This is a genomic window from Teredinibacter purpureus (assembly GCF_014217335.1).
GTDB classification, from domain to species: Bacteria; Pseudomonadota; Gammaproteobacteria; order Pseudomonadales; family Cellvibrionaceae; genus Teredinibacter; species Teredinibacter purpureus.
Window position 1 is genome coordinate 4247501 of record NZ_CP060092.1, and the last position, 115343, is coordinate 4362843.

Genomic DNA, 115343 nt, shown 5'->3' on the forward strand with positions numbered 1-115343 from the left:
ATTAGAGATGGAGTAGTTCATATTGGCAATACCGCCCTCGTACATCAAATCAACGATTAACTTAAGTTCGTGCAAACATTCAAAATAAGCCATTTCGGGCGCATAACCCGCTTCAGTCAAGGTTTCAAAGCCCATTTTAACCAATTCAACAGCACCACCGCATAATACAGCCTGCTCACCGAATAGATCCGTTTCCGTTTCATCTTTAAAGGTTGTCTCGATAATACCACTGCGACCACCGCCAACACCTGAAGCATATGACAAAGCCACGCCTTTAGCACTACCAGAAGCATCTTGGTGAATGGCTATCAAATCAGGGATGCCGCCGCCTTTAACGAATTCAGAGCGCACCGTGTGACCCGGTGCTTTAGGTGCGACCATGATTACATCCAAGTCTGCGCGTGGCACAACCTGATTGTAATGAATAGCAAAACCATGAGCGAAAGCTAAGGTAGCGCCCTGCTTCAAGTTAGGTTCGATTTCTTCTTTATATAGCTGAGACTGAAATTCATCAGGAGTCAAAATCATAATGATATCAGCAGCTGCAACGGCAGTCGGAACGTCCGTTACTTTGAGGCCGTGCGCCTCTGCCTTGGCAATTGAAGTTGAGCCAGGGCGCAAGCCGACTGTTACATCCACACCGGAATCATTCAAGTTACAGGCATGGGCATGCCCCTGTGAACCGTAACCGATAATGGCTACTTTTTTCCCTTGGATAATAGAAAGATCACAATCTTTATCGTAATAAACTTGCATGGTAAAACCTCGTAATACTGTGAATGGTGGAGAGAACAGACCTAAAGCCCATTAATAACGCGCAGTCTAAGGTATTGCCTACATTACGTAAAATGATATATTTGCAATACTTTATTGCAAATATTGAAATCACGGGTAATGTAATGGAAACTCAAAAACTGCAACAATTCGCTGCACTCGCGGAGCTAAAACACTTTAACCGTGCTGCTGAACGATGCCATATCAGCCCATCAACGCTCACTCGCACTATCCAGTCAATGGAGCAGGAGCTACAAGCAAAGCTATTTGAACGCAACAACCGATCAGTAGCCTTAACGCCTCAAGGTAAATTATTTTTACGTTACGCTAGAGAAATGCTTCAGCAGTGGGAAACACTACGCCACAGGATGTTAAGCGAAAACGATTCTCTAAGCGGAGCAATCAGTATTTACTGTTCGGTTACCGCCAGCTATAGCTTCCTATACGACATATTGACGGATTTCCGACAATTACACCCCAGAATAGAAATTCGCCTACACACCGGTGACCCCGCAGATGCGCTAGAACGAGTGCTCGCCGGCAGGGAAGATATTGCTATCGCCGCTAAACCCGAACGCTTACCGACTGACGTTAGCTTTAAAAGCTTTGCCCGCTCACCGTTAGTCTTTATTGCGCCTACAGACGATGCCCTTTTGACCGAGATAGTCTCCCAGAACCCTGCAGATTTTTGGCAACACTTACCCCTTATAATTTCAGAACGCGGCATTGCACGTGAACGATTAGATCATTGGTTTCGAGAACAGCAACTCAATGCCAGTATCTACGCGCAAGTATCAGGTAACGAAGCTCTCGTTAGCATGGTAAGCCTAGGATTTGGGGTGGGCTTAGTGCCCAAAATTGTTGTCGATAACAGCCCTCTCTCCGAAAAAGTAAAACTGTTTGAACAACAAATAGAAATAGAAGCTTATGAGGTGGGCGTCTGCGTGTTAGAGCGCCGGCTCAAGAGCCCATTAGTAAAAGCGTTTTGGGAGAAGATTTAAGCACTCAAACCAAGCTGAGCGCCAATTATGCGCTCCCCTTGGTTTGAGTAGGTTATGGCTATCAATGCAGATGCTTACCAACAAAATTAATAATAGCCTCTGCCGCGGCTACTCGCTCTTCACCCTCCATTAAGCTATGGTCACCTTTTTTAAACGTTATCATCTCTACGTCTTTACCTGCTTTTTTCAACCGAGAACGCATAACCTCAGATTGCTTGATAGGCACAACCTTATCTCGACCGCCGCCAATTAGTAATACCGGGGCCTGGAAGGCTTCTGCCGAAAACGCTGGGGAAACATTCTTTAACGTTTGTTTATCGGCTTTGCCATCCGCCATCGCACGTTCCCAATAATTGACGACCCAATGATCCCTACCATATTCACTTTTTTCATTTTTCAGCATTCGGGGCAAATCACTCACCCCATTAACCGAGACAACACATTGATACAGGTCCGGCGTATAAGCGCCTCCCGCTAGTGCCGCAAAACCGCCGTAACTCCAACCAACAATACAAACCCGGTTGGGGTCAACAATCCCTTTCTTGACTAAATTGGCCACACCATCGGTTATATCGCTTTGCATTTTCTTTCCCCACTCGCCATAACCCGCACGAAGGTGGTCACCACCAAAACCCTCCGATCCGCGGAATTGGGGTTGAACGACTAAGTAACCACGGCTTGCTAACAGTTGTGCGAGCCAATCAAAACTGATCCGATCATACGATGCCGGCCCCCCGTGAGGCATAATGACTGCAGGAAGATTTTTAAGGCCATCGACTTGCATTTTCGGTAGCGTTAACAATGTAGGAATCTTTAGACCGTCCTCTGCATAATAGGCATAGGACGCAATTGGATTGATGTCCTCCACCGTAATTTGGGGCCTAGACGACGCAATAAACTGCATACTCCCATCGGCCTGATAGGTATAATAATCGCCCGGTATTTGGGTACCCTCAACAAAAACCATTACGTTTTTCCAGTCAGCTGTCCAACTATTTATCCAGACAGAATGGTCTAAAAATTTATCCAACAAAGACTGTACGAGCTTATCAGTATCCTCATCAAACATTTTATAGCTAGGCGTAAAACCTGAATAACGAACACCATACACAACTCGGTTAACGTCGGTAATTAACCCTTCTATGTCCTTATCGGGCCGATTTAAATTCGTTGACTGAAAAGACCCGTCCGCCAAAGACATTAAATAGTAGCCCGTTCTGCCGCTTTCACTGCTTTCGTCCAACACCACTAGATGTTTACCGTCTGCGGTTATACCCAAAACGCTAAACGCCAACATTGATGATTCAATTTCATAGACCACGCGCCAACTACGTCCGTCTGGAACCAATATTTGATGCTTATTGTTACGATTATTGTAACGTTCCTGCGCAACGACCTCTCCCGCACTATTAACAAAATAATCCAAAGCGGACCGATTACCTGTTTCTACTACCTTTAATTTTCGCGGGTTATCCAACCGAACCTTTACCAACGCGTAATTTGGTGCTTGATCGTCTTTATCTTTACCAACATAAGCAGGCATAAACGCGAATTTTTTATCGGGCGACAAACCTACAATACTACCCAGACCCGTTTGGCCAAGATGGATTTTATGGCCTGGCGTAAGAAGCTGCTTGAACTTTCCCGTATGAATATCCAAAATAAAAGCCGAGCTCACATTATGAGTACCGCGATACCCGTCAATTTTACGGTAAGAAGACATGACCAAAATCAACTCATGATCGCTGATAAAGTAAATATACTTCGGCAAGATGTCACTAACATCCGCTGTGTGAATAAGCTTATTTTCAGCGATCGAATAGACCACCAAATAATCATTACCGCTACTAACTTTCCGGAAAGCTATCAGCTCTCCATCAGGTGACATTCGCATCATGCTAGCAACCGGCAATGCACCATAATCCGCAACGGTGGGCACTGCCAAACTAACGGGAGCCAAACACAGCCATGCGACCAAACAACCCATCATTGACACCCGCACAAAGATCACACGAGTATTACGCCTAAGCTTCATTGCACCCTCCTTTTGTAAAAATTGACTTTCGGCCACTTGTATACAGCAAATGGCGCGATAAAAGCATTCCTAAATATCATATCAAATGTCATTATCTCCACTTCAAATTATAAGGGAGACAGAGATCATTGCCCACTCCTCCTTTACTAGCACGTACTGCCTAATTCTTATTCAGCGAGATGAACTACGCTAAAAGGTATGTGAGCACATGATTCGGAGCACCCTATGAATTCCTCCCAGAGCAGGTACGAGAATGGAATATGGCAACCACCGCTTGCACCGAACAAACACGCGCAACTCGTAACTGTTTTTGGCAGCCACTCTCGTTATAGCGAAGGTTTTCAGCACATTAAAACGGCCTTCCCCAATGCTGAGATTATTGGCTGTACAACATCGGGCGAAATTGTAGGCGCAGAAATTTATGACGATACCCTATGCCTTACCGCACTAGAATTTGTTCACGCCAAGATCTCGGTTGCAACCGTCTGTATTCACCAACGAACGCTCGAAGCCGCTATCAATACGCTGGCATCAAACACGACAGGCGAAGATTTGAAATATCTACTGGTTCTTTCCGACGGGCAACTCATTAATGGCTCCCAGCTAGTAGAGGGCCTTAAGGCCTATTTCCCTAACGATCTACTCATCACCGGAGGTCTGGCTGGCGACGGAACCCGATTTGAACACACAACCGTTTGGCATAATGACGATAGTGGTTCTGGTAAGATATTAACCTGCGCCTTTTATGGAAAAGAACTAATTGTGGGGCACGGCTCTATGGGTGGCTGGGATCCCTTCGGCCCCGAGCGTGAGATAACGCGATCACGGGATAATATCTTACTCGAACTCGACCACAAACCCGCTCTTCAGCTCTATAAAACATATTTAGGCGATCACGCAAAGAACCTTCCTTCCTCGGCTCTGCTATACCCGCTTCTCATAACTAAACACGGGGAAGACGAAGCCATTATTCGTACCATTTTAAATATCGACGAAAATAATAGCTCAATGATTTTCGCCGGCGACATGCCCAAAGGCGCGACCGCGCAATTAATGCGAGCCAATTTCGACCGACTTATTGATGGCGCAGAAGCCGCAGCCGAAACGGCACTGAAAGCACTGTTGACACAAAAGGAGCACGGATTAGTGCTCATGATATCCTGTGTGGGACGAAGACTCGTACTTAATCAGCGGACCGAAGAAGAGCTAGAGGCCGTTGCCGAAATTTTTGGTGATAACTGGTCATACACTGGCTTTTATTCTTATGGCGAAATAGCACCATTAATGGCTGGATCGCCATGTATGCTACACAATCAAACAATGACCATTACAACGATAACTGAGCGTAATGCATAAGCTCTTAAACCGATTAATTCGAAAGAATGTCGCACCCGATCTAAATTTGCAGCCCTTGCAACCGTTACTCGAAGCTATCTCTGCGGCTTTCGAACAATGTGACGACGATCGAGTAATGCTGGAGCAATCATTAACTCTCACCTCCGATGAACTCAACGAAATCAACCGTGCGCTTCGTGCAAAGCTTGGCGATGTCCAACACTATAGAGAAGAAATTGAAATTGCGTTAAGCAAGCAAAATGCACTTCTAGATGCAAGTCAAGAGGCCGTATTCGCCTTTAAACCAGGGGGGGCTCTAGACAGAATAAACCGAACGGCCACCGAATTTATGGGCCTTTCTCGCGAGGTTATGTTAAAAAACTCAGGTGAAGAAAATTTAAAACAGATGAAAAATCGACTGCTTCATCCTGAAAAGTTTGATCGTTACATTGAAAAACTAAAAGAAGACCCAAGACAAACATTAAAAGGTGAATTCGAATCGAAAGAGCATCGTTTCTTTCAGTTTTACACCATTGCTGAAACACTAGAAGGAGAATATATTGGTCGCGTATGGTGCATTCGAGATATCACCGAGATGCAACAACACCAAGACCAACTCACTTACCACGCCAATCATGACTCCCTTACGGGGCTCCCCAATCGGTTATCCCTATCCGAATCGCTTAGTCACGCACTAGAATTAGCTAAACGCCACCACAGCAAAGTCGCTGTACTATTTATTGATCTCGATGACTTTAAAAAAATAAACGATACTGCAGGGCATGAAGAAGGTGACATTTTTCTCTACAACGTATCTAGAAAAATTAAACATGCGCTAAGAGACGCTGACATACTAGGGCGATTAGGCGGTGATGAATTCTTAATCATTCTTGAAGACTTCACCAATTTACATCAGTTATCAGCAATACATCGCCGAATTTTAGCCGCCTTTGAAGAGCTGTTTATTATTAAAGGGAGTAGCTATAGCATTACTTGCAGCATAGGGATGAGTACCTACCCCAATGATGGTGATGAACCAAAAGAACTCATACGAAAAGCCGATATGGCCATGTATCAAGCAAAACGTAACGGAAAAAATCAGATTTATTTTTATGATGAAAGTTTAGAGCGGAAAGCGATTGATAAAGTTTCCATCGAATACCGGCTTAAACAGGCCATAAGTCAACGTGAATTTATACTCCACTATCAACCCAAAATAAGTCTTTCTACAGGTTTTCTGGAGGGCGTTGAAGCGCTTGTTCGATGGCAACCAAAGGATGAAGCGCTAAAATACCCAGATGCTTTTATCCGTACTGCAGAAGATATGGGGTTAATCACACAAATAACGCAACAAGTTATAGAAATGGTATGTCAGCAAATAAATCTATGGCGAACTACAGCTCTCAACAATACGACGGTTAGCATTAACTTTTCGGCACTCGACTTTTCCAACGCTAAATTCATCGATCGCGCCTCCGCCCTAATCTCCGAGAAAAATATTCGGCATGGCGCCATCGAATTTGAACTTACAGAATCTGCACTTTTTGATGACATAGAGTACGTCAAACGCATTCTAGCTCGATTCAAAAAGCAAGGAATAAAAGTATCCATTGACGATTTCGGTACGGGTTACTCTTCGTTTGGCTATTTACAGGATTTGGATATCGATTTCTTAAAAATTGATAAGAGTTTTGTTAAAGACTTACAACACAATGAAAAATCTCGCGCAATTGTTAAAAGTATAGTGAATATCGGCAACAACTTGGGCTTTCAAGTTGTTGCCGAAGGTATAGAATCCGCCGTAGAATTTCGATTACTGAATGAAATGGGGTGTCATATAGGGCAAGGTTATTTTATGAGCAGGCCAGTCCCCGCCGATCTTTTACCCGAATTTATTAAGCAATTACCCATAAGAACAACCGACTGAATTCAACAACACCTGTGTCGGAGCGCACTCAATTATTTTCACCTAGTGGTGAAAATAAACCATCACCAAAACTAACGCTCGCCTGAACACACCACACACTAATACCGTCCATTCCATCAAGAAGACTAGAGGTAACCGGCACAACAACTGTAGCGTCGGTTTGAGGCTGTTCGTACATATTGTCTCCTAGCGCCGCACCATTGGTATAGTCACCGGCTTGTCCTGAGTAAAGGAAGACATCGGGTAAACCACCCCCGTCAAAATTAAAATGCGTCAATAACATCGTGCAATCATCAACAATTAAAGCCGTGCCACTAACCCCATGAGCAACATTATCCAGTACAGCAATCTCACCAACTCGCGCATGATTAGCCGTACAACCCGCTTCAGCTCCAAAATTAGTCGCTAAATGCTGCAATGCTACTACTCGACTCGGCAAGACACCCATTACGGCTCCACTATTGGCCACTAAATTCGCAACGCTATCATCAAAGGTCGACGCGCTAAAGTCCACGGACATTCCTGTCGCTTGAGTATGAGCTTGAGCGGAAATACTGATACCGTTTGTGGCATCACCATCCTCGTCTAACGCTTGTAGCAACCGCGCAATATTCGCCGCTACCGTACCATCAACATCGCTGGCCCCTGCTAACGTAAATGGTGTGATTTCTGCGGCTGCGGTTACCGTTGCCAACACCATATCACCAACCGAAAACGCAATACTTTCACCTTCCTGATAACTAAATGTTCCATTAGCGTCCGTTGTGCCGCTCACGCTCTCTGTTTCAAAGTTTAAGCCTTGTACGGCGCTGTCTTTAAACACGCCTTCCAGTAATTGCGCCGCGACGGAAGAAGAAGAAGAAGAACTGGATGATGAGCTTAAGGAGGAGGAACTTGCATTATCCTCAGGCGTTGTGCTATTGCCGCCCCCTCCACATGCGACAACAAAAGGTAATACTACACAGGTAAACCATAATATTTTCATCTGATAACCAGCCTCTCTATCTATTAAATGGCAAGCGATATGCATTGGCATGTGCGTAATCACCCTTTGAATTAAAGGATTAAACCCTTAAAGCTAACCTATAACGACCGCCTAAACCTAGAATAAGTTCAATCAGTATCAATACCCATTCGCACGGCAGCGAACATATACAATTGTAACGTTACATGAATCCCCTCGTGCTAGAGATATAGAGTTTCCCCCAACGGAAGGACGAAATAATCACGATAATGCGCAAAACGCTCCGTCTGCACAGGCTTTACCATAATTTTACGCATTCATAAGATCCTCGTAGTCCATTGCCAACTCTTTTTTATAACAAGTTCGTTACGCTAGCACTGCCGTTGGCGCTATCGTCCACAAATCACACATCAACCATGCAGCCCCTAGGCTATAGTTAACCAATTGAGCTAACGTAACGAGCGCCTATTATGCAATCAGCCCCTCTACACTCCACCGAACATCAGCGCTTAGCAACTCTGCTGAATTATGAGGTGCTCGATACCGAAGACGAACGAGCGTTTAATGAATTAACCGAGTTAGCGAGCACAATTTGTGGCACCCCTATTTCATTGATTAGTTTGGTGGACGATCACCGGCAATGGTTTAAATCAAAAGTAGGGCTTAAAGCAAATGAAACGCCCCGCAGTATCGCGTTTTGTACACATGCAATTTTACAGGATGAGGTGTTTGAGGTGAACAATGCTCTCGAAGATCCTCGCTTTTTCGACAACCCACTGGTAACCGGAGACCCTGATATTCGCTTTTATGCCGGCGCGCCTCTCGTCGCTCCCGACGGAAGCCCCATAGGCACTCTTTGTGTTATTGATAAAGAACCGCGTAAGCTCGACGCAAGCCAGTTAAGAGCACTGACTATTTTGTCTGCGCAGGTGATTGGTCAGATGGAACTACGATTACACAATAGGCGGCTCGACCGTATTCACCGCGAACAACAAACATTGTTCGCAACCTTAGCCCATGATTTACGCACGCCATTTAACGGTATTCTGGGGCTATCAAAACATCTTTCTAGAAAAGCCGAAACGCTCTCGCCCGCTCGTATCACACAATTGGCTCATGGCGTTCTATCGTCATCTTTACAGGTATACCAACTATTAGACGAACTTTTGCAATGGTCCGCTAGCCGCTATTCGTCAAAATCGTCTCATCTATCCATTCAACCTTTACTCCCGTTAATAGAACGCAGCACCGAACTCTACATTGACACGATGGCCCTTAAAAATATCACCTTTAACTGTAACGTAAAGAGTGACCTTTCTGTTTGTGCAGATGCAACATTAACGAAAACCATTATTCGCAATCTTTTAGCCAACGCCATTAAATTTACACCCGAAAATTTAAGTATTGATATCTCGGCAGAGCCAAACGATAGTTTTGTTGAAATACGTGTATCCAATAATGGAAGCTTAATACCGGAAGACACCCGAAAAAATTTATTCTCTCAAACCGTGGCTAGCGAAAAAGGCACGATGGGAGAGACGGGTAATGGTTTAGGCCTTAAGTTAATGCAAGAATTTGTCGAAACCCAAGGCGGAAAGATTTGGTTAGAACAGAATGAACCTGACACTAATACATTTTGCTTTACCCTACAGCACCCATCATCAACTACTGGAATCGTTTAACATCATTCGAAAAGGCGTAACCGCTCAATCAAACACGAGCTTTTCCTCTATAACTATGGGTAATCACTGTTCATAAAAATGAAGGGATAATGCAACGGAGAGGATTGAACTAAATTGGATAAGAAAGGAAGACGGTAGCTTAGTCCGTACGAGGATAACGTTAACGACAGAGAAGACGGGACGCCTCAGCACGAGCGCCCCACAACGTAATTATAAGCTTAGAACTTTTTCGCCACGACCAATTCCCGATACACCGGACCGTACCACTTCCAATATAGCGGCTTCGCCCACGGCTTGATAGAACGCATCGAGTTTATCACTCGCACCGGTCAATTGGATGGTGTAGACCGAAGCAGTAACATCAATAATTTGACCCCGAAAAATATCAACGCATCGCTTAACTTCTGCACGCTGAGCACCCGTAGCGCGAACTTTTATCATCATGAGTTCACGTTCAATATGCGCACCTTCGGTAAGGTCAACCAATTTTACAACATCAACCAAACGATTAAGGTGTTTGGTGATTTGCTCAATTTTATGATCGTTGCCAATTGTGGTTAGCGTTAGTCGAGATAAAGTTTCATCTTCTGTAGGTGCGACCGTTAATGTTTCGATGTTATACCCGCGTTGCGAAAATAAACCAACAACCCGAGAGAGTGCACCGGGCTCATTTTCCATTAACAGCGATATTATTCTTTTCATTACGTTCGCTCCGTTTTACTCAGCCACATATCACGCATTGAGCCATTTGGGGCCACCTGCATTGGGTAGACATGCTCTTTTGGATCAACATATATATCCATAAACACGCACTTATCTTTCATGGCAAAACATTCTTCCATTTTGGCTTTAAGCTCAGAACGCTTCGTCACTTTCATGCCTACATGGCCATAAGCTTCCATGAGTTTCACGAAATCGGGCAAGGAATCTTCATACAAGCTTTCGGAGTAACGGCTATCGTATTGCATATCTTGCCATTGCTTAACCATGCCTAACGCTTGGTTGTTCACGCAGATAATTTTAAGCGGCAAGCTATATTGCGTACAGGTTGAAAGTTCCTGAATACACATTTGAATACTGCCTTCACCCGTTACACAGGCAACAGTGGCATCGCGATGGGCCATTTGAACGCCCATGGCGGCGGGCAGCCCAAACCCCATGGTGCCCAAACCACCAGAGTTGATCCAACGACGAGGTTGATCAAACTGATAGTATTGCGCACTGAACATTTGGTGCTGGCCCACATCTGACGTTACGTAAGCATCACCTTTCGTCACTTCAAATAACGTCCGTATCACTTCCTGTGGCATTAGCATGTCACCGGTGGTGTCGTAGCGAGGCGTCTCTATAATGCTGTAACGGTTGCGCCACTCTTCAATTTCGCTCCACCATGTCTCAAGCGCTTTTGCATCGGGACGATCAGGCGTATCTTTGATGAGCTCAAGCATTTCATCTAAGACCGAATCAACAGGGCCCACAATAGGCACATCAGCCGTTACAGTTTTGGAAATTGACGCTGGATCAATATCGATATGAATGATTTTTGCTGAAGGGCAAAACTTATCCGGCGTATTGGTAACTCGATCGTCAAACCGAGCACCTACCGCTAAGATTACATCGGCGTGGTGCATAGCGGTATTCGCTTCTACCGTACCGTGCATACCCAACATACCGAGAAACTGACGATCAGTACCGGGATAGCCGCCCAGCCCCATAAGCGTATTCGTCACGGGCGTATTTAACATGCGCGCTATTTCTGTCAATTGAGGGGCAGCGTTGCCCTGTACCACGCCGCCACCGGCATAAATAATCGGACGGCGAGCTTGTAGCATTAATTGAACGGCTTTCTTAATTTGGCCGGTATGCCCTTTGCTCGCAGGCGTATAGGAGCGCAACTTAACTTTTTCTGGGTAATGATAATCAAATTTATCAACAGGGTTGGTCAAGTCTTTCGGCACATCAATCACCACTGGACCAGGGCGGCCCGTGGATGCGATATAAAACGCTTTTTTAACAGTTTCTGCGATTTCGCTTTGATGCTTAATAAGAAAGCTGTGCTTAACAATGGGGCGAGACACGCCAACCATATCCGTTTCCTGGAAGGCATCTTCACCAATCTTGTCCGACGCTACCTGACCGGAGATAACCACCATAGGAATAGAATCCATGTAGGCTGTCGCGATACCGGTGATGGCATTCGTGGCACCAGGGCCCGAGGTCACTAAAACGACACCCGTTCTCCCTGTAGATCGCGCGTAGCCATCAGCAGCATGTGTCGCTGATTGCTCGTGACGAACAAGAATATGTTTAACGTCTTTTTGGCGAAAAATTGCGTCATAGATGTGTAACGCGGCACCACCAGGGTAGCCAAATACACAATCAACGCCTTCATCTGCCAGAGATCTTAATAGGATGTCTCCACCGGAGAGCTTTTCCACTTGTTTATCCTCTCGATTAATTCAATCGTTCAAATGATGAAAGTGTTCAGCGTTACCATAGTAATGGCAGGCTGATCGTAAATTTATTAGTGCTGGGAATCACAAAAAAGTGCTTACTTCGCGAATGAAGTACAGCGGATCCCTGAAGCTGAACAGTAATCGGCGACCTCTATTATCTTCAGTCTGATAACGGACGTCTAAGGGGGAATGCTCCCTCTTTGATCGTATTCAAATTATGCGTTGTTATTCCGGTGTCGCTTCGATCTAATCGTTGCTCACTCGCCACATTTTACTGGCTAGTTTTACACTGGTAGGGAGTATCGATAGCACTCCCTCGCACTTCAGGATGGTCAGACATGCGGTTGGCATGCCTGTGGTAGGGAAGCATCGAGGTTTTCGATACTCTACGGGCCATCTGGCGAAGGGCTAATTGTGGCAAGATACCCTGTAAAGTCAAGGCTGCAAGCCGATTAACTCACTCTTTACGGTTGTTTGGCCATAATGCCCCCACAAAGACTAAGAGGTTAACACTGTGAAAGTATTATTTATTGGCGGTACGGGCAATATCAGCACACCTTCAAGTAAACTGGCGATTGAGCAAGGGATTGAGTTATGGCACATCAACCGAGGACTTTCGCCCGCAATAGCCGGTGTAAAGACACTGCAATGTGACATTAACGATACCGAAAAGTTACGCACCCTTCTGGCGTCACACCAATGGGATTGCGTCGTCAATTGGATTGCATTCACCCCCGTCGATGTCCTCCGCGATATTGAACTGTTCCTCGGTAAAACGGCACAATATATTTTTATTAGTTCCGCTTCGTGCTACGAGTCACCGCCCTCATCGCCTTTTATTACTGAGTCTACTCCATTGAACAATCCGTTCTGGCAATACTCTCGCGATAAAATTGCTTGCGAACACGCGCTTATGGAGGCCTATAGCACCCAAGGTTTTCCGGCGACCATCGTTCGACCATCGCATACCTATTCCACCGTTATCCCTATCGCTATTGGCGGCTGGACGGAGTACACCGCTATCGATCGAATCAAGCGAGGGCTGCCGGTGGTCGTGCATGGCGACGGCTCTTCTCTATGGGTGCTCACGCACGCAGATGATTTTGCACGCGGCTTCCTTGGTTTAATTGGCAACAAAGCCAGCCTCGGCGAGGCCTATCATTTAACCTCTGACGAAGTGCTAACATGGAATCAAATCTATCAACACATTGGTTTGGCCGTTGGGGTGGAACCTACGCTGGTGCACGTTACGTCTGACACTATTTGCCGCTTCGATAGCGAATATGTTGGAAGCCTATTAGGCGACAAAGCCGCCAGCGTTATTTTCGATAACCGTAAAATTAAGCAGCTATTACCACACTTTCAATGCACTATCCCCTTCGCCCAAGGCATAACGCAGACGCTTCAATGGTTTGAAGATGATTCCGCACGGCAGGTTATTAACACGCAAGATAACCATTTAATGGACACACTAATTGCTCGAGAATTGTCTCAACTCCCATAATCGAGACCGCTTGACGCCCAACGCTTGATGACGGAGCACGCAGTGTTCTAAACTTCAGGTAATCATGCATAAATCAGATGGGGGCCGTGTAAACGGCAAGACACAATGATTACAACGATTTTAAGCACGCTAACGCCCGCAACGCTAGGCGCAAGAACAATAGGTCGTGCCGTTAGTCTGGCTACGGCACTCGCTCTTTGCGGCCACATTAGCGGCAGTCACGCAGAAGACTATTACCGTTGGGTAAACGACGATGGCGTAACGCATTATGGTTCAACACCACCACAAGGCGTTGAGGCCGTAAAAGTGAAAACCTACGGCGGACAAAACACAGCAGCGCCTAGCGAATCTGACGAAGCCGCCTCCGAAACCGAAGACTTGTCGCTAGACGATGAAAACCTTCCTCCCGAAGAGCGAGAACGTCGACGTAAATTGGCCGATAAACAACGAAAGATTTGCGATGATGAAAAATCTCGCCTTAGCGTACTTGAAAAGAACGGCCGTATTCGAATGAAAGAACAAGATGGTTCATACCGCTATATGACTCAAACCGAGATTCAAGCCGAGATTGCCACCTCCAAAAACATCATGAAAGACGTTTGTACTCCTTAATTTTGCCCCTTAAAGAGCAAGCCCCTAATATTCTCGGTATAACACCGGTGATGTAGGGGCCAACATTCCTAGTCATTTCTCTTCATTACTCTACAGAAATCGCACAACGCCATCGGATAATTGCGCCGTTATGGTACTGCCAGGCTGAAATTTACCCGCCAATACATCTTGCGCCAAAGGGTTCTCTATCAATTGCTGAATAGCACGCTTTAACGGTCTCGCACCGTATACGGGGTCGAACCCAGCATTTGCGATATGCTCCATAACAACGTCATCAATGTTCAGCGTTAGCTCTCGATCTAAAAGGCGCTTACGTAAGATACTTAATTGGATATCGGCGATACCCCTAATTTGCGCCTTTGCTAGCGGGTGGAAAACAACCAACTCGTCAATACGGTTGATAAACTCAGGCCGAAAATGGCCCGCAACCACCTCCATAACCGCATCTTTCATTGCTTGGTATTTATGTTCGTTCTGGCCTTCGTCTTCTTGTCGGGACCCGTCGAAATTTAGGCTATCGAACGCCTTATTTTCTGCAATTTCTTGAATGGCGGCCGACCCCAAGTTAGAAGTCATTACGACGACAGTATTACGGAAATCTACGGTTCGCCCGTGCCCGTCGGTTAAACGGCCATCCTCGAGAACCTGTAATAATATATTGAAAACATCAGGGTGTGCTTTTTCCACCTCATCAAGCAACAGCAGCGCATAGGGCTTACGGCGTACCGCCTCTGTTAAATAGCCACCCTCTTCGTAACCCACATAACCAGGAGGAGCACCAATTAAACGAGCAACGGAATGTTTCTCCATAAACTCAGACATATCAATACGCACCATCGCATCCTGGCTATCAAACAAGAATTCTGAGAGTGCTTTACACAATTCTGTTTTACCGACCCCCGTGGGGCCCAAAAATAGAAAAGAACCATTTGGCCTATTCGGATCAGACAAGCCCGCCCGTGAACGCCGGACAGCATTCGCTACTGCGCTCACCGCCTCTTGCTGGCCAATAACACGCTCATGTAATTCGGCTTCCATGCGCAATAATTTATCCCGTTCACCTTCAAGCATTTTTGAAACAGGAATACCCGTCCACTTGGAGACTACTTCCGCAATTTCTTCATCCGTAACTTTATTGCGCAACAATTTCATTTCTTGCATTTCAGCTTGAGCGGCCATGTCGAGCTGTTTTTCCAGTTCAGGAATAATGCCATATTGCAATTCCGACATTCGCCCAAGATCACTGGCGCGCCTTGCGGCCTCCAAATCTAATCGCGCCTGTTCCAAATTACTTTTAATCTCTTGCGAACCTTGTAACGCGGCTTTTTCGGCACGCCAGATTTCGTCTAGATCGGAATAGGACCGTTCTACTTTTTCTATCTGTTCGTTGATAATAATTAATCGTTTTTTTGCTGCTTCATCGTCATCTTTCTTAACGGCCTCACCTTCTATTTTTAGCTGAATTAAACGTCGTTCTAACCGATCCATTTGTTCAGGCTTGGAATCTATCTCCATGCGAATACGGCTACCGGCTTCGTCAATCAAGTCAATGGCTTTATCGGGCAGCTGTCGATCAGTTATATACCGTTGCGATAATTTTGCTGCGGCAATAATGGCAGAATCTGAAATGTCGACAGCATGATGTAATTCGTACCGCTCTTTCAAGCCTCGCAATATGGCAATAGTATCTTCTTCACTCGGCTCCTCTACCAAAACCTTCTGAAAACGGCGCTCTAACGCCGCGTCTTTTTCTATGTATTGCCGGTATTCATCTAAGGTGGTTGCACCTACGCAATGTAATTCGCCACGCGCAAGTGCAGGTTTTAACATGTTGCCCGCATCAAGTGCGCCCTCGCCTTTGCCTGCGCCCACCATCGTATGCAGCTCGTCAATAAAAAGAATAATACGACTTTCTTGTTTGCCCAGCTCATTCAGCAAAGATTTTAACCGTTCTTCAAATTCCCCTCGAAATTTCGCACCGGCCAACAATGAACCTAAATCTAAGGATAATAACCGTTTATGTTTTAATCCTTCGGGCACTTCCCCGTTAATAATTCGCTGCGCGAGGCCTTCCACAATGGCCGTTTTACCAACGCCCGGTTCACCAATCAATACGGGGTTATTTTTAGTGCGACGCTGCAACACTTGAATCGTACGGCGGATTTCGTCATCGCGGCCAATAACGGGGTCTAACTTTCCCGCTTCTGCACGTGCGGTTAGATCGACAGTGTAGCGTTCAAGTGCTTGACGATTACCTTCAGCCTCTGGATTATCCACAGTCTCACCGCCCCGCACTTTTTTTACCGCGGCATTAAGCCGCTCAGTATCGCCAAATTGATTCAGCAGTTTTCCTAACGATGATGCGCTGTCATTCATAGAGGAAAGCAATAAGCTTTCGCTCGAAATAAATTTATCGCCTGCCTGCTGGGCATACTTATCAGCAAGATTTAGCAACCGCCCCAACTCTTGCGACATGGACACATCACCGGTTGGGCTTTGAATTTTCGGTAATTCTTCGAGTGCTTTCGTTAACGCATTTCGCAAGCCCGCAACATCAAACCCCGCTGCTGCCAATAAAGGACGAACAGCACCACCCTGTTGATCCAACATAGCCTGCAACAAATGGGCTGGATCAATCTGGTTATGATCTCGACCCACCGCAAGTGATTGCGCATCCGAAAGTGCAATTTGTAGCTGATTTGTTAAACGATCAATTCGCATGGTTCAATCCTCGCAACATCATTCAATAACGGTTGTTAGTATTATCAACCGAGTTAGGCACGAACATTAGATGGGGGTAATTGAAACAGAACTCAAGTACCACAAGACATTAGCCCAATACCCAACTAGAGAGAGTGACTGACGAGTATTATCGACGAATAAGAAGTATGAAGTGACGCCAAAACAATGGGATGGAAAAACGCTCGATTTATTTATCGCGCCAAATCATACTCGCCATGCGGCCAGTAGAGCCATCACGACGATAGGAAAAAAACTGGTCTTGATCGGTAAAGGTACACATCCCTCCCCCATAAATACGCTCCACACCAAGCATTTTGAGCTCTATTCGCGCTAATGCGTATAAATTAGCAGAATAGGTAACGACCCCCTCGGTGTTACCGCGAGACTGAAATGCGGCCTCCACGGCAGACAGCCCCTTTTTCTTTTGATGCGCTGTCATAAACACCTGCCTTACATCCTCACCCACTTCAAAGTGATCGTTTGAGATAGCAGGGCCAAGATAGACGAGCACATCCTTCGGGGCCGTCAAGAAAAGTTTAACGGCGTTACTGATAATACCGTTTGCCAACCCCCGCCAACCCGCGTGAACGGCCGCAATTTCCTTACCGTCAACGGAACAGAGCAATAAAGGCAAGCAATCTGCCGTCATCACCACGCAAACATTGCCCGAACGCCTCGAAAAAGTACCGTCGCAATCGTGAAGCAATGCGTGTTGTTGTGATAGACCGTCTACCGGTAAAACCGTCGTACTGTGCGTTTGGTTCAACCAGTATGGTTCTGCGGGTAACTGCTGTCGTAAACGCGCTCTATTGTGTCGAACCGCTTCCTTGTCGTCCTCCACATGAAAGGCCATATTGTTGCTGGTATATTGTGCGCCGCTCACGCCCCCCTTTCGCGTCGTCACGAGGCTTTGAACGCCTTGTGGTAGCGGCCAATCCGGCACGATATACCGTTTAGGCATATTGCTCTTCCAACAACTCAACGAGCGCTTGCATATCCTCTGGCAATTCCACCTCCCACTCTTGCTGAATACCCGAAACAGGATGAACCAACCCTAAACGTGCGGCATGAAGCGCTTGACGAGGAAAATCGGCTAATGGCTGCAGCGCGGGGTTCAACCGTAATAATTTGACAGGGAACTTGCCGCCGTAGGTTTGATCTCCTACCAAAGGAAACCCCATATGGGCCATATGAACCCGAATTTGATGGGTACGCCCCGTCTGTAATTTCAACTCGACTAACGTAAAATCATCGAAGGTCGCCACGGGTTTATAGTGCGTCACAGCTTCTTTACCACCGCTCTTCACCACTGCCATTTTAATTCTATGAGTGGGATGGCGTCCCATTAACGTCTCTATCGTGCCCGTTCGACGAAGGTCGCCATGAACTAGCGCGTAATACTGACGCTTGACACTTCGCGACTGTAGTTGAGTAACGAGGTTCAGCTGCGAAATTTCGGTCTTGGCCACAACCATTAACCCCGTGGTATCTTTATCCAGGCGGTGCACAATTCCCGCTCGAGGCACCTGAGTAAGAGTGCCACAATGGTGTAGCAGCCCATTTAACAGGGTTCCGTTGTAGTTACCAACAGCAGGGTGTACCACAAGCCCAGCAGGCTTATTCACCACCAACAAAGCGTCATCTTCATAGACAATGCCAAATTCAACAGGCTCAGCCTCCCACGTGCATCGGGCTTCAACAGCGGCCTCGAGCGTAATGGATTCCCCACCAGCCAATTTGGCTTTGGGTTTTACTTTTTGTCCGTTCAGCAGTAACGCTCCATCCTTAATCCATTGCTGCAAGCGAGAACGAGAATAATCTGGGAACAATTCTGCGACATGCTGATCTAAGCGAACGCCTGCTTTTTCAAAAGCAACTGTCGCGTGGTGGGAAATAGGCCCGTTAATAGGGGTAGCAGGGTCTTCGTCGGTTAATATTGTATCGGCGGGCATTTGTATTTAAACCTTGTGCTGCATTACACTGTCGCACCGCATTGCGAGGCAACAGCTGGAACTGAAAATCCGGAAGAATACGATCTAAACTGGCAAGTACAGTCGTCAGGATAAGAAAAATGGGTCGCGATGGCCCCCATACCACTGAGTCAAGATTTTACTATGACCCAACATTTAAAAGCGCTTACTGTAGCAGCTGCGACACTTCTGATCACGCTCAGCGGTTGTTCCAGTAACGAAAACAAGACCGAACAAACCAGTGAACAGATGACTTACGAGGTTGCACAGAAGTTTTTACGCACCTCTAACTGGGCTTCTGCTGCTGAAACACTCGAATTATTGGAAGAAAGCTTCCCCTTTGGCGCCTATGCCGAGCAGGCGCAGCTCGAACTCATATACAGCTACTATCGCAGTACTGAGCACGATGCGGCTATTGCCTCTGCCGACCGTTTTATTCGTCTGCACCCCCAGCATCGTAATGTTGACTATGCCTATTATATGAGGGGCATATCAGCCTTCGAAAACAACTCGGCCTTTAATACAGTGCTATCCACCGACATCACTAAACGTGACGCCGGCAGCGCGCGTGAATCTTTCGATTACTTTACGCAACTGCTAGAACGGTACCCCGATAGCCAGTACGCACTGGACGCCCAAAAACGTATGATTTACTTGCGCAATATGCTCGGGCGATACGAAATCCACGTCGCTAACTACTATTTCAAACGAGGCGCGTACCTCGCTGCCGCGAATAGAGGCCGATATGTCGTCGAGAACCTCAAACAAACACCTGCCGTACCCGACGGTTTAGCGGTAATGGCGCAAGCCTACCATATGCTAGGAATGGACGATTTATCACAAAAGTCCGCACAGGTATTAATCGCGAACTACCCAAACCACCCTGCTCTTAAAAATGGTGAATTCAACTACCGGTTTGGCCGAGACAAGAACCTAACATGGGTCAACTATCTAACGCTTGGACTATTCAAAAAACAGCCCACTATTAACTTCGATACGCGCAATTTGTACAACAGCTTCTATCGAGATAGTGACGCTAACCCCGTGTCGTCACCTCCAGGCTAAGAATTCAAAACGTCAGCCGTTATTTCCAACGATTACTGAACCACATCATGGCTCAGTAATCGTTCACTATTTCTTTAATCTCCAATCACCCATCCATTCGTAATAGGATAGCGTCGATCACGGCCAAACGCTCTAGCACTAATACGAATACCTACAGGTGCTTGCCGCCGCTTATATTCATTGATGTCCACTAAACGCAATACGCGATTCACCTCTTGCGCATCAAAACCTTTTTCAATTATGGCCTGTGCGCTGAAGTCTTGCTCGATATAGAGCTCAAGAATCTGATCCAGAATATCGTACGGCGGAAGGGAGTCTTCATCCTTTTGGTCCGGCGCCAATTCAGCGGACGGTGGACGAGAGATCACATTCTCGGGAATGACCTCAGAAAGGGTATTACGGTATTTTGAGAGCGCAAATACCGTAGTTTTGGGCACGTCCTTTAATACATCGAGCCCTCCCGCCATATCCCCATAAAGCGTGGCATAACCAACGGCCATTTCACTCTTATTGCCTGTCGTTAGAACCAAGTAACCCAGCTTATTCGAGATGGCCATCAACAACACGCCTCGGCTACGCGCCTGAATATTTTGCTCAGTGGTATCAACAGAGGTATTGGCAAACGCCTCCGCTAACTGCTCGGAAAAAGCCTCATAAATGGGCTCAATACTAATACTCCGATAGGCAACGCCCAACCGAGCGGCTTCATCTTCTGCATCCGTTTTGCTCATGTCAGAGGTATAACGAAACGGCATCATCACCGCATGCACACGCTCAGGGCCGAGCGCGTCTGCGGCGATGGCTAAGGTAAGAGCAGAGTCAATACCACCTGACAACCCCAATACCACACCTTTAAAGCCGTTTTTGTTCACGTAATCACGCACGCCCAACACAAGCGCTTGATAAATAATAGCTAGCGCTTTCGTTTCTCGCTTCGCAGGCGGGGTAAGAGCGGCTAACACTTTACTAACATTATTAAACGCCACCACCGCGAGTTGCTGGCAGAAAAAATCGGCCATCGAAAGTATGTTGCCTTCGGTATCAGCGGCAAAAGAGCCTCCATCAAAAACCAACTCATCTTGCCCGCCCACCTGATTAACATACACAATAGGCGCGTTTATTTTTTTCGCTAAGGTGGCAACAATATTTTCGCGTTCACGCTGCTTATTTTGATGAAATGGAGAAGCATTTAAATTTAATAGAATATCGGCACCGCAGCTTTGGGCCTGAGCTACTGGCCCACCATCCCAAATATCCTCGCAGATAGACAATGCTACGCTCACGCCCTTACATTGAAAAACACCATTTTCTGTGCCTTCAGTAAAATAACGTTTCTCATCAAATACTTGGTAGTTTGGCAAACACTGCTTTGCATATTCGTAAATAATTTCACCGCCAGCAATAACCCCAGCCATATTGAATAGCTGCCCCTTCACCATACGAGGGTACCCAATGACAATATGGGTATTGCTGTGTATTTGACACAGGGCCTCCAAAGCTCGATTAACGCGCGTTTCGCAACTTGGTCTTAGGAGTAGGTCTTCCGGCGGATAGCCTGTTAGGGTAAGCTCTGGGAATACGATGATGTCAACGTCAAAACTCTCTTCAGCTTGACGAATAAACTGGCCAATTTTTTCTAGGTTGCCGTTGATATCGCCCACCAATAAATTGGTTTGCGCCATTGCAATTTTCAAGATTGACATATAATTCCAAAACTCCGAGTCGCCCACAAAAGGCGCCTATTGTCGATGAAAGCGCCGCAAAGCGCAAAAGGCAAAATCACTAAATTAAAATAGAGGGGTCTAACCGCAACCTTAATTGCATTGGGCCCAACCCAAAAGGACGCTCTCTTGACAATCATTATGGGTCAGCAAGGCCAAAATCGTTTACCGCCACATAACCCCCTCGTCTTGCGCGTTTACCTCTATTATCGGCTCATCCTTGGCAGCCTGCTATGGGTGACATATTCATTTAGCGCCTCGCACAAACTACTGGGCAATATTCAACCTGAGTTATTTGAGCTAACGGCCATTGCTTATACCGTCGTTAGCTTCCTTACTGTTCTTATTTTTAATGCTCGCTCGCTTTCACATTCGATACGCCGCATTGGTACCATGCTTATTGTAGACTTGGCCGCCTTACTGCTTATGATCCATGCGAGCAATGGGATTAATAGCAGCTTAAGCTATCTACTGCTGATTAATATTGCGATGGCGAGCATTTTCATCCGAGGCCAACTAGCCTTTGCTTTCGCGGCACTCACTAGCCTCGCTACAATTGCAGAAGCGCTCTACCAAGGCACCAGTAAAACAGGAGGGCTTTCAAGTGAGCTCTTTTCAGCCGGCACCTTAGGTATTCTCATATTTCTAACGGCCATTAGCTTTCACTACCTCACCGACAAAATTCGCCAAAGCGACATTGAGGCCGCGACACAAGCAACCTATGCCAAGCGATTACAACAATTGGCGCAACATATCGTCACTCGTATGCGTACCGGCATTATTGTGGTCGATGAACAGAATACTATCGAACTGATCAACCAATCCGCCTTACAACTATTAGACATGCCGGCAGCGGACTATTCTGGAGTACAACTCACCGATATGGCGAATTTTGGCCCGTTACTAAAGGAATGGCGCGCTTCTCCCGAAAAAACTGCACCGCAACTACACAGCCTTCGCGTAGGACAAGATGTGCGCATTAGCTTTGCCATGCTAGACACGGGCGAAGCAAAACGCACTATCATGTATATGGAGGATCATCGGTCACTCGCCCAACAGGCACAGCAATTAAAACTCGCCTCACTAGGACGACTAACCGCCAGTATTGCACACGAAGTAAGAAACCCTTTAGGCGCTATATCCCATGCGGCACAGTTGCTATCTGAGGCCGATTACCTCAACAATGCCGACAACCGGCTTATTGAAATTATGTTGCAACACTCTGAGCGTGTGAATCAGATTATCGAAAACACGCTAACCATTTCAAGGCGTAAAGAGCCGAAACCCAAGATCATTGAACTCGCCGAATGGCTACCTAAATTAATTAATGAGTATCAAACAGTCACTAAAATAACCGTAGGGCTATCGTTAACAAATGCAACCGTTAGCGCAAAATTTGACCCCGTGCACCTCAATCAAGTAATAACCAACTTATGCGACAACGGTGCTCGCTTTAGCGAACAAAGCACGGGCGAAGCGAGAATAGATATTAGAGCAGGGATCAGCGACAATGACGGCACAGCCTTTATTGAAATTGTTGACGAAGGGCCGGGTATAAAAGAAGACAGGCTCGAACAAATATTCGACCCGTTTTACACTACCGATGTAAAAGGTTCTGGCTTAGGTTTATACATATCTCGCGAACTATGTGAAATAAATCAAGCAAGCTTATACTTTAAACGTACTCCCGCAGGAAAAAGCTGTTTCCGTATCGACTGCACTCACCACCAGAGAATGATTTAATGACCTCGACAAAACGCGCCCTAATTATTGACGATGAGCCAGACATTCGCGAACTACTGGAAATTACCTTATCCCGTATGGCGTTAGACGTAGATTCTGCGGCAGATATATCAGAAGCAAAACAGCAACTCAATAACAATGAATATCAAATTTGTCTAACCGATATGAAATTACCGGATGGCAACGGTATAGACCTTGTTAGGCACGTACAAAAACATTTCGCAAACCTTCCAATTGCCGTCATTACTGCGCACGGCAATATGGATACAGCCATAGAAGCGATGAAGGCCGGTGCTTTCGACTTTGTCAATAAACCTATCGATTTGCCCTCGCTACGAAAACTTGTCAACGCAGCACTGACGTCCGACCGGTTGCCTGCTATCAGTGAAAGCAGCTCAAAAATTATTGGTAATTCCACACAAATAATTAAACTAAAAAAATCCATTCAAAAACTCGCCCGCTCTCAAGCGCCCATATATATTAGCGGTGAATCTGGAAGCGGAAAAGAACTCGTCGCTCGCTCGATACACGAATTAGGCCCACGTAATAGCGCCCCATTTATTGGCGTCAACTGCGGTGCTATCCCTAAAGAGCTGGTAGAAAGTGAATTCTTTGGCCACAAAAAAGGCTCTTTTACCGGTGCAGGACACGACAAGCAAGGTCTCTTTCAAGCCGCTGAAGGCGGCACACTATTCCTTGATGAGGTTGCCGATCTTCCGCTGGACATGCAAGTAAAGCTTTTACGGGCGATTCAGGAAAAAGCCGTTCGTTCTATCGGTGCATCGGAGGAAATCTCTACGAATGTTCGCATTCTTTGCGCAACACACAAAAATCTTGAATCACTCGTTAGCAGCGGTGATTTTAGACAAGATCTTTTCTACCGATTAAATGTCATTCAACTCGATGTGCCAAGCTTACGCGATAGAAAAGAAGATATTCCCGCACTCATTGATGCGTTACTCATCCGTATTGCAACCAATTGCCAACTAGACAAACCAACAATTGAACCCGCCGCTCAACAGAAGCTCTCTCAATACCGCTACCCTGGAAATATTCGAGAGCTGGAGAATATTCTTGAACGAGCATTTACGCTGTGTGACGACGATACGATTACAGAAATAGATTTACAGCTAGATCGCAATGCCGCTACACCAGCCCATAGAGACCCAACCAAACAAACCGGACATTTCCAGGCCTGCCAAAACCACGCTTCTATCGATGATTATTTGGCCGAAGTCGAGCGTGAAATACTGTGTGAAACACTGGAGCAAACTCGCTGGAATAAAACCATGGCGGCAAAAAAACTCGGTGTTAGCTTTCGATCACTGCGTTATCGCTTGGCAAAACTGGGGCTAGATTACAATGAAGACTAAGAGTACAGAAATACGCCAGCGCTATACCCGGATTCGACAATCAAATGTACCTGAGTATTCGTTTTAACCAATACCCCCCTATACCTAGGGCAACACAGGCTAAGATCCTAGATCACGCTTAGCTTTTGTCCTACAGCCAAAGCCCCTTCTTTCGATTACTCTAAACACCTTTGATTAATCACAAGGATGTGAATAATGCTTCGCCAACGCCTGCAACACTCAAACGGCTTTACATTACTAGACCTACTCTCTGCCATCAGTATTATGCTTATCATCACGTCAGTAGCAGTACCGTCTTTCTCTTACCTCTCTAAAAAAACAGCACAACAAACAACCGTAAACGACTTAATGCGCTTACTCAATTTCGCCAGACAAGCCGCTGTAAATGAACGAAGTAGCGTTGTTGTATGCCCAAGCGCAGACGAAAATTCGTGCGATGAAAATTGGTCTTTTCCCTTAATGGTGTTTGTAGATTCGGACGATAATAAATCCAGAGGTACACAAGAGCGCCTATTAATAACACGGCCATCACTGGCTTCACAGCAACAACTTAACTGGCGATCACTTCACCGTAACTTCATTAGCTTTAAAGAGGACGGTACAACAGGATACCAAAATGGGCGGCTCTATTATTGCGATCTTAGCGCAGACGATAAACATAGAGCTCAACTGGTAGTGTATAGGACAGGACGCACGCGCGTTGCGCAATCGCTGCTCAGTGGTTGTGGGGCATAAACAAAAACGCCCCGAACACAAAACGTGTTGGGGCGTATGGAAACTGAAGTAACTTTAATGAATTAAAGAATAAAAATTAACGCCAGCAATAATCAATGCTTGCTTGGTCTGATACTCCCGAAACACCTTTTTTACCAGTAGAGTCATAGGTCAAAGCGCCGCATTTACTGTCCGTTATCAGCGCGGTTGCAGAGAGCGTATAGCTTACACACAACGTTCCCGTTGGCGTACACCCGCTGGGCAGAACCGTTACAGCCCCGGAGAAATGATCATCTCCACTATAACCATCCTCCATTCCCAAACCACAAACGGAGCCAACGCAGCCACTTGTGGCCGCTACCGTACCGGTATAAGACGAGTATTGAGTATAAAACCGTTCCTGCCTCGACGCTAAATCCAATAGATAGGCTTTGCCTTCTGCTCTACGGCCTCTATCCGCCTGTTCTTTATAAGCCGGTACTGCAATAACCGAAATGACTGCAATGATGGTCACGGTTATCAATAGCTCTACTAACGTAAAACCTCTTTCAGAAGATTGTTTCAAGCGTATACCTCTCTATTTCCTAATGGACCATGCCGACCGACGCGAAGGACGTTTCGGCTCAAAGTAACCTTCATAACTATTAATATTCGCATCCGAGTCGGAAATAATAATACTGTCATCCAGAATAACCATACCACCGGGCAACGCAGTGATAGGTACGCTGCTCACATCACTTGCTTCGCCGGGAAACACATGAAAAGGCGGTTGGCCTCCACTAAAAAGATCGACGGCCATTAAACTTCCCGTTCCCGCTCTATTGCACACATCATTCAAAGGAGTTGTCGTTACAAATAGCACCAAGTTACCTGCAATGGCTGGGTCGATAACCACGCGCTCTTTGCTCATCGGCAAATTAAGGTACCAACCATAATTCGCCCCAACGCGAAACTCGTTACCCACCGTATAATCAACATCCGTTGTAGACGTTATCTTACGACGACCATCCCCTCCGGAGGCATCTCCAACCGTTTGCGGCACCAATTGTGTTTGTCGAACTTCACCTTGGGACTCACCTGCATCCCAAACACCATAGAACGATTGAACCGCTGTATCGGTAACATCCACCGATGCCAGATATCGCCCAGTACCAAACAAGACCAATAAATTAGGCTCTGTGGACTGACTGGTTTCACGTTCATGAGCCACAACAACAGGCTTGTGCGTAATGGACTGGCGATCACCATCGGCACAATACCCCGTAGTCGGCTTTGCTCCACGACAAGCTGAAAACAACGGTACGCCGTAATCGCTTACGTCGCGGTGAGCGACGACCGGTTCAATATAATTATTGCCGGTATCATACTGTGTAAAATCGAACGCCCACATATTCCCTTGTAAATCACCCGCAAAAACGCGATCGACTTTAGAGTCGCCGTTTAAATCTAATAGCGTCGGAGAAGAAAGCCCATTGCAATCGCTTCCGGCAATGCCGCAATCGCCATTCACAACAGCCCCCAAAGCACCACGCCCCAACGGGCCGATCTTTTGGTGAGTAACATTATTAGGACCAGAGCCGTCTAAATATAAAATATATAAATACGCTTCACCATCAGTGCTGTTGTTATACCCATTACCAAAAATCGCTACCCATTCACCATCATTCATTTTCGCTATACGTGGTCGGCTAAAAGTATAACCCAGCGTTGAGTCCGTAAACTCGGCCACAACTACATTGGACGCCATAGCTCCTTCCGTTGAAATACCAGCTGGGTTGGTAACATCAAGAACATAAACAGACTTTCCGCCCGCACCTAGCCCGCCCACCATATAAGTCTTCCAGCCACCGTTCACATAAACGTCGGCCGTGGTTGGCGTTGCATCAACATAGGGAAGGTGAGTGTAATTCGGGTTTGCTAACCTATGCAGGCCTTCGCTGGCGCTTGCAGAAAAGATATCTTGGGGTATATAACCAAAGACCTCCATACCCGTGTCAGCGCGAAAGCCATGTAGCATGCCGTCATTAGCGCCAACATAAATCATGGGCACTCGATTTTCTTTTGATGAGACAAAATCTGAATAGGGCGCACTACTGCTTTCAATGTAATTAGGGTATCCGGCAGAAGGTTTACCAACGTACTGTGGGCTAGAGTGTACGATATCCCCCAGCACACCTTCTTTCTCTCGAAACGACCGCGTTGCGTTATAGGTTCCGTCACCGTCTGCTCTCAAGTGCTCGATGATATCTTCTAAATAGGCTTGCTTCCCGCCGGCATTCGAAGGGCCGTCCACCAACAAATCGGCAATCTGAGCGGCCGAAAGGTCACCGTTCACGACATTAGGATTGGCATAATCTGAAGGTGCTACAAACGGTACACCGGCACTCCCATTAAAAGTTACAATTTTTCGGTCTCGCGTCTCCAAAAGTGTTTCTAAACGCTCATTCGCTTCCCAAGTAGCACGCCCTAACCGACCTGTTGAATAATCAAAGGCATGTAATTCTCCCGACCACTGGGAGGAATTAAACTTGCCCTGATAAAGCACAGCCCCTTCCGCAATACTCGTTGAGTTAAAACCCACTGCCGCACCCGTGCCCTCGACCGATTGCTTAATCGTGTCGATAACTGAACTTAACGAATCCTGTAAACTGGTAATATTTTGAGCACTTAAATATTCTCCTCGACCGTTAAACGCGGCGTGAATCAGATCATCAAGCGTCTCTGGCGATTCGTTAGTAATTACCGTCGGCCAGGCTTCACCGCCTTCCCAACCGCCAAGCGGTGGCGGCCCACCAATATTGCCGCTAATACCAAACGAAAGCGTATGGGTAACCATATGCTGTGCCGTATTTGTGTCTGGGTTAGTATCATCAGTTGGGTTGTTTGCATTCACACGATTAGGTAGCGTAGGCCGTAAATCATTTTTGTAAAAATGCATAGCAATATCGCCCAACGTATTACTGACAGTATCTCCGTAGAGGCCGCCATCGTAGGGGTTATCTGGATTTTCGGCGTCGGCATTTCCATACGTGCCGTCCATGTAATTAGTGCTGGTATACTCAGATCGGTATCCGTCCGTAGCCAGAATAGTATGATTCTGCTGGCAAGCGCCCCCCTCGGCCTCTGATAGCACTGGATCTTGCGGTTGCCCAGAAGCCGTTACGAATCCCGTTTGTACATCATAGTTATTGTAGTCACCAAGAAAATAACGCCCTGCATTTTCCAGCGCTCGTCTTAGTGGGGTATATCGAGCAAAATCTGAATCGCTAACGCTATAGAGGGTACTCAACAATGCCGCTTTATTTTGCGCCAAAGTCGTATCGGTTGGATCAGAAAGGTTGTCGACATTTTTCATCTCAACCCCCCAACCAAAGCCTGCGTTCGCATTAATCGTGGCTAATCCTGCACGGGTCTGAAGGTTTTCAAATACGGTCGAAAGTGCGGTTTTAAAAAGCAAATCGCGACTACGATGATAGGTATACCAATTAGCATAGTCTTGTTTTTTTTCAGCCGAAGGCAAATCGCTGGCCGCATGGATTCGCGCCACATCGTAGTTGTACTGAACAACCCCACCACCATTGACCGTACGACTAGCGCCACATTCTCCAAAGTCGTATACCCCAGGCGTTCCAACCCCCTCTACTTCAATCCAATCAACATAATGAGCTGTCGCGAATGGGGTGGTGCCCGCACTCGCGTTTCTAGGGTTTTTAAGCATGTTCACTACATTCGCATCACCATAACCAACCCAAGTCCCATAATCCACGGAGGGATCAAAGGCGAGAGCGTTGTAACCAACACACAATTCTAGATATTGTTCTAAGTCATTCGGCGTTAGATCGATTTCAAAATTACCAATACGGTCCCAAAATCCGGCCCCACCATATTCATTAAAAAACCCCCCAACCTCATTAATAATTGTCGCCGCTACCGCTTTTGCCTCTGGTGTCATAGACACCTGAAAGTACATACTGCGAGAATCATCAATAAGGAAAAGAACATTAGGCTTTACATCAACTCCCGTATAAAGCGGCTCTTTGCTCAAAACTAATGGGCCTGCAGAGGCTTCCATTACGATAGTTGCGATAAACATTAATCCACTCGCCACACCAATGTGAAGACTACGAGCGATTAAGTATTTAGAGAGCATACAAAAACGCGTTCCATTTTTTTTCATGTAAAGTCCCACCCACCTTGATCTGGTCTACCCACCCTTTCGATGGCTTTCGAATACGCCGCAAACAACCTCAGCTAATACGTAAAATAATGATTACTGCCTGTGCGCAGAGTCGCCTCTAACACAGTATAAATATTCTTATCTTTGCCCCACCCTATTGCCGTAACTCTAAACATGTAAGGGTGTAACTCGCCCTCGCCTTTCGAATCTGAATTGAGTTCTGACACAGTTTTATTCGATGTACCACGGGTTCTGCCCAAATACTCAATAACATATCGAGGCTGCTGACTGACTAATTTTTCATCGACTATATTGCCACCGTCATGCTGGACAATTCCCGTAGTTCCCCAATCGCTTGGCTTACCAACGTCAGTGATAACGCCACTTAGCGGTACCGCCACGCCCCCACCAGGGCGGACGATGGACGAATAAAGGCCGCTAGTACCATTGAAATCGGTAATATCCTCAGACTTAGTTACCGTAGAATAAAACCATGCTTCGGCAGCTTTAAGTGCGGATTCTGCAGAATAAAATGCAACTGTTTTTTGTCTAACGTTTGCCGCCATCCGTTCCTGCATAGTCGATGATTGCATATTGGAAATCCCAATCAGCGACATCACTAACAAAATAATAAGTGCAATAACTAATGTTGCGCCCGACTGACGCTGACAATATGGGCTAGTTCGCTTCATGCGGCCTCTCGCGTTACAAAAATAATTAAATAAATGGGGCTAAGGTTATCACGACGATTAACCGCCAATACCGCTAAGGCGAATTCCGCAAATCGGCATCGCCGGGGAACTGATTACGCAATGAAAATACGCGAGTGTACGTTCGATCGATAAAATCACTTCCCACATTGGTAGGCGCTCGATTAACAGAGTTAAATACCGCGGTTACTTTTATTCGATCGACCAAACTCCAGTTTGCACCTACACCGCTCGCATCGGCAAAAAATAACGTATCGTCATTTCCTGAATACGTTTGCCAGCCAAACTCAACATCAAACCGCTCGACACCTTCAACTAATTCGTCGCCTTTTCCGTTCGTTCCTGTCTGCCGAAATAAAGCGCAATATTGTGGTGCCGTGGAGCTACATTCCACGTTAGCAACGACACCCGCAGCACTTGTGTCTACATGATAAATTGCTGAGCCTGTTGTTCCCCCCAGAACAAACGACACAGGAATGCCTGGTGTAACCGTATTAATATCTTCAAAGCCCACCGGTTCAAAACCCAAATCAGTATCTGAATTATAGGTAACAGAATCCTGCTCTAGGGCAAAGTTAACATCTCCGGAACCACCAGGTGCATTAGAGACTTTAAACATGGCCGTGCGAGAACAATCGCTTACCAACGCTATTTGTCCTTGCTTAAAAGAACGACTATTGACAATTTTAATTGTGGTTCCCGCAAACGATTTTACGGGGTGCCGCTCGCGTGTGGAGGCATAACGTACCGTGACAGAATCGAACGTCAAATCATTTAACACTGTGTCGTTTGTACCTGAAATAAATTCGCTAAAGTCGTAAATATCGCCTGAGCCACTATTACCACTAACAACACTTTTAAATCGTGTTACGCCTAAAGCCGATCGGGCCGAAATACTAAAACACCCCCCGTAACCTGCTTGAGCTACATCACTAGCCAAACGAGAAAATACATAACGTGCATTTTCCTGAATGGTTGAAGAGCCACTTATGAGCACTGAGTTCTGGCTTGAAGTTGCATACAGCTGGATAACACCCGCCAGAATAAATAACCCGACCAAGATCGAGACCATGACCTCGACGATACTAACCCCGCGCTGCTCTTCAAGGCCCCGCTGCAATGTCGATAATGTTTTTGTTGTCAAATGCATTATTACAGTCTCAGTTGGTAAGCGAGGCATGCTTTAGTTGCATCGGTATCTTTTAAAGCGGACGCTTTAATATTGCTGCAAGTCGCATTAACAAACGCGTCACCTTGAGACCATTTCAATACAACCGTGTACACACCAGAAGCATGAATAACTTCGCCGGTTCCGCTCGGTAATCGCGCTTTTATCGCCTGGCTCCATTCCCACGCATCTAACGATTTCTGGGCCGCTGCATTACAGCCAGTCGCTATACAACCGCTCGCATCTGCAGTACCAATATCGGCTGAATAAATACCGTTATAATCATCGTTATCTTCCGTAATATCACCACTGTTGTAAGCCATAATACGGTCGACCATATCAGTGGCCAACACATTTGCGTCCGTCACAAAATGCGCACGCTGATTGCTGTTAACGCCATTAATTTGCATGGACAATGTCCCCATCAGGCCAATCGCGAGCACAAAGAGAGACACAACCATCTCCATCATTGCCGCACCGTTTTGCCTGCATCTCGATCGAGGAAAATTTAATAACGCTGTTTTATTGCTCATAACTCATATTCCATTACATTCGGAGTACATCAAGGGCACGTAGCCCCCATGGCGACTCGCACACTTCCAACATTCGATACGCTGAGTGTTCGTGACTTATCCGTATCAGCACCCGAAATCGCGCTACCCGAACAAAGATAAACCGTTGAAACACCAATACCTGCTTCACCGGACGAATTATATTTAATAACCTGTGGCGTAGCCGTGACCACATTAAGTGTTGACCGCCCGCCAGATTCGCCACCGCGTCTAAGCACTATTTCGCTGGGGTCGAGAATATTGTCATCGTCAGTATCTACATACACCAACCAACCGTCACTCCAATCGGTTCCAGATGTGCAACTAGAACCGTTGGGCGAGCCGCAAAATACAATATTTTCTTGGCGGGTGACGGCTTCGTTTCGAACAAAAGCAAGAGTAGAGGTTAGTAAACTCAACTGAGCATTGAGTTCTTGTCGGCGCATGAGGCCTGTAAAACTAGGGACCGCAAAACTGGTAAGAATAGCGAGCAGCGCGATCCCTATCATTAATTCAGGAATCGTAAGCCCTTTCTGGCGAGATACAACAAACATTTTCTTTTCCCATGATTCCTTATTCCAAGGAGGCATTTATATCAAAGTTAATTGACCCTCGAATAACGCATTGGATAACCGGTGTAACTGAGCGATAAATAGCGTTATTCACGCCAAAGAATACACGAAGCTAGCGCGATCACACACAAAATAATGAGAGGAAAAAAGGAAAAAACACATGCAACAATTCAAACACTAACAGGCAATAAACCGGACCCGTTAAAAATAAGTAACATGAGAAAAAAAGACCAAGAACAAAGTATTAATACGCCGCAATGCAAACCACCGTTAATTGCTTACGGTTTTATTAACCCTGTAATGGAGAGTAACTAACTGAGACACCAAGCCTGTACAGAAAACACACGATTAAACCCTTTGAATAAAGGGTTTAATCGTGTGTTAAGCAAAATAGACTCGACCGTATAGCACTGCTATTAACGTAATTCTCTAGGCAAGGAAAAGCTAATATTCTCTTCGCGCCCACTTAACTCTGTGGGAGCACTCGCCCCGAGCTTCTCTAGCCCACGAATAATTTCCTTAACGAGCACCTCGGGCGCCGATGCACCCGCCGTAATACCAACACTTTTTACGCCGTCAAACCAACGCTGCTCCAAATCTTCTGCACCATCCACTAAGTAAGCGGAGGATCCACAACGCTCAGCAAGCTCGCGTAAACGGTTCGAATTGGAGCTATTGGGTGAGCCCACGACCAAAACTAAATCGCATTCGAGCGCCAATTGCTTAACTGCGTCTTGACGATTTTGAGTTGCGTAGCAAATATCATCTTTACGCGGCCCTTCAATTAACGGGAACTTCACACGTAAACTATTGATAACTCTAGCGGTATCATCCATTGATAAGGTTGTTTGTGTTACATAACACAAACGAGACGGGTCTTTCACCTGTAGTTTTTGAACATCACACTCATCTTCCACAAGGTAAATGGCTCCTCCCGTAGAGGTATCGTACTGCCCCATGGTTCCTTCCACTTCGGGATGCCCCTCATGTCCAATCAAGACACATTCTCGGCCTTCACTGCTGTATTTCGCCACCTCAACATGAACCTTTGTCACCAACGGGCAAGTAGCATCAAATACACGCAAGCCTCTACTAGACGCTTCATTTTTAACCGCTTGTGAAACACCATGAGCACTAAAGATGACAATCACATCATCGGGCACATCGTGCAGTTCATCGACAAAGACGGCTCCACGCTGTTTCAAACTCTCAACCACAAATTTGTTATGTACAACTTCATGACGCACATAAATAGGCGCACCGAAAACATCAAGAGTACGATTTACGATATCTATAGCGCGGTCTACACCAGCACAAAAACCACGAGGATTTGCTAACTTTATTTCCATGGAACAGTCGCTCAATTATAAGTCGGCTTAGTGGGTAATCGCAGGTTCGACGTCAACAATCTCAACATCAAAGGTAATAGGCTTACCCGACAAAGGATGATTGAAATCGATTTTTACCTCTTGCTCACCGATCTCGGCAACAACACCCGGCATTTCGCCTCCTGCCGCATCGGCAAAAGACACAACCAAACCAACTGAAAGTTCGAATTCTTCGGTAAAACTATTACGCGGAACCGTTTGTATATTATTCGGGTTAGGCTGCCCAAACGCTTTTTCTGGCGGCAGCGTCAACGACGCTTTTGCACCAACAGACAAACCAAAAATAGAGGTTTCAAACCCTGGCATCAAGTTACCATCACCTACAACGAATGTAGCGGGTTTAGCGTCAAAATTAGAGTCAATTACATCGCCATTATCAAGCGTGAGAGAAAAAAAGAGCGTCACTTGCATCCCTTCACCTACGATTAAACTCGTCATTTTGATTTAACCTTTTCTGAACCGGATGACTCACCTTTTTTGGTAAATAATGTGTCCCATGCGTATAACACTGCGCCACAAAATATTGATGCGTCTGCAATATTAAACGCCGGCCACTCATATTCATGATAGTGCCATACGATAAAATCGACTACATAGCCCAGTAGCACGCGATCAACTAGATTACCGAGCGCGCCGCCTAACACTAACGCTAACGCGCACGTTTCGAGCCATTGGCTACTTTTAAGTTTTGCTATCCATACGAATAACACCCCACTTACACCCGCAGCTAATATAGAAAGAAACCAACGTTGCCAACCACCGCTGTCATGAAGAAAACTGAAGGCCGCACCATAATTGTGGCGTAACGTATAATAAAAGAAAGAGGTAACACGCTCCGATTGATAAAAATCCAGCGAAGCCGTTGCCCAAGCTTTTGTCAATTGGTCCAATATAAGCACAACAAAAACGAGCGCGTACCACTTCCAGGGTAAAGACGATACCTTAAGCAAAATCTCTCTCCTCCCCGTTGCCATCTACGTTACCAATACAACGGCCGCACAGCTCGGGATGGGCATCATGTGTACCTACATCGGGCAAATGATGCCAACAACGCGCACATTTTTCATGCTCCGACTTTGTAACCGCAACGGATAATCCCGCCACCTCTGTGGCAACACCTTGCCCGTCTAACGCTTTTTCTAACGTGACACTCGAACAAATAAGTACGAAGCGTAATTCATCGTCCAGTTGCGACAGTACGTCGAACACGTCATCACGACAGTAAAGCGTAACCTCGGCCGCCAATGAACCGCCAATAGCACCTTCGCTACGTTGGCTCTCAAGCACTTTGTTAACAGCCGTTTTCACTTTTGCCACCGTCTGCCAATAACTATTCGATAACGTTTCTGTATCACTCAGTTCTGGTAGCGCCCACCACTCAGCCGTAAAAACTGTATCCGTGCTATTTTTTCCTGGGAGCGCGGGCCAAACTTCGTCCGCCGTAAACGATAAAATGGGCGCTATCCAACGCACAAACGCTTGAACGATATGGTATTGAGCCGTTTGAGCGGAGCGTCGTGCAGCACTGTCCGCCTTCATGGTGTAAACACGATCTTTAATAATATCGAGGTAAAAACCACCCATATCGACCACACAAAAATTATGTAGCTTCTGGTAGATTAAATGGAATTGATACCGGTTGTAACAACCCAATATTTCCTGTTGTAATTTCGCTGCGCGATCAACGGCCCATTTGTCTAGCGCCACCATACTGTCGAATGGAACACTGTGCTGTTCGGGCTCAAAATCGTTTAAGTTGGAGAGGAAAAAGCGCACAGTATTGCGAATACGACGATACGAATCTGCCGTACGCTTTAAAATTTCATCCGACACGCTCATGTCGCCACTAAAGTCCGTAGCGGAGACCCACAAGCGCAATACGTCGCCGCCCAAGTCATTCATAACTTTTTGTGGGGATACAGTATTGCCAATGGACTTAGACATTTTCTTGCCTTGAGCATCCACCACAAAGCCGTGCGTTAAGACTTCTTTATAAGGGGCCGTATTGTTGATCGCAATAGCGGTTTTTAAGGATGACTGAAACCAGCCTCGATGCTGATCGGAGCCCTCTAGATAAAGGTCCGCGGGATACCCCAACTCATCACGCTGCTGCATTACCGAGTAATGTGTAACGCCAGAATCAAACCAAACATCTAAGGTGTCCGTCACTTTAGTATAGTGACCTGCCTCTTCTCCTAACAACTCGGTTGCATCCAACTCAAACCACGCATCCATGCCTTTTTCTTCGATGCGTTTCGCCACTACTTCAATTAAAGCTGACGTTTCAGGGTGCAGTTCTTGAGTATCGTTGTGCACGAATAACGTAATGGGAACACCCCACGTTCGCTGCCGGGAAATACACCAGTCTGGGCTCGAATCGAGCATGGAGCGAATACGGGCCTCACCCCACTCAGGAATCCACTGAACACCGTCTACCGCATTTTTAACGGTATCCAACAACCCATTTTGATTCATACTTAAAAACCACTGTGGAGTGGCTCGGAAAATTAAGGGCGTTTTGGTTCGCCAGCAATGAGGGAAGCTATGAACGAACGTTTCTTGATGCAATAACGCGCCCTTGTCATCCAGTAGCGCGATAACTTTTTCATCAACCTTATAAACATGTTCACCCGCAAAAACCTCAACAACATCACGATAAAGGCCGTTGCCATTCACATAGTTAAGCGTACCAATACCGTACTTGGCACCCACTACAAAATCGTCTGCGCCATGATCCGGTGCGGTATGTACGCAGCCCGTACCGGCATCAGTGGTAACGTGATCGCCAAGAATAATAGGAACTTCTCGTGCATAAAAAGGGTGCTGTAAATTCACATTTTCAAGCACGGCACCTTTCACATGCCCAAGCACCTCAAACGATTCTATACCCACACGCTTCGCAACAGATTCCACCAACGCTTCTGCAAGCAGTAAACGTTCATCACCCACTTGCAGTATTACGTAATCAAGGTCGGCATTTAGGCTTACCGCCTGGTTAGACGGCAACGTCCAAGGTGTTGTGGTCCAAATAACCACTGAAATTTTTCCGTTTCCCGCGACATTACCTACTCGCGCAATAAAATCGCTTTCGTTTACCACAGAAAATTTTACATCAATAGAAAAAGACGTTTTATCCTGATATTCCACTTCAGCTTCAGCCAAAGCAGACCCGCCTACTACGCTCCAGTAGACGGGTTTAAAACCTTTAAACAAATGACCATTTTCGACAATTTTACCCAGTGACCGAACAATATCGGCCTCGGTTTTAAAGTCCATGGTTAGATATGGATTGTCCCATTCGCCCAACACACCAAGGCGAACAAAATCTTTCTTCTGCCCTTCTACTTGGCGAGCCGCATATTCACGACATTTTTTGCGGAACGTTGCGTGGTCCACTTTCGCACCCGCTTTGCCTACTTTTTTCTCAACATTATGTTCAATAGGCAAACCGTGACAGTCCCAACCGGGAATGTACGGGGCGTCGAAACCACTAATGGTTTTTTCTTTGATAATGATATCTTTAAGAATTTTATTAACGGCGTGACCGATATGAATATCGCCGTTCGCGTAGGGAGGCCCATCATGTAAAATAAACTTTTCCCGGCCCGCCCTCGCATTGCGGATCTGTTGATACAGATCCTCTTTATGCCAACGTTTTAGCGTTTGAGGCTCTCGCTGAGCCAAGTTAGCTTTCATCGCAAAGCTGGTTTTGGGGAGGTTTAGCGTTGATTTGTAATCGGTCATAGTGTCTCGATATTCATCAAAATAAGCTCGTTATCACAAGCCAGTTAAAAATTAAGGGATATTACATCCAATGGTGGTTTACGCCATTATGGTTTCGCAAACCACTCTCGTGCCGTTATAACATCATGTTCAATTTGTGCTTGTAGTGCGGGAAGGCCGTCAAAACGTTTTTCGTTACGAATTTTATGTTTGAAGACTACTTTAATGCACTGACCATAGAGATCGTAGCTCTGGTTCAGTAAATGCACTTCTAGCAAGGGTTTTTTACCGCCTTCAACCGTTGGCCTCACGCCCACATTGGCGACCGCATCAGTGACACCCGAAAAAGCTCTCGACTGCACCGTAACGGCATATACGCCTTGTACCGCAGCGCGATACCGACCTAAACCAATATTAGCGGTAGGAAAACCCAGCGTTCGCCCTAATTGTTTGCCGTAAATCACACGGCCACTGACGCTGTAGTCTTGACCCAGTAATTCGCTCGCTAGCTGGAAATTATCAACACTCAACAAATCACGAATGCGTGTACTGCTAATTCTCTCTCCCGCCTCAAGCTGAGTGTGGGTATCACAAACAGCAAATCCCATTTGTCGACCACAACTTTGTAAGAAACGGTAGTCGCCTTTACGGTCGCATCCGAAACGAAAATCATCGCCCACAACCAAATGCTTAACCCCCAAACGCTCGACTAATATTTGGTCAACAAAAGCCTGTGCCGATAGTTTACGAAGTGCCGAATCAAACTTTAAACACAAGACTCGATCAACGCCTTGCTCAAATAACGCACTGACTTTTTCACGTAAACGCATCAATCGAGCTGGCGCCTGCTCACGGGAAAAATATTCAAACGGCTGCGGCTCAAATACCATGACCAATGAAGGTAACCCAAGTGAGGCAGCCTTTTGCTTTAACTGCTCAAGCAACACTTGATGACCACGGTGCACGCCATCAAATGACCCAATAGTCACAACACAGCCTCTATGAGAAGCCGAAAGGCGGCCTAAGCCGTTTATAAATTCCTGCTGAATCATGAGTACTAGTGTTTGCCTCAATACCGGACGTTCGTAAAGCCCGGCTAACCCGCGGCCGAAACAAATGTAAGTATACACTTACCATCAATAGGAACGGCCGAAAAGCGGCGATTATAGCGCAGCTTGAGTGTGCAAGCGATGCGCTACAAAAGAAGAATGACGCGAGAATGCGCTAACTTGCCACTCGCAGATGACGAGGACGAATGCCCATCACCCACAACGTGAACACGTAAATCCCAATACCAGCAACACATAGCGATAGTACACGCACGATACGGCCGTATGCTTCAAGCGAAGAGACATCGCCCATATAGCGCATCACAATCAGTAGAAAAGCCACCATGGCAATATTCGCAATGAGCATTTGTCCTCCAAAACGCAACCAAAGGTCGTCCGGCTGATACACTTTTTCGCGCCTCAGGCCTCGGTATAACAAGCCTGCATTTAAAAAAGCCGAACAGGAGGTCGCCAACGCTAAACCCGCATGCCCCATTTGCCAATAAAAATGGAACGGAAGAACGAAAAGCAGGTTCATCCCCATATTCACCACCATTGCGATAATACCAATACGCACGGGGGTACGCGTATCCTGACGTGAGAAGTAGCCGCTCGCAAGAACCTTAATCATCATAAAGGCTACCAAACCCAGCGCGTAGGCCCTCAAACTGTAGCTCGACATTTGAACGTCAACCGGTCGGTACTCTCCATATTGAAACAACGCAAATAAGATGGGTTCTGCCAAGACTACAAGCGCTAGGGCCGCAGGAAAACCGATCAACATTATCATACGTAAGGCCCAATCTAACGTTGCACTATAACGCTGCGCACCAGATATGAATTGCCGAGAAAGGTTAGGCAATACGACCGTTGCTATCCCAACGCCAAAAACTCCGAGCGGTAATTCGGTAAGACGATCTGAAAAATACAACCATGTGATACTACCGTCGGGTAGAAACGAGGCCAAAATAGTATCGAAAAGCAAGTTAATCTGGCCAACAGACACACCAAACATAGCAGGTGCCATCAACTTCAATACTTTCGTTACCGATTCATCCCCCCAATCTACCTTTGGATGCGGCAATAAACCTAAACGCAGTAAAAAAGGAACCTGAAACGCTAGCTGTAATATGCCTGCGACAATAACGCCCCATGCCAACGCATATACGGGTTCCTGCATCATCGGAGACACCACTGCCGCCGCCACGATTAACGAAATATTAAGTAACACGGGGGTAAATGCAGGCACCGCAAATTGGTCGTAACTATTAAGAATTGAGCCTGCAAACCCCGTCAACGATATAAGCAATAAATACGGAAACGTAATGCGCAGCAACTCTGTTGTTAACTGAAACTTTTCAGGGTTATTAAACATAAAACCCATGCCGAAAACCCCCGTAAATATTGGAGCGGCCACAACAACTAACACCGAGATCATAATTAACGCTGACCCCAAACACCCGGCTATTCGATCAATAAAATTGCGTACCGCTTCTTGGCTACCTTGCGCGCGATACTCCGACAATACAGGCACGAATGCTTGAGCAAATGCACCTTCAGCAAAGAGTCTGCGTAAAAAATTAGGAATTTTGAACGCAACGTAGAAAGCATCTGCCGATGCTTCCGCACCAAGAAAACGAGCGAATAGAACATCGCGCACTAGGCCAAGCACGCGAGAGATCATAGTCATTGCGCTGACTATAGCGCTAGAACGCAGCAAGCTGGGGGGCTTAGCCGGTTTATTCGAAGAAGAGGGGGAGTCTGACGAAGCCAAAATATCGATTATCTCGTTTGAATAAGGGAGGGCACACCTTTCTCGCCAACACACAACGCGAAGGTCTTTAAATATCGCGCAACTCTATAGCGAATTAATACTAAGCGCAATCAAGCGACTGATCATTATTTGCTCTGTTGAACGCTGCCATTTTTCATCTTTTTTGATCCTCGAATTGCCTTAACACTCCCACTTCATCGCCGCTATGTTTTTGTTTAATGAATCTGTACCCGGTAGCAACAACGCAAAAACACTCTACCTAGCCATGACACAACCCTTACAAACACCACTAAAGGATAGTTACGATGAACACATTCCCACACAACACTACAACCCTTACCTCAAATATCGCTTCGCCCACCACCAACGTGCGCTCAAATACACACCTTAAAAATCTGGTCGGCACACTTGGCCTAGTGGCCCTAGTGGCCTCCTCATCCGTCACAGCAAAAGACCTGCGTATGTCGGATGAAACAAAGGCTGGCTTATTCGGCACTCTATTCACTACAACCGCCGCTATCGCTGGTGCCATAGCCGGTGGCCCTGCGGGCTTTATGATTGGTGCGGCGTCGGGTGTCTACATAGGAGAGAAAGGCATGACCGCCGTTAAAGACAAAAACGACTTGGCAATCGCTGAAAAATCACTCTCGTCCATGCGTGCTGAAGCAATGGAACAGGAAAAGAAACTAAGCCGCTTGGAACAAAGCGCTGCTAATAAACTGGAATTTATGGTGCTTTTTCCAACAGGGATCGATGAACTCTCTCACTCAGACCTGCAGCGTATCCATTCATTGGCGAACTATATGCAAGACAACCCTCAATTAAGTGTACGCCTGGATGGCTACGCCGACCCGCGCGGCACCGATGAATACAACAATGTACTGTCTGCCGAGCGTGCACTCAATGTCGTCGAAGCCTTACATCAGCGGGGTATCGCTGACGAACGCATTGAATATTACGCGCATGGTTCAAGCTTGGCACAACAATACGATGGCAATTTAGAAGCCTACGCCTTAGAAAGAAAAGTTCACATTGAGGTGTATACCAATCCTACCCCCGCCACGGTAGCAGTAAGCCAGGCCTTCTAACCCGTACTTTTTCGCCTCCTGCGAGTCTTGCCCGGCCTAACGGCCGGGATTTTTTTATTTCCTCCAACCGCCCCCTAGAACTAATCTCCCCAATACAATAAACTCGGCGTTCGTTTAGGTTCTAATCCAACCAACCAGCCAATAATAATAAAATCATGCGAAATCTACTCAATAAACACTGTAAAACACTCTACCCTGCCCTCGTTCTTATTTTGTCGCTGTCGATATACCTTCCCTTTTATGGCCAACCTAATTCGCTATTTTGGGATGAAAATTATCATATCGCATCAGCCCAAAAATATATTGACGGCGTCATGTACATGGAGCCTCATCCGCCCCTTGGAAAGCTTTTAATGGCGGCCTCAGAAAAATTATTGGGGCTCAATGATTCGCTCGACAAATCAGCTTTTTCTAAAACAGATTACGTTAAAGGAGAAACGGTTCCCAATGGCATGAGCTATTACGGTTTTAGATTACCGTCGACACTACTCATGGCACTTTCGGCGCTCTTTTTCTATGGCACACTGAGGCACATTACGCGAAACTATCACCTCGCAGCCGCCTTTTCCGCCATTATGATTCTAGATAACGGCCTTGTAGTGCACTCCAGGGCAGCAATGCTGGAAGGTATTCAAATGTTCTTTATTCTCGGTGCTATCTACTGGCTAGCCCGAACAATAGAACAAGGAAAAACCAAATACTTAAAACATTACGCCATTATTGGCGTTTTTATTGGGCTAGCGTTTTCTGTAAAGGTCAACGCTGCCGTATTGTTACTGCTATTTGTCATGCTTTTTGGTGTCGACCAATGGGATAATATTAAATCGTGGAATTTTCTAGCACTCGTTAAGCGTCTCGCCATTACGGTGCCCGCCGGAGTTCTACCATTAGTACTCGTTGTACTCTCTATTTTTTATATTCATATTGGGCTAGGCTCTAGCTTCGGCGTTAAAAACTACAGCGCCAGTAGCGAATATCGCCATCAAATCGAAACCGGCAACACCTACTCCATTAACACTTTTCTAGTTGGCTTACGTGATAATTACACGAACATGTCGAAATATGCTGACGGCGTTCCCCGCTTGGATGTATGCAAAGACGGTGAAAATGGTAGTTCACCTATAAGCTGGCCTATTGGCAATAAAACAATTAATTACCGTTGGAATAAAAATACCATCGACGGTGTTGTGCAAGTGCAATATCACAACATTGTACCCAACCCGGTTACGTGGTTTTCTGTGCTAGCGGGCCTATTGCTGTCGTTAGGCTTAATAATAGGGCATTTTGTTTACCGGAACCCTATCACTCAACCCAAGCTTTTTTACTGGATTTCGGGTTTTACCACGCTCTACATTAGCTACATGCTAGCAATACTCCAAATAGAGCGGGTCATGTACCTGTACCATTATTTAGTGCCGCTTATGTTCGGGCTAATTAACCTTTCTCTGGTTTATAACTACATTTTTTACAATTCACTCGCACAACGGAATCGTCACGCATTAGGCAATTTAGCTGCATTCGTTGCGCTCGTAGCGTTCGCCTTTTATATCTTTTCACCCTTCACCTACAGCCTACCAATCACAGAGGCAGAATTTAATGTCCGTAACTGGTTTAGCTTTTGGAAATTGGAGTTAGTGAAATGATTAAATTAAACAGCAACACCATATTTTCCGTAATACTCGCACTTTTTTTTGTAGTCATAATCAATCGTATTATTCCAATATCTGTCGATCCCGTCATGGAGTTAGTGCTATCAAAAAACCGCACGCATATTACCACCATCGATCAAACGCGTTCGATTAGTACCGTCAAGCGCATCATGATCGACGAAGTAAATCTATACGATAAAAATCGCTTTTTTCATCCCGCACTCGGAAAACTAGGGTGGGACAACGATTTTTGGGCCGACATAACCACTCCGTTCACGGTAAAACAAGACGGGCTTTACCTCTTTTTAGTCGGCAGTGATGATGGGTTTTCACTGACTATTAACGACAAACCATTGTGCTCATTCAAGGGCGACCGCGGCTACAGCAAGCAAACGTGTCGTGCGACGCTAGCAAAAGGTTCGCATCTTTTAAAACTTAGCTATTTCCAAGGCTATGGCAACGCAGGCCTCACATTGGAATTCCAAGGGCCAGACAAGAAGCGCCCTCGTTTTTGGGGCAACGACACGAAGCTTTTACAACTAAAACAATAATTGCTTCAGAAAAACCGCGTACTCATCTACTATTAAAGGGAATATTCCGGAGTGGCTCAGCATGTACACGTCAGTATTTCCCTTTAATTTCTTTTCTAATCCCTGTCGTAACAAAGGTCGCCATGTTTATTCGCGATTGATCTATTGCCTTTGCTTCGGCACTCTCGCCTTTAGCACTCTCGCCTTCAGCCCTCTCCTCTCCGCCGAGATGGTTAAATGGACGGATGAAAAAGGGCAAATACATTACGGTGATACAGTACCAAAAGAGTATCGTACCGAAGCCGAAACCGTTGAACTAAAAGAAGCTCCCACCCTAGGAATGAGTGACGAAGAAATTAAGGCGTTGGAAAACAAGACAAACGCGTATCAAATGAAAATTGAAAGAGAACGGCTCTTACAAGAGCGTCACGAGCAGTACGAAGCCTATAAAAACAGCCAAAAACCACGCACGGCAGCCTCTCCCCCACCCAGCAAAACGCCTCTTACCCGAGAACAATGTCGCGATACGCACCCCACAAAAACAATCGATCGCGTTCGCTGCTTCAATGAAGCCGCGAACGATTAGGCGGCTACCGAGCCTTCAGCCTCGTTACGCTATGCGTTTGCTTCACGCCTAAAATCCTCTCTTTTTACAGATCTAACGCCCATAAAAAAACCCGAGAGGTTACTCTCGGGTTTTTTTATGGGCGTTAGCGTTACGTAACCGGCCGTTAAAGTAGCAGCTTTCTAACATCTGCTAGTACTGCACCTAAATAGGTGAAGAATTTACCCGCATCTGCTCCGTTAATCGCACGATGATCGTAAGACAAAGAGAGTGGTAACATCTGACGAGGTACGAATTCAGAACCATTCCAAACCGGCTTAATAGCCGCCTTAGAAACACCCAAAATTGCAACTTCTGGAGCGTTTACGATTGGAGTAAAGCCAGTGCCTCCAATAGGACCAAGGCTCGAAATAGTAAAGCACCCGCCCTGCATATCACGCGGCATCAGTTTCCCTTCACGCGCCTTACCAGCAAGCGCTACAGACTCCGCCGCAAGCTCATACAAGCTTTTCTTATCGACATCTCGAATTACGGGTACCATCAGGCCATTAGGCGTATCAACCGCTACACCAATATTGACGTAACTCTTCTGCACAATATGCTCGCCATCAGCATGTAAGGATGCATTAAACTTTGGCTCTGCTCGCAATGCCGCAGCACACGCTTTTAGCAAGAAAGGCAATGGCGTAAGCTTGACGCCTTTCTTTTCAGCTTCGGCTTTCATGCCCTTACGGAAATCTTCTAAATCACTGATATCAGCATCATCAAACTGGGTAACGTGCGGTACGTTTAGCCAGTTTCGCGACATATTAAACGCAGTAAGCTTTTTGATTTTTGACATTTTCACGAGTTCGATTTCGCCAAACTGAGAGAAATCAACCTCAGGTATAGCCGGAATACCCGCGCCACCCGTTACTACTGCAGAAGAAGATTTTTGGGGCTGAGCTAAGATAGATTTTACAAAGCTACGCACATCATCTTTAACAATACGATTACGCGGTCCAGTTGGCTTGACCTTGCCAAGATCGACACCTAGCTGACGCGCCAATTGACGAACCGCTGGGCCAGCATAAAAATCACCGGAGCTAGGGGCTGCTTCTTGAGTCGCCGCCGGCTTTGCCGCTACCGGAGCCGGTGCACTTGGTGCAGAAGCAGATTTAGACGGCGCAGAAGGTGCGGCAACAACCGTTCCCTCCACTTCCATCGTTAAAATTGGTGTGCCCTCAGACGCTTTATCGCCTTCACTCATGAGCAAGCTGACAATCTTGCCACTTTGTGTTGCAGGTATTTCCATCGATGCCTTATCGCTTTCTAGCACGATAAGCGAATCGCCATCAGAAACTTCATCACCCACAGCAACACAAATTTCAATAACTTCAACGGATTCGGAACCCCCTATATCGGGTACGTTCACTTCCACCACTCCACCCGGCGTAACAACTGGAGAGGGTGCTACTGCTTGAGCCGTTGCTGGAGCGGTCGCTTCTACAGAAACGCTTTCAACCATAGCAGGCACAACCGTTCCAACAGTCGCCAACACTAAGATGGCATCGCCCATTGAAACCTTTCCGCCTTCGCTAATACTCAGGCTAACAACCGTTCCACTAGCAGGGGATGGCACTTCCATTGAGGCTTTATCACTTTCAAGCACGATCAACGAATCACCCTCGTTAACCTCATCGCCAACAGCGACGCAAACTTCAATAATATCAACGGCTTCCGAACCGCCTATATCAGGAACAGTAACAGTTTCTTCTGCACCTACAGCAGGGACTGGAGCAGGAGCAGGAGCAGGAGCAGGAGCAGCTTCCACTACCGCCGTGGCGGGCGCTGGCGTGCTCTCGGCTGCAGATGTCTCTTCGACTGCAGCAGCAGCCGTTTCTATTTCAATAAAATTTGCACCTTCCGATACACTGTCACCTTCAGTGATCAATATTTTAAGGATAGTTCCAGCCACAGGGCTTGGAATGTCCATTGACGCCTTGTCAGATTCCAACACAATTAAAGAATCTTCCGCTGCTACAACATCGCCGGGCGCAACGCAGATTTCAATCACATCCACGCTGTCGGCGCCACCAATATCAGGCACCTGGATAGTTTGCTTAGCCACTAATTCACTCTCCCTTAGCAAGTCGTTGGGTCTGTTTTTTCAGGGTCAATGCCGTACTTTTGCATAGCATCGGTGACAGTTTTTGCCGGTATCTTGCCTTCATCCGCCAACGCTTTCAGCGCGGCGCAGGTAACAAAGTAACGGTCCACTTCGAAAAAGTGGCGCAGTTTGCTACGTGTATCAGAACGGCCGAAACCATCTGTCCCCAAAACAGTATAAGAACCAGGAATATAAGCGCGCAACTGCTCAGAGTAGCTCTTCATGTAGTCTGTAGAGATAATAAACGGGCCGTCAGCAGACTCTAATGTCTGAGTGAGATAAGACTTGCGAGCCTCTTCTCCTGGATGCAGAAAGTTCCAGCGATCCGTACGTTGTCCGTCACGCGCCAGCTCATTCACACTAGTTACACTCCAGATATCCGACTCTACGCCCCAGTCTTCACGCAACAACTCAGCTGCAAACTCAACTTCGCGCAAGATAGAACCTGCGCCCATCAACTGAACACGTTTCTTCTTCGCCGCTTTTTTACCCGTTTTCAACGGGTAAATACCGCGCACGATACCGTCTTCTGCACCGAGAGGCATATCGGGGTGTTTATAATTTTCGTTCATCGTGGTGATATAGTAGAAGACATTTTCTTTGTCGACATACATACGTCTCAAACCATCCTGAATAATTACGGCAAGCTCGAAGCCATAGGTGGGGTCATAGCTGCGACAGTTTGGAATGGTATTCGCCATTAGATGGCTGTGGCCATCTTGGTGCTGTAAACCTTCGCCATTTAGCGTCGTCCGGCCAGAGGTTGCACCAATGAGGAAACCACGCGCTTGAATATCGCCAGCCAACCACGCTAGATCACCGATACGCTGAAAACCAAACATCGAGTAATACACATAGAAGGGCACCATCGGCACTTTATAAGTGCTATAGGCCGTTGCTGCCGTAATCCAAGCAGACATTGCACCGGCTTCATTAATGCCTTCTTCTAGAATCTGGCCTTTTTTGTCTTCTTTGTAATACATGATCTGATCGTGATCATGTGGCGTGTAGTGCTGTCCCTCTGACGAATAGATGCCAAGCTGACGGAACATGCCCTCCATACCAAAGGTTCTAGCTTCGTCGGGCACAATAGGCACGACCTGCTTACCCATATTTTTATCTTTGGCAAGCGTTGAGATATAACGCACAAATGCCATGGTAGTCGAGATTTCTCGCTCGCCAGTAGATTTCAATAAGCCTTTGAACTTATCCATCTCGGGCAACTGCAACGCGTCAAAATCAGACACTCGGGCGGGTAAATAACCGTTTAGCGCTTCACGACGCTTGCGCATATAGACCATTTCTGGAGCGTCTGGCGCAGGGCGATAATAGGGTACTGTTTTTAAATCATCATCAGAAATAGGAATACCAAAGCGATCCCGAAATTTCTTCAAGCTTTCGATATCAAGCTTTTTCACAGAGTGCGTGATATTGGCAGATTCACCCGCAGCACCAAGACCATAACCTTTGACGGTTTGCGCCAAGATAACGGTTGGATGACCTTTTTGCTCTGTGGCAGAAGCGTAAGCAGCGTACACTTTTTGCGGATCGTGACCACCACGGTTTAATTTGAATATTTCTTCGTCTGTCATGTCGGCAACTAACTCAAGCAATTCTGGGTATTTCCCAAAGAAATGCTCACGGGTATAACCACCGCCATTCGCTTTATAGTTTTGTAGCTCGCCATCGACCACTTCGTTCATGCGCTTTTGCAGCAAGCCGGTGGTGTCTTTTTCTAATAGGCGATCCCAACCGTCACCCCAAATGAGCTTGATCACATTCCAACCAGCGCCACGGAAAACACCTTCCAGCTCTTGGATGATTTTACCATTACCGCGCACAGGGCCATCAAGTCGCTGTAAATTACAGTTGATCACAAAGATCAAATTTTCTAGCTGCTCGCGACCAGCTAAAGAAATAGCGCCTAACGTTTCTGGCTCATCACACTCGCCGTCGCCAAGGAATGCCCACACTTTACGATCGCCACGTGCCGACAATCCACGTGCCGACATATAGCGCATAACGTGTGCTTGATAAATAGCCTGAATGGGGCCTAAGCCCATCGATACAGTAGGGAACTGCCAGTAATCAGGCATCAGCCAAGGGTGGGGGTAAGAGGATAAACCATTGCCATCCACCTCTCGGCGGAAGTTATCCAACTGATCTTCACCTAAACGACCTTCTAAGTAGGAACGTGCATAGATGCCAGGGGAAATATGCCCCTGAAAATAAATAAGATCGCCACGCTGCTCGCCGTCATCACCACGAAAAAAGTGGTTAAAACCAACTTCATATAGAGTGGCCGAGGATGAGAAAGACGATATGTGACCGCCGAGACCTTCGTTATTATCGTTAGCACGCATGACCATTGCCATGGCGTTCCAGCGAACCAAAGAACGAATTTTACGCTCCATGTGGAAGTCGCCAGGAGAACGTTTTTCGTCCTTCACTGCAATACTGTTAACGTAAGGCGTTCGAATGGCTGAGGGCAGTTTAACGCCAGCCTGAGTCGCCGCATTGGCCAATTCAACTAAAAGGTAGCGAGCACGGTCCGCGCCATTGTGCCGAATTACCGATTCTAAAGCCTCCAACCATTCTCGGGTTTCGAGAGCATCAGTTTCTTCAAGCATTCAAGCCTCCTGTTATATCTGCGTAGGTTCTCGCAGTTTTTTAATAAATTGATTCCCACCAGTGTTGCTTACAGTGGTAACTATAAGCAACAACTGCTCATTTTTTTCATCGCTTAGATAAGATGGTTTAGATTGTTTCCGGTTCTAGCCTAAAGCAAAGTTGATCTATTCAGGATGTTGTCATGGTTGCGGTTTGTACGTAGAAACCACACTTTAATCCCCATAGAACGGCTAAACGTAACCAACATTCAGTCTGTATACGCCGCCGAGAAAGGCCGCTAATAGCACCTCTCTAGACCACATAGTCACGCTAATAAAGCGTTAAGATAGTGCAAAACCAAAAACAAAAAACCTGAGAAGTGCGAGTTTTTTGGTGTCACGATTCTACACACATCGTTTTCAATTAGCCAGCCTACTATTTAGCTGCACCGCAGCATTCATGGGCGCTAACACCCCATTTAACGTGCGTACTTTCGCCACAATTCAGTGCATGTAGCCCGCGCATACGTTATGCCGACTTGCAGCGATTATTTGTTTGAAGGTTCACGGCCAGATGGCCCCTCTTCTGCATCTAACCGACTGACAGTGGGCCACGCATTGATAACGGCTTTGCATAAGGTCGCCAAAGGAATGGCGAAAAACACCCCCCAAAAGCCCCACAACCCACCAAACACTAACACGGATAACACGATAACAACGGGGTGCATTTTAACGGCTTCAGAAAATAAGAGCGGAACAAGTACGTTACCATCAAGCATTTGAATGATGCCGTAAACAACCATCACATAGAAAAACTCATTCGCCCAGCCCCACTGAAAAAAGCCAATCAAAGCAACAGGCAATGTAACAACCGCCGCTCCAATATAGGGCACCAACACCGACAGCCCCACCGCTATACCTAACAACAACGCATACTGAAGCCCAAGAAAACTAAAGGCGATGCTACTAACCCCTGCCACAATCACAATTTCTACGGATTTACCCCGTACATAATTGGCGATTTGCAGGCTCATCTCTACCCATATTTGTCGCATTACAGGTCTTTTTCGAGGCAATACACTGCTAAACCATTGCAGCATTTGCTCACTATCCTTCAAGAAAAAGAATACTAAAATAGGCACCAATACCATATAAATGAGAATGCCCACCAACACCGGCAGCTGTGCCACCGAAAAGGACAAGATACTTTGACCCCACTGGGTCATTTCGATCCTTAACGCGCCGATTAACTCACGTACCTGCTCTTCCGTTACTAAGCCCGGATACTGCTGCGGCAACAAAAGCATCACTTGCTGCCCCTGAACCAACATTTTTGGCGTCTCATTCAATAAATTGATGAGCTGCCGCCAAAAGACAGGAACAAGAAATACCACACACACCAATAGCGTACCGGCCAATACCACAAATGTCAGGCTTACCGAGATAGTGTGCGAAGCGCCCCAACGCTTTAACTGCAGCACTATGCCCTGCATTAAAAATGCGATAATAATGGCGGCTATCATTGGCGCCAACACAACGCCCATACTAACTACCACAACTACGCTGACGATGAGTATGACCGCAACGAGCACAGCTTCTTCGTCCGCAAAATAGCGTTCTAACCAAGATTGAAAAATTTTAATCATAAAGCGTCGTTTCGACCTTTTTGTAAGAGGTATTGGTATACACCTTCAGACACCTCAAATTGAAGCAAACTATGTACTGAAAGCTTTACGAAAGCCTGTATATCTCTCTCGGAAGCAGGGTCTGTCGCCAAGAGCCACAGTGTTTCACCTGGTTGTAATTTGCTCAGTCCTTGCTTCGCCTTAAGCAAAGGCATTGGACAGGAAAGCCCGGAAGCATCTATAGTCAGGCTGGTATTAGCGTGGGTAATCAAATGATTTTGCCTCTTCTATGAAAGTCTTAGTAAACATTTGTTGTGCTCGCAGTAAAGAATCGCCAGTGAACTCCTATCGCTTATACACGTCTAACAAACCTGTAGCGTTGTTTCGCCGCGGCATTATAATTCATTGCTTAAGCTGATAGAAAAAAACAACACCACCGCTTAATGAGCCTTAGTCAAATCAGGCGATGAATAACAAGGTTTTACCGTTTTGATAAAAATTAGCGTGTTACAAATCCCTAGAGTACTCTTAGCGGCACTCATAGGCCTAAGCTTATCGGCCATGGTTCTGGCCGCCGACTTACAGATACCCGACCTAGGCGGCACCAGCGCAGGCCTAATTACACCCGCCCAAGAATACGAATTGGGGCAAAAATGGCTACAAGTATACCGCGCTCAAGTGCCGACCACCTCAGATCCCTTTATACAATCGTACGTCGAGCGCCTTATTCGACAACTCGCAACCTATAGCGAACTCGATGATCGGCGGCTTGAAATACTGGTTATCGAAAACCCATCTCTCAACGCATTCGCTGTTCCTGGCGGCATAATTGGTGTGCACACCGGCTTGTTTCGCTTTGCCAACACCGAAGAACAACTTTCGTCCGTATTGGCCCACGAGATTGCCCACCTTAGTCAACGACACTACGCGCGTAGGGTAGAAGCGCAGGCCAATGCAAGCACATCACTTGTAGCAGCTTTCGTTGCCAGCATAATTATAGGTATGACCGCCGGAAGTGATGCAGGTATAGCCGCAATGGCTGCGGTTAACGCCGGCTCATTAGAAGCCCAGCTTCGCTTTAGCCGACAAATGGAACAAGAAGCTGACCGCATCGGTATGGAAACCATTGTGCGTAGTGGAATGAATCCTTACGCCATGTCAGAGATGTTTGAAAACATGTTACGCGCTTCGCGTTTTACCCGACGCCCGCTCGACTTCCTCATGACACACCCGGTTACCGAGACGCGCGTCAGTGATTCTCGCTTGCGCGCGCAGCAATTTCAGCACCCCGCCCCTAACAGTAATATCACCTATGAACTCGTAAAAATACGCGCGCAAATTCTGCACGAAAAAAGCCGTAATGCCAGCGTTAGAATTTTTGAAGATGAGCTACGCGGAACCAATTACAGCACTTCAGCGGCCAAATACGGCCTCGCCGTAGCACTCACTCGTGACGGAAAAACCAGCGAAGCAGAAATATTGGTAGATGAACTACTAAAAGAAGCGCCACAAAATGCTTTCTATCGCGTAGCAAAAGCGGACATATATGCCAAAGATGAAAACTTCGATGCAGCTCTAGCCATACTCGAAGAGGAGCTGGCTAGCCAGCCTAACCACCATGCATACAATACTCGCTATGCCGAAGTTCTGATGGCCGCAGGACAATACAAAAAATGTAATCTAATTTTACGTGAACACGTCAAACGTCGCCCTAAGGACGATTACATTTGGTATTTATTGGCAGAAGTTGAGGGTTTAGCGGGCAACATTTTTGAAGTTCATATGGCTCGAACCCAATATTTCAAGCTAAACGGATTGTTCGACAAGGCCGAAATCCAATTAACCAACGCGCTTCGATTAACAACTACCACAGACGAACAGACTCGCGCTAAGATACAAGAGGAATTAAAAAGCATTAGAAAAATGAAACAAGATTTAGCCGAATTCTAAGCTAAGAGCTTTAAGGTAGTAGCTTCAATCCACGACCATTGGCTGAACACACGACCAGTGGCTATCTTGTAGCCACTGGGTAGTCACTTCGACACTCATCGGACGCGCGATAAAAAACCCTTGCACGCTATCACATTGATGCGACACTAATTGCTGATAGACATTATCCGTTTCTACGCCTTCAGCCACCACGTTTAAACCGAGATTGTGGGCTAAATTGATCGTCGAGTTCACAATAATTTCATCCTGCTCATCGTCACACATTCCATGCACGAAGGACCGATCAATTTTTAATGTTTTTACCGGTAAACGCTTTAAATACGCTAACGAAGAATAGCCTGTACCATAATCGTCAATCGCAAAACACACACCTAACAGAGCCATTTTATCCATGGCATCTTTCGCCCGATCAGGATCTTTCAATATAACCGACTCGGTAATTTCAAGCTCTATATGCTTACCGTCCAACTCATAGCGCTTAAGCATTCGTTTTAAAAACGGTAACAATCGGTCGTCAGTTACATTTCTGGGCGACAAATTTATCGCCATTGAAAGATCATACCCTTTAGATCGCCAAATAGCGCACTGCTTTATCGCGTGCTCCATTACCCAGCAAGTCATAGAAAAGATCATATTCGATTTTTCTGCGATAGGCACAAACTGTGCGGGAGGAACCATTCCAATGGTAGGATGATCCCAACGCACCAATGCTTCAAACCCGTGAACTTTATTTGTTTTTATATCGATTTTGGGCTGAAAATACAATAACAAATCGTCTTTACGGATAGCTCTACGCAATGCGCCAATAAGCTCTAGGCGGGTTGGCGAATGAGGGTCGTGATCCGCATCATAAACAGATACCCCCTTTAAGGTTTTCTTCGCATGGTACATTGCCACGTCGGCATAACGCATTAAGGTACTGAGATCTTTTGCTTGTTGCGGATAGAGAGAAACGCCAATGCTTGCACCGATTTCAGAATCTATCGTTTCAATTCTAAACGGCTCACATAAACAGTCTAAAAATCGATGCCCCATGACAACCGCTTGCTGCTCGTTTCGAATTCTAGGTAGAAATATCGCAAATTCATCACCACCGAGCCGCGCCACTATCCCATCGACTTCCGATAACTCGGCCTCTAAACGCGGCCCTAATTGTTGCAAAACTGTATCGCCAGCACGATGGCCTAAAGTATCGTTTATTTCCTTAAATCGATCGAGATCCACAAGTAACAAGGCCATCATTCGGTTGTGCCCATGCTCGGCCAAGGCTTTCTCTACGGTGGAGTACAGCAACGTTCTATTAGGAAGGCGTGTAAGGGAGTCGTGATTGGCGAGGTATTCCATATGATCTAAATACTGCTTATGAGCAGTAATATCTCGGGTAATACCCCACGCGCGGGTCAAATATCCATTCTCAACAATGCCGATCGCCGTCGTCTCCATGTAGCGAGGCGAATCCACTTTGCCGGCACGAGTAAATTCTTGATTAACCAACCGATAGCCAGAATCGATGAAAGCCTGAATATCGTGTTTACTCGACATTGACCCACTACGATGAAGCGGCATGCCAACGACATCGGCTTGGCTCTCGGCATTATAAAGTCTAGCTAACGTATCATTGCATTCGGCAAGCACTGCTCGCTTGAGTATTTGTTCTACTTGCGTGGTTACCGGTGAACAGGTATCAATTGGGGGGCAAATATCATAGCGCCATATCGCGTCAGCACTGTTTGCAATAAACGCCTTATACTTAGCTTCGCTGTCTTGAAGCGCATGCTCCTTTATGACATTTTCAGTAATATCTGTAACAACCAAGATAATACCGTTTACGCGTTGTTTTTCATTAATTGCCGGGATTTTATCGACGCTTAGCCAGAATTCACAACCCTCCTCTTCAGCCCGTTCTCGGGTTCCCCAAACGGGTACACCTGTCCTTCCTACCTGAAGGATCTCACGCTGAGTTTCAATTGCATTATCCCAATGCTGCGCCAATTCAACGAAACTCTTACCCTGAGTCTCTTCAATAGAGCGCCAACGTCTAGCCCGTCGGTTACCGTAAACAACCGTACCCCAACGATCTAGATAGAAAATAACCGCACGCATGGCATCAAGAACATGCAGTAACTCCCTATTATTGGTGAGAGTATACTGCCCTGCTTGAGCTATTCGAGCTATCTGGCTGATTGGCGGCTTTGTCAAATGGGCAAACCTTGGTAGGCGAAAGCGCGGGTAAATCGAAAGTATAGGCCAAGGAATTTAAGCTTTTCTGAATCGACAACATTTGGCACTAATTGCAACTTTATTTTTTAAGCGACTGCCCGCAAAGCCGGCAAAAATCAGCATCACTTTCATGCCCGACAGCCCGACACGAACGGCACGATACACCGTCTCTAACGCGCTGCATCTCCTGCGCAAGCTCGGCCGTAAAAATACCGGTAGGAACCGCTAGTATCGAATAGCCCGTTAACATCGCGGCGGAAGCAATCAGTTGGCCCAATATGGTTTGCGGCGTGATATCCCCGTAACCCACGGTTGTAATCGTCACGATTGTCCAATAAATACTTTTAGGAATGCTGCTAAAACCGTGCTCAGGGCCTTCAACAAGATACATAAGTGAACCGAAAATTGTCGACAAAACGAGTACAGAGACAAAGAAAATGAGTATTTTTCGGCGAGAAAGAAATACCGCGCGCGTTAGTATGTTCGCCTCAGACAAATAACGAACCAATTTCAGTATTCGGAAAATACGTAAAACTCGCAACAACCGAACAACCAACAAATAGTTGGCGCCAGGGAAAATAAGCCCGAGATAACTGGGTAATATAGAAAAGAAATCAACAACTCCGTAAAAACTAAAGGCATACTTTAGAGGTCTCGGCGAACAATAAAGCCTAACGATATACTCCAACGTAAAAATAACGGTAAACAGCCACTCTATTAGGCGAAGATAGCCACTCCACTGCCCCGACATCCAGCTTACAGAATCGATCATCAGTGCCGCCACGCTTGCGACAATAAGCCAAAGTAAAACCACATCAAAACGCCTGCCCGCAGGCGTTTCTGTTCCGAAAATCACATCGTAAAGTACGTGTTTCAGATTACGGCTTTCCATATGATTTTCAGTTTTTTTTGATTCGCCCATTCGTTCCACCTTTTTTTCACAGTATACCGCTTGCTCGCTCGCATCCGCTATTTAAGAACGTATAATATTCGCACATCACGATACGAGAATTTTACCCATGAAAAACAGTAAATTAGTCTATTCCACCGATACAGGAAGAGTCAAAGAAGAAACACCCGCGGCCACAATCTCGCCAACCGATGGCATTATACGTATTCGACGAGAAACAAAAGGGCGAAAAGGCAAGGGCGTAACAACTCTCGCGGGCTTTCCCCTCGATGACAAATCGCTCAAGGTCTTGGCGAAAACGCTTAAACAACATTGCGGCACAGGTGGTACCGTAAAGGAAGGCGTTATTGAAATTCAAGGCGACTACCGAGAAAGACTTCAATCCTATTTGACGGATAAAGGCTATACCGTGAAGTTCGCTGGCGGCTAAGAAGGCTAGAAACCAACTCTCCGCCTTAGCCTTCAGAGCTGGATCCAACTACCGCTTTATACCTTGATATTTTTTTTGAACTCACGAGCTGACAGGAGAAAACACCTTGATTGAAAATATGTAATATTCCTTTCAGGTAAAGTTTGAAATCCCGAACATGCTTACCGAAGTGATATTTTCTAAAAACACACGATTACTTTTTACATTATTACGCCAATGTTCTTTGATTGTCTTGTAATAATCAATAATTGGGATTTGTACGACTTCATCCAGCTCGAAATTACAGGAATCTAGCATCATCAATTCATCATGTAATGTAATTACCACTATAGCCATAAACCTTATTGATATGCTGGCTTAATCTATCACCAGCATGCTTGTATTTTGAATGTGTAAAATGCAACTCCTTGTTAACCATATATCCAGTTGGCTTTAAATATTTATACATTTTTTCGTAATAGGCAGATAAATCAGGGAAGTGAACAATGGCTTCGTCTGAATAAATAGCGTCATACGGTTTTCTTGGAGCGAGATTATTCCAATGTAATTTTTCAAAACCCGCATCTACACCATGCTCTTTTGCTTTTTTTTCTGCGACAGGGACAGCTAGCCCAGAAAGCGTGATTCCGTGACCTGTAACACCATATTTTTCACACAAATAAACCAGTGAACCACCCCAACCACAACCAACATCCAATATATGTTACCCAGGTTTTAAGCGCATCAAGCGAGCGTAAGTGTCCAGTTTATTTTCTTGTGCTTGGGTTAATGAAAACCCCTCCTCCCACATAGGACATGAATAATTATTCCATTTACCGCCCGTTACAACTTTAAAAAAATCTGGGTCACCTCGTAGTGATAAGCAACACGTTATTCCTGCTCATCAACATTAAATTCTTGATATAAATTTCGCTCAGACAGCACGGCTTCTCCCATATTTTCGGCAAGTTCATGATTCATAATTCGTCCTTGTTTTAGATACCCTTGAGTTAAAATATTTCACTATCAGTCTTTTATAACTATATAGATAAAAAATTAAGCCTTGTTTTGTACGATCAAGACACAGGTCTAATCTATTCCACAATAAGGGAGGGCCTCTTCAGGCAAACTAGCAGTGCCGACCAATCGTGTAAATTGTCTGCGGGTCGGAATGTAAAAAAGTGATGTTGATTCCACTATTATTTTTCCTTGGGAATTTATTACCCAGCCTTTTACTTTAACGAAACGACCACATTTACGAGTCACTACTGCCTGTGAATTTATAACGGCGTTGATACTTGTCTTGTCAAACCAACTTATGCGACTTGATAGAGTAATTGCATAAGTATTATATTTTTCATAAACGGCATAAGCGAGTAATTCGTCAACTAAAGCAAGTGTCGCCCCTCCATGCAATAACCCCGGATATCCCTCAAACCCTCTTGTTGCTTTCCAACTACAAGCAACACCACCATTAACCTCCTTATGTATGTCTAATTTCATTCCGTAAGGATTATTTTTTGTGGTAGCAAAGCTATGAAACTTTTCTGACATCGATCCAGGAGGAATTATCCTCTCGCCTAATTCAGGTATTTTACGTTTTATTTTTCGCGTTTTTTTCGAAAACTCATTGATACAAATCGTTTGATAAAAAAAACGATCATATCGATTGATGGTAAATGTGAATACCATTTCATATGTTACATATCCTTAACGATGAGATGAAATATATATCATCCTAGCAGAGACCTAAAGGCAATTAATACACTTCAATAATATCTGATGACACATCAGGTATTATTGTATAAAAAAAACCCCCATCGTACAGTATTTACCATGTTATACAAATTGCAAAAACAGTGAAATCTTTAGTCAATCATTGCCGGCTTTATTAAGCTTGTGGCCTGCCTTATTAACAGCTTTTAATTCAAATCTGCAGTGCATGAAAATGGCTACATATTGATGTTTTCATTAGCCCCGCGCTGCCACGAGCAGGACGGGTCGGCAAAGTAAACAGCTCTTCTAGCCTCCTCTTCTTTAGAGCGATTTTTTATCGACTGATATTTTTTGGTTCAATTATTGCTCGGGCCTTGACAGTTTTGGTGATTATTCCAATTCAATCAAATTTCCGTCAAATATTTGACCCGAGGGCCAACCGATGAACGCTCCAGACCTGTGGTTATTACTGGATACCAGTGTAAAAATTTCATTCGGCGCTATATTGGCGTGTACTTGCTTTTGGTTGGGGAAACGATGGCACTTTAAGAAAAACCCTCAAAAAACACTCACCCGAAGATAAGAAAATGGGGCTTCTGGAACAAATCTCCTCCGATGTCGGTCACGTCAATCATAGTTTCGCCAAATATTCGTCTCTCGTTATCGAATCGACGAAGTTCGGCAAACGCTGGCCTCCAGCACGAAAACAAGAGCTCGAAAGGGTCAATAGCGAGCTCGTTGCAGAGTTTGAACGGTTATCCGCAGCCGAAGCGCGATTGTTGATGTTGGGCGAAAAAAACCATGGAAAAAACTCTGCGCCTTTATGCCTCGCGAATAGCCCTTTTTCGCAAGCAAGTTTACGTAGGAAGACAGGATATTAGCGAGCAGGAGATTGCCGACTTGAAAAATTCTATCATGCAATTGAGAGAGCAATTTTATGACATTCTCAGCCGGCGATATGACAAACTTTTGGCGGCTTGAATAAACAGCCTGTTAGGCATATTTTATGCGTAAGTTATTTTTCTCACCACCTACCGTTAGGCGCGGTAAAAAGCACAATGCCATTATTATCATCCAAAGACGTTCCTTATTTTTCCGCGCGAGCTTCGTTAAAATAAAAAAATCACCCACAATGTTGTTGCGCGCAGACTCGATATCAACCGTTCACGCACCTAATCTATAAAATTACGAGCAACGCTGTACGATTATAAGATACGTTTTATTAAAGACGTTCAGGGGGGGGAGCAGCAGGGGAAAAACGAATACAGTAGAATTAATAAAGGAAGAGCCAGAAGAAGAGAACACCAAAGAAAATACGCAGCAAGAAACGATTTTTTCGCTTCACTCATTTTGTATCTCAAGCTTTCCCTGCTCTAAAGCGTTGCGGCTAGAGCGAAGAGGCGCTAATAAATAGACGCATTATGCTGGAAATTCGGCTGCGTACTTTTCTATCCATTCGCTTGCCGCTTCTTCAATGGTCAACTCGCGGCCTTCTCCGTCCAGCACCGCAGTGCGATAATGCTCAATATGGCATACCTGCTCTACCATTCTCACACTATACTGCGTAGACGGTTCATTAAACTGCACACCAACGGCAAAATGATCGCCTTCAGGCCGACACCATGCAACCATTCCGTCTGCTTCGTAAGGTGGTTGTTCAACCGATATTTCGATATGGATAGGTGTACCTTTTCGAACAGGGCAATCGGCGTTAAAGCATAACCCTCCCTGGCTCACATCCCTAAGTCGGTCCGAAGCAAAAAAATCGTTGCCGGCTAAAGCCGTGTATTTTTCCTTTTGTAAGCCTAAGCAGTATGCAATAGGGATATCAGAAGGATGACGAATATACTGGCGCATAAGTGAATCACCATTGTAAAACCATTGAGCCCAGTAGCTATACCAACCGATCCAAGAATCGACAATATTACTGACCACAGGGTTTGCTTCGTTAAAATGTTTACTGTCAACTTTAACTGTCATTACAGCCTCACATTAGTGGCTAGGTAGTCTGCTCAAAGGGTTCTTCGCAAACCAATCGATATTAAGCAGAATAAAAACACCACTAAAACGTCATTAACGGATATTACTTAAATGACTGCACTATTCGTTCCATCTTGCTGAAACCTTCCTGCAGCGATTACAACAATACCCACACCAGACCAACCTCAATCGCACTACATTAGACCTTTTGTTTCGAAGGCTATCCTTGGCTCAAAGAGCAATACAACATCAATGGGATACCCTCCCAAGCTACCTCTTGTTAGCGGCAGATTTTCTGGCTACTTTAGTTATAGCTTATTAACAAGCGAATGCATCAAGTTGTAGTTGCAATGACTATTGTGATGGGAATTTTGTCGGCGAAACAAACAATACCAGGGGAATTCAAATCAATTGAATCTTAAAAATCTTTTTAATAGCACAAAACAAGATTAATCGAACAATTTAGCCTGCTCTAATAACGTTTTGACTGGCCCGAAAGACCTCCGATGAATATCGCAGGGCCCCAGTTTTTGAAGGGCGCTCATATGAAGCTTAGTGGGGTAGCCTTTGTGTTGAGAAAAACCATAGCCAGGATACTCAGTTTCTAAGACCGCCATCTCTCGATCACGCGTTACTTTGGCCAAAATTGACGCTGCGCTAATCTCGGCTATTTTAGTATCACCCTTAATAATCGCCTCGGCAGAATATTGCCATTTTGGCAGACGATTTCCGTCCACCAATACATGGGTCGGCTGAACAGAAAGCGCTTCAACCGCGCGCTTCATCGCCAGCATGCTGGCCTGTAAGATATTAATATTGTCAATTTCTTCGACTGACGCTCGAGCGACTGCAAAACTTATACTTCGCTCTTGGATGAGTTCAAATAACGCATCACGCTTTTTTTCCGATAATTTTTTCGAATCAGCTAAACCTTCAATACCGTGATCTAACCCAAGCACAACAGCGGCGGCAACAACATCGCCTGCTAACGGCCCGCGCCCTACTTCATCAACACCCGCTATACACGTGTTTGGCTTAAGCATTCGTATTTTTATCGCGTTTAGTCGCTACTAGCGTACAAACGGCATCCGCCGATGCCTTATCCGCATTTTTTCGTAACGATAAATGAATTTTATCAAATTCAACTAGCAATGTTTTTACACTATTAACGTTCACTAGATATTCATTTAATGCATTGGCAATATTTTCGGCAGTTGCCTCGCGTTGCAATAACTCCGGCACCAACAACCTTTTTGCTAAAAGATTAGGCAAGCCGACGTAGGCGCTTTTCACTAATCGACTCAATACCCACCAAGAGAAAGCTCCCATTTTGTAAGCAATCACCATTGGTTTTTTTAGTAACATAGCTTCTAAAGTTGTAGTGCCTGAAGCCATCAATACAATATCCGCCGAAGCCATTACCTCGTGAGATTGCTTTAAAAAAACCGTTAGTGGCAGCTGAGGGAATTTAGTCGCAATACTTTCTATCTGAGATTTTCGCTTTTCATTGGCCGCAGCCACCACAAAGCGTAACGTAAAGACATCTGCGTTTAGCTGTGCACTATTGATTGCCATAAGCTGAAGTGCTGAATGAAAAAAAGTTTCGCATAACTGAGAGACTTCTCCAGCACGACTTCCCGGTAAAATTGCTATCGTTTTGACCGCATTTGACACAGGAAGACACAATGTTTTTTGGGCTGCTATTCGATCTACGTCTAGCGGTATCTCATCTGCTAATGTGTGGCCCACACATACCACTCGAACGTTATGATCACGATAAAATTGTTCTTCGAACGGGAATAACGTCAACATTAAATCAACAGCTCGTGCTATTTTTTTAACTCTTCCTTGGCGCCACGCCCACACAGAAGGGCTAACGTAATGCGCGGTAAGAACACCCGCCTTACGGAGTTTTTCTTCCAGTGTTAGATTAAAGTCCGGCGCGTCTACGCCAACAAAGATATCAGGTGGGTTTTGAATAAAATGTTGACACAGCTGTTTTCGGATCGACAACAATTCAGGTAGTCGTTTTAATGGATCGATTAAGCCCATAACGGCGAGTCGTTCCATATCATGTAACGATTTAAAGCCGAGAGCGGTCATGCGCGGGCCACCTACACCCTCAAAAATACAATTCGGGTAACGACGCTGCAACTCTGCCATCAAACCCGCGCCTAATATATCGCCAGATGTCTCACCAACAACAATCCCTACACGTGTTAGTAAAGAGTTACCGCCAACCGCCTTACTCATCAACGAACAATTCCACGAGTAGAATTTTTAAGCGAATCAATCAAACGATTAAGGCAAGGCACTTCATTCGCCATAATTTCAAGCTCCTCAATTGCCTTTTCAAGCGTAAGCCCACGGCGATAAATAACTTTAAACGCCTTGCTCAACGCGGATATTTCCGCTTTATCAAAACCTCGACGCTTCAAACCTTCCATATTGATACTACGTGCAGCGGCTGGCGCACCGGCAACCATCATGTAAGCGGGAATATCTTTACCCACGGCGCTGCCCATTCCGGTAAAACCATAGGCGCCAATACGGCAAAATTGATGGACTAGAGTATAGCCACTAAGAATTGCGTAATCATCAACGATAACGTGCCCCGCCAACGCGGAATTATTCACCAAAATACAATGATTACCTATTACGCTATCGTGACCAATATGCACGTAAGCCATAATTAAGTTATCGTGTCCAATAACGGTTTCACTACGGTCTTGTACGGTACCGCGGTGAATCGTTACTCCTTCTCGTATAATATTATTGTCACCAATAATTAAACGAGTCGGCTCACCGTTGTACTTTAGATCCGGGGTAGATTCTCCAACACTCGAAAATTGGAATATTTGGTTGTTTTTTCCAATTTCCGTTGGCCCCTTAAGTACCACATGAGACGCTATTACTGTTCCTTCGCCTACGACAACATCTGGTCCAATCGTTGTCCAAGGACCGACCGAGACCCCTGTGGCCAACTGTGCTGAGGGATCAATAATCGCTTGTGGGTGTATTAAAGGCTCAGACATAACTGAATTTCCGAAGGTTTATTTCAGTTTAACCAACAGCCCGATCGGCACACATAATGATGGCATTCGTCACTAACTTACCTTCAACTTTCGCTGAACACTCGAACTTCCATATGCCACGTTTCACAGACATAACCTTCGCCTCAAAATACACCTGATCACCTGGTACTACTTGTCGCTTAAAACGAACTTTATCAATACCCGCGAAAAGATAAAGAGAGCCCTCATCCGGAGTTTTATTCATGGTTTTAAAACCTAAAACACCGCAAGCCTGCGCCATAGCCTCAACTAACATCACACCAGGAAATACCGGGAAATGAGGGAAGTGACCTTGAAAAACCTCTTCATTAATGGAAATGTTTTTATAGGCAACGATTGATTCACCTTCAACCAATTCTACTACACGGTCAATAAGCAAAAATGGGTAGCGATGCGGTAAGTATTTACGAATTTCTAGTATATCCAACATAGATGAGCCCCCAGTGCTCAGTTCTTTCGAAAACAAGCATAATAAACGAAGGCGCCTCTAGTTAAAGCCGATCAATTAGCTTTAAGCAGACGCGCCTTGATTGAATTTTATTTCTATCGTGTAGAAGCAGCTTTTTCTAAAGCCTTTAATCGCGCCGCCATATCATCTAGCTGCGTATATCTAACAGAATTACGGCGCCACTTTCTAACCTCTTGCACTGGCGGAATGGACGCATAGGCACCCGATTCCGTAATACCCTTGGTAACAATAGTGCCGCCATGAAAATACGTGTTATCCGCGATATCGATATGTCCGTTAATTGCTACCGCCCCAGCAATTTGGCAGTTTTTTCCTATGGTAGTGCTACCGGCGATACCAACACACCCTGCAATAGCAGAACCTTCACCAATTCTAACGCCGTGAGCGATATGCACGAGATTATCAATAATAACGCCATCTTCGATCACGGTATCGGTTAATGCCCCACGATCAATCGATGTATTTGAACCGATTTCTACACGATTACCGATCCGCACACCGCCTAGCTGATGGATTTTAACCCATCCTTTTTGCGTTGGCGCGAAACCAAAGCCATCAGAACCTAGAACAGTGCCGCCATGCACCTTCACGTCGTTACCTAAAAATACACCGGCATAAATAGTCACATTGGCATGTAACAGACATCGATCACCTAGTTGACTTCCATCGCCCACAACACAGCCAGCAGAAATTTCCGTACCCGCACCAATTTTGACGTGCTCGCCAATAACCGCATTTGGGCCAATGCCGACGGAAGGGTCGATAACGGCACTGTCTGCCACAACTGCTGACGGATGAATACCCGGCCTGATGACATTGCGTCGCTCGAAAATACGGCTCAGCTTTGCATAAGCCATATAGGGGTCATCCACTAAAAGCTTATTGCCTTCGAACGTGTCAGACTGTGCGGCCTTAACCACCAAAACACCTGCGCGACAAGCGGGCAAGTGCTTTGCAAATTTATCTTGAGCTAAAAATGTAAGATGATTCCCCTGCGCAAGCTCGAGCGTTTCTATAGCGCTTACTTCGTAGGTAGCTTCACCCACCCACTCACAATCGAGAAACTCCGCTAAATACTTGAGTGAAAAAGATTTAACAGCCATGGAAATCATCCTTAACTCTTATAAGAATTACCGACTAACGAGTTGTTTATAGTGACTTGTCGAGACCAGCGGTTACTTTCGCTGTAATGTCCAATTCAGGCATAACGGTATAAACAGACTGTGGACGTAAAACAATATCAATACCATCCGCTTTCATGATGGTATCCAACACGCCTTGCATTTTCGGTTGAAATTCCTGAGCAAGCTTATTGATTACCGCTGCATTTTCAGCTTGGATTTTTTTTGCAACCAGCTGTAAGTCGGCCTGAACATATTCCATTTTTTTTCGGTGTGAGGCTACCTGCTCTTGTGACCACGTAATGCCCTTAGACTCGGACTCTTTAGCCAGCGCTTTTAAATCGGCCTGCAGACTTTCTATTTGAGTCATCATGCGAGCGTAACCGGCGTCGGCTTTAAGCTTCTCTACGGCTTGCGAAGCAGCTTGGGTGGCCATAATGGCATTTTCATGATTAAAAATGGCAATTTTTCCGGCAAACGCTACGTTTGCGGCGGCCAAGAGTGCAACAACAGCGATGATTTTTCTAATAGTCATAATAGTTTCTCTTGTTTAAAGTTTTTTAAAAACCGGTACCAAATGAGAATTGGAAGGCTTCGGTTCTATCATTTTCATTTTTATGTAATGGCACAGAGTAGCTAAAGGTCATGGGGCCAAAACCCGAAATCCACGTAAAGCCCAAGCCCGCAGACGAACTTAAGTATTCAGGTGAAAATTCATGACAATTGAGTCGGCTGTAATCGTCTGGGCGGCAGTACCCCGAGAAGACGTTACCGGCATCCGCAAATGCCACTAATTGCATCGAGCGCGTATCTTCCAAAAAAGGAATCGGCAGTAAAATTTCTGCGCTAAACTCTGTAATAATATTGCCACCAATAGAGGTTGGGCGACGAGTATCTTTGCTATACATCATTAATTGGCCCGGCTCACACGAAGCCAATACACCACTGGTTAAAGCAGAAGCAGAGGTTGGATCTTCACATAAAATATGGACAGGCATTGCACCCGTTATTTCTGCCGCCTGAGGGTTGCCATCGCGATTTAAATCGGACCACCCGGTTGGTAAAGGCGCGCCGGTTGTTGACGATGTCGCCGTTCGATATTCCCACGCATTAGAACCTCGAGGGCCAAGCGTTGATCGTTCAAACCCTCGAACCGATCCAAAACCACCTGAATAGTAATTTTCGAAAAACGGCAGTTCATCCATACTGTTATAGCCATCACCGTAACCCAACTTCGTTTTTAATCGAAGCGTGAAGTTTCGCGATAAGGGGAAATAAATCTGACCATTGTAGGTCATTTTATAATATTCCATTTCGCTACCAGGAATTGTCGCTTCGAAATTTGCCCGCTGGGAGCTACCTCTAGTTGCCAATATACCGCGATTTAAAGTAATTCGGCTCCAGTTAAACGACAAGGTACCGCTGGAAAACTGACTGCCGTAACGATCGATAAAGCCCGGTAGCACAGGGACAAGCTCGTCATCCGTTATGGCGTAGGTATCAAGATCGAACTCTAAAAACGAGTTATTTTCAAAAGGTATTCCATTAGACCCTTGGTACTTAAGTGAAACATTTTCCCAGTCCGACTGCGTAATATAGCTTCCCCTGGTGTAATCACGAATTTTGGGGCTGCTTATAATTTCTTGTGGTGCGTAGCTTCCCGTATGAATAACTTGGTTGATAAAACCAACACCAAAGCCAACACGAGACACTTCAGAAATTGGGTAGCCAAAATTCATGTCTATCCCGTAGGCATCGGTACTGTAACTAGACACATTAATTTTTGAATAGTCTCTCGTACGGTAGTAAGCGCTAAAGCCGCGGCTAACGCCATCGGGAGTAAAATAGGGGTCGGAATAACCATAGTTATACAAGGTTTGGTAGGTGTTTTTGTTAATGCCAAAACTAACCTGCTTACCCGTACCCAACCAGTTGTTCTGCTGAACGGTTACACCTAAATTAAGACCCGTTGTTTGCGCATAACCGACACTGGCCTGAATACTGCCAGATGCTTGTTCTTCTACCGTATATTCGACATCGACTAAATCGTCTGTACCTGGAACATCAACGGTTTCCACTTGGACTTCTTTAAAATAGCCCAACCGCTCTAGTCGCACCTTTGATTGTTCTATTCGAGCATTAGACGCAGACGAACCTTCCATTTGACGCATTTCACGGCGCAACACTTCGTCGCTCGTTTTCGTATTACCGCGGAAGTTAATACGACGAACGTACACCCGAGAGCTCGGGTCGATAAAAAAGGTTACATCGACCGTATGGTCTTCTTGATTCTTCGTGGGTATACCTTCAACCGTTGCGTTGGTATAGCCCGCGTTCCCCATCATCGTTGTGACGTATTCAGAGGTGTCCGTCATGGATTGCTGAGAAAAAGTTTCCCCTTCACGTAGGAGTACGACACGCCGAATGCGTGACTCAGGAATAATAGGATCGCCCGCAACATCGATTGACTTAACGGTGTAGATTTCACCCTCATTAATATTAAGGGTGATGAATACCTGTGTTTTATCGGGACTAATAGAGATTTGCGTAGAAAGCACTTCAAAATCAAGATAACCGCGATCTAGATAGAAGGACTCTAACGTTTCGATATCACCCGTTAATTTTTCTTTTGCATACTGATCACTACTGGTGAAGAAAGAGTTCCATTCCGTCGATTTTATTTCAAATAACTCGAACAGTTCTTCGTCAGAATACAGTGAATTACCGACAATATTTAAATGTTTAATACGGGCCGATTTACCTTCATCAACCTGAATATCAATAGCGACCATATTATTCGCTAAGTCTTCCACTGTAGCTTCCACGGAAGCGCCATAACGCGCTCGGGAGACATACTGTCTTTCAAGTTCTCGCGTTATACCTTGGAGTAGATCGTGCTGAAGAATTTCACCTTCACGCAAATCGTTTTCGTCCATCACTTCGGTCAACTGCTCCGTTTTGATGGCTTTATTTCCCTCTATTTCAATCGATTTGATCGAAGGGCGTTCCTGCAATATAACAATTAACACTCCACCTTCGCGCGCAACTTGAACGCCGGAGAAGAACCCCGTAGCAAATAGAGAGCGAATAATATCCCGCACATTTTCTCTATCAACCACATCACCCACCTGCACAGGAAGGGCAGCGAATACTGGGCTAGCGGAAACACGCTGCAGTCCCTCGAGACGGATATCATCCACTCGAAAGTCCTGAGCCATTGTGGGCGCAGCTAACAATAGCAACGCAAAAAGAACCAAGAATCGCTTCATACTAGTAGGGTAACTCAACAAGATATCTTCTTATTTGTTATTAATTAAACGTGCTTATAGCAACTTAAGGGGGCTTCCCTCGAGTCGTTATAAGCGCAAGATGTCGTTATAGAACGCAATGACCATAACACCCATTAACATAGCCAAACCGGCTTGAAAGCCCATCAACTGTATCTTTTCAGATACAGGGCTGCCTTTCACCCATTCGACAAGACAAAACAGTATATGCCCACCATCCAGCACAGGGATGGGCAATAGGTTAAATACACCGAGGAGAACGCTAATATAAGCGAGGACGCTGACGAAGGTCCATATTCCGGCCTCCGCAGAATCGCCGACAACTTTAGCAATGCCTATCGGGCCACTCAAGTTCTTAGTGGATATTTCACCGAAAATTAATTTCTTCAACGACATAAGAACCGTTGAAATAACGTCCCCTGTGTTGATCACAGCCTGCTGGAGGCTTCCAAAAACACCATAATGAGACCGACGAATCATTGATTCGGGCCATGTTTCGGAACTCCAACGAATACCCATGAGGCCGCGTATAGCACCGCTATCGTCTTTTACCTCTGCCGGTGTAACGAGCAGTGTCTTGGGCTCCATTTGGCCCGCACTATTGACGCGCTCAACCACAATTTCCAATTCAACGCCCGCACGCGTCCCTATATAGTCACTCCACTGATCTCCACTTGAGCGTGATAGCCCATCGATGGTGATAACTTTATCTCCCACCTCAAAACCACCTTTAGCCGCAGGGCTGTCGGGCTGAACCATTTCGACAAACAACAAAACCGATGGACGATAAAAACGCATGCCCAAGCCGCTGATAACATCAGGTGCAACCTCGCCTTGAAGCCACTTAACGATGGGCGCTCGAGAGACATAAATGAGTTCGGAATCGGGGTATTTTACGTCGAAACTGATGTGTCCCGTTTCTCCCAACCGGTTTATAAGCTGCATTTCAACATCACGTCGACTCGCAACCGGTTCGTTATCAACGGCAACAATTTCTTGTCCAGCACTTAATCCCGCCATATCAGCAATGGACCCGGATTCTATGTCACCCAATACTGGCGACACAGAGACAGCACCCTGCATAGCCAACAGCCAGTAAAATACGATAGCTAAAAGAAAATTGGCGAGAGGGCCGGCGGATGCGATGGCGATGCGCTGAGCAACTGTTTTTTGAGTGAACGCGTAGGGCAAGTCATCTTCATCGATGTCGTGTTCACGTTCGTCTAGCATTTTGACATAACCACCAAGAGGAATGGCAGATATGGCGAATTCAGTTCCGTGTTTATCTTCCCAGCTCACTAAACGCTTACCGAAACCAACGGAGAACCGCAAAACTCTAACGCCACAGCGTCGTGCGACATAGAAATGACCATACTCATGTACCGTCACCAATATTGTGATCGCAATCAGAAAATACAAAACGGTGGTCAATACATCTATCACAGAGAAAATCTCGTTTTTTTGTTATTAATTGCTGACACGAGCAATAAAAGCGCGCGCACTTTCGCGTGCGAGATGGTCTGCATCTTTGACCGCAGCAAGTGAATCTGGTTCGCTTGCGCGCCAAGATTCCAATACCTCGGCAATCACGTCCGCAATTTGAGTAAAACCTAGGCGCCCATTCAAAAAAGCATCGACGCCAATTTCATTCGCCGCGTTTAAAGCCACTGCGTAGTCCTTCCCTTGCTTCATCGCATCTATCGATAGCCGCAAGCTTGGGAACCGATCAAAATCCGGCGCAGTGAATTCGAGCGCACCAAGGGTATAAAAGTTCAACGGTTCGACATTCGACTCAATACGCGCCGGCCAACCTAGGCAATTCGCTATAGGCGTTCGCATATCCGGCATGCCCATTTGCGCCAAAACAGAGCCATCGGTGTACTCTACCATCGAATGCACAATGCTTTGAGGGTGAATAACAATCTCAATATCGCTTGGCTGCGCCTTAAACAACCAACAAGCCTCAATAAACTCCAACCCCTTGTTCATCATCGTGGCGGAATCCACTGAAATTTTTTGTCCCATCGACCAATTAGGGTGTAAACACGCTTGTTCAGGCGTCTTACCCGCTAGCGCCGCAAGAGGTGTTTGCCGGAAAGGCCCTCCAGAGCCGGTCAACAATATTCTGCGTATACCCGCCGCCTGCAACGATTCGTATTGCCTGGGCATACACTGAAAAATAGCGTTATGCTCGCTATCGATAGGCATTAACGCCGCCCCGTGACGAGAAACAGCGTCGGTAAATAAACGGCCACCCATCACCAGCGATTCTTTGTTCGCCAGTAATACGCGTTTTCCTGCCACTACGGCAGCCATCGTTGAATCTAGACCTGCCGCACCCACTATGGCAGCCATAACGGTATCCACGTCAGCAGAGGATGCGATCTCAACGAGAGCCTTTGCACCCGACAACACTTCCGTTTTACTTCCCGCAGCGTGTAATGCAGTCTTTAACCGCAGCGCTGCGTTCTCATCATTTAATACTGCATATTCAGGGTGGAATTCCAAACACTGCGCAAGCATTCGCGCATCATGCTTATTGGCCCCTAGAGCAAAAATATTATATTTATCAGGATGAGCACGAATAACATCGAGCGTATTCACGCCGATCGAGCCCGTAGAACCTAATACCGATATCTGTTGCATGTGCTATACGACCTTCACTGCCCATTGAGTAGACAGTACAGCCAACGCAAATATAGGCGCCGCAGCGACCAAGCCATCAATACGATCCATAAACCCACCGTGCCCTGGCAACAATGTACCGCTATCTTTCACGCCTTGATGCCGTTTAACCATGCTTTCTACAAGATCACCCAGCACCGAAACAAACGCGGTGGGCAATAGAATGGCGACGAGTGAGGTCCAATTTCCACCGAAAATAGTGAGATTAGCAATTACCCCTAGCACCAGTACAAACACCAAACCACCGGCAACACCTTCCCAGCTTTTACCTGGGCTTACGTTCTTCGCTAATTTCGTTCGGCCAAACGCTCTACCGGTAAAATATGCCCCTATATCGGCAGCGGCAACGGTTGCAACCACCATCAATACCAACCAGCTTCCAGCAGGCTCTGCGCGTAAAAACAATAACGCTAACCATGCCGGCACGAGCACAAAACCGCCCATGAGCAGGCGAACAGGTACGGCACCCCATATAACCGCGCTCGAAGGGTAACCCTGCACCCAAAGCAACGCTACGGCCCACCAAACGGCTGTAGTAACCAAGAGAGCCTTCAAATGCTGAAGTTGATCGGGCGACTGCAAATACCAGCCAATAAACAAACCGACAAACGCTACAACAGCCGTATATACAGTGCGTGTAATGGGGCTTTTAAGCCCTGCAAGTGCCGCCCACTCCCATGCCGCTAGACTAACGACAACACCCGCTAGGATTGCAAAATGCAGCCATGTTCCTATAAACAGAACCGCCAAAAATGGCACCACTAAGGCAACCGCGGTGATAAATCGTTGTTTAAGCACGAGTAGCCTCGTTTTTAAGTTGATCGCCCGTTTTGCCAAAACGGCGCTGACGACTAAAGTAATCATCAACCGCTGCCCTTAACGCAACACCGTCAAATTCAGGCCAAAGCAATTCAGAAAAATAAAGTTCGGCATAGGCCGCCTGCCACAACAAGAAGTTGCTGATGCGCTGCTCGCCGCCGGTACGAATAAGTAAATCTAGAGGAGGAAGTGAAGCTGTACTGACATGCTCGGAAAGGCTTGCCTCAGTTATATCTGTGATGGCCATTTGGCCCATGACAACTTTCTGCGCAAGTATTTGTGCCGATTGGGCAATATCCCAACAACCGCCATAATCGGCCGCTATCACCAGCGTTGAATCACCGCTGTCGGCAATCCTTTCCGCTTCATCAATAGCCTTAAGTAGTTTTTTATCAAACCGAGAACGATTGCCGATAACTTTCAAGGCCACGCCCTCATCAGCTAGCTTTCTAGCCTCTTTTTTGAGGTAGCTATAAAACAACCCCATTAAGGCTTCTACCTCAATGGGCGGTCGACGCCAATTTTCACTACTAAAAGCAAACAACGTAAGCGCTTCCACGCCCTGCTCGCGACACGCACTCAACACATCGCGAATACGTTCTACGCCCGCTTTATGCCCAGCGATCCCAGAGCGGCCCTGTAGTTTAGCCCAACGGTTATTGCCGTCCATAATAATGGCGACGTGGCGGAGAGGGTGCGAATTCACATTATCGGTAACTATCATAACTATGCGGTAAAGCGGCTAACAAATGGCCTACAAACAGAATCAAACGCAAGGGCTGCCGCGCTGACGGAAGGGGCTTGCATTCGACTCACTGTAGATTCCCGCTCACGCAGGAATAAGGACCTAGTAGGCACGTTTTATATTTCCATCAGATCCTTTTCTTTAACCACTAAAGCTTTATCCGCTTCGGCAATATATTTATCGGTAATTTTCTGGATTTCATCCTGCGCTCGACGATCGTCGTCTTCACCAATTTCTTTATCTTTCAGCAGGTCTTTCACGTGTGAGATAGCATCTCTACGAATATTGCGTATTGAGATTCGACCATTCTCCGCTTCAGTACGCGCCTGCTTGATATACCCTTTACGCGACTCTTCTGTTAACGCGGGCATAGGTACCCGTATCAGTTCGCCAGTAGTCACAGGGTTTAAGCCGAGGTCCGACTTCATAATGGCTTTTTCAATTTCCGGCACCATGGACTTCTCCCACGGGCTTAATGACAAGGTACGCGCATCTAGAACCGATACGTTCGCCACCTGAGACAACGGCGTTGGATTGCCATAATAAGATACCATCACACCGTCGAGAATACTGGGATGCGCACGCCCAGTACGTATTTTGTTAAAGTTAACAGCCAACACCTCAACACTTTTAACCATGCGCGCTTCAGCATCTTTCTTAATATCATTTAGCATTCTTTACACCTCGTCTATCGAATCTACTATCAGGGTGCCCTCTTCTTCGCCCACCACAATACTCAGCAATGCACCCGGTTTTGTCATTTGAAATACGCGTACTGGCATCGCATGATCACGACACAGACAAATCGCGGTCAGATCCATAACGCCTAGCTTGTCCTGCAGCAGTTTGTCGTACGTCAGGTAATCATAGCGAGTGGCCGCAGGGTCTTTCACTGGATCCGCGGTATAAACACCATCAACCTTTGTTGCCTTCAGCACAATCTCAGCTTCAACTTCAATTGCACGCAACGCTGCTGCAGAGTCAGTGGTAAAGAAAGGGTTGCCGGTACCGGCGGAGAAAATAACAACTTCACCGTTCTCGAGTAAGCGAATCGCTTTTCGACGGTCATATTGATCCGTTACACCATGCATAGGGATAGCGGACATAACTGTAGACGATATATTGGAACGCTCTAACGCGTCACGCATGGCCAAAGCATTCATGACCGTAGCCAACATACCCATGTGATCACCCGTCACACGGTCCAGACCGGCTTCGCTCAATGCGGCACCGCGAAACAAATTACCACCACCAATAACAAGGCCGACTTGAACACCAATTCCGACCAACTGACCGATTTCCAAAGCCATTTTGTCGAGCACTTTAGGGTCGATTCCAAAACCTTCATCGCCCATCAATTGCTCGCCACTTAACTTAAGCAAAATTCTCTTATATTTGCGATCACGCCCATTTGCCATGTAAGACCCTCTCCTGATTCGACCAATAACTGCCTAAAATTCACCCTACCATTAGGGCAGGACAAATAAATTCGCGAGAGTTTAACAGAAAAAAGGCGGGAGTTGCGTCCCGCCTTTTTCGATTCCGCTTAACTGACTGTAGGCAATCAGGAAGATTTAGAGGCCGCAACCTGCGCTGCAACTTCCGCAGCAAAATCTTCTTCTTTCTTTTCGATGCCTTCACCCACTTCGAAGCGAACAAATCGCACTATTTCAGCGCCAGCTTGCTTCACCAAGTTACCCACGGTAACTTCAGGGTCTTTAACGAACGCCTGCTCTACCAAACTATTCTCTTTCAAGAATTTATTGATACGACCAACCATCATTTTCTCAACAATAGCCTCAGGCTTACCTTCCATATCAGGCTGAGCCTTAATAATGTCTTTTTCCTTATTGACCAAGTCTTCAGACATATCAGAAGGATTAACAACCTGTGGGTTGACAGCTGCAATATGCATCGCAACATCTTTTGCTAGCTCTACAGTACCGCCAGACAACTGAACCAACACCGCAATACGATTGTTAGAATGAACATAAGCACCAACCACACCGCTGTCCGCTTGCGCAAGATCAACACGGCGAATACCGATATTTTCACCGATTTTCTGAACCAGCTCAGAGCGGGTTTTCTCGAGATCGTCGCTTAAAATTGCTTCAACATTTTTAGCTTTTGCGTCGAATGCTTTATTCAAAACAGCACCAACGAACCCTAAGAAGCCTTCATCACGAGCAACAAAATCTGTCTCGCTGTTCACTTCTAGCACAACGGCATAGCTACCATCGTCTGCGACCTTCGCCGCAACTACGCCTTCAGCCGCTGTACGGTCAGCTTTTTTAGCCGCTTTAAGGCCAGAAGCCTTACGTAAATTCTCAATCGCAAGATCAATATCGCCGTCTGTTTCAGCCAACGCTCTCTTACATTCCATCATACCGAGACTGGTACGATCACGAAGCTCTTTCACCAAAGTAGCCGTTACTGCCATCTTCTTAGTCCTCAATTTGTCACGTTAAAAATTTGAAAAAGGGGGCCAAAGCCCCCTTTTTAGATATCAACTGCCAGCAGGCTTATGCACTGACAGGAATCCAGGCATTAACCTTCTGTACTACCTGCTTCACCTGCAACTTCTACGAACTCATCCGCAACGCCGGCAGGAGAATTTTCTTTGATACCCTCTAAACAAGCATCAGCAACAGCGCTAACATAAAGCTTAACAGCACGAATAGCATCATCGTTACCCGGGATAACGTAATCTACGCCAGCAGGATCACTGTTAGTATCAACTACACCAATAACGGGAATACCTAGCTTATTCGCTTCTTGGATAGCAATTCGCTCGTGCTCAACATCTACAACAAACAATGCATCAGGCAAACCGCCCATATCTTTAATACCACCAATAGATAGCTCAAGCTTACCCATGGTGCGGGTACGCATCAGCGCTTCTTTCTTGGTCAATTTTTCGAACGTACCATCTTGACTTTGAACTTCAAGATCACGAAAACGACGAATAGACGCGCGAATGGTCTTATAGTTGGTCAACATACCACCCAACCAACGGTTGCTCACATAAGGCATGCCTGAACGCTCTGCCTGTTCTTTAATAGTCTTTTGAGCCGCTCGCTTAGTACCAACGAAAAGAACTTTTTTCTTTTGGCTTGCCAAGGTTTTGATAATGGCCAAAGCTTCGTTGAAAGCTGGAACAGTGTGCTCCAAGTTGATGATATGAATCTTATTGCGGGCACCAAAAATGTACTGATCCATTTTTGGGTTCCAATAACGGGTTTGGTGGCCGAAGTGGACACCGGCTTGCAACATATCGCGCATGCTTACTGTAGGCATAATAAATTTCCTGTAATCGGGTTAGGCCTCCACATACCCCACCAGCCAACTGCACCACAAAACTCATGGAAGTTTCTGCAACAGCACCCAGGCGGATGTGACGGTATATGTGTGACATTAATAAAATGGTTAGTCCCCGCCAAACAAACGCTATTTCGGCTGGGGCGCGCTTTATACCACAACAACGCACAAACTTAAACCCACACGACATAATCCTCACGCTAACGTCCCAACAATCGTGCCGAAACGATTGGTTTGGTTTAGAATGGCCTCCGCAGATTCAAGCGAAGCATGCCAACGCAATACCCCTACAAACTATAGGCCAAACCATTTTGGCCGCCCAACACCCAAGAGAAAAAGAGACGCTATGCCTGTCACCATCAAAACTCCCGAAGATATCGTCAAAATGCGCATCGCTGGCCGCATGGCCGCCGAAGTATTAGAAATGATCGAAGAACATGTGGTGCCAGGCATTACAACAGCAGAGCTCGACCGCATTTGTCACGATTACATTACTCAAGTTCAAAGCGCCATTCCGGCCCCCCTGAACTATAAAGGGTTTCCTAAGTCCATCTGCACATCCGTCAATCACGTCGTTTGTCACGGAATTCCGTCAGACAAGAAAAAACTGAAAGCCGGCGATATCGTGAATATCGACGTTACCGTTATTGCTGACGGCTATCACGGTGACACCAGCAAAATGTATTTTGTCGGCACTGTCGCCCCACACGCCCACCGCCTATCCAAGGTTACCCAAGAATGTCTCTATAAAGGCATAGAACTCGTAAAACCGGGCTGTCGCCTAGGCGACATTGGCGCAGCCATCCAACAACATGCCGAAAGCAATCATTACACGATTGTTCGAGACTACTGCGGGCACGGCATTGGAAAAGTCTTTCATGAGGAACCGCAAGTTCTCCATTACGGCACCGCTGGCACAGGAATGGAACTACGCGAAGGCATGACCTTCACCATAGAGCCAATGATTAACGCAGGCAAACATCATACAAAACTAAAAGGCGATGGCTGGACGGTCGAAACTCGTGATGGCCGCCTATCAGCCCAATGGGAGCACACTCTCGCGGTAACCGCTACCGGAGTAGAAGTGTTGACTGCACGCAAAGAGGAATCGTTTTAAATATGTCCTTCTCTGCCCCTACGGAAAAAAAAGCACTGCCGTACTGCCATTGCCAGCCATTATTTTTTAACCAATCTCGCTTTCGGGACGATTTAAAAAAAGGCCCCGTAATCAGTGTTTTCAAAGACGCAATATTTGGTGTTAACCAGCATTTTGATACGCGCTTTCAAGAAGGGGACGATATACGGCATTTGATATTTGAGCGTGCGACCTTTATTGACCTAATTCTGCATTACGCATGGCACCAATATCACTGGGACGACGACATCGCGCTTATTGCTGTGGGCGGGTATGGCCGAGCCGAACTGCACCCAAAATCTGATATCGACATATTAATTTTACTTAGCAATAAAGTTAAAAAGAAATACGACGATCAGCTGCAACACCTTGTAACCTTTTTATGGGATATCGGTTTAGACATTGGCTGCAGTGTTCGAAACTTAAAAGAATGCATAAAAATTGCTAAAGAAGATATTACCGTTGCAACCAACCTGATTGAAGCCCGCCGCCTAGCCGGCAACGACATGCTTCGCGACGAACTCCAAGTGCGCACCGGCCCCGACGCAATGTGGCCAGTTGATAAGTTTTTTGAAGCCAAATGTGATGAACAACAAGAGCGCCACGCCAAACATAATTACACCGAATACAACCTAGAGCCCAACATTAAAAACGCACCAGGTGGGCTACGTGACATCCAAACAATCAACTGGGTAGCCAAGCGTTTTTTTGCAGTGCCCGCACTCAACCTACTGTACGGCCAAGATTTTTTCACCGAACAGGAATACGCCATACTACAGCGCGGCGAAGCCTTTTTATGGCGAGTTCGCTACGGCGTTCATATGCTCTCCGGCAGAGCAGAAGAACGACTTTTATTTGAATATCAACGTGAACTCGCCCAACTGTTTGGCTACGAAGATGAAGACAGCAGCCTCGGCGTAGAAAAGTTTATGCGCGAATATTACCGCACAGTTCTCGCACTACGAGAGTTGAACGATGTACTTTTACAACATCTAGGCGAAGTTATCTATTCACGTAAGCGTCAACATAAAATAACCCCTATCAACGAGCGTTTTCAGTTACACGACAATTATATTGAAGTTACCCACGAACGCGTATTCGACGAAACGCCGGGCGCCCTTCTCGAAATATTCCTTATTATGGGGCACAACCCCGCTATCAAAGGGGTTCGACCACCCACCATTCGGTTGTTGCGAGAAAGCCGCGCATTAATTGACGATAAATTTAGAACGACCCCCTCCAACAACAAAATGTTTTTGGAGCTTTTCAATATTGAAAAGGGCCTAGTAAAACAACTACGCCGTATGAGCCGCTACGGCATTCTTGGGCGCTATCTCCCAGCGTGGGGCGACATTACGGGGCAAATGCAACACGACCTTTTCCACCGTTATACCGTCGATGCCCACACACTGCTAGTCATACAAAATTTGCGGGAATTCCGCCACCCTGAATCGGAAAAACAATTTCCGATTGCAGCCCATATAATGAAACGCCGCCAGCACCTTCCACTACTCTATTTGGCCGGCGTGTTTCACGACATTGGCAAAGGTCGCGGCGGCGACCACTCTACCCTCGGCTCCCAAGATGCTATCGACTTCGGTCATCAGCACGGGCTGCGCGGTAAGGACACTCGACTCATTGCGTGGCTGGTCGAAAAACATTTGTTGATGTCTTACGTCTCCCAGAAAAAAGATATTTCAGACCCAGAAGTTATCTACGATTTTGCGCTAGAAGTGGGAGACCAACGTCACCTCGATTATCTCTATGCACTTACTGTGGCCGATATGCGCGGCACCAACCCCGATATATGGAATACATGGCGTGCCAGTCTCATGCGCCAACTGTACATGGAAACCAAACGAGCGCTGCGGCGCGGTTTGGAAAACACCATAGATAAACAGGAAACAATCGAAGAAACTCAACAGCTCGCTCTCGCAAAACTTGCTGACAAAAATCTATCGTCAACGGCTGCACAGCATATTTGGGACGATCTCGGAGATGAATATTTCATTCGAGAATCACATTTAGACATCGCGTGGCAAACAGAAGCAATCATAGCGCACAAAAAAGACGAACCGCTCATAATCGTCAGCGAAACAACCGCACTGGAGTTTGAAGGCGCGACACAAATATTTATTCGAACCAAGGATGAAAGCAATATTTTTACTGCCGTTGCAAACTGCTTGGCCTCACTACAACTCAACATTCAAGATGCTCGGCTTTACTCATCAACAGACGGCTATACCGTGGATACTTTCTACGTACTGGATGACGACGGACAACCTATTGGGGACAACCCTAAACGATACAAAAAAATTGTCGCCGCTCTTTACGAAGAACTCGAACTGCTAGACGAATACACCAACGTTGTACGACAACGAACACCGCGCGCGCTTAAGCAATTTGCCGTTCCGACACAAACGAGCATTAGCAATGATATCGTTAGCGGTTACACCGTTCTCGAAGTGATAAGCCCCGATAGAACAGGGCTACTCGCCACCATTGGCCAAGTATTTATGGACCATAACATCCAACTTCAAAACGCAAAAATTGCGACACTAGGTGAAAGGGTCGAAGATGTATTTTTTGTAACAGATACCGACGGTAACCCTCTCGGTTCTGCCAGCCAGTGTAACGAGTTACAAACAGCAATATGCTCTCGACTAGACCAACGAGTTGAACAAGAATTAGCTTCCTGAGACACCCAGATGAATCCATTGCTACAACAGCTGCACCCCTATCCATTTGAAAAGTTAGGGGCGCTCAAAACCAACATTACGCCGCCGCCGGCTCTCGAACATATCGCACTTTCAATCGGCGAGCCTAAGCATGAACCACCGGCACATGTATTAAACAGGCTTAGTGAGCAACTCTCTAAAGTTGCTCACTACCCGTCAACAAAAGGCTTACCGGAGCTGCGCTCAGCAATGGCGGCCTGGGCAAGTAAGCGCTTTAATTTAACGAATGGCAGTTTATCCCCAGACGACAACATATTGCCCGTTAACGGCACGCGAGAAGCCCTATTTGCGTTTGTACAGGCCAGTATTAATAGTAACTCGCTTCAAAAGCCCAAAGTGCTAATGCCGAACCCTTTCTATCAAATTTATGAGGGCGCTGCACTCTTAGCCGGCGCTGAACCTGTCTTTTTAAATTGCACACCCGAGAATGGTTTTCAACCTGATTACAGCCTTATAGACGACGACACCTGGCGAGACTGCCAGCTACTATTTATTTGTACGCCAGGCAACCCGACCGGCGCAGTCATGAGCATTGAACAACTGCAGGCACTTATTCAGCTCGCCGACGAACATGATTTCATTATTGCAAGCGACGAATGCTACTCCGAGTTATATTTCGACGAAGCCAATCCGCCGGCAGGCTTACTGCAAGCCTGCGCCAATATGGCCCGCGATAACTTCGAGCGCTGTATTGTTTTTCATAGCCTCTCTAAACGATCCAATTTACCCGGCTTACGATCAGGTTTCGTCGCAGGCGATAAGAATTTATTGGCGCCTTTTTTTCAGTATCGCACCTATCACGGAAGTGCAATGCCCGTGCATACACAGCTCGCCAGTATTGCGGCATGGCAAGATGAAGCTCACGTTAAAAGTAATCGTGACTTATACCGCAAAAAATTCGAATGCGTTCTAAGGATACTGGGTGACAGCCTGAGAGTGGAGCGCCCCGAAGCCAGTTTTTATCTTTGGGCTGAAACTCCTATAGCCGATACGGAATTCGCGCAGCGCCTTTTTGCCGAATATAATATAACCGTATTACCCGGCAGTTATTTAGCCCGCGATACCGAAAACGGCAATCCTGGTAAAAACCGTATTCGCATGGCGCTAGTCGCCTCGCTAGAAGAATGCGAACAAGCCGCCATTCGCATACGCGATTTTTGTCAGCAGCTTTAGGCGCTAAAAAATCTTATGCTTAAACAAGAACGTGTAGAGTTTATTCTCTCAGACCTAAAAAAGCGCTACCCTAACCCGCCCATTCCTCTTGACCACAAGGACACCTACACCTTGCTGGTTGCAGTGCTTCTTTCTGCACAATGTACAGATGAACGCGTCAACCAAGTTACGCCCGCGCTCTGGCAACTGGCCGACAACTGTTACGACATGGCGAAACAAAACGTTGACGACATTCGGGCCATCATTCGTCCCTGCGGTCTATCACCGCAGAAATCAAAAGCCATTCAAAAACTATCTGAAATACTTGTGGAAACGTTCAACGGAGAAGTCCCCAATGACATGGAAGCGCTCGAAACGCTTCCCGGCGTTGGACACAAAACAGCAGGAGTGGTGATGGTACAAGCTTTTAACGTACCAGCATTCCCCGTTGACACGCATATACATCGTCTCGCACAACGCTGGGGGCTAACCAATGGTAAAAACGTTACGCAAACGGAAAAAGACCTGAAACGCCTATTCCCCAAAAATCGCTGGAACGATTTGCACCTACAAATTATTTATTACGGTAGAGAATACTGTTCGGCTCGCGGCTGCGACGGAACCGTATGTCCCATTTGCACAACCTGCTACCCAAACCGTAAGAACCCGAAAAAAACACATAAGGCTTAACACGAAGAGGATAAATCAAGCATTCACTCTATCTCACCTCAACGCTTGCACAACATTAATTGAGCGCTCTTTTTGCGCTATCTCAATTTCTTCTCCATAGCTCAGAATATCTTCATCAATGTCGATGATGCGTAATGAACTGCCAGCGCCAATTTGCTATGCTAGCGGCTCGAAAATGGGGCGAAAAACAGGACACATCTACACGTAATCACTATGACCAACATTACCCTGTACGGCATTAAAAATTGCGATACTGTCAAAAAAGCCCGCAAGTGGCTTGAGCAAAACAGTATCGACTATACCTATCACGACTTTCGGCTCGACGGCCTAAAAGCCGAGACGCTATCCGCATGGTTAAATACCATTGGCGCCGAGACACTGATAAACAAACGCAGCACTACATGGAAACAATTATCCGACACCGAAAAACAACGCATTACAAACGGTGAGGCACTGGATATAGTCTTGGCCCAGCCAACGGTAATTAAACGCCCTGTACTAATGCTCGCTAACGATACACTCGTAGGATTCAACGAAAAAATCTATACCGATCAGTTGCTCGGTTAAGGCCTAGCGCCTCTATTTTTTCAACTCTATACCTTTTAACCTTAACCATTAAGGAATTTCAGATGACCAAACTCTACAGTCTAGGCCTTGGTGTCGGCACCCAAAACAGTAACGGTGAATGGCTGGAAGTCTTCTACCCACAACCTATTTTAAATCCTGCTGAAAACGTAGCCACAGCCTTTACCAGCACGCTCGGATACAAGGGCGGCAATCACGCCATTTCGCTCACCGTAGAAAAAGTCGATGCTCTTGCAAAAGCACTCACCGCCGCAGGAGATTCCGAACTAGCCGACTTATGCCGTACGTTACGCTCTAGCATGCGACCACTCGTAGTCACGCTGCTTGAAAGCGATGAGAACCCTAGCTCTGTGCCCGAGGGCTATTTAAAATTACATTTACTCTCACACCGCTTAGTGAAGCCTCACGGTATAAACCTAACGGGCCTCTTTGGTGTTTTGCCAAACGTCGCATGGACCAACGAAGGCGCTATTGATATCAACGACCTTCCAGCACGCCAGCTTAAAGCGCGCATAGAAGGCAAATTACTTAGCGTTGATTGCATCGATAAATTCCCCAAAATGGCAAATTATGTCGTACCTACAGGCGTGCGTATTGCACACACTGCACGCGTTCGACTGGGTGCGCACCTTGGCGAAGGCACCACAATAATGCACGAAGGTTTCGTTAACTTTAACGCCGGAACCCTAGGCACCAGCATGATTGAAGGCCGCATTTCATCTGGCGTCACCGTAGGAGAAGGCTCAGACCTTGGTGGTGGCTGCTCAACGATGGGGACACTCTCTGGCGGCGGTAACATCGTTATCTCAGTCGGCAAAGAAAGCCTTATTGGCGCCAATGCTGGCACCGGTATCCCTTTGGGCGACCGCTGTATTATCGAGTCAGGCTTATATATTACCGCCGGCACAAAACTCGCATTACTCGACGACAAAAACGCCGTGGTCGAACATGTTAAGGCTCGCGATTTGGCGGGTAAAAGCGATCTTCTTTTTCGCCGAAACTCGCTTACGGGTGGCGTAGAGTGCAAAACGAACAAGTCGGCAATAGCGCTTAACGAAGAACTACACGCAAACAACTAATAGCACAACGCCAGCCGCCCTACCCAAGAGCGTACCATTGCGGTACGCTCTTCTTTTTTTAGCCTCTGGAAAAACCCTTTTTATGACTAGTCCAACACTCCAACTGGCTTGCGACCTCATTAGCAGAGCCTCCGTTACACCGGAAGACGCTAACTGCCAAACACTGATGATTGACCGCTTAAGTGCGATAGGTTTCAAAATCGAAAAGCTTCGTTTCGATGATGTCGATAATTTTTGGGCGGTACATGGCGAAAGTGGCCCCATTATGGCGTTTGCCGGCCATACGGATGTCGTCCCCACGGGAGACGAAAAACAATGGAACACGCCACCCTTCGAACCCACCATAAAAAACGGCATGCTCTATGGCCGAGGCGCCGCCGATATGAAAGGTAGTCTCGCAGCCATGATTACCGCATGCGAACGCTTTGTCGCCAAGCACCCCGTTCATCATGGCCGCATTGCCTTTTTAATCACCAGCGATGAAGAAGGCATTGCCGTTAACGGTACCGTAAAAGTAGTGGAATGGTTGGAAGCACGGAACGAAAAAATGAAATGGTGTTTGGTAGGCGAGCCCTCCAGCACCACCCACACCGGTGATGTCATTAAAAATGGTCGCCGCGGCTCATTAGGGTGCGAACTTACGGTGAAAGGCATCCAAGGGCATGTTGCTTACCCGCACCTTGCCAAAAACCCCATTCATATAGCCGCCCCAGCATTTACAGAGCTCTCCACAGAAGAATGGGATAACGGTAACGACTTTTTTCCCGCTACCAGTTTCCAAGTATCCAATTTTAATAGTGGTACAGGCGCAACAAATGTCATTCCGGGTGAAGCCCATGTTGTCTTTAACTTTCGCTTTTCAACCGAAACAACTGCAGAAGCGTTACAAGCGCGCACTGAAGCCATATTGGATAAGCACCAACTAGAATACGATATTCATTGGAACCTTTCAGGCCAGCCTTTTTTAACCGCTGCCGGTGAATTAGTCGACGCAGCTGTTAACGCGATCAAAACGGTAGCCGGTATCGAAACCGAATTATCGACCGCCGGCGGCACGTCGGACGGGCGCTTTATCGCACCCACAGGCGCGCAAGTATTAGAACTTGGCCCCGTTAACAAAACAATCCACCAAATTAATGAATGTGTGAACGTGGAAGATTTAGATAAGCTGAGCGAAATGTATCAAAGTATTCTTACCACTTTAATGACAAAAGGCTAAGCTTAGTTTTTTACATATTAGACGCTCGTAATCCGAAAAACAGGCTCAGATACAAAAACACATGGTTCGTGTAAATGAATTTTTTATTAATCGCCCCATGAGCTTAGCGCACGAGCCTTTAGGGCGATAGACACAATCACATTATTTACACGCCGTTTAGCCTGACAATAACCAGCCCTTACATTAGAAGAATACACATATGAATAACCTAACGCACCTTAACGAAAACGGTGAAGCCCATATGGTTGACGTGGGCGGTAAAGACATAACCCACCGGACCGCCACCGCGTCGAGCACGATCACAATGCAGCCAGAAACACTGGCCATGATCACCGAGGGTAAGCATAAAAAAGGCGATGTTTTTGCCGTCGCACGGATTGCCGGCATACAGGCTGCCAAAAAGTGCAGTGATTTAATCCCCCTTTGTCATCCACTTATGCTGACTAAAATTGCGGTTGAGATACAACCACAACCGAAAAAAAACACAGTCGTTATACGGGCCACTTGCCAGCTCGACGGTAAAACGGGGGTAGAAATGGAAGCACTTACTGCGGCGTCGATTGCGGCCTTAACCATTTATGACATGTGTAAAGCGGTAGATAAGGGCATGATTATTGGCGATACCAAACTGCTCGAAAAAATAGGTGGCAAATCAGGAACGTGGATCGCGAATGTCTAATTCAAATAATACAATCACCCTTTTATATTTCGCTAGTCTTGGCGAAAACTTAGGCACCACCCAAGAAACACTACCGTTAAACGGTATAGCGAACATTGCCGAGCTAATCGCAACGCTAAGCCAACGCGATTCAATTTGGGCAGAACAATTACGCTCAACTAAAATAAAATGTGCCGTCAACCAAACGATTAGGCATTACGAACATCCTTTACAGCACGGCGATGAAGTCGCGTTTTTTCCACCGGTAACGGGAGGCTAAAGTGATACGCGTACAAACTCAAGACTTTGACGTATCCCAAGAGTACACAGCGCTGCGCTGCGCCGGCGACAGTGGCGCGGTTGTCACGTTTGTTGGGCTGGTCCGCGAATTTACGTCCGGCGGCGCTTCTAACAACACCACATTCGAACTACAACATTATCCGGGCATGACAGAAAAAGTGTTAGACAAAATTGAAAGCCAAGCGCACAAGCGGTGGGCCTTGATGGAAACGACAATAATTCATCGCGTTGGCTCACTCCAAACCAACGATCAAATTGTCTTTGTAGGCGTTAGCAGTAAACACCGAGGAAATGCGTTCGCGGCCTGCGAATACATCATGGATATACTTAAAACCCAAGCACCCTTCTGGAAAAAAGAAGGTACGCAATGGGTAGACGCAAAAGACAGCGATCAACAAGCCGCTGAACGCTGGCTAAAACCATGAACAGCCGCTTTAACTGGGTCGCAATAAAAACGCTACTGGTTGAACACTACTCTTCCCCTCTCGAAAAAACCTTTAAGCAATTTCGTGCAGGTGCCATTTTTTTTGTGGCGGGCCTTATCATTATATACATCGCTCACACCTCGATACCTGAATCCGCAAAACAAGAACTGATAATATTGGCTGGACTTGTTATAGGTGGGTGCGGATTTATCGTTGCTCTATTAGCCCACATTAGAATGCTGACCACCCGCATTTATAACTTTATAAACGACAAGAAATCGTTCAAGTAAATGCCTTTAAAGGATAAATATCGAAACGCCCGGACTTCCCCATCAATTGATAACCTGGCTCTCTACCCGCTAAATAAGGCGCTATTTTGGGACGTTTAACCACCACCCTATTTTCCGCCAAACCCAATGCCACCTCGAGAAGCCCCGCCGCATCATTATCATTACCCACAATGTCATGAAAAAACTGCATATCTTTTTTTACTTCAGCCGATTTTTTTCTAGACGGGAACATGGGATCCAGATAAACCACCTGATGCTTGCGGATGACCTCAGACACTAACACCTCCAAGCTATCACCTTTTACTAAATGCATTCGCGATATAATATCCAGAAGTTCAGGATCCTGATCGCACGCATAGTGTAACGCACGATTTAACCCGTCCTCCAATAGCACTCGAACGATGGGCGATCGCTCCACCAATGTCACACGGCAGCCTAGGCTTGCCATCACAAAAGCATCACCACCCATTCCGGCCGTTGCGTCAACCACACTAATATTGGCGGTTTTATTTAACCCAATGGCTTTTGCAATAGCCTGCCCTTTTCCTCCGCCATATTTTCGCCGATGCGCTTTCGCGCCTGAGATAAAATCGACACAACTGGCAACACGATTTTTCGACATTGAAGATGATATAAATATTTTTTCATCTGAAAAATGTAATTCATAATCGGTATTCTGTGCATCGGACACGCCTACCAATTCAAATCCCCATTCCTCCGAGAACGCTTTGGCCTGTAAAATTTTCGACGAATCAGGCTTCGCCACCACAACTATTTTCGGCATCATACCCCCGTAACGCTCCCGCTATCATTATACAGTTTTAACGGTGGTGGTTTTACATGTTCCTGTTTGGCAGCATCTAATAATGCAACGTACACCTGTACAGAAGAAGCTTCGTGCGCATAAACCACTACAGACACATCAGGATCAGCAACGAGCTGCTGCGACAGTAACGCCCGTGCAGCACCAATTTCAATACGTCTGGAATCAACAAACAATTCATTACGACTGTTTACGGTAAAGATTAATGGCGTCGACCAATTATCCATCGATGTACTCGCAGGGCTGCGCACCAAAGACAACGATTGCTCGCGCACGAACGACGCTGTAACAACAAAAAATATGAGTAGGATAAACACGACGTCTAACATAGGGGTGAGATCCACGTCACTTTCAACGGTGTCAGATTTCCACGATTTCCGCATTATTATTTCTCTCTGTTTAGCCTTGATCTCGCTTTTGAAAAAATGCGCTTCCTCCCGGAAGCGCTAAAGGGCACTACTGACAAAATTTTTTCTTCTCTATTTTTCCATTTCAAAGCGGACACGCCTCGTCATACCGTCGAACCGAACCGGCTTGTCATCGTAGATTTTGGGTTGAAAGCGCCAACGAGCCACCGCATCGGTTGCTGATTTTTCAAAAATACCCTCGGGCTCGGCTTGTATAACCCTTATATTATCGGTACCCCCAAACGCCGTGACATCAAACATAACATCAACATAACCACTAATTTCTCGTCGTACCGCCGCGGCAGGGTATCGTGGAGCAGCAAGATACTGGGCGATCGGAACATTCGCACCAAACGACACTTTTAAGGTGTCACTCGTGGCAACTGTATGCCCGGTTTTAGGCAGACTATATTCAATAGTCGTATCGATTTTATCTACGGTTGCGGGAAGCTCCGGCGTATCGGGTATTTCTTTCGGTTTATCTGGCGGCACTGATTTGCGCGTTTCAATAATGGGTTCTTCCCAAAAAACCTCTTGAATAACCGTTGTTTCCGTCTCGTCTATCACAACGTCGGCCATTGCAATTAGACGCTCCATTAAAACCAGTAAGCCCAAGGTTATAATGGCCGCGAGTGGTGCCACCTGCAGCCATCGACTGACACTACCGGTGGCCTCTTCGTCGATACTTATAATAGAAATTTTCTTCTGCATTAGATTATTGCGCATGGATACTCTCCTGTGTGGAACCAGTATTACGTCAGCGGTGCATCTAAAATAAACACAAATGTTTCTGAGACATTTTTTGTTGTAACCGGTATGCCGTCAATTGATAACGGCATAAACCGAAACTCTTTCAATGCAGCGAGTACCGCACGATTAAAAATCGTACTAGGTTCGGCCACAATAATCGTGGGGTTTTCTATATAGCCAAGTGTATTTACATCAAACTGCACAACAACTCGACCGGTTATATTCCGCTCTATGGCCTTGCGCGGATACTTTGGCGAAACCACCTTAATTGGGATATACCCTTGCACTTCCACGTGTGACCGATCAACGTTTACCCTCTCGATGACAACAGCCTTATCAATATCAAGCGCGTTTTCGATTTCCCGAAAAACTACCATTTGCTCTTCTGGAACCTTCGGTATGTTGACTGTAGTGCGGGGCTTAACCTCACGACGCACTTGTGCAAGTAGTTTCTCGGCCTGTTCTTTTTCGGTCGTAACCGCATACGTTGGGTAATCTATTGCCATCTGCCTTAACATCCATTGAATGCGACTAGCCTTGTTTGCAATTGGCGACTCTGTGGGTACGAGTAGCAATGGCACTTGTGCGGGAATTGGATAGTAGGCGTCATCCCATAGCGTGAGCTTGCCAACGGCCTCTACTTTCATCATTGCAATAGGAGACAAGCTACACATCAACACAGCCGTTACGCCAATTAACTGCCATAGATTTAATCTATTTTTTCGTCTGCAAGGGTCCAACACTCGGTTAATGCGTTCATACAATTCAGAACCACGTAAATAGCTCAATGCGAATGCAGAATGTTTCTGATCACTCGACAGCTCTAGCAAGTCATCCGCATATTCCGCTCGACAGTTAAAGCTTTCAACAACACGATCGTCACACGCTACCTCGGCATAAACATTTAGATGCCGGCTTACAATCCACACAAAGGGTATTGGCCAAGCCACAACGCAGACAAATCTTATAACCATTTTTACCAGCCAATCATTGCGCTCGATATGTGCAAGCTCGTGCGCGAGCACCCGCTCTAACCTGTCCGCTGTCCATGTTTCATAACAACTCGGCAACAACAAAATGGGCGCTTTCCATTTCCAAACCAACGGTGTTTGAAGCTGATGGCTTATTTTTATATGAGGGCGCCTATTACCCGTTTTTATATGAATTTCAATTTTCTGTAGCGCCCTCACTAAACCTTTTTTTTCGGTCTTGTTTAGCGATCGGCTTTGCACTGTTATCTGTTGTGCATCGCTCACGCATTGAAGGGTGTAAACCAGCCCCCAACACACGCCAAGGCTGTATAGGCCTAGCATTACATAAAGGATTGCAATATCCCGAGAATACTCTCCTACTCGTACAGACAGTCGCGCTGCTTGCACGAACGACTCAGGCAATATAGATAGTGACCAGTGCGGTAAAAGGGAGAGCATCAACGTCAAACATACGATTGCCGCTATCGCGCATAATAGGTAGCGGTGGTTTACCGCTGCAGATCGAAAAGTAGCTCTTTGCATAATGACCAGTACAAAAGCAAAACACAGCACAGGTTTTAACCAATAGTGTGCCAGTATTTGTACAAGGTCGACCGATATCATTTTTCGTCCTCAGCGCGTCTAAGCGATTTAATCCGGGCAATATTCCGCTCAAGCTCTTCAATTTCCCTAACCGATAAATCGCTACCGTCCATATCGAGCAAAGCATTCATCGCTTTGGCTTTCGAGCCCTTAAAAAAAGTTTTCAAAACTCGCTCTATCGCCGACTGACTGGCTTTTTGTTGGGCGACTGTTGGGCGGTAGATGTATTTCGCTCCTTCCTGCCGAAAGCCAACCAATTCTTTTTCGACTAAGCGTGCTATTAGCGCCCGTACCGCCGAGTACCCGGGAGGATTCGGAATTTTCGCTTGCACGTCATGGGCCGAGGCTTCACCAACCTCATACAACACATCCATGATTTGGCGCTCACGCCGGCTTAAATTTAAATGGGATAACGGTGGCATACGCCCTCCTTCAGTACCAACACAACAACTTCACTACAAGACAACCAATTCGCTGCAGTGCTGTTTTTTTAGCATCATGCTGTAAAATTAGCACTCATCAACGTTGCCCGCAAGCATTAATGCTATTTTTTTAGCACCACCAAATTGAATGAATAGATTAAATCAATCAATAAAGGCTCTAATGGTATGTGAATACTTACGTACTTTTGCCGTGACAGTTACTTCACGCATAAAAAAACCCGCGACTGAGCGCGGGCTATTGTATGCAATACGAATCTAGTGCTATTCGGTTGCCTCTAGCTTTAGCTCAACGCGACGATTTTGTTGTCTACCACTGGCATTTGCATTAGAAGCTACCGGGTATCGCGGCCCGTATCCTGTTGTATCAACACGGCCAGATGCAACTTGACGTTGAATTAAATACGCTCCAACGCTTTCGGCTCTTTGCTCACTTAACGTCTGATTAAACTCAAGTGAGCCGGTTGAATCTGTATGGCCCGATACACTTATAGAGGTTTTCTTAAATTCAGCGAGTACCTTGCTCACTGAATCCAGTACGGAATAGAACTCCGATTTAATGTCATATCGCGACGTCGCAAATGTGATATTCCCTGGCATCACTAAATGAATGGTGTCTCCTTCCCGTCGAACCTGTACGCCACTCCCCTGAAGCTCTGCACGCAATTTCGCCTCTTGGCGGTCCATGTAGTAACCCACCCCACCGCCAACTGCTGCGCCTGCAAGGGCTCCAGTAATTATGCTCTTATCACGATCTTTTTTACCGGCCGTTGCTGCTCCTATAATGGCGCCCGTAACGGCTCCAATACCTGCTCCCTTAGCTGTATTACTCGCTTGCTGCTCACCCGTGTACGGATCAACCGTTGTACAACCCGTAATAGCACCAACAGACAACAACATTGCACTAAGAATAATGGGCCTATTCATAAAACCTCCAAGGAATTAACGCGTTAATCGTTTAAAATAACATCATAGGCGGGAATTTAACCGCCCTTATTGAGAACCGCTATTATGACAACTTTTTATTCTATTCTACGTCAACTGCCACCCATTTTATGCGCAACCCTATGCTTACCCGCCTTATTACTGGCTGGATGCAGCCAGTACCAGCTCAATATCAATAACCGTATAGTGTATGACCCTCTCGAATTTCGTCAAAGTATCCGTTTTGCCGACACTGCGCTAGAGGTGTGTGTAAAACACGTACTGACTGAAATGAACATTACATCTGCAAGCCAATTGCGACGCTTACAATGCGGGCCAGGCCACATTCAGTCTCTAGAAGGCCTCGAAATTTTTATACACTTAGAGCAATTTGCCGCAGCCGAAAACAACATCAGCAATATTACGGCGCTGAAAAAAATCGCGGGGCTCACCCACCTTAATCTCTCCGGAAACAATATTATCGACGCCAGCTCACTAAGCGCTCACGCTAAATTAAGGCTTGTGAATATAGAGGGGAATGTAAATCTGAAATGTGAAACCTTGTCGCAGCTTAATCAGCAGGCCGAACTGGAATTGAACGCACCCGAACACTGCAGCGCTAGGTCACGCTAAGTACGCGACAATCTATTCAGCGCGGGCAAACATTAAACCAATAGTATTGCGAGTGGCGTGCATCACCTTCATCGTTACAGGCTCATCATTAATTGGGCCTATAACCTTTCTAAATTTCACCGACACAATGGTTCCCACTGGGGGGGTTGGGTGGTTTTCCACGCTCACTTGCGCGCCCCCATCGGAAATATCACGCGCAAAGCCAATGATTGAGCCAAACGCAGGGTGAATGATTTCAACACGAATCGATGTTGCTGTACGCTCATATTTCCGCCGCTCATCCACCAAAAAAATCTCCTTTCACACACTATTGTTGTTGTCTAGCTACCAACGCTACTTTACGTACTTTTATAAGCTTAGCCCACAACCAGAGGTTTGAAAGCACCCCCTTTTAAATGCCTTTGTGCTTATCCACAAAAACTGTGGATAACTCTGTGTGGAATCTCTTTACAGTCGTCTCTATGAACCACGTTTTGTACGCCACGGCCACTTTGATGGCAATTTAATCAATTTCAATTAACCTATAAATATCAATAAGTTACACTTACATACAAGCCTTTAAGGCTTTTTGAATGTTTTTTGACGCGTTTATGTGGCTTTTCGTAACGGCATGTGGAAAAGATTAAGAAGAGACTTTGCGGGACACAAGAAGAAAGTAGTTACTCACTTCGGTAACACTCACAAATTTCGCCTAGAATCAACTCCACACAAAGAAAGATACACACGCCAAAATTTGACGCTATGACGCCCTTTTCAACAGCGGAAAGCAAGCCTGTTACCCGCCATCAAACAATGGGTAACATACTTAGGTGTGAGAAAGAGAAAACCAATCCGAAGGTGTCGTCTGATTGGCGTAATAGATAGGCAGAGCGCTAGCGTGCCCCTCAAGTGCAAGCTTAACTTTCGCTAAACTATTATTTTTTTCACTCATATGAGCGACAACAAGATGCTGAAGATTAGGGAGTTGTGCTAAAGATAAGAAGCTCGCCGCTTGGCCATTACTCAAATGCCCCCAATCTCCCCCAACCCTTAATTTCAAAGAGGGAGGATAGGGGCCGAAAGAAAGCATTTCTGGATCGTGATTGGCCTCCAGAATCAAACCATCGCAATAGCTATAAGCTTGTAGTACGTGCGGTGTTATACAGCCTAGATCCGTCAATATGCCTAACCGCAGGCCCTCACGCTCAAATACGAATTGTGATGGTTCGCGGGCGTCATGAGGAACAGCAACAGGCAACACGTTGATATCGCCAATCTCAAATGGTTGGTACCCCTCAATTAACTTTGCATTTGGCAACACACCGTAATCTCTTGCCATGCGAGTTCCTGGCGTCATATACACTGGCATCTTTAACTTTCGCGCGGTAGCCCCAACACCTTTACAGTGATCCGAGTGTTCATGGGTCACAATCACGGCGTCCAAATCAGTTGGGCTACACCCAACCAACGCCAAACGGGCGGTTAATTCACGCAAAGTAAAACCACAATCGAGAAGGATTGTGGTTTTACTGGTGCGTATAACGGTAGCGTTACCCTTGCTGCCACTGCCAAGGGTTGCAAACTGAAAGCTCAAGTAATTATCGAACTTATATAAGGTTCTTTCGCAATAATCGGAGAAAATCTTTCGCTATAGCCTCGGGAAGACGATCACCACGGTGATCTCGTATATTGACTAATAGTTCGGTCGCACGTGGATGAGCCACGATAAAGTAACCCTGAGCCCCTTCTAATTTTTTACCGCTGAATACAGCACCGTCAATGGATTCGAAACGCGCTTTAGCGGCGTCTGTAACACTAAGATTTTTCAATAAAACCGACAAGTCATAGGGTGCGGTTTCGGGTAACCCTTCTGTGCTGCTCCAAAACGCTAAGCGTCGGAAAAAGCCTACGCCGTCTTCGCCATAGGGGCTATAACCCACATAAATTAAACCCAAGTCAGAGTTAGACTCCCAAGTTTTATAGCCTTCTTTATTTGCAGCATGGACCAACGTGGCCCAAGCACGGTCAGTAGGTAACTTAATGGATAAAGTGGGTTCATTCTCAAACCGAGTAAAGCCCGCTTTAAGCTCACCACCCACATTCTGACCAAGTAATGAGGCCGAATTGTTATCAACTGTTTCCGCCAAGGTGGTAGCCAACTCTTTTAACAACCACGCTTCTCTATCCTCGTTATCGGATTCTGTTGGCCAAGGAACCCCTGGGTTTTCCTTCGCCTCTTCACGCGTACGCTCCATTTGCAGTACGTGAACCTCTGTGGTTTCCGGGTGAATGCCTTTTGCCAGTTTTATTTGGAAACGAACGGCATTTATTTCATCGTCGTTAAACTGTAGCCAATCCGTTTCAATAATACCCGCAGCGGCATTGCTTAATACAACGTCCAAATTGTATTGAGACAAGAAATATTGTGTTCGAGGCCACACCTGTGCGGTAGACGCGTTCAAGTATATCCAACGATTACCCCCTAGCTTCTGAATTTTTACGCCAACCTCACCTTTATCACCTAAAGGTAAAGGGCGAGGTACTTCGTAGCCATCGAGTGTCACCGCATCGCCGAACTCATCAACAGCCTGAACGGGAGGAATACGGTACATTTGCTCGGAAGGCACGGCTTGAACACCGTCTGGCAACGTTAATGATTCTATGGGAGAAGCACTGACGTAATCACCACCACGACTGCGGAATACGCCCTGCTCGCCGAAGAAGGCACTGCATCCACTTAGCGCTACCAATGAACTCAATAAAGCCACTTGGCAATAACGACTCGAAACATTACTAAAATTGAACATCATATTTTATTACTTATGGTCGATGTAAAAACACCTTAACTGCGTAATGCATTTAAGGTGTCGTCAGTGGTATTAAAGTGTAACGCCCGCGTCACGCATGGCTTGCTCTAATATACCGCGATAAGATTCTGCTAAGGGTGTAAGTGGCAACCGAATAGCGTTACCCATCAACCCCATGCGTGCTACCGCCCATTTAACCGGAATGGGATTGGCCTCCAAAAACAAGGCACTATGTAACGACGCTAAGCGCTCATCGATTTCACGCGCCTCTTCGACCTTGCCTTCCAACACCAGTTCACACATTTTTGAGGTTAAGTCAGGTACGACATTAGCCGTTACGGATATTTCACCACATCCACCTAAACGCATAAATTCTAACGCGGTGCCGTCGTCACCGGATATAAACAAAAAATCATCCTGCGTAACCGCTTGTAACGCTTGCAACCGCTCCATGCTGCCAGTTGCTTCTTTAATACCGACAATATTATCGATAACGGCCAATCTTGAAACAGTCTCAGGCAACATATCGACCGCCGTTCGACCCGGTACATTGTAAAGCAGCTGCGGTATCGCAACGGATTCGGCGATAACTTTATGATGAAGGTACAACCCTTCTTGTGAAGGCTTGTTATAGTAGGGTGTGACCAATAAGCAAGCATCGGCTTTAGCGTCTTTCGCTGCTTGAGTGAGTTCTAGCGCTTCGGACGTAGAGTTAGCCCCTGTACCTGCAATTACCGGGACCCTACCCTTCACTTGGTCTACGACTTTTCGAATAACATCGGCATGCTCACCCATGTTTAAGGTGGCGCTTTCGCCCGTAGTGCCCACCGCAACAATAGCGTGAGTACCTTTTTCAATGTGCCACTCGACGAGCTTATGCAAGGCATCCCAATCGAGCGAGTTATCCGCTTTCATTGGGGTCACGAGTGCGACCATGCTGCCTCTAAACATAAGATATCTCCGCTAATTCTGGGGTAGTTAAAGTAAGGGCGTCAATGGTACTGGCGCAAGCGTTCACACTCAACTACTAACGCGCCTAGCGCCGTAATAAAAGCGTGTTTAGGCTACTCTTTAAGGCGATGGATTAGGATAACGCTGATGGATAGCCTCTATTGCCACTATAACCTCGTCACTCAACGTCAATTCCACGCTCTCGAGGTTACAGGCTAACTGTTCGACGCTGGTCGCGCCGACAATATTGGATGTTACAAAGTCACGACTATTCACATAGGCTAACGCCATTTGGGCAGGGTTTAACGCGTGATCTCGCGCTAAGCACACATAAGCGCCTATAGCGTCCTCGACATTCGCTTTACCGTAACGCGTAAAACGATCGTACAAGGTTAATCGAGCCCCTTCAGGCTGCGCCCCATGTAAATATTTACCGGTAAGCACACCAAACGCTAACGGAGAGTAAGCAAGCAACCCTACCTGTTCGCGTATCGAAAACTCCGAACAGCCCACTTCGAAAGTTCTATTCAGTAAATTATAGGGGTTTTGAATACTGACCACTCGAGACCAACCTTTTTCCTTCGCAATACGTAAATACTCACTTATACCCCAAGGTGTTTCGTTAGAAATACCAATGTGTCGAACCTTCCCCTGTTCAACTAATTCGTGCAACGCCGATAAGGTTTCCTCTATGCTTACACCGTCGTCGTTACCATGCTCGTATCCCAATACCCCAAAAAAATTGGTCTGCCGTTCGGGCCAGTGCACTTGGTACAGGTCCAGATAATCGGTTTTCAGACGCTTAAGAGAACCGTTAATGGCCGAGAATATTTGATCACGTGATAATCGAGCACCATTGCGAATATGGTCCACGCCCGAATTCCGTTCGCTACGGCCAGTGACTTTAGAGGCCAGCACTAGCTGATCTCGTGCGCCCCGGTTTGCCAACCAATTTCCCATAATTTCTTCAGATCGGCCAAACGTTTCAGGGCGTGGAGGCACCGAGTACATTTCCGCTACATCAAAGAAATTAACGCCTTTCTCAACCGCAAAATCCATCTGAGCACACCCTTCTTGCTCTGTATTTTGCTCTCCCCACGTCATACTCCCCAAACAAATTTCGCTGACGTCGATACCAGATCGACCTAATTTACGGTATTTCATGAAGCGGGCCTTACGATTAAGATATCAATGAATATGCCGATTTTCGGTCAAAACAGGCAAGGCTAAAAACTAAAAGAACAAAGTGCGGCTAGCTGAAAAGCGAAAACCGCTAGGGGCACGACACCTGCCTAGCGGTTTATAAAAAAAGAGCCAACAACGCTCTATTCCGTTACCGGCTCAACCAAGGGTAATGACACGAGCGGGCTCAAATCTTCTTCGTAGTCCACGCCTTCAAACCCGTAACCAAACAACTGCAAGAACTCCTCTTGGTAGCCCTTAAAATCAGTGGTATCGAAAAGGTTTTCTTCTGTAACTTTCGCCCAAATCTGCTCAACTTTATCTTGCACGCTAGCGGACAACTCAAGCTCATCAACACGAAAACGGTTGGCATCATCTAAGCGAGGCGTATCGCTATATAAACACTCAGAAAATAGGCGGCTTAATTGCTGAATACACCCTTCATGACTACCCTCTTCTTTCATAACCTTAAATAAAATAGAAAGATATAACGGCATGATAGGAATGGCCGAGCTCGCCTGCGTTACGACGGCTTTTAATACCGAGACATTGGCACTACCACCAATGTCGGACAATGAGGCTGTAATGGCTGTCGCGGCACGATCTAAATCTTCTTTGGCTTTACCGATTGTGGCGTGCCCATAAATAGGCCACGTCAGCTTTTCCCCTAAATACGTATAAGCGACCGTTTTACAGCCGTCAGCCAACACATTCGCCTCACTCAACGCCTTCATCCAAAATTCCCAATCGGCACCGCCCATCACTTTTACGGTGCCAGCAATTTCTTCTTCATTCGCGGGCTCAATAGAAGTTTCGGATATTTTTAGCGTATCGGTGTTCAACCCTTTCGACGTGTACGTTTTGCCAATAGGCTTTAACGTGGAGGAATAGACGTCACCCGTATCGGGGTCTTGGCGACGCGGAGATGCCAAGCTATAGACCACCAAATCAATTTTGCCCATATCGGCGTTAATTACATCAATCGCGTTTTTACGCGCTGCGTGCGAGAACGCATCGCCATTCATGCTTTTCGCCCATAAACCAGCCTCTTCTGCAGCCGCATGGAAGGCTGCAGTATTGTAATAGCCTGCGGTTCCCGTTTTACGCTCACTCGGCGCTTTCTCAAAAAACAAACCCAAGGTTTTAGCACCGCAACCAAATGCCGCGGTAATACGTGAAGCCAAGCCATAACCTGTAGATGCGCCAATTACCAATACATTCTTTGGACCATTTTCGATAGCAGGCTGAGATTTAATGAACTTGATTTGTTCCTGCACACTGGCGGCACAGCCTTTCGGATGAGAGTTGGTACAGATAAATCCACGAACTTTTGGTTTGATAATCATACTGTTGTCCTGAGGCTATTGTTTTTTAAGCAGATTCTTCAAGCACCAAGCTGTACCGCTATACGGTATACTAGTGCTTTCGCAGCCGCGCATTATACCTGAACCAACCGTAACGCATAATTACAATGTTTGAACTACGCTACAAAACCAGCCCAATCTGGACACAAACCGTACTAGCCGATTTCGATGCTTTTTTGATCGATCATGCCGCCGCCGAAAAAAAAGCGTCGGGAATGGCCAATTCAATGGTGTCCCACTACCCAGACAAGCCTGACATTGTTACGGCAATGATCGATCTGAGTATCGAAGAAATGGCTCACTTTCGCGAGGTGGTCAAAATCCTGATGAAACGAGGTTTGCAACTCGGCCCCGACACGCGCGACCCCTACGTCAACGCCTTACGCCAGCACTCTCGCAAGGGAACCGATGTTTACTTGCTCGATCGACTGTTACTTGGCAGCGTGATTGAAGCGAGAGGCTGCGAACGTTTTGGCTTAGTCGCAGACGCCCTTCCTACAGGGGAACTGAAAGAGTTTTATATCGCGATTACCGAATCGGAATCTCGACACGAAGACTTATTCGAAAAGCTTGCGCATAATTACTTCCCAACAAAGGTTGTTAACCATCGGCTGAATGAACTACTCGAGCTAGAAGCGGCAATTGTGGAATCTCTCCCGATTATTGCGGCCTTGCATTAATGAGTAATGTGGGCAAATACCTTTCCCGTTACAGCGAACCGGAAGCCCATGCCCTCCTCGACTTTCCGCCAACCGTATTTGAATATTGCGTTGTTATTCCGGTTCGAGACGAAAAAGCCTATTTTCTACAGCAATTTGTCGAACGTTTTTCCGACAACACCAACCCTATACTGCTAATACTGGTTATCAACCAGCCCAACACCCAATACGATACGACGCTTAATGCTCAGCTCGCAGCTAAAGCCAAAAACGTATTTGCACGCACGACCTGGTGCCACCAACATTTAAGTTTACACAGCCATAGCAACTGCCATCTACTCATCGTTGATCGATATAGCCGCACACCCATTCCCGCCGACCAAGGAGTTGGGCTCGCGAGAAAAATTGGTGCCGACATTGCCTGCTCGCTCTACCACACACAACAACTCAACAACGCTCTGGTGCTTTCTACTGACGCCGACGCACAATTGCCCTCTCACTACTTTTCTGCGTGCCAGCAACACAACCCCCAAAACACCAGTGCAGTAGTTTTCGATTTCACCCATATCAAAGATACAGACGACCAAAACGATCCGTGTTTTAACGCGACGCAGTTATACGAAAAAGCCTTAAAGTATTTTCGTCGCGGCCTAGATTTCGCAGGCTCACCTTACGCGTTCTACACTCTTGGCAGTACACTTGGGTTTTCTATTGAACAATACTGTCAAGCAAGGGGCTTTCCTAAACGCGCAGGCGGTGAAGATTTTTATTTATTAAATAAACTCGCCAAATTGGGCACCGTGCACTTCCAACACGAAATTTGTATTAGTATCACCGCGAGAGAATCAGATCGAGTGCCATTCGGCACCGGCCCAGCCGTTGCTAAAATACGGCAACTCGACAATCCATCAGAAGACTATTGCTATTATCACCCCGCTGTTTTCTCCTGTTTAAAACAATGGCTAGCGTTGCTCCCTACATTCTGGGCCGCGCTCGACACTGGGGAGAACCCCGCGACGTGCATACCCGCCGCCCTAAACAGCGCTGCTAGAGCGGTCAACAGTGCAAAGTTTTTCGAACACGCCATTCGACAATGCCGAAGCTTCGACGCTTTTTGTAAGCAGTTCCATCAATGGTTCGACGCATTTATCACCTTAAAATTTATACATCATCTACAACAAAGCCTCTACCCCGCTCAACCATTGCTGCCCTCCATTCAAACGCTTAACAACCATATTAACGACAGTTGCCATGACTGATTTTTACGAACAAGTTATGCTGCTCACAGTATCGCTCTTGTCAAACGGCCTCTCGGCAATGGCAGGCGGCGGCGCTGGCTTACTGCAACTCCCAGCGCTCATTTTTTTGGGTTTGCCCTTTTCCATGGCGTTAGCAACACATAAAATTGCGACCGTTGCGCTCGGCGCAGGCGCAACCTTAAAACATGCACAAGAGCGACATACCCGTTTACCTTTCGCCCTATTAATGCTGACCGCAGGTTTGCCCGGCGTAGTGCTTGGGGCCAATACTATATTAAGTATTCCCGAGACCATTGCCAAAATAGCGCTCGGTGTACTAACCATTAGCCTTGGCCTCTATTCTTTTTTTCGGAATAAACTGGGCCAACATTACCGGCCTAAAAACCGAGGCTGGAAAGGCTACATAGTAGGTGCTTGCGGGCTATTTTTATTAGGTTTTTTCAATGGATCGTTAACATCCGGAACGGGGCTTTTTGTGACTATTTGGCTCGTAAGCTGGTTTGGCTACGACTATAAACGAGCGACCGCTTACACTATGATTTTAGTAGGATTGTTTTGGAATGGTACCGGCGCACTAACCTTAGCCTTACTGACCCCAGTAAAATGGCCTTGGTTGCCCATGTTACTTCTAGGCTCACTTATTGGGGGGTACGGCGGCGCCCATATTGCCGTCAAATACGGAAATCCTTTTATTAAACGAGTCTTCGAAATAGTCACCATTTTGGTCGGCATTTCATTAATTATGAGTGCTTAACCATGAATAAACGCTTTTTGCTCGATCCTCGTAACATTTTTACCGCTCTCGATAACATTGATGACGAAAAGCCTTCGTACACGCTCAATCGTCGCGAAAGCCAACGAAGAATATTCTGGACACTCGCCTGCGTCTCTGTTTGCTTACTCTCCATTCACTATTTAAAGCTGTATTCAAGCTTGCAAGCATTTTTAATTCAGTTGGCGCATTGGCAAGATAAACCCAGCCATTACTGGGCCGCTCAATTTAATCGCAGTAGCTATATGCAACTCATGTCCTATAGTTGGTGGACCTTCTGGCATATAATTGGCTACGTAGCGCTACCCTACCTTGTTATTCGATATAAACTAAAAGAAAATTTTTCGAGTATGGGATGGCGCTTTGCCGATACGGCTCAGCACTGGAAAGGCTACGCACTCTTACTATTACCCATATTACTCTTTGTTTTTTTAGTGAGTTTTCGAGAAGACTTCGGCAGCCACTACCCCTTTTACAAACAAGCTGGCCGTAGTTGGTTTGATTTTTTTGCGTGGGAAATACTCTACCTAACACAATTCATTTGCCTCGAATTTTTTTTTCGAGGGTTTATTCTCAACGCTCTTCGTCCCGCAATAGGTGCGAATGCTGTTTGGATAATGTGCGTACCCTACCTTATGATCCATTTCCCTAAACTCTGGCCTGAAGCCGCAGGCGCCATTTTATTCGGATTATTTCTAGGGATTCTCGCGCTTCGATCTCGCTCAATTTGGGGTGGTTTTTTTGTCCATGCGGGAATAGCCGTCAGCATGGATATCGCATCGCTCCTGCAAAAAAACGGGTTACCCTCTCAATTTTGGCCATAATCTCATAATAGTGATCAGCAACGCCTTGACACAAATGCGACTAAGTAGCCGCTAAAATACTCAATTAACCGCCATAACTCTAGAGATTCACCCTATGAAATACCTTAAGTGTACGCCTCAAAAACTACTGAGCCTGCTACTGATATTCCTGGCCGCAAACGCTTTTTCAAAAAGCCCAGTAGAGACCTACGGCCATTTAGCCGTTGTAGGCAATAAAATAGTTGGCAGCCAAGGCAATACCGCATCTCTAGCGGGGCCAAGCTTCTTTTGGAGCAATACTGGCTGGGGTGCAGAAATATTTTATAATTCAGATGTTGTTCGCCACCTAAAAACCGAATGGAACGCTAGCCTAATTCGCGCCGCTATAGGCGGAGAAGGCCCTGGCGGCTACAACGAAGACCCTAAGGGTAACTACCAGCGAGCCTCTGCGCTCGCCGATGCCGCCATCGCAGAAGGGCTCTATGTTATTATCGACTGGCACACCCATCATGCCGAAGATCGCCCAGATCTAGCCATTGAGTTTTTCTCGCGCATCGCTACTCAGTACGGCAAACATCCCAATGTTATTTATGAAATCTATAACGAACCACTCGATAACACCGACTGGAAAACGACCATCAAACCTTACGCAGAAACTGTAATTGCCGCAATTCGAAAAATTGATCCGGACAATTTGATCGTCGTTGGCACCCAAACGTGGTCACAAGATGTTGATATAGCCGCTAACGCGCCGATCACAGGTTACGATAACATCGCGTATGCACTACACTTTTACGCTGGTACTCATAAGCAAGAACTTCGAGACAAAGCCGAAATTGCACTCAACAAAGGTATTGCGCTAATGGTCACCGAGTGGGGTACCGTTAATGCCGATGGCGATGGTGATGTCGCGACCGAAAGTGTTGAGGAATGGCTAACCTTTATTAAGAAACATGAACTCAGTTTTTGTACGTGGTCTATGCACAACAAAAAAGAAGGCGCCTCCATATTAAAACCCAATACTAAACCCGACGGAAAATGGACCGATGACGACCTAACTAAAAACGGTTTATACTTGAAAAAAATTATTTCAAACTGGTAAGAGATCCTCACAATGAGTAGCTTGCAAGACCAATTATTAAACGCTGGGCTGGTAAACGAAAAGACAGCCAAAAAAGCCAAAAAAGACAAGGCGAAAAAAAAACGCGTTGATCGAAAATCGTCACAGCCAATCATAGACGAAACGAAAGAACAGGCAAAAAAAGTACTGGCCGAAAAAACAGAGCGCGACCGCCAGCTGAACGCTGAACGTAATGCGAAGGCCCAACAGAAGGCTATTCTGGCTCAGATACGACAACTAATTACCACTAATGCGATTCGACGAGACGGTGACATTGCGTTTAATTTTAGTGACGGCAAGCTAATCAAAAAAATCTATATCAATGGGAAGCTACAAGATCAATTATCTCGAGGGCAAATAGCGGTAGTGCGTTTGGACGAAGGCTACGAGCTAGTGCCAGCCGTTATTGCGGAGAAAATATCCCAACGCGATGACGGCGCCATTATTTCACTCGCCGAACGAAACAACACTATTGAAGACGACGACCCTTATGCCGACTATCAAATTCCTGATGATCTAATGTGGTAAACCTCTAGCGATTACGGAACACGTTACCACTAAACCGTAATCGCTCTTCCCTTAGCTCAAGGCTGTAAACCGCCTGACAGCACCCACAAAAGCTACACCGCAAGATTTTTATCGAGCCATAAACGCATAAGCACCTGCAAACTATAAACTCGCAATAACCACAAATAGCGCTCCGATCGTCGTTAATCACCACGCCCCTCTCAAGCCTTTATACCCATTAATAACGACAAAAAAAAATTTATAGCCGTACCTTCACATAGCCGATTTTCGATCAATGTAGACTTAAAATTGTCACCAATTATTAAGCGCCATACAGGCGGCTATAGTTTCGCACCAAAAAAATGCTGGCGGTAACAACCACGCACCCTTTAAGCCCGTTTTGTAACGATATTTGTCGTGTTAAAAATACTTTGTCAATTGCCATCACCAACACACCGGAATATCAGCGGGTTTGCGCGCCATCTATATCCTCCGTAATTATTGGTCTAATTCCTGCTATACGGTATTTAATTAACGATAAAAGGATACAATCATGAAATCTATTACGCTGTTATTGTTGATGTTTTTCGCCAGTGAAACGCTCGCCCTAACAATGGGTGATGCGATTAACGTCGCAGGCCGTCAACGAATGCTATCGCAGCGAATTACCCAGTCATTTATTCTTACCGGCATTCAACCCGAAAATGTGCGCTACCAAAAACAGCTACGCAAATGTGTCGCTGAATTCCAAGTTAATCTCGACAACCTACTCAAAATGCGCGAGGCCTCCCCTCTCATGCGCGATTTGATCGACGTTCGCGAACAGTGGAATACCTTCAAGCCTGTCGCAACCGGGCCTGTTTCCAAAAAAAATGCCGCCAAACTTAACGACATAAGTATCACGCTCCTAACCGCTGCCCATCGCTACGTAGGAAAACTCGAAAAACTGGCCAATTCCTCTAACGCCGAACTCGTTAACATTTCTGGACGGCAACGCATGTTGTCACAACGAATAGCGAAGAACTACCTCGCCTATTACTGGCAAATAGATGACGGCGAGGCACTGCAAAACCTTTACTCCGATCTCGCTGAATACGAACTAATGCTGAAATACCTGAAAGAAAGCGACATCAATACTGACGATATTTTACGCAAAATCCTCAAGACCGAAGGTCACCTCGAGTATGCCTCCAAAGGCTTCGATGGCGATATGACGCTAAAGGGAGACAGGCTCATTTTTGTCATTACCGGCACGACGGATATCATGCTAAGAAATATGGACGAAATTACCAGAATGTACGCAAAATTGCTCGATACACAGGATATTGCCATTCGCTGACACAAACTGTGCTAGCACCTAAGTACCAGCATCTAGATCAAGAAACTTACTTTTATTTAAGTCTCTACATTTACCGCGCCTAAAAGGCCTGAGCATTGGCTCACCCTCCCTTAAACCCCCTAAAATACTGGCCGTCAGGCCAGTACAGCAATTTCGATCCTTCCAAGAGAAACAACAAAAAAGAAATATATAGCGCCAATAAACCTCTAGCAACGTCTATTGTAATCGGTTACACTCGCGCCACCTAGGTTGAATATAACGCCATATGGCCACTAATCAACCTACAAAACTAATGAATAACTACTGCGGGAGCATTCCTGCCGTTAATTAGGCCGTTATGCGAACTATTGGATGTGCTCATTACCTCTATCGAGTTGATTGCCCCCTCCAATTCTTTCACCGAAAGAGCCTCTAACCAGCCCTACAGAACGCTATGTATTTTTCAGCAAGCGAGCTGACACCACTTTTGAATCACTGAAAAAGATAACAATATGAGGAAGCGCAATATGCTAACCCCCCGTAGGATCCTAACTAGGAAGAAAGCTCTGGCAGTCGCCATAAGCTGTGCGATGTCCAGCACACCGCTTTACGCACAAGACGGAGTCCCTAACCCTTCAGAAGAATTGTTGTTTGAAGAAGAAGTTCTGGTAACGGGGGTGCGCGCATCTCAAGCCAAGGCCATCGACATCAAACGCAACTCAGCTAACGTGGTCGACTCAATTGTTGCAGAAGACATTGGTAAAATGCCTGACGTTACCATTACCGATTCACTTCAGCGTGTGACGGGCGTGCAAATTAGCCGTGAAGCCGGTGAAGGTACCGTGCTTAACATCCGCGGTATGCCGCAAGTTCTCACCACACTTAACGGTGAGCAGTTCCTTAGCCCTTGGTCGATTACCAGCGTACAAGCCAACTATTCTGATGTGCCCGCGGGCATGATCAGTGGTGTGGACGTTTACAAATCGCAATCCGCTGCTGCTTTGGCCGGCGGTATTTCCGGCGTTGTGGATCTTAAAACGCTAGACCCATCCTCATTGGATGCTGGCTTTACGGGCCGTGCACGCATCGAAGCTGGCATGGGTTCTCGTTCAAACGAAGAAACTAAAGCAGACGGTTCCACCAGCCTGCGCGACCCGGACACTAGCCTGGCTGTTGTACTCGGATATAACAACGACGAAAACTTTTCTATTGTTGGTAGTGCCTATATTGCGAACTCTTACGCCGCCAACTACTCCATGTGGGAAACACAGGCTCTCGCGTTTCTCGATGAGGAAGGTGGTACACCTACCGATCCTCTCGATTTAGACGGTGACGGCGATCTCTTGAACGACTGGTATATCGTGCCCGAACAATACGGTGCCGGTAGCAACTTTATGGAGCGCGACCGCCTAGGGGGTTCGATTAGTGCCCAGTTTGACTTCAACGACAACTGGTCAATTCGTTCAGACGTTTTCTACACCGAAATGGATCAATATGACCGCGGCGTAAAAGCAGGTTTTAACGCTGGCGAAACACCTTTCTCTTTCCAAAGAGACGATGCAGGTGAGGAGGGGGTTCCTAGCCAACGTCTCTCTGAAAACCTCTTTGACACACTGCAGCCAACCACTATCGTCGGCGATGGTGCCACCATCCACTACACCGATGTGAATGGTGTTGAGCAATCACCAGAACTTCACACATTACTCGTAGCCGATGTATGGGCCGCTGACTTTCAAACGACTTCATCGAATGAAATCAATAAAACAGCCGCCATTAACAGCAACATTGAACTTTCCTACACCAACAACGATAACGTGTCTGCAAGCGTCCGCGTAATACATGCCGAAGCCGAAAAACAGTACCGTAAAGCCTCTTTTCAGCAAGGCACCCCCGCATGGCTGTGGGTGGACGAGAATGATGTAGACGGTAAAGACCCTGTCGACGGTTACCGCGTTACCGTAGATTACACCGGCGATTACCCTTCATTTAGTTATGCCGATGACCTGTCGGATGCCAGCCTGTTAAAGCAGTATCAGGGCTTTGCTGAAGGCTACAACACCAACGCCGACCTAAGCGCCATACGCGCAGACGTGACCTTTGAATTCGAAAATGATTATTTAGAGTCTGTTCAAGGTGGTGTTCGTTACGGCGTAAGAACTGCGGACCACAACCAGTTTTACTACGTGACTCCCACTGGCCGTTACACCGACTGGGAAGATCCCCGAGTACCTGCCGACAAGCGCTACCGCTTACTACCCGGCAACCTTGCTTGGCAAAAATACCCCAACTGGTTGAAGTTCGATTACAGTGAAACAAACTCCAGCTTGATTGATGTAGGTGGCTTACCCGATAACGGTTTTACCGCAGAAGACACGGTTTCTTTTTCAGATTTTGGCCCTATCACAGGGTTTGAAAATGGCGTTGCCTCTCTCGACCCCGAAAACTGGGATAACCCCTACGCGTTCATGAACCGCTTGTACCCCGGCACGCGTACCGTTAACGACCCCGGCTATACCTATGGTGTAGAAGAAGCCTCTACCAACGCTTACGCACAGCTTAATTTCGCCAATGAATCCACTGGGCTATTCGGCATTCCGTATAGCGGTAACATCGGCCTTCAAGCCATTGTTACTGACCGTACTGTGGAAAAAAGTGTAGTGCCTGAAGTACTCGATTCGTTCAACTCTATCGGCTACGACGACTGGCAGAAAATTGCTTACGTTTATACCACTGAAACCTTCGAAAATAGCGCAACTGAATTATTGCCTTCTGTTAACTTAAACCTGTTTCCACATGACGACTGGGTAGTACGTTTTGGCGCCGCCAGAACCATGACCCGAAACGATTTGGAAAACGTAGGTTCAAGCTTGACGGTCTGGTTGCAGCAATGCCCTAAAACCGATGAAAATGGTGAGCCCGTAATGGTGCTTGACCCAACATCTGACGGTCAAGTTCAAGACACCGTTGGTTGCGTAGGCGGTGGTAATGACCGCGGTAACCCCGAAATATCCCCTTGGCTTGCTAACGTCTACAACACCTCGGCCGAATGGTACTTTGCTGACAACGCTATTCTGGGTGTTGGCATGTTCTTAATCGACGTTGAATCCTCGGTTGAAAACCTACAAGAGCAACGTAACTACGCGGATATGGACGGTATTAACCGTAATCGTTACGCCAATGTATGGACCACGCGCAACGTCGGTGCTTCTGATCTTTACGGTATCGAAATGGGGTACAAGCAACCCTTTACTATGTTGCCAGGCGATTTCTTAAGCTCAACCGGTATCGAACTTAACTACACCTATTCACAGAGTGATTCTGGCAGTGAAGATATTGAAGGCAACGCCTTCCCATTACCGTCTAACTCAGAGCATCAATCAAACCTTATTCTTTGGTACGACAAAGATGGCCTTAACCTACGTATGGCCTACAACTGGCGCAGCAAAGAATACCTAGAGCGTGCGGGCGTAAACTCAAACGCGACAGTACTGAATCTTGGCCGCTGGTTAGAACCAACAGGCTACTTAGATATTTCTGCCAGCTATTGGATGAATGAGAACGTTAGTTTCTTCCTTAATGGAACCAACCTTACCGAGACTAGCCGCAAAAGCTACACCCAGTTTGAGGACCAATTCCATTCATTATGGGTACAAGAAGCGCGCTACACCCTCGGTGTAAATCTCTCTTTCTAAAACAATACCTGACGCCTCGTCGACGCCGTCGGCGAGGCAAAAGAAACCAGATTTTGTGGAGCACAATATGAAAAATAAAATACAACTAATGGCCTTGCTCTCCGGCGCAGCGTTTTTACAAGCGTGTGGCGGTAGCAGTATGCTAGGCACCTCCGACAGTGACGATTTTAAGCTCACGCCCGATGTTGTCACAGAAGACCTAACCAAAGCACGCCCATCGGCTAATGCCCCGGTAATTCTCACCAACGACAGCCAGATTTTAACGCCTACGGGCCAGGAAGTTCTGCTGCGTGGTATAAACCTAGCCTTTGGTGATGACCCTCTCACCTACATTGATGCCATAGATGCAATTGCGGCAACCGGTGCTAATACTGTTCGCCTAAAATTACTGGCCGACACCCACCCCAGCAACCTCGAAGCCGCGCTTAACAAGGTTGTGGCTAACGGCATGGTGGCCGAATTAGTTTTATGGGACGACGCACTAGCCTGTAACGACGACGAAGCAGCTTTCGCCAATGCCGTTAACAACATTTGGCTAGACGAGTGGCTAGATGTTATTGCTCAAGACCATTTCCAGCCACATATTATGATTAACGTCGCTAGCGGTTGGGGCCCAGCCGATATTTTTAACGGTTATAGCACCGGCTACAAGATCTATATCGACAACTACAAAACCGCCATTCGCGCGTTTCGTAATGCTGGTTTTAATGTACCTCTCGTGATTAGCAGCCCAGGCTGTGGCTCCGATTACTTTGCTTTTGTCAGTGGTCGCGCGAAAGAACTTATGGCTGCCGACGACCAAGACAACTTGATCCTTTCCGTACACGGCTATGGCTCTCACTGGAAAACCGGCGCCAAAGCCATCGAAGCCATGGAGCTACTTACCTCGCAAGACATCCCCGTTTTAATGAGTGAGTTTGGCGGTTCCGGCGTAGGTGAAGTTCCCGTGCGACACAACGAGCTTATGGTGAAAGGTGCTGGCGATTACTCGCCTAGCCTCGATATTCCTTGGGAGACAGTTGACGATAAAGTTGCGGTCAATATCGCCTTAGAAAATGGCCCTGTTGATATTACCAACAGCGATATTTTCTTCGATGTTAAAGTTGCCGATGCCTACATCGACGATGGCAACATGGGCGTACAAGTTTACCTACGTGATGCCAACGAAAACTACGCAAACCTAGCGTGGAAAGGTGTAGGAGAATTTGAAAAAGAAAGCTGGAATACCTTTAAACACTCCGTTAAAAACACTTCATCTTTTGGGTGGGCTGCAGACGGCTTCGACCTAACAGCCGTAACCAAAATTGGTATTGAACTGGTCGCCAACAATAAGCCAGTAGACATTACCGGTGCTATTCAAATCGATAATTTTAAAATTATCGAAGGGAGTGGTTCGGTCGAGCTCGTGAGCCAATCGTATGACAGTGATGTACAAGGCTGGGATACCGGCTGGAACAACACCGTAGTTAGCTACGACGCCAGCGGCGCAGTTGCAATTGCACGTGAAGCGGGCAACGCCGACATTTCAGCTCAAAACTGGGCACTGCCTAGTTTCGGCGGCGAAGTGAACGTTAGCGCACGCGTGTTTATGCCTGCCGACTATGAAGGCTCTTGGCTCTACTTTAAGTTCTTTAACAGTGAAGGTGACTGGATAGAGTCTGGCAGTACGGGTAACTTTACTTACGGCGATTGGACTGAAGTCAGCTTCAACATGACCGTCCCAGCTGGCAGCAGCATGATCGGTATTCAAATTGGTAGTGTCGGTGTTGCCGATGGCGTGAGCATCACAGATTCAACCGCGGCTATTTTAATTGACGACATGGTTGTTGCAACCATTGCGACTAACGACTACGTTGAAGGTGAGCAGTTTAACGGCAGCTTTGACGCTGACGAAGAAGGCTTTGCCGCTCTAAGTTGGGGTGATTCTACCGCCGTTATAGCGCAAGACGGTAACTTGTCTATCGCGCTAAACAATGCAGGCGATGCCCGCATGACCGTGACTAAATCCAACTGGGACAAAGTCGACTTTTTAGACCTAACCTCCGAACCGCTTACCCTCAAAACCCGCATTCTTTTCCCCGCGAGCTTTGAAGGCCTAAGCTATACCTTCCAAATTTTCTTACAGGATAAAAACTGGGCCTGTCACTTCAACGCAGTATTGTTGGATCAGGACGCTATCACTCCTGGAGAATGGATGGATATCTCTCAAGTTGTAGACTTCCCTGTAAGCTGCGGAGCAGAACAAGACGATGGTTCATTACTCGATTTTGCTCGTGACGGCACACCACAGCATTTTGGTTTTGAAATTGTGGCCGCCGAAGGTACCGCGCTAACGACCGACGCTGTTCTAATGGATTACTTTATTGTTGAGGGTTTAATTCCTGTAGAAAAAGAAGATGTGGTTCTTAGCCTTGTCGACTTCTTCTACCTGCATGAATTCGAAAACCTAGCGGTTGACTACACCGACGGCGGTTTGGTTGCTGAAGGCTTACTAGACACCGCATTAAGCATCGAGCAGCGCAGTGCGCCCTTCTCTTGGATAGCATCGTCATGGTTCGGCAATACGCTCGAAGAAATGGATTTAGACATGACTTATACCGTTGACGACGCAGAAGATTTAACTCCTCGCGGTGACGAAATCGTAAACGGTAAAGGTGGTATTAAGTGGAACTAATGTTCGCTTAATCCCTGCTTAAACCGCAAAGGCCGATACGTTTCTACGTATCGGCCTTTTTTATGCGTATCTTCTTTTACGAGTACGCTCTACCAGCCCCATAGCCCAACACCTTTTATTACGCATTAACACCGCAACTTGTTGAACCCTCATATTCGCTGGTAAGCTTCAGCAAACTAACAACGCCTCTATTCATTCCCCTAAAGGTAGGAGGCCGCGTTAAACCTTCACGCCAATAAAATAAATAAGGCCACCATGTCCCGTCATATCGCCATAGTAGAAGATGAAGAAGCCATTGCCGCGAATTACCGCGATGCGTTACAGCGCCATGGCTATAAAGTCTCTCACTACAGCAGCCGCCCCGAAGCCTCAGAGGCTTTTAGTGCGCGCCTGCCAGATTTGGCGATTATTGATGTGGGTTTGGGTGATGAAATTGAAGGGGGGTTTGAATTGTGTCGAGACTTACGTAGCCGAGCGCCGGAATTACCCATAATATTCCTCACCGCTCGCGATAGCGAGTTTGACGTTGTCTCAGGCCTACGACTAGGCGCCGATGACTACCTCACTAAAGATATCAGCCAACCCCATATGCTTGCACGCATTACAGCGCTCTTCCGTCGCATAGACGCCCTGCAGCAACCGGTCATCGCCGAAAAAGAATTAGTACGCGGTAAACTCACTCTCAACATGGACAGAATGACCGCCCAGTGGCTAGGCAATATGGTCGACCTAACCGTTACCGAACTCTGGATTGTTAACGCGCTTGTACAACATCCCGGGCATGTAAAAAACCGACAACAACTTATGGATGCCGCTAACGTCGTGCTCGACGACAATACCATTACATCCCATATCAAACGCATTCGTAAAAAATTTAAAGAACACGACAACAGTTTTGATTGCATTCAAACCGCTTACGGCATGGGTTATCGCTGGCTAAGTGGTCACTAATCGACACGACTATCAATGAAACTGCGCAAACAGTTATGGGTTGTCAGCCTCATTACACTCACTCTACCGTGGGTGGGCTGCCAATATATTCGAGAAATGGAAAACACACTGCGCCAAGGCCAAACCGAAGCCTTAGGCGCAACCGCCCAAGCGGTGGCCGCGCGCCTAGGCAGCGACCCTCAAACCGTAGCAAGCTTAACTCAGCTTAACCCTCCTTCCGGCAGCGTCCCTTTATACGCTCACCGCTTACTGTCTGCCCCTATTATCGATGCCTACAATGACGAGTGGCTTGCGCAGTTTTACAGCCTTCAGATTTTACGGGGCGATACGGGTAACAGTGGGGCCAAAATAATAGCGGGCACAGGGCCCAACACGGAAAATGCACGATTATTTTTATTTATTCAAGTAAACGATCAAGAACGCCACTATTTTGACCCAACATTACCCTCCCCCTTACACAGTGACCACATTCTTCTCCATATTCAGCCCTCCACCACGGGCACGACTCAGTATCAACCGCTTGTTATTTACGCTACAGGTCCCGGCGACTTACAAACCGCGTGGCTGCGAGACGACGGCACTCTAGAGCGTGACTTCTGGGTTAGCGGCATATCCTCCGAATGGCGAGCAGGCTACCAACTGGAATTAAGTATCCCCCTAAGCTGGGCGGAAAAAGGCGTGGGCATTGAAGTATTCGACGCAGGAAAGCACAACACCCATCGACTTGAACGCATTGCTAGCAATCTCAGCCGAAAAAATACGGTCCCGCCACTGATAAACCAATCAGCAACACTGTCTCGCGAACTCGACATTTTCACCCGTAACGGTATACAACTGCACATTGCCAGCCGTGGAGGCCGGCCTATCGCCACGGCGGGCAGCCTTTCAACCAACGCCAGCCATCAATTAAATAACCGGCACTCATTTATCAACTGGTTCTATCGCACCGCACTAGGCACCGTAGGCTTACCCCAGCTGGGCGATAGTCGTGCTACAGGGCTTCTCGATACCCCCGAAATCTATCAGTCTCTTGGCGCTTCGCCTGCGCGCAATGGCGTCTCGCCACAAGGCTGGTACCAACACGGAACACATAAACTCGCCCGTGTTACAGCACCTATTTTCAATTTGAGCCAAAATGACTTACGCGACCACGGAGACATTAACGCCTCCAGCGCGAATATTCCTATCGCAGTTGTTGTCGCAGACCAGAGCGCCGATGGCCTCGCAAGCTTAACCAGTTCGGCCTTCTATAGGTTATTGTTTTACTCTCTCATCGTGACCTTCGCCGCTAGCTTAAGTTTAATACTGTACGCCTCCTGGCTATCTCTGCGCATTCGCCGCCTAAGCCTTGCCGCTGCCAACGCCATCTCAGATAGCGGTAAAATTGTAGATGAATTCCCCGTGTTTAAAAGCCAGGACGAACTAGGGGATCTTTCACGCAATTACGCCACACTGCTCATGCGCTTACGCGAATACACCAACTATTTACGCTCACTGTCGAGTAAACTCTCTCACGAACTGCGCACCCCTTTGGCCATCGTAAAATCATCGCTGGAAAACCTCGAGCATGAACCGCTTTCACCTCAAGCCACAACCTATGCCGAACGGGCCAAGGAAGGCACCAACAGGCTTTCTAACATACTCAATGCTATGAGTGCCGCTAGCCGCGTAGAACAAGCCATAGGCGCGGCAGAGCTCGAAACCATCCCTTGTGATGAACTACTGGGCAACCTAAAAGGTGCCTATGAGGATGTATACCGACAAGCAACATTCAAACTGAATATTCGCCACGACGAAGGGCCACTTAAACTGCTAGCCTCCGGAGAATTACTCGTACAAATGTTCGACAAGCTCGTCGATAACGCCGCTGATTTTTGCCCAAAAAACGGGAAAATTGAACTGGGCCTATATCGACAACGTAACGATATTGTCTTTACGGTTCATAATGAAGGCCCCCCACTCCCTAAACATATGCATGGCCAACTGTTCGATTCGATGGTATCCGTACGAGATAAACCCACTAAACCAGACAATGGCCAACATTTAGGCCTAGGCTTATATATTGTGCGCTTAATAGCCGATTTTCACCGCGGAGAGGTTCAATGCTACAACTTACCCCATAACAGCGGCGTTATGTTCGAAGTACGGCTCCCAATCACTTGACATTAATCGGCAAACACGGATAATACCGCGTCCTCAAACCGCACCTATCCTATTGTTAGTCGCGGCTTGAAACCAGAATTCACTTTACTAAAACAGATTTTACAGGAGCAAACCGGTGGCAAATTCACCCCAAGCAAAGAAACGCGCCCGTCAAAACGATAAGGCACGTATTCACAACGCTAGCTTGCGCTCCATGGTTCGCACCTATCTTAAGAAAGTTGTTGCGGCGATTGAAGCAGGCGACGCAGAAGCAGCACAAGCAGCATACACTGCAGCTGTTCCAGTGATCGACCGTATGGCTGACAAAGGCATTATCCACAAGAACAAAGCTGCTCGTCATAAGAGCCGCCTTAATGCACAGGTTAAAGCTCTGGCTGCATAAGCCTTTCGCTCATCAACCTAGCATCAAAAAAGGCCGACTATATGTCGGCTTTTTTATTGACTAATAAATAGTCACTAGCAAACAAAACGCAAACCTATTAACAACCTCTAGGCGCCCCTCAATCTAGCCAACACCTCAAACACTGCGCTGCGGCCAATCACACAAACTGCTTTAGCACACTCAACAATCGCTCTGTCTGCCCCAGCGTTCCCAGCGTTATTCTCAATCCCACTTTGTCGCCATAAGCTTTTGGCCTAACCAAAATACCGGCAGCTTGCAAACCTTGCTCTACCACGTGCGCATCCGCAAAAAACGCCCAGAGATAATTACCCCCACTCGGCCAGTAAACAACTTTTTGCTCATCTAAATACCGCTCTAATAGAGGTTTAGACTCTTGCATAACCTCCTCCACATAGCTTTCGATACCCTCCAGGTTATCGAGGCCAGCACGAATAGCCACAATTGCCATTTGATTAATATCGTAGGGCCCACGCACATTTAAAAGCGCTCGAATATTGTCGGCTTCAGCGATAACGTAACCAAGACGAAGCGACGGCAAGCCCCATGTCTTTGAGAAGGTGCGAGTAATCACTATATTGGGATAAAGCTTTACAACATCGGCGACGGTCACCGATGTGTACTCGAAATAACACTCGTCGACCAATATCACAGCATGAGGAGCCGCTTTGGCGAGCGTGCATATATCGTCACGTGGCACTACGGTACCGCAAGGGTTATTCGGGTTAGAAACCACAATAACCCGCGTTCTATCGGTAATTGCAGCCAGCACTTGCGCCAAAGGATAACCTTTTTCACGCGTATACTGCGGTTGGATTATTTTCAAATTTTCAATGCGTGCGCACTGGGTGTACATAGCAAAACTAGGGCCCGGAATAATAGCTTCATCGCCCTCCCTGCTCGCCGCACGAATAATTAAATCAATCCCTTGATCGGAGCCATTTGTAATCATCACCTGATCAGCACCTACCTTTGCGTAGGCCGCTATTCGCTCGGTAATATCACCGTAGGCAGGGTACATCTGCAAGCGGCCATCATTCACGTAATCCACTAACGCCTGCCGAATCGCCTCACCAACAGGCAAGGTGCGCTCATTAAAATCGAGCAACACATGCTGCTTAGGGTCGCGTCCATCCAACGGTGGCTTGTAGGCGCTCATGCGATCAATATGGTCTTTGAAGATGGACATAAAAATAAACTCTCTAAACGTAAAAAGCCCAGCAAACGCTGGGCTTCGAAGATTACCGCTTTAATGGGTTTTTCGGCAAGCGT

98 protein-coding genes and 1 pseudogene (2 of these 99 running past the window's edge) are annotated in these 115343 nt (G+C 46.5%); 40 read left to right on the forward strand and 59 right to left on the reverse strand.

Annotation, left to right across the window (positions count from 1 at the left end; all coding sequences use genetic code 11):
- Nucleotides 1-756: the 5' portion of a ketol-acid reductoisomerase gene (ilvC, locus tag H5647_RS18925; RefSeq protein ID WP_045860594.1), read on the reverse strand. Its footprint begins 261 nt before the window's first position; the window shows 756 of its 1017 coding nt (coding positions 1-756); it begins with the start codon at nucleotides 754-756; the stop codon falls past the left edge of the window.
- 143 nt (nucleotides 757-899) lie between these two features.
- On the opposite strand from ilvC, the gene ilvY reads away from it, so the two are divergent.
- Complete coding sequence (gene ilvY, locus H5647_RS18930) at nucleotides 900-1775, forward strand: HTH-type transcriptional activator IlvY (protein WP_045861552.1); 876 nt, start codon at nucleotides 900-902, stop codon at nucleotides 1773-1775.
- Nucleotides 1776-1836: 61 nt separating this feature from the next.
- Here ilvY and H5647_RS18935 read toward each other — a convergent pair whose 3' ends face one another.
- Nucleotides 1837-3810, reverse strand: a complete 1974-nt coding sequence (locus tag H5647_RS18935) for an alpha/beta hydrolase family protein (RefSeq protein ID WP_045860595.1) — start codon at nucleotides 3808-3810, stop codon at nucleotides 1837-1839.
- 225 nt (nucleotides 3811-4035) lie between these two features.
- Here H5647_RS18935 and H5647_RS18940 point away from each other — a divergent pair, with 225 nt between their 5' ends.
- Complete coding sequence (locus H5647_RS18940) at nucleotides 4036-5166, forward strand: FIST signal transduction protein (protein WP_045860596.1); 1131 nt, start codon at nucleotides 4036-4038, stop codon at nucleotides 5164-5166.
- The gene (locus H5647_RS18945; RefSeq protein WP_052692209.1) at nucleotides 5159-7072 is read left to right on the forward strand and encodes a putative bifunctional diguanylate cyclase/phosphodiesterase; all 1914 of its coding nucleotides are present in this window, start codon (nucleotides 5159-5161) and stop codon (nucleotides 7070-7072) included. The genes H5647_RS18940 and H5647_RS18945 overlap by 8 nt, the downstream gene beginning before the upstream one ends.
- A 28-nt stretch (nucleotides 7073-7100) precedes the next feature.
- On the opposite strand, the gene H5647_RS18950 is transcribed toward H5647_RS18945, so the two are convergent.
- Nucleotides 7101-8108: a DM13 domain-containing protein gene (locus H5647_RS18950; protein ID WP_082087119.1), complete on the reverse strand. Its 1008-nt coding sequence runs from the start codon at nucleotides 8106-8108 to the stop codon at nucleotides 7101-7103.
- A 398-nt stretch (nucleotides 8109-8506) separates the two neighbouring features.
- Between H5647_RS18950 and H5647_RS22350 the strand changes: the two genes are divergently transcribed.
- Nucleotides 8507-9718: a GAF domain-containing sensor histidine kinase gene (locus tag H5647_RS22350; protein WP_045860598.1), complete on the forward strand. Its 1212-nt coding sequence runs from the start codon at nucleotides 8507-8509 to the stop codon at nucleotides 9716-9718.
- A 210-nt stretch (nucleotides 9719-9928) separates the two neighbouring features.
- Here H5647_RS22350 and ilvN read toward each other — a convergent pair whose 3' ends face one another.
- Both ilvN and H5647_RS18965 read right to left on the reverse strand, forming a co-directional pair.
- The gene (ilvN, locus tag H5647_RS18960) at nucleotides 9929-10420 is read right to left on the reverse strand and encodes an acetolactate synthase small subunit (protein ID WP_045860599.1); all 492 of its coding nucleotides are present in this window, start codon (nucleotides 10418-10420) and stop codon (nucleotides 9929-9931) included.
- Nucleotides 10420-12156, reverse strand: a complete 1737-nt coding sequence (locus tag H5647_RS18965; protein WP_045860600.1) for an acetolactate synthase 3 large subunit — start codon at nucleotides 12154-12156, stop codon at nucleotides 10420-10422. Before H5647_RS18965 ends, ilvN begins: the two co-directional genes overlap by 1 nt.
- A 532-nt stretch (nucleotides 12157-12688) precedes the next feature.
- Here H5647_RS18965 and H5647_RS18970 point away from each other — a divergent pair.
- Nucleotides 12689-13678, forward strand: a complete 990-nt coding sequence (locus H5647_RS18970; RefSeq protein ID WP_045860601.1) for an SDR family oxidoreductase — start codon at nucleotides 12689-12691, stop codon at nucleotides 13676-13678.
- 105 nt (nucleotides 13679-13783) lie between these two features.
- Complete coding sequence (locus H5647_RS18975) at nucleotides 13784-14290, forward strand: DUF4124 domain-containing protein (protein WP_045860602.1); 507 nt, start codon at nucleotides 13784-13786, stop codon at nucleotides 14288-14290.
- Between the two features lie 90 nt (nucleotides 14291-14380).
- Here H5647_RS18975 and clpB read toward each other — a convergent pair whose 3' ends face one another.
- The 3 genes from clpB to rluD form a co-directional block, all read right to left on the reverse strand.
- Nucleotides 14381-17011 (reverse strand): ATP-dependent chaperone ClpB, encoded by a 2631-nt coding sequence (gene clpB / locus H5647_RS18980; protein ID WP_045860603.1) that lies wholly within the window; start codon nucleotides 17009-17011, stop codon nucleotides 14381-14383.
- Between the two features lie 208 nt (nucleotides 17012-17219).
- Nucleotides 17220-17993 (reverse strand): peptidoglycan editing factor PgeF, encoded by a 774-nt coding sequence (pgeF, locus tag H5647_RS18985; protein WP_045860604.1) that lies wholly within the window; start codon nucleotides 17991-17993, stop codon nucleotides 17220-17222.
- Complete coding sequence (gene rluD / locus H5647_RS18990) at nucleotides 17986-18984, reverse strand: 23S rRNA pseudouridine(1911/1915/1917) synthase RluD (protein ID WP_045860605.1); 999 nt, start codon at nucleotides 18982-18984, stop codon at nucleotides 17986-17988. The genes pgeF and rluD overlap by 8 nt, the downstream gene beginning before the upstream one ends.
- Before the next feature lie 162 nt (nucleotides 18985-19146).
- On the opposite strand from rluD, the gene H5647_RS18995 reads away from it, so the two are divergent.
- A complete protein-coding gene (locus H5647_RS18995; RefSeq protein ID WP_045861554.1) occupies nucleotides 19147-20067 on the forward strand; it encodes an outer membrane protein assembly factor BamD in 921 nt (306 codons plus the stop codon).
- Nucleotides 20068-20141: 74 nt separating this feature from the next.
- On the opposite strand, the gene H5647_RS19000 is transcribed toward H5647_RS18995, so the two are convergent.
- Complete coding sequence (locus H5647_RS19000) at nucleotides 20142-21770, reverse strand: NAD+ synthase (RefSeq protein ID WP_045861555.1); 1629 nt, start codon at nucleotides 21768-21770, stop codon at nucleotides 20142-20144.
- A 147-nt stretch (nucleotides 21771-21917) separates the two neighbouring features.
- Here H5647_RS19000 and H5647_RS19005 point away from each other — a divergent pair, with 147 nt between their 5' ends.
- The 3 genes from H5647_RS19005 (at nucleotide 21918) to H5647_RS19015 (ending at nucleotide 25639) form a co-directional block, all read left to right on the forward strand.
- A complete protein-coding gene (locus H5647_RS19005) occupies nucleotides 21918-23531 on the forward strand; it encodes a sensor histidine kinase (protein WP_236074972.1) in 1614 nt (537 codons plus the stop codon).
- The gene (locus H5647_RS19010; RefSeq protein WP_045860607.1) at nucleotides 23531-24904 is read left to right on the forward strand and encodes a sigma-54-dependent transcriptional regulator; all 1374 of its coding nucleotides are present in this window, start codon (nucleotides 23531-23533) and stop codon (nucleotides 24902-24904) included. The genes H5647_RS19005 and H5647_RS19010 overlap by 1 nt, the downstream gene beginning before the upstream one ends.
- 195 nt (nucleotides 24905-25099) lie before the next feature.
- Nucleotides 25100-25639: a GspH/FimT family pseudopilin gene (locus H5647_RS19015; RefSeq protein ID WP_045860608.1), complete on the forward strand. Its 540-nt coding sequence runs from the start codon at nucleotides 25100-25102 to the stop codon at nucleotides 25637-25639.
- 76 nt (nucleotides 25640-25715) lie between these two features.
- Here the strand turns inward: H5647_RS19015 and H5647_RS19020 are convergent, their stop codons facing one another.
- From H5647_RS19020 to murJ, 12 genes are all read right to left on the reverse strand, one after another.
- Nucleotides 25716-26183, reverse strand: a complete 468-nt coding sequence (locus H5647_RS19020) for a type IV pilin protein (protein ID WP_052692211.1) — start codon at nucleotides 26181-26183, stop codon at nucleotides 25716-25718.
- Nucleotides 26184-26195: 12 nt separating this feature from the next.
- Nucleotides 26196-29795 carry a pilus assembly protein gene (locus H5647_RS19025; RefSeq protein WP_045860609.1) on the reverse strand — a complete coding sequence of 1200 codons (3600 nt, stop codon included), beginning with the start codon at nucleotides 29793-29795 and terminating at the stop codon, nucleotides 26196-26198.
- Nucleotides 29796-29869: 74 nt separating this feature from the next.
- Nucleotides 29870-30487, reverse strand: coding sequence for a pilus assembly PilX family protein (locus tag H5647_RS19030; RefSeq protein ID WP_045860610.1), 618 nt, complete (start codon nucleotides 30485-30487; stop codon nucleotides 29870-29872).
- Between the two features lie 73 nt (nucleotides 30488-30560).
- Nucleotides 30561-31655: a PilW family protein gene (locus tag H5647_RS19035; RefSeq protein ID WP_045860611.1), complete on the reverse strand. Its 1095-nt coding sequence runs from the start codon at nucleotides 31653-31655 to the stop codon at nucleotides 30561-30563.
- A gap of 2 nt (nucleotides 31656-31657) precedes the next feature.
- Nucleotides 31658-32206 (reverse strand): type IV pilus modification protein PilV, encoded by a 549-nt coding sequence (gene pilV, locus H5647_RS19040; protein WP_052692212.1) that lies wholly within the window; start codon nucleotides 32204-32206, stop codon nucleotides 31658-31660.
- Between the two features lie 29 nt (nucleotides 32207-32235).
- Nucleotides 32236-32778 carry a GspH/FimT family pseudopilin gene (locus tag H5647_RS19045; protein WP_082087120.1) on the reverse strand — a complete coding sequence of 181 codons (543 nt, stop codon included), beginning with the start codon at nucleotides 32776-32778 and terminating at the stop codon, nucleotides 32236-32238.
- A 434-nt stretch (nucleotides 32779-33212) separates the two neighbouring features.
- Nucleotides 33213-34145 carry a 4-hydroxy-3-methylbut-2-enyl diphosphate reductase gene (ispH, locus tag H5647_RS19050; protein ID WP_045860613.1) on the reverse strand — a complete coding sequence of 311 codons (933 nt, stop codon included), beginning with the start codon at nucleotides 34143-34145 and terminating at the stop codon, nucleotides 33213-33215.
- A gap of 27 nt (nucleotides 34146-34172) precedes the next feature.
- Nucleotides 34173-34622 (reverse strand): FKBP-type peptidyl-prolyl cis-trans isomerase, encoded by a 450-nt coding sequence (gene fkpB, locus H5647_RS19055; RefSeq protein ID WP_045860614.1) that lies wholly within the window; start codon nucleotides 34620-34622, stop codon nucleotides 34173-34175.
- The gene (lspA, locus tag H5647_RS19060; protein WP_052692214.1) at nucleotides 34619-35134 is read right to left on the reverse strand and encodes a signal peptidase II; all 516 of its coding nucleotides are present in this window, start codon (nucleotides 35132-35134) and stop codon (nucleotides 34619-34621) included. Before lspA ends, fkpB begins: the two co-directional genes overlap by 4 nt.
- Nucleotides 35127-37928 (reverse strand): isoleucine--tRNA ligase, encoded by a 2802-nt coding sequence (gene ileS, locus H5647_RS19065; protein ID WP_045860616.1) that lies wholly within the window; start codon nucleotides 37926-37928, stop codon nucleotides 35127-35129. The genes lspA and ileS overlap by 8 nt, the downstream gene beginning before the upstream one ends.
- An 86-nt stretch (nucleotides 37929-38014) precedes the next feature.
- Nucleotides 38015-38959 carry a bifunctional riboflavin kinase/FAD synthetase gene (gene ribF, locus H5647_RS19070; protein WP_045860617.1) on the reverse strand — a complete coding sequence of 315 codons (945 nt, stop codon included), beginning with the start codon at nucleotides 38957-38959 and terminating at the stop codon, nucleotides 38015-38017.
- A gap of 172 nt (nucleotides 38960-39131) precedes the next feature.
- A complete protein-coding gene (murJ, locus tag H5647_RS19075; RefSeq protein WP_121495394.1) occupies nucleotides 39132-40646 on the reverse strand; it encodes a murein biosynthesis integral membrane protein MurJ in 1515 nt (504 codons plus the stop codon).
- A gap of 389 nt (nucleotides 40647-41035) precedes the next feature.
- On the opposite strand from murJ, the gene H5647_RS19080 reads away from it, so the two are divergent.
- The 4 genes from H5647_RS19080 to H5647_RS19095 all read left to right on the forward strand — a co-directional run bounded on the left by H5647_RS19080 (nucleotide 41036) and on the right by H5647_RS19095 (nucleotide 44583).
- Nucleotides 41036-41818 carry an OmpA family protein gene (locus tag H5647_RS19080; protein ID WP_082087121.1) on the forward strand — a complete coding sequence of 261 codons (783 nt, stop codon included), beginning with the start codon at nucleotides 41036-41038 and terminating at the stop codon, nucleotides 41816-41818.
- A 155-nt stretch (nucleotides 41819-41973) separates the two neighbouring features.
- Complete coding sequence (locus H5647_RS19085; RefSeq protein ID WP_045860619.1) at nucleotides 41974-43461, forward strand: phospholipid carrier-dependent glycosyltransferase; 1488 nt, start codon at nucleotides 41974-41976, stop codon at nucleotides 43459-43461.
- Nucleotides 43458-44018 carry a PA14 domain-containing protein gene (locus H5647_RS19090; RefSeq protein ID WP_045860620.1) on the forward strand — a complete coding sequence of 187 codons (561 nt, stop codon included), beginning with the start codon at nucleotides 43458-43460 and terminating at the stop codon, nucleotides 44016-44018. The genes H5647_RS19085 and H5647_RS19090 overlap by 4 nt, the downstream gene beginning before the upstream one ends.
- A gap of 61 nt (nucleotides 44019-44079) precedes the next feature.
- Nucleotides 44080-44583: a DUF4124 domain-containing protein gene (locus H5647_RS19095; protein WP_052692217.1), complete on the forward strand. Its 504-nt coding sequence runs from the start codon at nucleotides 44080-44082 to the stop codon at nucleotides 44581-44583.
- Between the two features lie 145 nt (nucleotides 44584-44728).
- Here the strand turns inward: H5647_RS19095 and aceF are convergent, their stop codons facing one another.
- The 4 genes from aceF to H5647_RS19115 form a co-directional block, all read right to left on the reverse strand.
- Complete coding sequence (gene aceF / locus H5647_RS19100) at nucleotides 44729-46672, reverse strand: dihydrolipoyllysine-residue acetyltransferase (protein ID WP_045860621.1); 1944 nt, start codon at nucleotides 46670-46672, stop codon at nucleotides 44729-44731.
- A gap of 14 nt (nucleotides 46673-46686) precedes the next feature.
- The gene (aceE, locus tag H5647_RS19105) at nucleotides 46687-49341 is read right to left on the reverse strand and encodes a pyruvate dehydrogenase (acetyl-transferring), homodimeric type (protein WP_045860622.1); all 2655 of its coding nucleotides are present in this window, start codon (nucleotides 49339-49341) and stop codon (nucleotides 46687-46689) included.
- A gap of 527 nt (nucleotides 49342-49868) precedes the next feature.
- The gene (locus H5647_RS19110) at nucleotides 49869-50966 is read right to left on the reverse strand and encodes an AI-2E family transporter (protein ID WP_045860623.1); all 1098 of its coding nucleotides are present in this window, start codon (nucleotides 50964-50966) and stop codon (nucleotides 49869-49871) included.
- Entirely contained in the window at nucleotides 50963-51217 is a 255-nt protein-coding gene (locus H5647_RS19115; RefSeq protein ID WP_328286791.1) for a sulfurtransferase TusA family protein, read from the reverse strand. Before H5647_RS19115 ends, H5647_RS19110 begins: the two co-directional genes overlap by 4 nt.
- A gap of 217 nt (nucleotides 51218-51434) precedes the next feature.
- Here H5647_RS19115 and H5647_RS19120 point away from each other — a divergent pair, with 217 nt between their 5' ends.
- Complete coding sequence (locus H5647_RS19120) at nucleotides 51435-52895, forward strand: M48 family metalloprotease (RefSeq protein WP_045860624.1); 1461 nt, start codon at nucleotides 51435-51437, stop codon at nucleotides 52893-52895.
- Nucleotides 52896-52919: 24 nt separating this feature from the next.
- On the opposite strand, the gene H5647_RS19125 is transcribed toward H5647_RS19120, so the two are convergent.
- Nucleotides 52920-55094, reverse strand: a complete 2175-nt coding sequence (locus tag H5647_RS19125; protein WP_236074973.1) for a sensor domain-containing protein — start codon at nucleotides 55092-55094, stop codon at nucleotides 52920-52922.
- A gap of 100 nt (nucleotides 55095-55194) precedes the next feature.
- Nucleotides 55195-56037 (reverse strand): ion transporter, encoded by an 843-nt coding sequence (locus tag H5647_RS19130; protein ID WP_408034008.1) that lies wholly within the window; start codon nucleotides 56035-56037, stop codon nucleotides 55195-55197.
- A 97-nt stretch (nucleotides 56038-56134) separates the two neighbouring features.
- On the opposite strand from H5647_RS19130, the gene yciH reads away from it, so the two are divergent.
- Nucleotides 56135-56455 carry a stress response translation initiation inhibitor YciH gene (gene yciH / locus H5647_RS19135; RefSeq protein WP_045860625.1) on the forward strand — a complete coding sequence of 107 codons (321 nt, stop codon included), beginning with the start codon at nucleotides 56135-56137 and terminating at the stop codon, nucleotides 56453-56455.
- Nucleotides 56456-56762: 307 nt separating this feature from the next.
- Here the strand turns inward: yciH and H5647_RS19140 are convergent, their stop codons facing one another.
- The gene (locus tag H5647_RS19140) at nucleotides 56763-57152 is read right to left on the reverse strand and encodes an SAM-dependent methyltransferase (protein ID WP_052692219.1); all 390 of its coding nucleotides are present in this window, start codon (nucleotides 57150-57152) and stop codon (nucleotides 56763-56765) included.
- Nucleotides 57153-57523: 371 nt separating this feature from the next.
- On the reverse strand, nucleotides 57524-58126 hold the full coding sequence (locus H5647_RS19150) for a PaaI family thioesterase (protein WP_045860626.1): 603 nt from the start codon (nucleotides 58124-58126) through the stop codon (nucleotides 57524-57526).
- A 466-nt stretch (nucleotides 58127-58592) separates the two neighbouring features.
- Here H5647_RS19150 and H5647_RS22510 point away from each other — a divergent pair.
- Nucleotides 58593-59131 (forward strand): annotated as a pseudogene (locus tag H5647_RS22510) (energy transducer TonB).
- 438 nt (nucleotides 59132-59569) lie between these two features.
- Here H5647_RS22510 and H5647_RS19160 read toward each other — a convergent pair.
- The 16 genes from H5647_RS19160 to rpsB form a co-directional block, all read right to left on the reverse strand.
- Nucleotides 59570-60130, reverse strand: a complete 561-nt coding sequence (locus H5647_RS19160) for a PilZ domain-containing protein (protein WP_045860627.1) — start codon at nucleotides 60128-60130, stop codon at nucleotides 59570-59572.
- 449 nt (nucleotides 60131-60579) lie between these two features.
- The gene (gene rnhB, locus H5647_RS19165) at nucleotides 60580-61173 is read right to left on the reverse strand and encodes a ribonuclease HII (RefSeq protein WP_045860628.1); all 594 of its coding nucleotides are present in this window, start codon (nucleotides 61171-61173) and stop codon (nucleotides 60580-60582) included.
- Complete coding sequence (gene lpxB, locus H5647_RS19170; RefSeq protein ID WP_045860629.1) at nucleotides 61166-62383, reverse strand: lipid-A-disaccharide synthase; 1218 nt, start codon at nucleotides 62381-62383, stop codon at nucleotides 61166-61168. Before lpxB ends, rnhB begins: the two co-directional genes overlap by 8 nt.
- Nucleotides 62383-63165, reverse strand: a complete 783-nt coding sequence (gene lpxA / locus H5647_RS19175) for an acyl-ACP--UDP-N-acetylglucosamine O-acyltransferase (protein WP_045860630.1) — start codon at nucleotides 63163-63165, stop codon at nucleotides 62383-62385. The genes lpxB and lpxA overlap by 1 nt, the downstream gene beginning before the upstream one ends.
- 28 nt (nucleotides 63166-63193) lie before the next feature.
- Nucleotides 63194-63634: a 3-hydroxyacyl-ACP dehydratase FabZ gene (gene fabZ / locus H5647_RS19180; protein WP_045860631.1), complete on the reverse strand. Its 441-nt coding sequence runs from the start codon at nucleotides 63632-63634 to the stop codon at nucleotides 63194-63196.
- 113 nt (nucleotides 63635-63747) lie between these two features.
- Nucleotides 63748-64776, reverse strand: a complete 1029-nt coding sequence (gene lpxD, locus H5647_RS19185; RefSeq protein WP_045861565.1) for a UDP-3-O-(3-hydroxymyristoyl)glucosamine N-acyltransferase — start codon at nucleotides 64774-64776, stop codon at nucleotides 63748-63750.
- A 46-nt stretch (nucleotides 64777-64822) separates the two neighbouring features.
- Nucleotides 64823-65329: an OmpH family outer membrane protein gene (locus tag H5647_RS19190; RefSeq protein WP_045860632.1), complete on the reverse strand. Its 507-nt coding sequence runs from the start codon at nucleotides 65327-65329 to the stop codon at nucleotides 64823-64825.
- A 25-nt stretch (nucleotides 65330-65354) separates the two neighbouring features.
- Nucleotides 65355-68063 carry an outer membrane protein assembly factor BamA gene (gene bamA, locus H5647_RS19195; RefSeq protein WP_045860633.1) on the reverse strand — a complete coding sequence of 903 codons (2709 nt, stop codon included), beginning with the start codon at nucleotides 68061-68063 and terminating at the stop codon, nucleotides 65355-65357.
- A gap of 87 nt (nucleotides 68064-68150) precedes the next feature.
- Nucleotides 68151-69524, reverse strand: a complete 1374-nt coding sequence (gene rseP / locus H5647_RS19200; RefSeq protein ID WP_328286792.1) for an RIP metalloprotease RseP — start codon at nucleotides 69522-69524, stop codon at nucleotides 68151-68153.
- Nucleotides 69525-69548: 24 nt separating this feature from the next.
- Complete coding sequence (ispC, locus tag H5647_RS19205; RefSeq protein ID WP_045860634.1) at nucleotides 69549-70727, reverse strand: 1-deoxy-D-xylulose-5-phosphate reductoisomerase; 1179 nt, start codon at nucleotides 70725-70727, stop codon at nucleotides 69549-69551.
- Between the two features lie 3 nt (nucleotides 70728-70730).
- Nucleotides 70731-71603 carry a phosphatidate cytidylyltransferase gene (locus H5647_RS19210; RefSeq protein ID WP_045860635.1) on the reverse strand — a complete coding sequence of 291 codons (873 nt, stop codon included), beginning with the start codon at nucleotides 71601-71603 and terminating at the stop codon, nucleotides 70731-70733.
- On the reverse strand, nucleotides 71557-72309 hold the full coding sequence (gene uppS, locus H5647_RS19215) for a polyprenyl diphosphate synthase (protein WP_045860636.1): 753 nt from the start codon (nucleotides 72307-72309) through the stop codon (nucleotides 71557-71559). Before uppS ends, H5647_RS19210 begins: the two co-directional genes overlap by 47 nt.
- A 137-nt stretch (nucleotides 72310-72446) precedes the next feature.
- Complete coding sequence (gene frr / locus H5647_RS19220; RefSeq protein ID WP_045860637.1) at nucleotides 72447-73004, reverse strand: ribosome recycling factor; 558 nt, start codon at nucleotides 73002-73004, stop codon at nucleotides 72447-72449.
- Nucleotides 73005-73007: 3 nt separating this feature from the next.
- Entirely contained in the window at nucleotides 73008-73748 is a 741-nt protein-coding gene (gene pyrH, locus H5647_RS19225) for a UMP kinase (protein WP_045860638.1), read from the reverse strand.
- Nucleotides 73749-73894: 146 nt separating this feature from the next.
- A complete protein-coding gene (gene tsf, locus H5647_RS19230; RefSeq protein WP_045860639.1) occupies nucleotides 73895-74770 on the reverse strand; it encodes a translation elongation factor Ts in 876 nt (291 codons plus the stop codon).
- 107 nt (nucleotides 74771-74877) lie between these two features.
- Nucleotides 74878-75627, reverse strand: coding sequence for a 30S ribosomal protein S2 (rpsB, locus tag H5647_RS19235; protein WP_045860640.1), 750 nt, complete (start codon nucleotides 75625-75627; stop codon nucleotides 74878-74880).
- Nucleotides 75628-75994: 367 nt separating this feature from the next.
- On the opposite strand from rpsB, the gene map reads away from it, so the two are divergent.
- The 10 genes from map (at nucleotide 75995) to H5647_RS19285 (ending at nucleotide 85629) form a co-directional block, all read left to right on the forward strand.
- Nucleotides 75995-76765 (forward strand): type I methionyl aminopeptidase, encoded by a 771-nt coding sequence (gene map, locus H5647_RS19240; RefSeq protein WP_045860641.1) that lies wholly within the window; start codon nucleotides 75995-75997, stop codon nucleotides 76763-76765.
- Between the two features lie 2 nt (nucleotides 76766-76767).
- The gene (locus tag H5647_RS19245) at nucleotides 76768-79482 is read left to right on the forward strand and encodes a [protein-PII] uridylyltransferase (RefSeq protein WP_045860642.1); all 2715 of its coding nucleotides are present in this window, start codon (nucleotides 76768-76770) and stop codon (nucleotides 79480-79482) included.
- Nucleotides 79483-79491: 9 nt separating this feature from the next.
- Nucleotides 79492-80694, forward strand: a complete 1203-nt coding sequence (dapC, locus tag H5647_RS19250) for a succinyldiaminopimelate transaminase (RefSeq protein ID WP_045860643.1) — start codon at nucleotides 79492-79494, stop codon at nucleotides 80692-80694.
- 15 nt (nucleotides 80695-80709) lie between these two features.
- Nucleotides 80710-81363, forward strand: a complete 654-nt coding sequence (gene nth / locus H5647_RS19255) for an endonuclease III (protein ID WP_045860644.1) — start codon at nucleotides 80710-80712, stop codon at nucleotides 81361-81363.
- Nucleotides 81364-81576: 213 nt separating this feature from the next.
- Nucleotides 81577-81930 carry an ArsC family reductase gene (locus H5647_RS19260; protein ID WP_045860645.1) on the forward strand — a complete coding sequence of 118 codons (354 nt, stop codon included), beginning with the start codon at nucleotides 81577-81579 and terminating at the stop codon, nucleotides 81928-81930.
- 62 nt (nucleotides 81931-81992) lie between these two features.
- A complete protein-coding gene (dapD, locus tag H5647_RS19265; RefSeq protein ID WP_045860646.1) occupies nucleotides 81993-83027 on the forward strand; it encodes a 2,3,4,5-tetrahydropyridine-2,6-dicarboxylate N-succinyltransferase in 1035 nt (344 codons plus the stop codon).
- 82 nt (nucleotides 83028-83109) lie between these two features.
- The gene (dapE, locus tag H5647_RS19270; protein WP_045860647.1) at nucleotides 83110-84246 is read left to right on the forward strand and encodes a succinyl-diaminopimelate desuccinylase; all 1137 of its coding nucleotides are present in this window, start codon (nucleotides 83110-83112) and stop codon (nucleotides 84244-84246) included.
- Nucleotides 84247-84445: 199 nt separating this feature from the next.
- The gene (moaC, locus tag H5647_RS19275; RefSeq protein ID WP_045860648.1) at nucleotides 84446-84925 is read left to right on the forward strand and encodes a cyclic pyranopterin monophosphate synthase MoaC; all 480 of its coding nucleotides are present in this window, start codon (nucleotides 84446-84448) and stop codon (nucleotides 84923-84925) included.
- Complete coding sequence (moaD, locus tag H5647_RS19280; protein WP_045860649.1) at nucleotides 84918-85184, forward strand: molybdopterin converting factor subunit 1; 267 nt, start codon at nucleotides 84918-84920, stop codon at nucleotides 85182-85184. The genes moaC and moaD overlap by 8 nt, the downstream gene beginning before the upstream one ends.
- A 1-nt stretch (nucleotide 85185) precedes the next feature.
- Nucleotides 85186-85629: a molybdenum cofactor biosynthesis protein MoaE gene (locus H5647_RS19285; protein WP_045860650.1), complete on the forward strand. Its 444-nt coding sequence runs from the start codon at nucleotides 85186-85188 to the stop codon at nucleotides 85627-85629.
- 282 nt (nucleotides 85630-85911) lie between these two features.
- On the opposite strand, the gene H5647_RS19290 is transcribed toward H5647_RS19285, so the two are convergent.
- The 6 genes from H5647_RS19290 to H5647_RS19315 all read right to left on the reverse strand — a co-directional run bounded on the left by H5647_RS19290 (nucleotide 85912) and on the right by H5647_RS19315 (nucleotide 90840).
- Entirely contained in the window at nucleotides 85912-86706 is a 795-nt protein-coding gene (locus tag H5647_RS19290; protein WP_200911607.1) for a class I SAM-dependent methyltransferase, read from the reverse strand.
- The gene (locus H5647_RS19295) at nucleotides 86703-87125 is read right to left on the reverse strand and encodes an ExbD/TolR family protein (RefSeq protein WP_045860652.1); all 423 of its coding nucleotides are present in this window, start codon (nucleotides 87123-87125) and stop codon (nucleotides 86703-86705) included. Before H5647_RS19295 ends, H5647_RS19290 begins: the two co-directional genes overlap by 4 nt.
- Before the next feature lie 96 nt (nucleotides 87126-87221).
- The gene (locus H5647_RS19300; RefSeq protein WP_052692223.1) at nucleotides 87222-87875 is read right to left on the reverse strand and encodes an energy transducer TonB; all 654 of its coding nucleotides are present in this window, start codon (nucleotides 87873-87875) and stop codon (nucleotides 87222-87224) included.
- Nucleotides 87876-87901: 26 nt separating this feature from the next.
- Nucleotides 87902-89494 (reverse strand): M56 family metallopeptidase, encoded by a 1593-nt coding sequence (locus H5647_RS19305; protein ID WP_045860653.1) that lies wholly within the window; start codon nucleotides 89492-89494, stop codon nucleotides 87902-87904.
- A complete protein-coding gene (locus H5647_RS19310) occupies nucleotides 89491-89895 on the reverse strand; it encodes a BlaI/MecI/CopY family transcriptional regulator (RefSeq protein ID WP_045860654.1) in 405 nt (134 codons plus the stop codon). Before H5647_RS19310 ends, H5647_RS19305 begins: the two co-directional genes overlap by 4 nt.
- Before the next feature lie 282 nt (nucleotides 89896-90177).
- Nucleotides 90178-90840 (reverse strand): OmpA family protein, encoded by a 663-nt coding sequence (locus H5647_RS19315; RefSeq protein WP_045860655.1) that lies wholly within the window; start codon nucleotides 90838-90840, stop codon nucleotides 90178-90180.
- An 84-nt stretch (nucleotides 90841-90924) separates the two neighbouring features.
- On the opposite strand from H5647_RS19315, the gene H5647_RS19320 reads away from it, so the two are divergent.
- Nucleotides 90925-91470 (forward strand): hypothetical protein, encoded by a 546-nt coding sequence (locus H5647_RS19320; protein ID WP_052692224.1) that lies wholly within the window; start codon nucleotides 90925-90927, stop codon nucleotides 91468-91470.
- A 12-nt stretch (nucleotides 91471-91482) separates the two neighbouring features.
- On the opposite strand, the gene H5647_RS19325 is transcribed toward H5647_RS19320, so the two are convergent.
- The 6 genes from H5647_RS19325 to fabV all read right to left on the reverse strand — a co-directional run bounded on the left by H5647_RS19325 (nucleotide 91483) and on the right by fabV (nucleotide 97735).
- A complete protein-coding gene (locus tag H5647_RS19325; protein ID WP_045860656.1) occupies nucleotides 91483-91755 on the reverse strand; it encodes a PilZ domain-containing protein in 273 nt (90 codons plus the stop codon).
- Between the two features lie 520 nt (nucleotides 91756-92275).
- Complete coding sequence (locus H5647_RS19330) at nucleotides 92276-93043, reverse strand: MBL fold metallo-hydrolase (protein WP_045860657.1); 768 nt, start codon at nucleotides 93041-93043, stop codon at nucleotides 92276-92278.
- 13 nt (nucleotides 93044-93056) lie between these two features.
- Nucleotides 93057-94259: an outer membrane protein assembly factor BamC gene (bamC, locus tag H5647_RS19335; protein ID WP_045860658.1), complete on the reverse strand. Its 1203-nt coding sequence runs from the start codon at nucleotides 94257-94259 to the stop codon at nucleotides 93057-93059.
- A gap of 69 nt (nucleotides 94260-94328) precedes the next feature.
- Nucleotides 94329-95207, reverse strand: a complete 879-nt coding sequence (dapA, locus tag H5647_RS19340) for a 4-hydroxy-tetrahydrodipicolinate synthase (protein ID WP_045860659.1) — start codon at nucleotides 95205-95207, stop codon at nucleotides 94329-94331.
- Between the two features lie 120 nt (nucleotides 95208-95327).
- Nucleotides 95328-96371 carry an NADP(H)-dependent aldo-keto reductase gene (locus tag H5647_RS19345; protein ID WP_045860660.1) on the reverse strand — a complete coding sequence of 348 codons (1044 nt, stop codon included), beginning with the start codon at nucleotides 96369-96371 and terminating at the stop codon, nucleotides 95328-95330.
- Nucleotides 96372-96532: 161 nt separating this feature from the next.
- Entirely contained in the window at nucleotides 96533-97735 is a 1203-nt protein-coding gene (gene fabV, locus H5647_RS19350; protein WP_045860661.1) for an enoyl-ACP reductase FabV, read from the reverse strand.
- A gap of 125 nt (nucleotides 97736-97860) precedes the next feature.
- On the opposite strand from fabV, the gene miaE reads away from it, so the two are divergent.
- From miaE to rpsT, 12 genes are all read left to right on the forward strand, one after another.
- Nucleotides 97861-98433 carry a tRNA-(ms[2]io[6]A)-hydroxylase gene (gene miaE, locus H5647_RS19355; protein ID WP_045860662.1) on the forward strand — a complete coding sequence of 191 codons (573 nt, stop codon included), beginning with the start codon at nucleotides 97861-97863 and terminating at the stop codon, nucleotides 98431-98433.
- Nucleotides 98433-99671, forward strand: coding sequence for a hypothetical protein (locus tag H5647_RS19360; RefSeq protein ID WP_045860663.1), 1239 nt, complete (start codon nucleotides 98433-98435; stop codon nucleotides 99669-99671). Before miaE ends, H5647_RS19360 begins: the two co-directional genes overlap by 1 nt.
- On the forward strand, nucleotides 99664-100425 hold the full coding sequence (locus H5647_RS19365) for a sulfite exporter TauE/SafE family protein (RefSeq protein ID WP_045860664.1): 762 nt from the start codon (nucleotides 99664-99666) through the stop codon (nucleotides 100423-100425). Before H5647_RS19360 ends, H5647_RS19365 begins: the two co-directional genes overlap by 8 nt.
- 2 nt (nucleotides 100426-100427) lie before the next feature.
- The gene (locus H5647_RS19370; RefSeq protein WP_045860665.1) at nucleotides 100428-101267 is read left to right on the forward strand and encodes a CPBP family intramembrane glutamic endopeptidase; all 840 of its coding nucleotides are present in this window, start codon (nucleotides 100428-100430) and stop codon (nucleotides 101265-101267) included.
- Nucleotides 101268-101361: 94 nt separating this feature from the next.
- Nucleotides 101362-102348 (forward strand): glycoside hydrolase family 5 protein, encoded by a 987-nt coding sequence (locus tag H5647_RS19375; RefSeq protein WP_045860666.1) that lies wholly within the window; start codon nucleotides 101362-101364, stop codon nucleotides 102346-102348.
- A gap of 12 nt (nucleotides 102349-102360) precedes the next feature.
- Entirely contained in the window at nucleotides 102361-102894 is a 534-nt protein-coding gene (locus H5647_RS19380) for a DUF2058 domain-containing protein (protein WP_045860667.1), read from the forward strand.
- Between the two features lie 532 nt (nucleotides 102895-103426).
- Entirely contained in the window at nucleotides 103427-104212 is a 786-nt protein-coding gene (locus tag H5647_RS19385) for a type IV pili methyl-accepting chemotaxis transducer N-terminal domain-containing protein (RefSeq protein ID WP_045860668.1), read from the forward strand.
- Nucleotides 104213-104718: 506 nt separating this feature from the next.
- Nucleotides 104719-107883, forward strand: coding sequence for a TonB-dependent receptor (locus H5647_RS19390; RefSeq protein WP_045860669.1), 3165 nt, complete (start codon nucleotides 104719-104721; stop codon nucleotides 107881-107883).
- A gap of 67 nt (nucleotides 107884-107950) precedes the next feature.
- A complete protein-coding gene (locus H5647_RS19395) occupies nucleotides 107951-110557 on the forward strand; it encodes a cellulase family glycosylhydrolase (RefSeq protein ID WP_045860670.1) in 2607 nt (868 codons plus the stop codon).
- Nucleotides 110558-110812: 255 nt separating this feature from the next.
- Entirely contained in the window at nucleotides 110813-111508 is a 696-nt protein-coding gene (gene pdsR, locus H5647_RS19400) for a proteobacterial dedicated sortase system response regulator (protein ID WP_045860671.1), read from the forward strand.
- 15 nt (nucleotides 111509-111523) lie between these two features.
- Nucleotides 111524-113671 carry an ATP-binding protein gene (locus tag H5647_RS19405; RefSeq protein ID WP_045860672.1) on the forward strand — a complete coding sequence of 716 codons (2148 nt, stop codon included), beginning with the start codon at nucleotides 111524-111526 and terminating at the stop codon, nucleotides 113669-113671.
- Nucleotides 113672-113786: 115 nt separating this feature from the next.
- Nucleotides 113787-114053, forward strand: coding sequence for a 30S ribosomal protein S20 (gene rpsT, locus H5647_RS19410; RefSeq protein ID WP_045860673.1), 267 nt, complete (start codon nucleotides 113787-113789; stop codon nucleotides 114051-114053).
- Between the two features lie 157 nt (nucleotides 114054-114210).
- Here rpsT and H5647_RS19415 read toward each other — a convergent pair whose 3' ends face one another.
- Both H5647_RS19415 and proB read right to left on the reverse strand, forming a co-directional pair.
- Nucleotides 114211-115260, reverse strand: coding sequence for a pyridoxal phosphate-dependent aminotransferase (locus H5647_RS19415; RefSeq protein WP_045860674.1), 1050 nt, complete (start codon nucleotides 115258-115260; stop codon nucleotides 114211-114213).
- A gap of 82 nt (nucleotides 115261-115342) precedes the next feature.
- On the reverse strand, nucleotide 115343 holds a 1-nt sliver of the coding sequence (gene proB / locus H5647_RS19420; protein WP_045860675.1) for a glutamate 5-kinase. The gene runs 1121 nt beyond the window's last position; just 1 of its 1122 coding nucleotides falls inside the window; its start codon lies beyond the right edge, outside the window — the gene reads right to left on this strand; its stop codon straddles the right edge of the window (only 1 of its three bases is visible, at nucleotide 115343).

Bases quoted from the DNA above. Each gene is read 5' to 3' on its own strand.
- H5647_RS19150 (WP_045860626.1), bottom strand. From the start codon at position 58,126: ATGGTATTCACATTTACCATCAATCGATATGATCGTTTTTTTTATCAA.
- map (WP_045860641.1), top strand. From the start codon at position 75,995: ATGCCTGTCACCATCAAAACTCCCGAAGATATCGTCAAAATGCGCATC.
- H5647_RS18940 (WP_045860596.1), top strand. From the start codon at position 4,036: ATGAATTCCTCCCAGAGCAGGTACGAGAATGGAATATGGCAACCACCG.
- H5647_RS18950 (WP_082087119.1), bottom strand. From the start codon at position 8,108: ATGCCAATGCATATCGCTTGCCATTTAATAGATAGAGAGGCTGGTTAT.
- H5647_RS19395 (WP_045860670.1), top strand. From the start codon at position 107,951: ATGAAAAATAAAATACAACTAATGGCCTTGCTCTCCGGCGCAGCGTTT.
- rluD (WP_045860605.1), bottom strand. From the start codon at position 18,984: ATGCCCGCCGATACAATATTAACCGACGAAGACCCTGCTACCCCTATT.
- lpxA (WP_045860630.1), bottom strand. From the start codon at position 63,165: ATGTCTGAGCCTTTAATACACCCACAAGCGATTATTGATCCCTCAGCA.
- H5647_RS19245 (WP_045860642.1), top strand. From the start codon at position 76,768: ATGTCCTTCTCTGCCCCTACGGAAAAAAAAGCACTGCCGTACTGCCAT.
- H5647_RS19030 (WP_045860610.1), bottom strand. From the start codon at position 30,487: ATGAAGCGAACTAGCCCATATTGTCAGCGTCAGTCGGGCGCAACATTA.
- H5647_RS19310 (WP_045860654.1), bottom strand. From the start codon at position 89,895: ATGCCACCGTTATCCCATTTAAATTTAAGCCGGCGTGAGCGCCAAATC.
- H5647_RS19130 (WP_408034008.1), bottom strand. From the start codon at position 56,037: ATGGGCGAATCAAAAAAAACTGAAAATCATATGGAAAGCCGTAATCTG.
- H5647_RS19375 (WP_045860666.1), top strand. From the start codon at position 101,362: ATGAAATACCTTAAGTGTACGCCTCAAAAACTACTGAGCCTGCTACTG.
- H5647_RS18935 (WP_045860595.1), bottom strand. From the start codon at position 3,810: ATGAAGCTTAGGCGTAATACTCGTGTGATCTTTGTGCGGGTGTCAATG.
- dapA (WP_045860659.1), bottom strand. From the start codon at position 95,207: ATGTTTAGAGGCAGCATGGTCGCACTCGTGACCCCAATGAAAGCGGAT.
- ispC (WP_045860634.1), bottom strand. From the start codon at position 70,727: ATGCAACAGATATCGGTATTAGGTTCTACGGGCTCGATCGGCGTGAAT.
- H5647_RS19110 (WP_045860623.1), bottom strand. From the start codon at position 50,966: ATGATTAAAATTTTTCAATCTTGGTTAGAACGCTATTTTGCGGACGAA.
- H5647_RS19415 (WP_045860674.1), bottom strand. From the start codon at position 115,260: ATGTCCATCTTCAAAGACCATATTGATCGCATGAGCGCCTACAAGCCA.
- ribF (WP_045860617.1), bottom strand. From the start codon at position 38,959: ATGATTCAGCAGGAATTTATAAACGGCTTAGGCCGCCTTTCGGCTTCT.
- yciH (WP_045860625.1), top strand. From the start codon at position 56,135: ATGAAAAACAGTAAATTAGTCTATTCCACCGATACAGGAAGAGTCAAA.
- frr (WP_045860637.1), bottom strand. From the start codon at position 73,004: ATGCTAAATGATATTAAGAAAGATGCTGAAGCGCGCATGGTTAAAAGT.
- H5647_RS22350 (WP_045860598.1), top strand. From the start codon at position 8,507: ATGCAATCAGCCCCTCTACACTCCACCGAACATCAGCGCTTAGCAACT.
- ileS (WP_045860616.1), bottom strand. From the start codon at position 37,928: ATGACCGATTACAAATCAACGCTAAACCTCCCCAAAACCAGCTTTGCG.
- H5647_RS18975 (WP_045860602.1), top strand. From the start codon at position 13,784: ATGATTACAACGATTTTAAGCACGCTAACGCCCGCAACGCTAGGCGCA.
- H5647_RS19010 (WP_045860607.1), top strand. From the start codon at position 23,531: ATGACCTCGACAAAACGCGCCCTAATTATTGACGATGAGCCAGACATT.
- H5647_RS18995 (WP_045861554.1), top strand. From the start codon at position 19,147: ATGACCCAACATTTAAAAGCGCTTACTGTAGCAGCTGCGACACTTCTG.
- nth (WP_045860644.1), top strand. From the start codon at position 80,710: ATGCTTAAACAAGAACGTGTAGAGTTTATTCTCTCAGACCTAAAAAAG.
- uppS (WP_045860636.1), bottom strand. From the start codon at position 72,309: ATGATAGTTACCGATAATGTGAATTCGCACCCTCTCCGCCACGTCGCC.
- H5647_RS19085 (WP_045860619.1), top strand. From the start codon at position 41,974: ATGCGAAATCTACTCAATAAACACTGTAAAACACTCTACCCTGCCCTC.
- fabZ (WP_045860631.1), bottom strand. From the start codon at position 63,634: ATGTTGGATATACTAGAAATTCGTAAATACTTACCGCATCGCTACCCA.
- dapE (WP_045860647.1), top strand. From the start codon at position 83,110: ATGACTAGTCCAACACTCCAACTGGCTTGCGACCTCATTAGCAGAGCC.
- H5647_RS19345 (WP_045860660.1), bottom strand. From the start codon at position 96,371: ATGAAATACCGTAAATTAGGTCGATCTGGTATCGACGTCAGCGAAATT.
- H5647_RS19405 (WP_045860672.1), top strand. From the start codon at position 111,524: ATGAAACTGCGCAAACAGTTATGGGTTGTCAGCCTCATTACACTCACT.
- rnhB (WP_045860628.1), bottom strand. From the start codon at position 61,173: ATGCTTAAGCCAAACACGTGTATAGCGGGTGTTGATGAAGTAGGGCGC.
- H5647_RS19370 (WP_045860665.1), top strand. From the start codon at position 100,428: ATGAATAAACGCTTTTTGCTCGATCCTCGTAACATTTTTACCGCTCTC.
- H5647_RS19320 (WP_052692224.1), top strand. From the start codon at position 90,925: ATGACAACTTTTTATTCTATTCTACGTCAACTGCCACCCATTTTATGC.
- H5647_RS19295 (WP_045860652.1), bottom strand. From the start codon at position 87,125: ATGCGGAAATCGTGGAAATCTGACACCGTTGAAAGTGACGTGGATCTC.
- murJ (WP_121495394.1), bottom strand. From the start codon at position 40,646: ATGACTATGATCTCTCGCGTGCTTGGCCTAGTGCGCGATGTTCTATTC.
- H5647_RS18945 (WP_052692209.1), top strand. From the start codon at position 5,159: ATGCATAAGCTCTTAAACCGATTAATTCGAAAGAATGTCGCACCCGAT.
- H5647_RS19260 (WP_045860645.1), top strand. From the start codon at position 81,577: ATGACCAACATTACCCTGTACGGCATTAAAAATTGCGATACTGTCAAA.
- H5647_RS19305 (WP_045860653.1), bottom strand. From the start codon at position 89,494: ATGATATCGGTCGACCTTGTACAAATACTGGCACACTATTGGTTAAAA.
- H5647_RS19300 (WP_052692223.1), bottom strand. From the start codon at position 87,875: ATGCGCAATAATCTAATGCAGAAGAAAATTTCTATTATAAGTATCGAC.
- tsf (WP_045860639.1), bottom strand. From the start codon at position 74,770: ATGGCAGTAACGGCTACTTTGGTGAAAGAGCTTCGTGATCGTACCAGT.
- ilvY (WP_045861552.1), top strand. From the start codon at position 900: ATGGAAACTCAAAAACTGCAACAATTCGCTGCACTCGCGGAGCTAAAA.
- bamA (WP_045860633.1), bottom strand. From the start codon at position 68,063: ATGAAGCGATTCTTGGTTCTTTTTGCGTTGCTATTGTTAGCTGCGCCC.
- pilV (WP_052692212.1), bottom strand. From the start codon at position 32,206: ATGAGCAATAAAACAGCGTTATTAAATTTTCCTCGATCGAGATGCAGG.
- H5647_RS19090 (WP_045860620.1), top strand. From the start codon at position 43,458: ATGATTAAATTAAACAGCAACACCATATTTTCCGTAATACTCGCACTT.
- moaC (WP_045860648.1), top strand. From the start codon at position 84,446: ATGAATAACCTAACGCACCTTAACGAAAACGGTGAAGCCCATATGGTT.
- H5647_RS19025 (WP_045860609.1), bottom strand. From the start codon at position 29,795: ATGAAAAAAAATGGAACGCGTTTTTGTATGCTCTCTAAATACTTAATC.
- H5647_RS19290 (WP_200911607.1), bottom strand. From the start codon at position 86,706: ATGATGCCGAAAATAGTTGTGGTGGCGAAGCCTGATTCGTCGAAAATT.
- H5647_RS19365 (WP_045860664.1), top strand. From the start codon at position 99,664: ATGACTGATTTTTACGAACAAGTTATGCTGCTCACAGTATCGCTCTTG.
- moaD (WP_045860649.1), top strand. From the start codon at position 84,918: ATGTCTAATTCAAATAATACAATCACCCTTTTATATTTCGCTAGTCTT.
- H5647_RS19390 (WP_045860669.1), top strand. From the start codon at position 104,719: ATGCTAACCCCCCGTAGGATCCTAACTAGGAAGAAAGCTCTGGCAGTC.
- H5647_RS19015 (WP_045860608.1), top strand. From the start codon at position 25,100: ATGCTTCGCCAACGCCTGCAACACTCAAACGGCTTTACATTACTAGAC.
- H5647_RS19190 (WP_045860632.1), bottom strand. From the start codon at position 65,329: ATGACTATTAGAAAAATCATCGCTGTTGTTGCACTCTTGGCCGCCGCA.
- H5647_RS19080 (WP_082087121.1), top strand. From the start codon at position 41,036: ATGAACACATTCCCACACAACACTACAACCCTTACCTCAAATATCGCT.
- fabV (WP_045860661.1), bottom strand. From the start codon at position 97,735: ATGATTATCAAACCAAAAGTTCGTGGATTTATCTGTACCAACTCTCAT.
- pyrH (WP_045860638.1), bottom strand. From the start codon at position 73,748: ATGGCAAATGGGCGTGATCGCAAATATAAGAGAATTTTGCTTAAGTTA.
- H5647_RS19045 (WP_082087120.1), bottom strand. From the start codon at position 32,778: ATGTTTGTTGTATCTCGCCAGAAAGGGCTTACGATTCCTGAATTAATG.
- H5647_RS19000 (WP_045861555.1), bottom strand. From the start codon at position 21,770: ATGTCAATCTTGAAAATTGCAATGGCGCAAACCAATTTATTGGTGGGC.
- rpsB (WP_045860640.1), bottom strand. From the start codon at position 75,627: ATGCCTACAGTAAGCATGCGCGATATGTTGCAAGCCGGTGTCCACTTC.
- fkpB (WP_045860614.1), bottom strand. From the start codon at position 34,622: ATGACGAGTTTAATCGTAGGTGAAGGGATGCAAGTGACGCTCTTTTTT.
- H5647_RS19385 (WP_045860668.1), top strand. From the start codon at position 103,427: ATGAAATCTATTACGCTGTTATTGTTGATGTTTTTCGCCAGTGAAACG.
- H5647_RS19095 (WP_052692217.1), top strand. From the start codon at position 44,080: ATGTACACGTCAGTATTTCCCTTTAATTTCTTTTCTAATCCCTGTCGT.
- dapD (WP_045860646.1), top strand. From the start codon at position 81,993: ATGACCAAACTCTACAGTCTAGGCCTTGGTGTCGGCACCCAAAACAGT.
- H5647_RS19315 (WP_045860655.1), bottom strand. From the start codon at position 90,840: ATGAATAGGCCCATTATTCTTAGTGCAATGTTGTTGTCTGTTGGTGCT.
- aceE (WP_045860622.1), bottom strand. From the start codon at position 49,341: ATGCTTGAAGAAACTGATGCTCTCGAAACCCGAGAATGGTTGGAGGCT.
- ilvN (WP_045860599.1), bottom strand. From the start codon at position 10,420: ATGAAAAGAATAATATCGCTGTTAATGGAAAATGAGCCCGGTGCACTC.
- pdsR (WP_045860671.1), top strand. From the start codon at position 110,813: ATGTCCCGTCATATCGCCATAGTAGAAGATGAAGAAGCCATTGCCGCG.
- clpB (WP_045860603.1), bottom strand. From the start codon at position 17,011: ATGCGAATTGATCGTTTAACAAATCAGCTACAAATTGCACTTTCGGAT.
- ispH (WP_045860613.1), bottom strand. From the start codon at position 34,145: ATGGAAATAAAGTTAGCAAATCCTCGTGGTTTTTGTGCTGGTGTAGAC.
- H5647_RS19035 (WP_045860611.1), bottom strand. From the start codon at position 31,655: ATGCATTTGACAACAAAAACATTATCGACATTGCAGCGGGGCCTTGAA.
- miaE (WP_045860662.1), top strand. From the start codon at position 97,861: ATGTTTGAACTACGCTACAAAACCAGCCCAATCTGGACACAAACCGTA.
- H5647_RS19380 (WP_045860667.1), top strand. From the start codon at position 102,361: ATGAGTAGCTTGCAAGACCAATTATTAAACGCTGGGCTGGTAAACGAA.
- bamC (WP_045860658.1), bottom strand. From the start codon at position 94,259: ATGATGTTCAATTTTAGTAATGTTTCGAGTCGTTATTGCCAAGTGGCT.
- pgeF (WP_045860604.1), bottom strand. From the start codon at position 17,993: ATGCCTAAACGGTATATCGTGCCGGATTGGCCGCTACCACAAGGCGTT.
- lpxB (WP_045860629.1), bottom strand. From the start codon at position 62,383: ATGAGTAAGGCGGTTGGCGGTAACTCTTTACTAACACGTGTAGGGATT.
- H5647_RS19360 (WP_045860663.1), top strand. From the start codon at position 98,433: ATGAGTAATGTGGGCAAATACCTTTCCCGTTACAGCGAACCGGAAGCC.
- H5647_RS19160 (WP_045860627.1), bottom strand. From the start codon at position 60,130: ATGACAGTTAAAGTTGACAGTAAACATTTTAACGAAGCAAACCCTGTG.
- lpxD (WP_045861565.1), bottom strand. From the start codon at position 64,776: ATGGCTGTTAAATCTTTTTCACTCAAGTATTTAGCGGAGTTTCTCGAT.
- dapC (WP_045860643.1), top strand. From the start codon at position 79,492: ATGAATCCATTGCTACAACAGCTGCACCCCTATCCATTTGAAAAGTTA.